The organism is uncultured Draconibacterium sp. (assembly GCF_913060805.1).
Classification (GTDB): domain Bacteria; phylum Bacteroidota; class Bacteroidia; order Bacteroidales; family Prolixibacteraceae; genus Draconibacterium.
The window spans coordinates 115,344-230,686 of record NZ_CAJXTC010000001.1 but is presented as its reverse complement, the minus strand read 5'-3'; the positions used below and the strand labels follow the sequence as shown (position 1 = coordinate 230,686).

Here is a 115,343-nt window from a genome sequence, read left to right as displayed (position 1 = left end):
ACTCCCCTGTGAAAAACAACAGCATGTTTTTATCAGAATCGATGGCAAGTTCACGAGCCGAGACCATATCATCAGCCCAGACCACATCGTTGGAAGGTGCATAAAATGAATACCACGCATAAGCAAGAGAAAGCACAAGGAAAGTGAGCCAGAACCATCGCCAAAATTGAGACTTCGTTTTCTTCAGCTTGAGAGACTTGCCCGATAAATTCGTTGCTGGATTATCTGTTTTCTTCATAGTTTTGATTTATAATTTGATTGCATTTTGTCCATATAATGTGAATGATTGTATGTTATCCTTCATTGTGAAAGAAATTTGTACTCCTGTATTTGGGTGAATGAAATCAAGATTTTCACCAACAATAGGAACCAACTTGTACTCATCACCATTCGGGAAGAAAAGTGAAATTTGATCCTTGTTTTCGTCATAGCTGACAGTTAAATCTATTTGATTATTCCATTTATAGCTTCCCGACAAACCTTTTAATACATCTGATTTAACATGATTGCGTTGAGCTTCTGTTTGCTTAAAATGCTGCCAATTATATACCTGTGAGGCTGATAAAAGTAATTCGTTTCCCAGAGCCCCGCCATTATCCGAATTGGTCAGATATACTAACCCATTTCCGCTCGTTAGGCTTATTGTCATACCTGTACGGTAACCGGCGTTGCCTCCAAAGTGAGTGATTGAAATATCATCACCGGAACGGTTTAATATGAATCCGTAAACACTGCCGTCTCGTTCCTGGCTTATTATCGATTTAATATCAGACTGTGAAAATATCGAGCTATCGCCTTGATATGCTTTATAAATTTCAACTAAAAAATTAGCCAAATCAATCGAGTTGCTCCAAAGTCCCGCGGCAGCTTGCTGCGGATAGTTTCTCCATCCACCTTCTATCACCTCTCCTGATTGAGAGTAACCTTTGGCTACCAGAACAGAATCCGAGACGGGTAAGGGTTGTGTAAACTCAGAATGTTTCATTCCGGCAGGTTCAAGAATCCATTTTTGCATGATGTTCGAGAACTCATCATTGAATATGTCTTGAAGAGCCAGTTCGGCTAATGTGTAGCCACCACCGGAATAAGCCAGTGTTTTTTTAGGTGGAGTAAGTACCTCTATTGCCGGAGTATTGACTCCTTCACTACCTCTTAAAATATCCAGATCAGAGGGCATCGGGAGATTTCTGTTGTATCCCTCATATCCACCAGGACTGATTCCTGAAGTATGGGGAAAAATATTGCGGAACGTAACCGGATTCTCAGCCGTTTGTTTGCCTTGTGGTAATACAAAATCCTTCAGGTATTCCTGTATATTTTTATCCAGGTCGATTTTACCAGCAGAATACATGCGCAATGCCGCAAGAAAGGTCACTGGTTTAGACAATGATGCTGCCTGGAAAATGCTGGAATTGTTCAGGTGATGCTCTTCGGGGAAATTCGCATTTCGATAAATGTCTGCCCATTCAATTTCACCATGCTTTATTACCGCAAGAGATAGTGCCGGAATATTATACTCTGACATTCTATTTGAAATGGAGCTGAAAACTTCCGGTTCTCCCAAAAACTTCACTTGCTCACGAATTCCGTTTTCCAGTGCAGCTTTTTTATCATCTGGTTCTTTAGATGAGTTGCAAGAAGCAAAAAGAATAAGGACTAAACTTGCAAGAATTAATTTGTTCATAGTAAAATTTAGACTTGTTATTTTCAAATAAATGCTAACAAAATGATCTAATTACAATTTTTCTTTAATTGCTTTTCTCCAAAAGTAAATCCCAAAAACACAGGTAACTATGGCAAACATAATTCCATTTTCGCCCAACCAGTATTCAGTTCCTTCGTTTTTAATAGTTAATTCGGGCAGTATTTTTTGAATGTAAACATTGCTCACCGCGTGAAAAATAACTGCCGGCCATAAACTTTTGGATTTAAAAGTGTAGTAGGTCATCATAAACGACATCGATATAATCACCACATAAAATGAAGCCATTTCCACAATTACATTGTTGCCATAATACACAATTACCGGCCAGTGCCAGGTTGCCCAAACAACACCACTGAAAACAGAAACTCCGGTAAAAGAAAGTACTTTTCGTAATTCGTAAATGAAAAAGCCCCGCCATCCGATTTCCTCTCCTAATGTTGTTGCTGCCGATCGAATTACTTCAACAGTTCCTAATAGAATGATCGCTATGATTATTATCGAAGTTGGATTTAATGTTCCGATTCCCATTAAACCAAGTTCTTTTGCCCATTCTGTAATTACTTCTCCATTTGCTAAACTCCCAAATCCAAAAATCCAGATTAGCAGGTAAGTGATTATTCCATACAGGGCAGGAACAAAATACGATATTCGAATATATTTCCAATTCCCCCAACTCCAGTTTAGCGATGAAATAGCTCGTTTCTTTAGTTTCAAGGTAATTATTGCGGCTATGGCAGGAACCCACATCAAACCCCCAATATAAATTCTGGAAGGGTACAAATTCACGATTGCATAATGAAAAAGCGAGCTTAAAACGGTAACAATCGCTAGAAAAATAACGATTGTTTTCCAGGCTTCTTTACGTTCCGATATGTTTTCAGGTATCATGTTTTTAATATCTGTTTCTTTTTAAAAGCTTACTTAAGCAAAGTTGAAGATAGTGGTTTCCAATTCCATTGACTTAAGTTAAGAACTGACAACGAAAATCGTCAACACCACTTTATTTAGTTGATTAGCGATGACAAAACAGCCTGAAATGACGAGTATGTTAATTGCCGTCCGCACGATCCATGGAAATTTTGAGTAGTTGATATTTGCATATTCTCCCATAATCACGCAGAGCCCCATAAAAAGAAACCATTGCGTTAGTAGCAGACTAAATTTCCATTTGAGCAACATCACCGCCAGATCGTGAATAAATCCGCATGCAACAAAAGTGATTATCAGCGATAACGACGCAGGCAAAAACGACTTGAGAGGTTTGAAAATATACATCCCCAGGTAATAGCCCCAAATGGGATTCCAGTACTGCCAAAATTCCGAAAACGTTCCGGCACCTAGCGAACGACTCAGCATATTCCGGAGTGAATCACCGGCGCCCAGCGGCACTCCGTTTCTTCTTTGTACATAATCGGATAAAGTCATATTTTCAGATTTATAACTGTAGTCAGCCTGCTTTCTATACGGTAATTATCACATTTCCTCTTTTGTGGCCTTTCTCTACATATTTATGTGCTTCGGCCATTTCTTCCAACGAATAAACACTATCAATAACAGGTTTAATCGACTCTTGTTCTGCCAATTTTTTCAAATTAATAAAAGCTTCTTTTGGAGTTAAAGGAGTTCCGTGATCGATGGAAATATATTTACCACCGGGAGTGAGTGCTTTTTTACTTTTCTCTTTCAATGCTGAGGATTTGCCGTTTCCAACAGCATCGATTACATATTTGTAGGTTTCCAGTTGCGATACTGCATTTTCGGCTGTGTAGTCAATCACCTCATCGCAACCCAAAGATTTAACTAATTCGAAGTTCAGGCTGCTGCAAACACCGGTGACATGAGCACCGGCATGCTTTGCCAATTGTATCACCATGGTGCCAATACTTCCCGACGCTCCATAAACTAAAACTTTGTCGCCCCTGTTTATGCTTGTTTTATTCAATAAATGCGAAGCAAGTAAACCGCCATACGGAATGGCTGCAGCTTCCTCAAAACTGCTATTCGAAGGTTTAAGCGCAACATTCCAGTCTTCAGGCAGACAAATATATTCGGCATAAGAACCAAAACGACGTTTTGTTGGTGAAACTGATCCATACGCAAATACTTCATCGCCAACATTAAATGAGCTTACATTTTTCCCTTTAGTTTCAACAACACCCGACATTACCATTCCCAAAATCGGATTTCTGGGTCTGCCAAAACCAAAAATAAGTTGCAGGATAAATCTTGGAATAAGTGGCTCGTTCAGTTTTCGTATAAGCACATCGCTGGCAGTTACTGAAGTTGCTTTAATCTTAATCAGCACTTCATTTTCTTTTGGCGTTGGCTTTTCAACTTCCGTTAAAACCAGGTTCTCATAGCTTCCGTACTTTAAACACTCAATTGCTTTCATGTGATTAAACTTTAGTGATATCTCTTTGTAACAAAACTATCCGTAGCGCCACTCCTTTTCATTGACTTGGGTTAAGAAATGAAATTATGGATTGATTGGCAAAAGAGTGATCAATGAAACGGCAGCCGATACAATGTATGTTCATAGATGGCCTTTCCCAAATGTTAGTGATAGACATTTAATTATAGCCTCGCCCTTTTTATCTGCAGTTTTAAATAGTGTTAAAACACCAATATTTTCAGCAAAATCCCGAACATTTCCGCCCGCTTTTTGTGTTAAGTACTGAGCCGGATAAAACAACTGGCTACTGCAATTTAAAATAAACAAAGCGAATAAAGGTTTGAACAAGAGTATCGACAAAAATCCTTGACTTTACCTCAATTCCTAAAGGATGATCAAGGATTTTCTCACTTTCTTTCTTCAGGATTGAGGTAAAAAAGGGAGAAAATCAGCGTTTCTCTGTGATAGTTTCAAACCTTGATTCGCATAAACAATAAAATAATAGCTATGAATAACAATTCAATACTTCAGGTTGAACGATTAGGATCTCCATGGAAAGCACAGGATCCATTTCTGTTTTGTGCCTATCACCACGATGAATTCCCCAAAGGAAATGAAAAACTCGGGCTTGATGCCGATCAGTTAAAGGGCAGAAATATTGGTCAGGATTTCGCGGGTAAAGACGGCTTCAACATGTACCATGGAAGCGTGGTGCCGGGCTTTCCCTACCATCCGCACCGGGGTTTCGAAACCGTTACGGTTGTTAAGGAAGGAGCAGTTGACCATTGTGACTCCTTTGGTGGCGCCGGACGTTATAAGGCTGGCGATGCGCAATGGCTAACAGCCGGAAAAGGTGTTCAGCATTCAGAAATGTTTCCGCTGCTAAATGCCGACAAAGACAATCCGCTGGAACTTTTTCAAATTTGGCTCAACCTACCTCGAAAAAGTAAGCTGGTTGAACCGCATTATAAAATGCTTTGGAAAGAAAAGATTCCGGTTATCAAATCAAAAGATGAAAATGGGAAAGTAACGGAAATCAATATTATTGCAGGCACATTGGATGGAGCAAAAGCTCTTGATCCTAATCCGAATTCGTGGGCTACCGATCCCCAAAATGAAGTGGCCATTTACACGATAAAAATGGAAGCCGGAGCAACATACACGCTCCCGGATGCAGCAGAAGAGGTGAACAGAAACCTCTATTTTTATAAGGGAGATTCTATAACGATAGACGGACAAAGCATAACTATGAATAACAGAATTGCATTAAATACAAAAGGACAAACCACCATTACAAACGGCGGTAAAGATGCATTTTTTCTGTTACTGCAGGGGAAACCAATTCAGGAACCGGTGGCACAATACGGCCCTTTTGTAATGAATACCCAACAAGAGATCAGGGAGACAATTCATGAATATCAACAAACACAATTCGGAGGATGGCCCTGGCCAATGAAAGAACAGGTCTTTGACCGTTCGAAAGGCCGGTTTGCACATTATGCCGACGGAACTGAAGAAGAAAGATAACAGCAAACGACAGATTTATTAAAGCATACGAACATGAAAAAAGTAACAATTAAGAACACAGACCTTGAAGTAGCCCCATTCAATTTTGGTGGTAATGTTTTTGGATGGACATTGGACGAAAAACAATCGTTTGATGTTTTGGACAAATTTGTAGCCGGAGGTTTTAATTTTATCGATACCGCTGATACCTACTCGTGGTGGGTAAACGGCAAAGGCGGACAATCGGAAACCATTATCGGAAACTGGATGAAAGCACGTGGCAATCGTGAAAATATGGTGATTGCCACAAAGGTGGGTTCTGAAACCAAAGAGCACGGTTTCGATATTAGCAAAAAACACATTCTAAAATCGGTTGACGAATCGTTACAGCGTTTGCAAACCGATTATATCGACTTGTATTACACCCATTTTGATGACGAAAAAACACCGGTTGAAGAAACACTGTCGGCTTACAACGAAATCGTAATGTCGGGGAAAGTGCGTTACATTGCCGCATCGAATGTTTCGCCCGAACGGCTGGCCGAATCGATGAAAGTGGCTGAAGAAAATAACTTCCCGAAATACCTGGCCTTGCAACCGCATTACAATTTGTTGATTCGCGAGAAGTTTGAAAAAGAACTGGCGCCACTGGTTGAAAAATACGACTGGAGTGTTTTTCCTTACTGGGCACTGGAATCGGGCTTTTTAACCGGGAAATATAAAACCGAAGCCGATTTTGATAAAACAGCCCGCGGCGGTATGGTGAAAAAACATTTTAACGACAAAGGAAAAGCGGTATTGAAGGCATTGGACGAAATTGCAAAAAAACATAACACCGTTCCGGCCACAATAGCACTGGCTTGGCTGCTGGCAAAACCGTTGGTAACAGCTCCTATTGTTAGTGCCACCAGCGAAAATCAGCTAAAAACATTATTCGAAGCACCCGAACTGGTTTTGGATGCTGAAGATATGGCTTTGTTGAATCAGGCTGGTGAATAAGAGGAGCTTGAAAATTAAAGCCCCGTTCCGTATTGATTCTATACATTCGGAACGGGGCTTTTTATTTAGTATTCGTTCATCGTCCGTTAGGATTACTGTTTTGCACCGTCCTTCAGGGCGGTGATATTTGTGATAATATAAAAGGCTTTAGCGTTTAATCGGTAAGATTAATGGCTAAAGCCTTTTTATCTGTTTCTATTTTGATCACCGGGCTAAAGCCACGGTGCTAAAAATAAAATTACCACCTCACCGCTGTAAACGCGGTCCCCTCCTCCTGACAGGAGGAGAAATTTCGAATTCGCTGATGGACTATTCTGCCATTGGATAACTAAAGGTATAAGTTCCCGAGCCTACTGAAACAGTCACGTCGGCTCCGGTTTGTTTGGCGCTTGATTTTAAGTTGTCGTCCATGTTTATTTCGGCTACTTTTGCTTTTGGCAAAATTACTTCAGCGGAAGTGTTTGCAGGAACCTCAACCTCGTAGGTCATCTGTCCGTCGCTGATCTTCCAGTCTGATTTAATCGGGCCATAGATAGAATTAAACGTTGCATCAACATTGGTTAAACCTCCGCCCGGATTTGGTGCGAGGAAGAATTTCTTGTAGCCAGGATTGTTCTCATCCACTTTTATACCGGCCACATGATCGTACAACCATTCGCCAATCGCGCCGTAAGCATAATGGTTAAAGCTGTTCATTCCCACATCCTGGAACGATCCGTCGGGCTTTTGTCCGTCCCAACGCTCCCAAATTGTTGTGGCCCCTTGGGTTACCGGGTACAACCATGACGGGTATTCTTTGCGATTCAGTAGCATAAAAGCTAAATCGTCGCGGACAATTGCAGAAAGTGTCGGGCACAAAATTGGCGTTCCCAAGAAGCCGGTGGTCAGGTGTTTGAATTTCTCCACGTCTTTTGCCAGATAATCGGCCGCCGCGTCAATCATACTATCCGGCAAAATGCCAAAGGTTAGAGCAATTACATAAGCCGTTTGTGTGTGCGAAACCAGGCGCCCGTTAGGCGTTACAAATTCGTCGTTAAACGCTTCTTTAATGTTCGCTGCCAGTTGTTTGTACTTCTCAGCATCTTGCGGTTTGCCAATGATCTGTGCGATTTTTGCTGTTAACGTAGTTGTGTAATAAAAGTATGCCGTTGCCAGCAGGTCTTTTTCGGTGGTAGCGCCCGGGTAATCCGAACTTGTTGTTGCATAAGCCAGCCAGTCGCCGTAATGGTTATCACCTGTCCACAGGTAATCGTCGCCTGCCCTTTCGTTCATATAACCTACCCACTTGGTAATGGCCGGGTAACTTTCTTCCAGAATTCGGGTATCGCCATAAATTTTATACACCGACCACGGAATTACAGCCACCACATCGGCCCAGCCTGTTGCACCACCTTGTCCGTTCAAAACATCAGGAATAACGTGAGGAATAATACCGTTGTCCAACTGATCGGCAGCAACATCTTTCATCCATTTGGTGTAGAAAGGCGCCACGTTAAAATTGTATCCAGCAGTCATACTAAACACCTGCGCATCGCCCGTCCAGCCCAAACGCTCGTCGCGTTGCGGACAATCGGTTGGTACATCCAAAAAGTTCCCTTTTTGTCCCCACTGAATATTATGCTGCAGCTGATTGATCATTTCGTCGTTGCAGGCAAATGTACCTGTTGGTTCCATATCCGAATAAATAACCACACCGGTAATATCTTCTTTCGCCGGGATTTCATCGAAACCAATCAACTGCAAATAACGGAATCCGTGAAAAGTGAATTTTGGTTCGTAAACCACTTCGCCGTCTTTCCCGAAAATATAGGTATCGGTACATTCGGCACCTCGCAAGTTGGCGGTATAGAAATTGCCTTCTTTATCCAGTACTTCCGCAAATTTCAGCTGCACCTTTTGCCCCGCTTTTCCTTTCATTTTAATGCGCACCCAGCCAACCATATTCTGGCCCATATCGTAAACCTTTTCGCCTTTTGGCGTGGTAATAAATTCAATCGGTTTGATTTCTTCAACAGCTTTTACCGGAACGCCCTGCGGAGCAATTAACACATCTTTTGGAGCATCAACTTCTTCTACACTCTTCCAATCGGCGGCATTAAATCCGGTGCTGGTCCAACCGGTCAGTTCCATTCGTGCATCGTAAGTCTCGCCATTGTAAATATCCGATTTGCGGATCGGGCCATTATTTACCTTCCAGTTTTTATCACTAACGATCCACTCGCTGCTTCCGTCGGTATAATCAATTTTTAGCTGGAATAACAGCGCCAGTTCATTTCCGTAGTATCCGTTGGCACTCACCCAACCAATATTTCCGCGGTACCAGCCGTCGCCCAAAACAACTCCAACAGCATTTTCTTTTTGTAACATGTCAGTAACGTCGTAAGTCTGGTATTGCAGACGTTTATTGTAGCTCGTCCAGCCCGGAGTAAATAACTGGTCGCCCACTTTATCGCCATTCAAAAACAGCTGATAAAGCCCGTGCGACGTTACATAAGCACGTGCCGATTTTATACTTTTTGAAGTGGAAAATTCATTGCGGTAATATTGCGCCGGTTTCGAGTCGTCTGATTCCGGTTCGTTGGGTAAAGTAATCCACGAAGCTTTCCACAACTCCGGCTCCAGAATTCCCATTTCCCAGTATGCCGGTTCGCTCCAGGAACTTGCCTTGCCTGAGTTATCCCACACGCGCACCTGCCAGTAAACGTGTTGCATTGACTCCGGTTGCGGACCACCATATACCACATTCACCGACTGATCGGATTCCACCTTACCTGAATTCCAGATTTGTTTTGCCTTTTTCGACAAATCTCCTGCTGTTTCGGCTACCCTGATTTCGTAGGCCGTTTGCGTAACATTCTGCCCATCGGATACCAGTTGCCAGCTTAAACGCGGTTGCAACACATCGATACCAACAGGATTTGTGTGGTACTCGCAAACCAGGTTGGTAATTTCGGTTTTCGCGAACACGGTAATTGAAAACGCTGAAAAGATGAACACAAAAATAAATGATCGGAGTAAAGAAACTGACTGCTTCATTTTATTCGATTTATTGGTTTAGTAATCCTGTAAAGTTATGTTTATTAAACAGGAATAACAATACCGGGATGAACAGATTTTCTGTTTTTTGCGCGAATCGACCGACCACTAATTCCTGACATTTGTCTTTTAAACAAAATGTAAATCCATATTTTGTCGCCGAAACAATTCTTTTTTAATAAAAAAGTGTAATTTTCAGCAAAATACCAGAACAGATTTCTAATAATCTGCAAAACAACCGTCGTTGGACAAACTAGAATTTTAACTGCATAATACATTAAAAGAAAAACACATTTATTATGGTGAAAAAACTACTTTATTTGTGCTTTTCCGGGATGCTTATTTTTATGAGTTCCGGCCTAAAAGCGCAGTCTGACACCGAGTTTGGGAAATACCACACCAACCGGGAGATTCAGCAACTGTTAAAAGAATTTTCTTCGGGGAATGCAAAACTGCACACCATTGCCGAAAGTCCTGGTGGCGAACCAATAACCGTATTGGAAATTGGCGCTAACCTCAGCGATGTTCCGGCAATTTTTGTAGGTGCCAATTTCGAAGGAAATGTGCCACTGGCATCGGAAGGTGCGTTGTACCTGGCGAAACTGCTGCTCGATTCAACGGCTTACACCGAGGATGTAAAATGGTACATCATGCCGCAGCCCAATCCTGATGCAGCTGCCGTATATTTTTCGTCGTTGAAAACCGGAGTGGCCACCAACCTTTTCAAAATAAACAACGATGGCGACGAAGCCACCGACGAAGATGGTCCGGACGATTTGAACGGCGACGGCCTGATCACCCAGATGCGAATTAAAAGCATTGAAGGGAATTATATCGTTTCGGAGAAAGACGCGCGGCTGATGAAAAAAGCCGATAAAAAAGAAGGCGAACGTGGCGAATACAAGGTGATGACTGAAGGAATTGACAACGACAAAGACGGAAAATTCAACGAAGACGGTATTGGTGGAATTAACGTGGGAATTGCCTTCCCGCACCTTTTCCCCTACGAAAATAAAGAAGCCGGTTTATTTGCTGGACAAACGCCTGAAGTGTATGGAATTATGCGTTTTATTTATGATCGTCCTGAGATTTCGATGGTGTACACATTGGGCACATCGAACTTCTGCCTTGTTCCGCCAAAAGGTGGCCGCAAAGGCGATGCCAACCTCAAGCAAATAAAAATTCCGCGCCGTTATGCCAGCATGCTTAATGCCGATGCCAGCAAAACCTACACCATGGATGAAGCAATCGAATTGTTTAAAACGGTCGTTTCTCCCGGCACCGATGTTACCGCGTCGCTGGTGGCCAGTTACCTGAGCCTTGGTCCGGCCACTAATCCTTTGGAAGACGACCTTGTTTTCTATAAAAAATATGCCGAGGATTATAAGAAATACCTGAAAGCAAAAAATTTCAGTACCGAAACGCTCGATCCAACTCCGGCAAAAGATGGTTCGTTTGAATTGTGGGCCTATTATCATCTCGGTGTACCATCGTTTAGTATGCAACTATTCTCGGTTCCGAAAGTAAAAGAAGAAGCGAAAAAAGAGGACGACAAAGAGGCCTCGGATGACAAGAAAAAGAAAGAAGAAAAGTCGGAGAAAAAAGATGAACTGAGCGAAAAAGATAAAGCGCTGCTGGCTTATTCTGATGCAGAATTAGACGGTGCAGGATTTGTGGCGTGGACAAAAGTTAATCATCCCGATTTTGATGAAGTAGAAGTTGGGGGTTATGCACCGTACCTGGAAACAACGCCAAAAGCAGAGAAAATTGATTCATTATTGGCAACCCAATTGCCCTGGTTACTTCATCTGTCAGAGGAACTTCCGGAGTTTGCAATTGCCGACAAAGAAGTTACTGATATGGGTGGCGGTATTTACAAACTGGAATTGTTTGTGGCCAACAACGGCGCACTTCCCTACCCGATTTCGATGGGACAACGCAATGGTCAGCCGGCTCCGGTAATTCTTACGCTCGATGGCGATATGGAATTACTGGAAGGAAAACCGCGCACACCCGTTGGAGCGATTGGTGCCAACCAGGTAAAAAAGTACACCTGGCTGTTAAAAGCAAGCAAAAACAAAAGTATTACTGCCGGAATTGAATCGACAGTTTTTACCGATGTAGTTGAACAAATTAAAATTGGAGGTTAATCATGATACGCAAGATATTTTCATTATTAGCAATATTCTCGTTGGCTGTTACGGTATTTGCCGCCGACGAACCAAAGATTGAAGTACCGCTTCGTTTCGACCGCTATTACGATTACGATGATGTGGTAAAAGCGCTGGAAGTACTTCATGCGGCCTACCCCGAGCTGACGAAACTGGAATCGGTTGGAGAAAGTGAAGAAGGATTAAAGATCTATGCACTTACCATTAACAACGAAAAAACCGGTGCCGAACACGATAAACCGGGAGTTTGGGTTGACGGAAACATTCATGGAAACGAAATTCAGGCCGGCGAAGTGTGCCTGTATTATGCCAATATGCTGCTTACAAAATATGGCAAAAACGAAAAGGTAACAAAAGCGGTCGACAGCAATGTGCATTACATTATTCCTGTAGTGAATGTCGATGGTCGAAACCACTTTTTTAAGGATGCGCACACACCAAGTTCAAGCCGAAGCATTCGTATTCCGAAGGATGACGATGGCGACGGTTTATTTGATGAAGATGCACCGGATGATCTGGATGGCGACGGCAGCATTTGCCAGATGCGCATAAAAGATCCGAACGGAAATTATAAACCCGATCCGGAAGATCCGCGCATTATGGTTCGTGTAAAACCCGGAGAAAAAGGAGAATACACCATTTTAGGTTCCGAAGGAATTGATAACGATGGCGATGGCAGATTTAACGAAGATGCTGAAGGATATCTTGATCCGAACCGTAACTGGGGTTACCACTGGCAGCCTCAGTACGTGCAGCAGGGAGCCGGAAACTTTCCGTTTTCGGGCGTCGGTATCAAAGCTGTTGATGAGTTTGCGGCTAAACATCCGAATATCATCGTAAACTTTTCATTTCACAACTCGGGCGGTATGTGGTTGCGTGTTCCTGCCGACAACACAACTGTACTTCCGGCATCAGATATTGCTGCTTACGATGTAATCGGCAAAGAAGCCATTAAAATAACTCCCGGATATGTTTATATGACCTCGGTTGAACTTTACCCAACTTTTGGTGACTCCGACGGGCAAATGTTCTTTGTGCACGGATCATACACCTTTGTTGGCGAGCTTTTCATGCGCGATGAGCAGGAGACTTACAAAGAAAAAAGCGACAAACCGGCAACAAGCACCGATCGCACCGAGCGAAATCGTGAACAGCTGAAGTTTAACGACAATGTGGTGCAGGGCGAATTATACAAAGAATGGCATCCATATAATCACCCGGTTTATGGCGAAATTGAAATTGGTGGCTGGGTGAAAATGAGCTCTCGTTTACCACATCCATTTATGTTGCCCGATTTGGTGCACCGCAATGCCTCAGTTGTATTGCTGGCTGCTAATGAAACACCAAAGGTTGAAATGGATGTTTTTGAAGTAAAAGAATTGGATAATAACCTGAAACGAATTCGGGTTCGCTTAAAAAACAAAAATGGTTTGTCGACCATGACTGCCCAGGCGGTGAAAGATAAACTATATGCCATCGACCACCTGAAAGTTTCGGGGGCCAAAGTAATTGCCGGCGGAAAAATTAACGATTACCGTCTCGATCAGGTAAGTTATAAAGAACATAAACCTGAGGTTCAGTTCTTTGCCATTCCGGGACACAGTTCGGCAGAATATGAATTTATTGTTCAAGGCAAAGGAGAAGTTAAATTGGAATACATCTCTCAAAAAGCAGGTGTTACAAGTACTTCGGTAACTTTGTAAAATAAGAGATTTAACGATAAATAAAAAGAGTGCTCGCGTCCGTGAGCACTCTTTTTTTACAGAATTTAGTCACCTAAACAAAAAAAATCCCGGCGTCCACTCCGGGATTTTTCAATCCAGTCTTTTTAACAACTAAATGAATTTTAATAATTCTCCTCCTCTATTTCTAGCGGGGTTTGTATAATACAAAAGTAATTATGCTTTAACAATATACACCATTGGGGATTCTGAAATCAAATGGCCAAAATGCTGAAAATAAGACTGCCGAAATGCTGACGTATAAGTTCTTAATAAATGGAGTGATTAACTTGAGCGACAATTTCCAATGGCATTTTTTAGATCTTTTGCAAGTGTGATAACCATCTGGTTTTGATCATCGGGCATAAAAAATCCCGGGCGTCCAATCCGGGATATTTATTTTATCACAATATAACGGGTTTCTATAACCTCTAACTAAACTAACTACTGGGTTTGTATAGTGCAAATATACCTGCTGCTGATCAACCGGCATAATATTTTTTGCTGAAATGGCACAAGAATAAACTGATATTTAACGGTTTAAAATCCTGATGCTCGTCGATGCGATTCCTGACCCGCTTATTTCAAATACCGAAAAACCTGCTCTTTTCGTAGTCCTTCATCTACAAAAACCGCTTCTACACCCAGTTTTCCAACTTCGTGAATATTACGGTGTTCATCATCGAAGAAGACCATGTCGGAATAATCAATTCCAAAATGCTTTTTGATTTTTGCGAAATGCTGAATCTTACTGCTTGGGTATATTTCTTTCAAGTCGAAATACTTGTCGATATCAAACAAGTGAAGCAGATCTTGAGCCCAGCTCGGCTCGAAAGTCCGTGAAGCGGCAGCAATTTTGCGGTTGTTCCTTTTTAACTCCTCTAACACCGGAATCACATCAGGATACAGTTCCATTTCACTGTTTGATTGATCAAGCAAGGCCCCGTCGCTCCAGTAATACGGCGGATTTGTAGCATCGCACCAGGTTCCACCGGCATCCCAAAGGGTAAAATCCAAATCAAAAACGAATAACTTCATGGAGGCGAAAATAGAGAAAGTATGGAGATTTGTGTTTTATATCAACTCCTTGAAGCCAATATAAAACACAAATTTTAAGTCGTTAAAATCCCAGGCTTTGAGGCAGCCACATCGAGATTTCAGGAATGTAAGTTACCAGCAACAAACAAACGATCATTGCTATAAACATCGGTATAAGTGGTTTTATCACCGTTTCAATTTTTACCTGACTTACGCTACACCCAATAAATAACAGCGATCCAACCGGAGGCGTTCCCAAACCAACACTCAGGTTCAGTACCATGATAATTCCGAAGTGAACCGGTTCCAATCCCAAATTGGTAACGATGGGCAAGAATATAGGTGTAAAGATCAAAACTGCCGGAGTCATGTCCATAAACACGCCCACAAAAAGCAGAATCATATTGATGATCAACAGAATGACAAATTTGTTATCGCTCAGTGCCAGCAAAGCTTCACTTACGTTTTGCGGAATATTTTCATAAGCCATAATCCACGACAAACCGATACAGGTTGCTACAAGTAATAATACAAATGCCGTTGTTTTTACTGAATGTAGAATTACGGCAGGAAGGTCTTTCCAACTCAATTCGCGGTAAATAAATGCCAGTACCAGTGCGTATAAAACAGCCACTGCCGAAGCTTCGGTTGCAGTAAAGAAACCGGCCACAATACCACCTATAACGATCACCAGCATCATCAAACTCGGGAAAGCGCGCCAGAATGTTTTTAACGCATTTAACGCTCCTTTTTTATGCTTGCTTCCGTAATAGCCAATTCCGCCCAAAAACAAAGCACCGATCCCGCCATAAATAGCAGTAGCAACTCCTGCCGAAAACGCACTGTTTACTTTAATTAACCCAACAACTACCAAAGCCAACGATGCAATTACTGCAAAGAATTTACCCAGGTTGCGCACCATTCCTTTAAATCCAAAATGTTTGTACGAAAACATTCCCATTGCCACGGCCATAATCGCCAAACCGGTTAAAATACCAGGTGCATAGCCGGCAAGGAAAAGCGCCGTAATGGAAACACCACCACTGGCCAGCGAATATACAATGAGGATATTACTTGGCGGAATAGACAAACCCGTTGTTGCCGACGTGATATTCACCGCAGCACTAAAGTTTTTGTCGTAGCCTTCTTTGTTCATCTCGGGCATCATAATACTACCGATTGCCGAAGCCGACGCAGCAGCAGAACCGGAAATAGCACCAAAAAGCATATTCGCAAAAACATTCACAAACGCCAGTCCGGCAGGCCAGCGACCAACCAAAACGCGTGCAAAATTAATGAGCCGGATGGCTATCCCGCCCTTGTTCATTATATTCCCCGCCAGTATAAAAAACGGTATCGCCAGCAGTGCAAAACTATCCAGTCCCGTTGCCATTCGCTGCGCAAACGTTGTTGCTGCAGGCAGTGGCATAATGGTTACCAGCATGGTTAAAATCCCTGAAATTCCGATACTGATAGCAATGGGAACTCCGATTACAAGTAAAATTATAAAGCTTACTACAAGTACAATTACTCCTAAAAATTCCATTACTCTTCAATATTTTGGTTCAGTGAATTATCAATAGCATAATAAATAATCAGCAATCCGCTAAGGGGGACAATGAGGTAGACATAACCCAACGGTAAAGCCAGTGCAGCAGATTTTACCTGAAGGTAAAAACGTGTATAAACCAGCCACGAGCCACCAAATACCATAACGAATAAGGCAAACAAGCCAACCAGCGAATTAATAATAATCTGCAGACGACGTTTTTTGGCACCTTGCATTTTTTGCAACATCAGGTCGATGGCGAGGTGTTCGTTTTTTCCGGCCACATAAGCAGCGCCCAACATACCTACCCAAATTAGAAGGAATCCGGCCAGCTCGTCGGTAAACGAACTTGGTGCAGACAAAACATAACGGCTGAAAACCTGCCACAGCACATCGAGTACCAATATACTCATAATCGAAACCAATATGATCTCGATTACTTTATCTATTTTTTCTCTGATAGTCATAATCTTATTCTTATCGGTTTCTATTTAACGGCTTCGATGCGGCGCAGAATATCGCCCAAAACTTCGTCTTGTCTGTACTTATCCAATAACGGGGCAACTTTTTTTGCAAACAGTTCTTTGTCGGGATAATTGATTTTAACACCATTCTCCTGAACAATTCGCAACGATTCTTCTACCGATTCAGCCCAGTATTTCCGTTCCACAGGAACCGATTCGTCGGCAGCTTCCTGCAACCATTTTTGTTCCTGCTCGGTTAAACTGTTCCACACTTTTGTACTGATGATCAGCACATCGGGCACGCAGGTATGTTCATCTAATGAGTACTGTTTACAAACCTCGTAATGGTGCGAAGTATATAAACTGGGCTCGTTGTTTTCGGCGCCATCCACTACTCCACTTTGTAATGCTGTGTACAATTCGCCCCATGAAATTGGCGTTGGCGAACCGCCTAAAGCACGCACCATTTCCATGGCACTCTGACTTTTCATCACCCTGATTTTTAAACCTTTTAAATCATCAGGAGTATTTATGGGCTTGTCAATCGTGTAAAAACTACGGAAACCGGCATCGTAAAAACACAATCCACGAATCCAGTACTCTTCAGTTCCCAGCAACAATTCTTTGCCTATTTCCCCATCAAAAACTTTAAATGAATGTTCTTTCGAGCGAAAAACATAAGGCAGACCCAAGGCTTTGAATTTTGGTGTAAAACTTTCCATTACCGCAGCAGAAACTTTGGTAATTGCCAAACTTCCGATCTGCAACAACTCAACACATTGCTGCTCAGAGCCCAACTGTCCGCTTGGATAAATATCGATAGTCAGTTTTCCGCCTGATTTTTCAGCCAAACGTTCGGCCATAAACTCCATTCCCTTGTGTACCGGGTGAGTCGGGTCGAGACCGTGAGCCAGTTTTAAGACTTTATGTTGTTTGGTTTCGGTGCATCCCAGAAGAAATATCACCACAAAAACCAAAGAAAAAGCTTTAAAAATTTTAGTTCTCATTAGATAAAATTGATTTAGTGTTTCGCCATTTCGTGTGGCTTTTTATGTTGTCAGATCACTGATAATTTTCAATGCCCCGGCACATTTTTCGGTAATATATGCATAATTTTTTTCGGCCAAAACTTCTTTCGGGAACAACTGTGATCCCATTCCCACACAAGTTACACCGGCATCAAACCATTGTTTCAGGTTGGCTTCATCCGGAGAAACGCCACCGGTTGGCATTATGCTGGCATAAGGCATCGGCCCTTTTACGGCTTTAACAAAGCTTGGTCCACCCACTTGCGAACCAGGGAAGATTTTAACCACCTCGGCACCCAGTTCGTGTGCGCGGCCAATTTCGGTTACTGAACCGCACCCCGGGCTCCAGGCAATTTTGCGTTTGTTGCAAACTTTTGCAGTAGCCTCGTCGATTAACGGTGCAACTACAAAATTGGTTCCCATAGCAATATACATGGCAGCTGTTGCCTCATCAACGATTGAGCCAACTCCCATAATCATTTCGGGACACTCTTTTATTGTCCATTTATTCAGTTCTGCAAATACATCAATCGCAAAATCGCCACGATTGGTGAATTCGAACAAACGCACACCACCATCGTAACAGGCTTTTACCACTGCTTTGCAAACTTCAACATCCTGATGATAGAACACCGGCACCATTCCGGTTTCTTTCATTTTTAATGCTACTTCTATTCTTGAAAATCTTGCCATCTTATTCTTGATTCATTATTTCTTTCAATTCAACCACTTCGTTACCAGGTAACGTTTGTCCCCCCAAAAAGGGGGACAAGATTTTTCAATTTATTGAAAAATCAGGCGGTAAATATCTTTTACCTCAAAATATTTTTGGAACGGCGCTTTAATCAACTTCCTTTTATTACGGCGCATGCAATGTTTCATTTTCAAACTGCTTTTTTGGATGCGCCGTCTTCCGCAAACTCCTTTTTGTTCCCCGCCCTAAAGGACGGGGCTACCAAAATCTCATCCCTACGGGATTACTGAACGTTTTCAAAAGCGCCGTTTTTCCTTTTATTCTCTTCCCCCGAGCTAAAGCACGGGATTATTTATATTGAACTCCACCCGAATTCTACTTTTGCCTTTGTCCTTTTACCTTTTGCCTTTTTTATCGGTCAACACGCGCGCTTCCGCCGCCGATTATTTTTTCTACTTCTGATAAAGTTGCCATGGTTGTGTCGCCCGGAGTGGTCATTGCCAGTGCACCGTGTGCTGCTCCGTATTCAACAGCTTTTGCACCGTCGTTAAACTCAAGGAAACCATAAATTAAACCTGACGCAAAACTATCGCCTCCACCAACACGATCCATAATTTCAAGATCTTCGCGGTGCTGCGCTTCATGAATTACACCATCTGCATAACAAATTGCTCCCCATGAATTTACGGTTGCCGTTTTTACGGTACGTAATGTTGTGGCAATCACCTTAAAATTCGGGAATTCGGTTACGGCAGATTTTATCATGTTTTTATAACCTGTCAGATCTAACTCTTTAAGATTCTCGTCGTTACCTTCAATTTCCAAACCTAAACAAGCTGTAAAATCTTCTTCGTTTCCGATCATTACGTCCACATATTTCGCAATCTCACGGTTTACTTCCTGCGCTTTTGCTTCTCCTCCAATGGCTTTCCAAAGCGATGGACGATAATTCAAATCGTATGAAACAATGGTACCATATTTCTTGGCAATTTTCACTGCTTCGATAACCGTTTCTGCTGCCGTTTCAGAAAGTGCTGCAAAAATACCACCGGTGTGCATCCAACGAACACCCAATGTTCCAAAGATATATTCCCAATCAATATCGCCTGGTTTTAATTGCGACGCTGCTGTATTTCCACGGTCGGAAACACCTTTTGCACCACGAATTCCAAATCCTCTCTCGGTAAAATTCAATCCGTTACGAACTGTACGTCCACACCCATCGTAATCTACCCATTTCACGAATTGCGTATCCAAACCGCCCTGAAGCATAAAGTCTTCAATCAGTGCACCAACTTCATTGTCGGCCAATGCAGTTATAATTGCTGTCTTCTTTCCGAAACATCTTCTCAGGCCGCGTGAAACGTTGTATTCGCCACCGCCTTCCCAGGCGCGAAACTGACGTGTGGTTCTTATTCTGCCTTCTCCCGGATCCAGTCTTAACATTACTTCACCAAGAGAAATACAGTCGTATGTACATTCGGATTTTGATTTGATATTCAATTTTGCCATGATTTAGTTTATTCTTTTATGCAATCGATTGCAAAGATAATATTCCTCAAAATAAAATTGCATGATCGCCTAAATATCAACGTGTTTTTACTAAAAATTAAAATAAGCTTTTGCGTTATTGAAACTAATATTTTCAACCATGCTTCCCAACAGCTCCATATCGTATGGAATCTCGCCATTTTCAACATCGTTACCCAGCAAATTGCACAAGGTACGACGGAAATATTCGTGACGTGTATACGATAGGTAACTACGTGAATCTGTCAACATTCCTACAAATCGACTCAACAAACCAAGATTCGACAAACCCTGCATTTGTTTTTCCATACCATCTTTCTGATCAAGGAACCACCAGCCTGAACCATACTGCATTTTTCCGGGAACAGAACCATCCTGGAAGTTGCCGATCATAGTTGCCATCAACTCGTTATCTCGTGGATTCAGGTTGTATAAAATCGTTTTCGACAATTTATTTTCCATATCCAAACGATCCAACAATCTTGAAAGTGGTCGTGCAATATCAAAATCGCCGATCGAATCAAAACCGGTATCCGGACCAAGTTTCTTGAATAAACGTGTATTGTTGTTTCGTAAAGCGCCAATATGAAATTGTTGCGTCCATCCACGCGAGTGATCCATAATTCCAAATTCGTACAACATGCACGACTGAAACTTAACCACTTCTTCTTTAGTAAGTGTGCCGCCTTTACGAACTTTAATGAAAATCTTTTCAATTTCAGCTTCGGTGTAATCTTCTGCCAAAACTGTTTCAACACCGTGATCACTTAAACGACAACCATTCAGGTGGAAAAACTCATGACGATCGTCCAGCGCGTCCATTAAACCGCTAAAGCTGTTAATGTTAATGTTTGCAGCTTCTTCCAACTCACCCAAATAAGCATTATAGGTTGTCGCATTCTCCACAGCCATCGCTTTATCAGGCCGCCACGCCGGAAGTACATTTGTTTCAAAATCATCGGCTTTTATGGCACGATGATATTCCAGCGAATCAACCGGATCATCAGTAGTACAAATGGTATGCACATTGGCCATCTGAATGATTCCTCGGCATGAATATTCAGGTGTTTGCAATTTGGCGTTACATTCTTCCCAAATCTCTCTTGCCGTGGCCGGACTCAAAACTTTATCGATTCCAAAGAATTTCTTCAATTCCAGGTGTGTCCAGTGAAACAGCGGATTTCGCAAAGTGTGTGGCACCGTTTCGGCCCACTTTTCAAACTTCTCCCAATCGCTGGCATTTCCGGTGCAGTATTTTTCGTCGACACCGTTGGTTCGCATTCCGCGCCATTTGTAATGGTCGCCATACAACCAAAGCTGCGTGATGTTCTCATATTCTTTGTCCTCAGCGATTTCCTGCGGATTGATATGACAGTGGTAATCAAAAATCGGCATTTTAGCCGCATGATTGTGATATAATTCCTTTGCAACATCGGTTTGCAGAAGGAAATCTTTGTCCATGAAAGCTTTCATCTAATTGTGTTTTAATTCTTTCTTCACCCCTCTGTCTTCCGACATCTCCCCTCATGAGGGGAGAACTTTCTAATCAGCGTATTTTCGCTACGACCGAAAGGGTAAAATTCTATTTTTTATAAGTCGAATAATCTTTTTAAATGTCGGTCGTAGATATTTTCTTCAACGCAGGCGCCAACCACATCAGCATATTTTTCCAGCAATCCGGTGTAGCGTTCTCCCATTTCGGCAGCAACTTTGTAACCGACATGAATTAACTGACGGAAGTTTGGATTATAATCGGGATGGCCAGGAATATGACGCAAAGTGTTTCCGAATTTTTCACCCGACCAACTTTTAACCTCCTCCGCCGATGGAAGTTTTGAATCGTCGATATCAATTACATCAGCATACGGAGCACAGAGTTCATCTTTTCTGCTCAGCGCTTTTGTATAAATTTCTTTGGCTGCAGACAAACCTTCGTCGCCAGAGATGGCCAATCCAATCACTTCTTCCAACCAGGTTGTTCCTGCAGTTTTTACGTGAATTCCTTTATCGTATTTTTTAATGATATCGGCCATTATCGGGTAGATCGTAAATTTATCCGAACCGGAATGAACGCTGAGCTTCAGATCTGCCGGTAATCCAAATTCTTTAACGGCATAATCAATTACCAACACATCCTGCTCAAATTCTTTTGCAAACTGTTCCACATCGCCCACATAATCAACACCTTTATTAAAACGTCCGGTAAATTTCGGTGCAATTGTTTGTGCCGGAATATTTTCGTTGGCAATCATTTTTAAGATGAAAAACATATCCACGGGAGTTTGCGGAGTCTCAACTTCGTCCATCGAAACTTCGGTAACAAAGTTGCCTTTTCCTTTTACTGCTTCAATATGACGATATATTTTACCGGCTTCTTTAACTGCAGCCAGGTATTTTGATGCTACCTCTTCCAGTAATTCTTTGGTAATTTGAATTGATTCCTCAATACCCGGAATAGTTACCTCGTCTCCAAGCAACTTGCAGGTTTCTTTAAAAGCTGCCACATCTTCAACCGACGCCTCGTTACCGATATACATGGCCACGTCGAGCGTAAAAAAGTTACTCGGCTCGATAAAACGGTCTACGTTTCCGAGATTGATGTGATCGGCATCAACAAAATAGGGATTTTCCCAGGCCAGTGCTTTCACTGCAGCATCGGCTTCAATTCGTGTGCCCGTTGGCTCGGAATGCACAATATCGTGTTCGCGATTTGATTTATTCCAAACCGGCGTTACTGCAATTCCATTATCATTCGCTTTAATCAAGGCACGGAGCTGTGCCTCTCCTTCGTGGTTGAAGCGGTCGCCCACCCCAAAACTATATTTTCCAAATTCCATGATACAAGTCTAGTTATTAATTTTTCGAAAATTGGTTTCCGTGTACGTGCACGAAAGTAGAATTATATTTTAAATCTCACAAATATTTAATGTTTTTTAAAATCATTCCACGCTAACAAAAACACCTTTTACAATACTGTTTTTCAACACCTTAAAATACTCTACAACGAATTAATGAAGTTCAGCTATTTCAAAAACAATATACATATTGTTAACAGAGGTACGTTTTCTGAAAATTGCATCGATTTTAAACGCTCAAAAAAGTGTATCTTTGGAAATTATTAACTTAAATCAATTAGACTTTAAAATATTTTTCAAAACCATGAAACATTCGATTATCCTTTTTGCCCTCCTTTTCTCTTCTGTTTTCCTTAAAGCTCAACATCAACCGGCCGACTGGGAAAATCCCGCCGTTTTTAACATCAACAAAGAAAAACCACATGCCAGTCTTATGCCTTTTGGCTCGGTTGAAGATGCGTTAACACAAAAGCCACATCAATCGGTTTATTATAAAACACTGAGTGGAACATGGAAATTTAACTGGGTAAGAAAGCCTGCCGACCGGCCTGTTGATTTTTACCAGCCGGATTATGATGTTTCTAGCTGGAACGACATCCCTGTTCCGGCCAACTGGGAACTGGAAGGTTATGGTGTGCCTATATACGTGAATCATCAATATGAATTTTCGGATTACAAGCGACCTGTGTCGCCTGAAATGAAATTTGTGGACGAGATTTATCCGGCCGAACCGGGCAAAGTGCCACACGATTATAATCCCGTGGGATCATACCGCAGAACGTTTACCGTACCTGAAAGCTGGAATGGCCGCCAGGTTTTTATACAGTTTGGTGCTGTTAAATCAGCCTTCTATTTATGGATTAACGGACAAAAAGTGGGCTACTCACAAGGAAGTAAAACACCGGCAGAGTGGGATATTACAAAATATTTGAAAGAAGGTGAGAATGTTATTGCAGCAGAAGTTTACCGTTGGTCTGACGGTTCGTACCTCGAAGCGCAGGATTTTTGGCGCATCAGCGGAATTGAACGCGACGTGTATCTGTATTCTACTCCTAAAGTTCGCATCCGCGACTTTTTTGCCAAACCCGATCTGGATGCCGAATACAAAAACGGAGTATTTAGTCTTGATGTTGATTTGAGTAATCACACTTCAAAACTGCGATCGGGTAACTATACCGTAAAATACAATATTTTAGATGCAAGTGGTTCTTCGCTGTTAAGCCGCGAACAGGAAGTAAAAATCAATAAAAAAGAAAATGCCGCTGTTCATTTTTCGGCAGAACAAATAAGTAGTGTTAATAAATGGACTGCAGAAACACCAAATTTATATTCGCTCGTAATTAGTTTGATCGACGAGAACGAAAACACGGTTGAGGCCGTTAGTTCTAAAATTGGTTTCCGCAAAATTGAGATCATCGATGCAGTATTTCATGTAAATGGTGTTCCGGTTACGATAAAAGGTGTAAACCGCCATGAGCACGACCAATACAAAGGTCATGTGGTGAGCGAGGAAGCAATGATAAAGGAAATTGCCTTGATGAAACAATTCAATATTAATGCGGTGCGCACCAGCCACTACCCCAACGACGAACGTTTTTACGATCTATGCGACAAATACGGTTTATATGTTACCAACGAAGCCAACATCGAATCGCACGGAATGTATTACGGAGAGCATTCGCTGGCCAAAAAAACTGAATGGACACCGGCACACGTAGACAGGAATATGAGAATGGTTGAGCGCGATAAAAACCATCCGAGTGTAATTGTTTGGTCGATGGGAAATGAAGCCGGCGACGGTGAAGTTTTTACTGCAGTTTATAAAGCTATAAAAGAACGCGATCCGTCGCGCCCTGTTCATTACGAGCGTGCCATTATGGGCGACAATACCGATATTTTCTGTCCGCAATATCCAAGCGTTCAGGCACTGGAAAATTACGGATCGAAACACCAGACCAAACCCTATATTTCAAGCGAATATTCGCACGCCATGGGAAACAGCAACGGTAACCTGGTTGATTTGTGGGACGTATTTAACCGCGACAGAAACGACCAGCTCCAAGGCGGATACATTTGGGACTGGATCGATCAGGCACTGGTAAAAACAGCCGACGACGGCACTGAATTCTGGGCTTACGGTGGTGATTACGGCGAAGATATGCCAACCGACTACAACTTTGTTTGTAATGGAATTATTTCAGCTGATTACACACCACATCCTGCCATGTGGGAAGTAAAATACGCTTACCAGAACATAAAATTCGAGCAACTAAGCAATGGTTACAGAATTACCAATATGTTTGATTTTGTTGATTTGAGCGATTACGAGATCAGCTGGACATGCACCCGCGACGGTAAATTCTACAGCTCCGGTGTTTTGGAAAACATCAATCTTAAACCGGGAGAATCAACAGACGTAGATATTAATGCAGGAATAAAGGTTGACTTTAGCGATTTGGAACCTCATGAATTCTTCATCGATTTTTCGGTAAAACTTAAGGAAGATAAACCGTTTAGAAAAGCAGGTTTTGAAGTAGCACACGAACAGTTTCCTGCTAATATAGAAATGGTAAGTTCAGGTGAAGAACAAACAAATTCGCCTGAATTAAAACTGAAAGAAACCAATACTGGTTTTACAGTTCAGGGACAACAATTCATTATTACATTTGATAAAGAAACAGGTACAATTTCATCGTATAAAATGAACGGAACGGAGTTGATTCAAAAAGGTCCGCAGGTGAATTTCTGGCGCCCTGCCAACGATAACGATAAAGGCAGCAACATGCTGGGCCGCCTTGGCGTTTGGCGCGAAGTATCAAGAAGCCTAACACCGGAAACGGTTGCTGCTGTGAAAACCGATGACAACAAAATTTACCTGACAACAAAATACAATTTTGAAAATATTGAGGCATCACAATCAGTAGTTCAGGCGATTGATGGAAACGGTAAAATTGAGGTTACCAACACTTTTGAAACCTCGAATAACGAACTCCCAAACATTCCGAGAATTGGCATGCGCTGGGAAATGCCTGTGAATTTCGATAACCTGAAATACTTTGGTCGCGGGCCACACGAAAACTACATCGACCGCAACCACAGTGCGTTTGTGGGAATTTACGAAAGCAAGGTGGCCAATCAGTATTTTAAATACGTTCGTCCACAGGAAAATGGTTATAAAACTGATGCGCGCTGGTTCGAGTTGAGAAACGAAAACGGGCTGGGTTTAAAAATATCAGGCGACCCGGTGATTGGATTCTCAACCCTGCATAATCCGATTGAAGATTTTGATATGGAGGACAGCAACGACTACCGCCATACCAACGACATTGTAAAAAAAGACGGTGTGTTTATTTGCACCGATTTGCTACAAATGGGAGTTGCCGGCGACAACTCGTGGGGTGCACAACCGATGCAGAAATACCAAATCCCAGCAAAAGATTACCAGTATAGTTTTACCATCGAGCCGATATTTTAATTCATAGAAATCAAAAAAAGATATAATAATGAAGCGACTAACTATTTTACTCGTAACGATGACCATCAGTTTGGGAATTTTTGCCCAGGCTGCCGACATCGTTCCAAAGCCGGTTTCGGTGGTAAAAAAAGACGGTGTGTTTAGAATTACCAACAACACCAAAGTTCTTTTTGAGGCCTCGAACGAAATTGAAGAAGATTTTGCCGATCTGGCAAAAGAGCTGTTAAAAAGTGCAACAGGCACCACTCCTGACTTTGTTGCGCCAACAGCACAAAAAGAAGACAATATTCTTATCCAGCTTAACAATCCACTCGATACCAAAATCGGCAACGAAGGTTACACGCTTTCCATTCAAAAGGACCGTGTATTTTTGAATGCGAACACGACTGCCGGTTTATTTTATGGTATGCAAAGCATTTGGCAATTATTAACGTCAACCGATGGCACTACCCTGCCCTGCATGGATATTACCGATTATCCTCGTTTTGGCTGGCGCGGTTTGCATCTTGATGTGTCGCGGCACTTTATGCCAGTTGAGTTTATTTACAAATACATCGACTACATCGCGCTGCACAAAATGAATGTGTTCCACTGGCATTTGGTGGATGATCAGGGTTGGCGAATTGAAATAAAAAAATACCCAAAACTCACTGAAGTTGGCGCCTTCCGCGCCGACCGTGAGGATTTGGACTGGAACTCAAGAAAAGAACCGGTTAAAGAAAACGAACCAAAATATGGCGGTTTTTATTCGCAGGAAGACGTGAAAGCCATTGTTGAATACGCCCATAAAAAACATGTAACGGTAATTCCGGAAATTGAAATGCCGGCTCACGTGATGTCGGCGCTTGCTGCCTATCCTGAGTATTCGTGTACCGGAGAATACAAACCGGTTCCTCCGGGCGGAGTTTGGCCAATCACACATATTTTCTGTGCCGGCAAAGAAGAAACGTTTAACTTTTTGGAAGATGTACTGACAGAAGTTATGGGACTTTTCCCGTCAACCTACATTCATATTGGAGGCGACGAAGCCACAAAAACAGAATGGGAAAAATGTGAGCTCTGCCAGAAACGGATGACCGACGAAGGTTTAAAAGATGAACATGAATTGCAAGCCTATTTTATTAAACGAATCGAGAAATTTCTGAATAAAAACGGCCGTCAGTTGATTGGTTGGGACGAAATTCTTGAAGGCGGTCTTGATCCAACAGCAACAATTATGTCGTGGCGTGGTTCCGATCCCGGAATCCGGGCTGCAAAAGCCGGTCATGATGTGGTTATGTCGCCAACCTCGCACTGTTACTTCGATTATTACCAGGGCGATCCTTCACTGGAGCCAAAAGCTTTTGGTGGTAATATCACTCTGAAAAAAGTATACAACTTCGAACCTGTTCCTGCAGAGTTGAGCGTTGAAGAAGCTAAACATATTATTGGTGCACAAGCCAATATCTGGACAGAATATATGCCCAACGGACGCCATGTGGAATACATGATCATGCCTCGAATGAGCGCGCTTTCGGAAGTGTTATGGTCGCCAAAAGATTCGAAAGACTGGGGAGATTTCTCGAAAAGAATGGAAAGCCAGTACAAACGTTTCGATAAACTGGGAATCAACTATGCAACAAGTGCGTTTCAGGTTTCAGCTAGACCGGAATTGGATCCTGCAAACAAGGCTATAAAAGTTTCATTGAACACCGATGCCTGGGATCCGGATATTTATTACACCACCGACGGATCGGAGCCAACCGTACAATCAAATAAATACACACAACCGTTTACCATCAGTAAATCGGGAACAGTAAAAGCTGTAGTTATTCAGGATGGGAAACAGAAATCGCAGCCACTGGCCACTGATTTTACTATTCATAAAGCCATTGCTTGTAAAGTGGATCAAAAGTATCCAAACAGCAAAAGCTATGAATCGACCGGAGAATATGCGCTGGTTGATGGAATCAAAGGTTCTAAAGACCACCACGACGGCAACTGGAAAGGATTTAATGCCAAAGACCTGGTTGCAACAATAGATTTAGGCCAGTCGCAAACCTTCTCAAAAGTGAGCACCGGTGTACTTCAGGATAACGGAGCATGGATTTTTTACCCGACACATGTTACGGTGGAAGTTTCGGAAGATGGGCAGAACTTTAATAAACTAGGGACGGTAAAAAATAAAGTAAGTGCAAGAGACGGAGAACGCCAAATACAAGACCTGGTGCTAAATAAAAAAGGCACGGGGCGTTATATCCGTGTTACCGCAGCGCATTTAACTAGCTGTCCGAAAGGACATGCCGGCGAAGGCCAACCCGGGTGGTTATTTGTTGATGAAATTATTGTAGAGTAAAATATTCAAAGGGCACGATTTCAGATCGTGCCCTTTCTTTCTATTTCTTTTTACGGGCAACTGTAAACGTTACATGCTCTCCGCTAAACAGGTCTCCCCCCGGTAAAACATCTTTGTAAAAATCAACGTTTTCCCATTCGTTTTCAGCCAACAGCTTTTTCAAGCCTGAATGTGCAAAAAAGTGAGTCCAGAAACGATAGAGATCAACACTTTTATTTTCATCCACGATCTGATGCTGATATAGAATTACCTTTTCCTTTTCATATAAAAACGACTGCGAAAGCGCAAGATAAGGCTCCTGTTTCCAGAAACCAGATTCAGCAACTTCCCAGTTTTTGGGAGCCACTTTTTTAGGCAGTTGCTTGTCGTTTAACACATCGAAAATAAAAGTACCTCCATGTTTTAGAACGTTATGAATAAAACGAAGTAACCTTATTCTGTCTTCGGGTAGTAAAACTCCAAGATCAGTATAAATCAACAAAACCAGATCAAAACTTTGTTCCGGCAATTCCAGTTCCAGGTAATTTGCTTGTAGGTAATTTATTTCATGTCCATCTTCTTTTGCCTTCTTTTTTGCGAATTCGATAGAATTTTTTGAGAAATCAACTCCGGTTACATTATGGCCTTTTTCGGCCAGCATTGTTGAATATAAACCGGGGCCGCAGCCCAAATCAAGGATATTCAGTTTTTCGCCACCTGAATTTTCTAAAATCCAGTCCACCGTATTTTTTATGGTTTCCGGTTTGCGACTTGCCAGGTCCACATTTTCGTTCAGATGTACTTGTAATAGTTGTTTCGAGATGTGTTCATCGGTCCACATTACTGCAGTTCCGGGTTCGTATAAATTGGGTTTTTGGATGTTCGCTAATAATTTATTGAGTTTCATTTTCTTACAATTTAAAATGATTGAATGATTTTAATAATAAAAAATGCCACAAGCAGAAGTTTTGCCTGTGCACTAATTAGCTCCGAACGGAGCGCTTTCGATATGTAATCTCAATAAATGAAGTGATGCAAAGTTAAAAAACTAATTTCAAACTAAGTGCAGATTCTTAAAATTTAGCAGCTTATATCATTTCGCAACGCTTTTCTGGAAGCCTTGTCGACAACTGTAAAGATGCGCTCAATTTCATTTTTTAAACGCACTGGCCGGTGTCCCTGAACTTTAACAATCTCGCAGTTTAAAGAATCAAACACTTTGTAAAACTGTTTATACAAGTCGGTATTTTTCAGCGGGTTCCCGCTTTTTGAACAAAAATTTTTATCCTCCAATCGGTGGCGTCGCTCCACAAGCTGCATAATATTCTGCGAATCGGTATAAATAATTACTTGTTGACCACCCGGTTGCAATTCAGCTAAAGCCCAAAGCAGAGTTTGCAGTTCGAGCCGGGTAGATGAGGTATTCTCAAAACGTTTCGTTTGAACACGCTGCTTTAAATTTTCGGCATCCATTTCGTTCTCATCGAGAACAAGGCAGGCACCAAAACCAATTTTTGATTGCACATGCACACTTCCATCGGTAAATAAATACAGCTTTCCCATTTTTCAATACTACTAAAAATAATTAAAGCCCGGCGTTGAACCAGGCTTTAACTATTTTCCGGATAGACCACTACCCTCTTTTATCGTATATTTGAACTATAAAATCACACCCAATTCAGCAATCGAGCTGTAAAAACTACGACTGACTTCGCGCAAGGTTGTAATTCGGATGTAACGCACCTTGTATGTTTTGTCAAACATTTTCTCCTGACGTTCGTCGGAGTAACCAAAACGACCATTTTCAACGGCTGTTTCCCAGGTTTTACCATCGGCACTTACCTCAAAATTATAGGTTGCAATTCGTCCATTCCATGAATCTTGTCGCGGCAAATAACTAAAACCTTTCAACTCCAGCGTTTCTCCCATATCCACTTGCAAAAAGTGTGGTTGAACCAGTTTTTCATCGCTCCAATCGGAGTGCCATATCGTTTCCGGATTGTTATCAATAGCCATTTCCGGTCCGTTTCCATCGTAGCTGCAATCGGCTGTGGCGGTCCACTTTTGCTTACTCATTTCAAAATACCGGATCACGCGGTTACTGTTCATCTTCCCTTTAGTTACGGCATAAACAGCTACTTTGCCGCCTTTTTTAAGTTCGAATGGCTTTTTATATGCTTTAAACTTTTCATCGTTTACCGAATAAAAAAGATCAGCATTTTCAGAGCTACTAATTGAAATTTCACCGTTTTCATTTTGTTCCAGAACCGGAGCCTGAGCCAATAAAAGTTCTGCCACAGGATATTTCTCGCCGGCGTATTCAAATATGCTTTTTTGCTGGAATTGTACCGGAGAATAAGTAACATCGAAACGATAAATGCCGCTAGTCGCCACATACTGAGGTAAAATTCCGGGGCCACAAGTGGCAGTTCCCAAACCGGTAACCAAAGCATCGTAATTAACAGTTACAAAATCGGCTTCATCCAACTCATTCAGGTGCCGTGCTTTTGTTATGGCAGCATCGTCATACGGATAAGCACTAAAATTCATTTCACTTGTACCGCTCATCAAAAACCCAACTCCTTCAATGTTCGAAACTGAAGCCCAGCGTACGCCTGATTGATTACAATTTTCCTGCGGAATAACAATGTTGTGGTCGTACAACTTTTCAGCAGTAGTTGAATAAAAATCGAATTTACCACCGCTTTTGCGGTCTGGATATGTTGATACACCTCCCAAACCGTACCAGCTAACTTCATCATACGAACGTTTCATTTTCATTTGCAAACCAACTTTTGCAACTGCGGCAATAGATGTTGGCAAATTAACTTCGCTGGAGACATTAAATGTTCCGTCGCCAAAAATATGGTACTGCACAACAGCTGAGAATTCAGTAGAGGTACTTTTTAAAGTAACAGGGAAAATCAGCAAAATACTTCCATCAGTCTGATTTTTAACTGTTGCCTTTTGCGCCACTTGATCCAAATCTGCCAAACCAGCCTTGTTCCAAACCCGGAATCCATTTCTGTCGCGAATATCGTTTTCTGTTGGCGGGCGGAAAAAGTTTAATCGCGGCCCCTGTTTCATCATTTCTTTCCCTTTGAAAATGTAAGATGAAATGATACCTGATTCAGTATCGATTTCTAACTGATAGTCATCTCCCAAAACAACATATTCCGCGTCGGTTTGCTGAACTGCGATTTCACCTTTGTTCTCAACCGTTGCATAAGCAGCCGATTGTGTTGGCAATACAAATTCTTCCCATGCCTGTTCGCGCCCCGCTTTTACCAAACCTTTGCGTTTTTTGGTAACCAACGAAAATTTCAGCACATAACTTTGTCCGGCTTTGGGTTGTTGCAATTCGGGTAACGAAATGCTAAAAGCTTTTTCAGCCAGTGGCTCAACATTTAAATCAGCAACCATTCCGTGAGCAACAATTCCTTCTGCATTTTTAACCGTCCAGAACAAGTTAAATTCGTTCAGGTTAGTAAAAAAGTATTTGTTTCTAATGGTAAATTTTCCAGCGGTTAAGTCATCTGCAGTTATCGAAATATTCTGATATACCTTTTTAGTTTCCCACAATTGCGGATTTGGCAAACGATCAGGATTTACCAAGCCGTTCATACAAAAACTATTGTCGCTTGGTTTGTTGGTTCCATAATCGCCTCCGTAAGTGTAATACATTCTTCCTTTCTCATCCACTTCGCGCAATCCCTGGTCAACCCAGTCCCAGATGCAACCACCCTGCAAAGCCGGGTACATCTCAATAGCATCCCAGTAATCCTGCAAACCACCACAACTATTTCCCATAGCATGAGCATATTCGCATTCGATTAACGGACGATCGGGATTTCCCTTTGCATAATCAATGATTCCCTGAATGCTCATGTACATCGGGCAGAAAATATCGGTATGATCTTCCAAACCTGCACGTTCATATTGCACCGGACGACTTTTATCGCGTTCTTTTATCCAATTATAGGTGGCAACAAAGTTAATTCCATCGCCGGCTTCGTTTCCTAACGACCAGGTAACAATACAAGCATGGTTTTTATCGCGCTCCACCATACGGCGTGTACGATCAAGGTGCATGGGGCCCCACTCCGCATGTTTTGCCAAACTAGCTTCGCCGTAACCCATTCCGTGCGATTCGATGTTCGCTTCGTCGATTACATACAACCCATAAATATCACAAAGCTCATAAAACAACGGATCGTTCGGATAATGGCATGTACGAACGGTGTTGATGTTAAACTCCTTCATCAGCTGAATATCTTTCAACATCATTTCGCGGCTAACCACATGTCCTTCGTCCGGGTCATGTTCATGGCGGTTCACTCCTTTTACGTAAACAGCTTTTCCATTCACCATAAATTGGCCGTTTTTGATTTCAGCTGTGCGGAAACCAATGTTTTGCGAAAGTGCTTCAACAATATTTCCCTCAGCATCTTTCAAAACAACCAGCAGTTTATACAAATTAGGTTGTTCTGCCGACCATTTTTTAGGATCATCAATAGTAGATGCAAATTCAAACATTGTAGCTTTTTCGCCAACAGTTGAAGTTTCGGATAAATCAATAACTTTTTGATTTTGATCAAAGGTTAAAACACTTGCTTCAACAGTATAAGCTCCGGCATCTGCTCCGGTGTGGTTTTCCACTTCTACTTCCAGCGAAAATGTTCCGTTTTTATAATTCTCATCTAAGCCGGCATGCACAAAAAAGTCGCGCACATGAACCTGAGGAGTAGCCTGCAAATAAACATCGCGCTCAATACCACTTATTCTCCAAAAATCCTGACACTCGAGGTAACTTCCGGTGCTCCAGCGATATACTTCCAATGCCAGCGTGTTTTCTCCGGTATTTACAAATTCTGTCAAATCGAATTCGGCAGGCGTTTTTGAGCCTTCGCTGTATCCCACTTTTTTACCATTTACCCAAATGTAAAAAGCCGATTTTACAGCTCCAAAATGAATCGAGATTTGGCGGCCATCCCAATCTTCAGGAATAGTAAAATTACGTCGGTAACTTCCAACCGGATTGTAACCCGAAGGAATATGCGGTGGATTTGGACGTTCGCCTGCAATCATCCAAAACGGATACCTTGTATTTACATAAATAGCCGTATCAAAGCCCTGGCGTTCCCAGTTGGCGGGCACTTTTATATCGGCCCAGTTACTTACATCATAATCTGTTTGGTAAAAATCAACGGGGCGGCCTTCAGGATTTGTGGCAATATTAAATTTCCAAATGCCATTTAACGATTGAAAATAAGCCGACTCATCTTTGTTATTATCCAGTGCCATTCGTTCACTTTCGAAAGGGAAAAAACTGGCATGCGGATCGGTTCGGTTAATATTAAAAACTGCGGGGTCTTCCCACTCTTTTACATCCTGAGAAAAAACGGATGAATACACAAATACTAATAAAAATAGTAAACTGAGATTTTTTAACATGATATCTGGTTTAATTGATTTCTCTAACTATTAAGACACTAAAATTGCCGGATTAACCTAAGTTAATCCAATGTTTTTTGCATTTATTTTAGGAATAAAAAATAAACACGACAGTACCAGCCTTTACACAAAAAAATAGTAGAAAAATGAAGAATACATAGAGATAATGCAGGTTTACGATCCAGTTTGATCATTTGCGACTGATAAGTATCGATCGGAAAATTTCGATTTGTTTTGTTAACAACTGAATAACAATAGAATAAAAGTCTGATTCCGATTCATAAGTCTTCTCTTAAAAAAACGTATAAAAAACAACTTACTCTTTAGTTTCATTTTCAATTAGGTAGTTTTTACCTGCTATTAAACAAAAAACCCATATTCCATGCACCTTTTAGTGCATTCTAAATTAGCACCTTAGCTAAACATTTCTGACTTATATTCGTTTTATTTGCGACTGATTAACAAGAATCATTTATGTATTTAGAAAAGGAAAAACCGGCAACAAAGAACCAGATATCTGCAAAAGAAGCACTTCAGGATTACTACATTGCGCGATTAAGTCGCGAGTTAAGTGTAATGGGACGCCGCGAGGTGCATAACGGACGTGCGCACTTTGGTATTTTTGGCGACGGAAAAGAAATTGCCCAGATTGCTTACGCCAAGAATTTCAAAAAAGGCGACTGGCGCTCGGGTTATTACCGCGATCAGACGTTTATGCTGGCGCTGGGGTTGCTGGAGCCGGAAGAATTCTTTGCCATGATTTATGGGGATACCGACGACGAAATTAATCCATCTACCGGAGGACGAAATTTCAATAATCATTTTAGCACCCGTAATATTACTGATTCGGGAGAAATCAAAGATTTGGCCGATCAGTACAATTCTGCTTCCGACATTTCATCAACTGCAGGACAAATGCCACGTTTGCTGGGGCTGGCACAAGCCAGTAAAATGGTTCGTGAACAGCCGGAATTAAAAAAGCAACTGAATAACAATGTTACCGGAAACGAAGTAGCATTTGGCAGTATTGGCGATGCCAGCACGAGTGAAGGTATTTTCTTTGAAACGATAAACGCAGCCGGAGTTCTGCAGGTTCCGCTTGCCATTGCCGTTTACGATGATGGTTTTGGAATTAGCGTACCAATTGAACTGCAAACTACAAAATCGAGCATTTCGGAGGCACTGAAAGGTTTTGCCAAAGAAAAAGGCAGCAACGGTGTCGACATTTATAAATGCAAAGGCTGGAGCTATCCTGATTTGGTAAAAACATTCAAAGAAGGAATTGACAATTGCCGAAAAAATCAGTCGCCGGTGGTTTTCCACATCAACGAAGTTACACAGCCACAGGGACACTCTACTTCGGGCTCGCACGAGCGTTACAAAACAAAAGAACGCCTGGAGTGGGAAAAAGAATACGACGGCATTAACCAAATGCGCAATTGGATGCTCGAAGCAGGAATTGCCGACGAAGAGATGTTGGTTGAGATTGAAAAATCGGCACAAAAACGAGCAAAAGAAGCCAGAAAAAGCGCCTGGAATAATTATACCGAAGGCTACCTTAATGAGCGTAATGAGTTGATCAAAATTCTGAAAAGAATTGATAAACGCAGTGAATTGCAAAGTTTACGACGTTTTGAGAAGGTAACCGATAAAATTTTCCCAACCCGCAGGTCGCATCTTAGTTTTGCAAAAAGGCTGAAACTTGAGCTTCATACCATGCCGGAGTTGGAAGATGAACGCGATATTTTAAAAGACTGGATCAGTCGTTTTGAAGAACGCACGGCCGGTTTTTACAACGGAGAATTATACCGCACCGGACCTGATGCTGCACTGAATGTAAAAGCAGTTGCAGTAGAATATGATGAGAACGCTGCCGACGTAAACGGATCGGTGGTCGTAAATAAAAACTTTGATGCCCTGTTTAGCAAATACCCCAACCTGGTAACTTTTGGAGAAGACACCGGAAAATTGGGCGATGTAAACCAGGGAATGAAAGGGATGCAGGAGAAATACGGCAAAGTACGTGTTGACGATGCCGGTATCCGTGAGGCAACGATCATCGGTCAGGGAATTGGCCTGGCGATGCGTGGTTTCCGCCCAATTGCCGAAATTCAATACCTCGATTACCTGATTTATGCACAGTCGCAATTAAGCGACGATTTGGCAACACTGCAATACCGCACCAAAGGACGTCAGGCTGCACCGCTGATTGTACGCACGCGTGGCCATCAGTTGCAGGGAATCTGGCACGCCGGTTCACCTATGCAAATGCTTCTGGGATCGATGCGCGGCATGTACCTCTGTGTACCGCGTAACCTGACTCAGGCAGCAGGTTTTTACAATACTTTGCTGGAAGGTAACGATCCGGCACTGGTTATTGAACCGCTAAAAGGTTATAACGTTAAGGAAAAACTACCGACCAATCATGGCGAATACAAAGTAGCGCTTGGCGTACCGGAAATTATGCAGGAAGGAACGGACGTAACCGTTGTTACTTATGCATGGAACGTGCATCATGCTGTGAAAGCCGCAAAACTGTTGCAGGACTTTAAAGGAATTTCAATAGAAGTGATCGATGTGCAGACATTAATGCCTTTTGATGTTAACCACATCATTCTGGAATCCATCAAAAAAACGGGGAAAGTAATTTTTATGGACGAAGATGTGCCCGGTGGAGGAACTGCTTATATGATGCAAAAAGTAATTGAAGAACAAAAAGCATTTGATTATTTGGATACAGCTCCGCGAACACTTTCGGCACAGGAACACCGCCCTGCTTATGGTATCGACGGCGAATATTTCTCGAAACCAAACGTGGAATTGCTTTTCAAAAATGTTTATGAAATGATGCGTGAGGTGGAACCGGATCGGTTTCCGGAGTTATAGGTTTTCAATACTCTACGCTCTGGTAGTTATTCAAATGTTATTTTCTCTACCCTTTTGTCTGTCGACATTTTCCCTTCTAAAGGGAAAACAACTTCATTGAATAGCTTGAGACAAAATGTTGCGAAAACATATTAGAACTTGCTCCCCTTTCAAGGGGAGCTCTCGACAGAGTGAGGGGTAAAGCATAAAAAGATATATTTTATCAACTCACCAATTCCTTAAACGAGCGGCCGAAATCTTCATTATACAATTTTTGGTACAGTTTAATATAGTGGTTGTAGATTTCGAGGGCCAGACTGTGTTTACCCTGCGAATAAAGGATATTACATTTTAACTCCAGCGCGGTTTCGTTCATTTGGTCGAAAGTGAACAACACATCGGTAATTTCGAGCAGCTCCTTTTCATTTTCCCGAATATTCAGCAGTTCACAAACTTCTTCAAGGCGGTTTACTATTCGCCCTGAAATATCGTCTTTCCACCTGTCGAGCCACTCGGTTTCTGTGTTAACCAAAAAATTACCACGACTCAGAATACTCATCACCTTATTGAATTCCTTGATTCGAGAAATATCAAAGCCTTTTTTGTTGTACTCTTTTATGTATTCAAAATCGCAAAAAACATCCTCGCAGTGCGACATCCGCCAGTAGTTGCCGTCAAAAGTGATTGTGATATCGCCCACGTCTTCCAATATCGACCGCAGCTTTTTAATGTTTACCCCGCGGTTATTTTTGGCATTGTGTTCTGATTTATCCGGCCACAAAAATTCCTGTATTTTTTTAGAAGAAATTCCTGTATTTCCATCAACAGTATTCAGAAAAATAAGCAGAAACAGTTCTTTTACTGTTGGCGAAAAACGGTAAGTAATATCTTTCCCGTTTCTGTCGAACACCTGAAATCCACCAAAGGTAAGGATTCGTCCACGCGAAGTTTCGTCGCTGGAATCCGGCTCATCAATCAACAAATTCAATGTCGGCTTTTGCGATTCCGTTTTGGTTTTTTTCGTTTTGCGAATGATTATCAAAACCGCACCAACTAATAACAACGCCAATGCACCAAAAAACAAATAAGCTACCGGGAACTTCCCGGCTATTTGGTCACCAGCCGGAGCCAATTCACTTTCCGATGGCGGATAATTTAACGAGTAAATATTTACCTTATATTTTCCATCGGCAGCTTCGTGCATGGTAAGCGCCAGTATCTTGTTGTGCGTTTGCCAGTTGTACAAATCGGCAAAAGAGGTAATATCGTAAAAGGTGTAAGGAATTTTGCTGCCTATAAATTTATACTCCGGATTACTCAAATCGGCTTTTAACAGTTGCAAAGCCGTTTCGTTATTACTGTGCGAAAAACAGAGGGTGTAAAAACAGTTCTCCTGCTCATTAATAATCATCGAATTAACCGGCGTATAACTTTCGTCATCAATCTCTTCAACTTCCCATACTTTCGAGATTGTATCTGTTCTAAAATCGATCTTGTACAGATCGTAATAAAACTCCTTGCCCAAAATTTGTTTTCCGGTTTCGTTACCCAAACCTCCAAAAAGATAATAAATACTGTCGTTTTGGCTTTTCCCCAGCGATGCCAGGTAACGTGGCTCAAACAGCTCACCTTTCATCTTCAACTCTTCCCATGTTTTTGTGCGTTCGTCCAGTTTTCGGAAAGTATTGAAATAGGTAAAAAAACCATAACCGGCAATTGCTGTATAACTGCCATCAACCGGATTTAGCAGACTGTTATGGTGCCAGTATTTAGGTAAATATGCAAGCGTGTCATATCGGTTGTCCCAGGTTCGGCTGGCTTCATTAAAAGCCGGGACTAAATTCTTGTATCGTGAATAGGTTCGTAAGCGATTGTTTTTATCAAAGAAAACCTGCTGGGCATCTTCGTAAAACGGATTTCCCGATCGGTATTTAATGGTACTAACTTTCCTTTCGTTGAGGCTGAATTTTGTAATTCCCTGTTTACGCTCGACAAAATAAAATGCTTCTGAGTTTTTATTAAAAGCAATTTGTGGCAACTCCGAGAACTCGAACGAGCGCACCTGTTTCCAGGTTTGGTGCTGTTCAATCACCCACGCCGGATTGATAATCTCAGCCACTTTCCCATCCACCGAATCTTTTACGGTAGTGCCCGTTGTATAATCAAGCGGCCAAAAGTATTTCAGGTTATTCTGTTCCGAAAACCGGATGTTACGCACCGACATTGGCGGCACTTCATCAATTTCGAAACCATAACGATCTACAATTCCGAAAGTCCATTCGAGTTCAGACGAAGCGGGTAATTCAATTTTATCACTTACGGTTTTTCCGTCAAAAGTCATCGTCACTTCGCCCGAAACTGCGTCAACTGCCAGGCGAAACTTGTGCCAACGGTTTACCAGCTCAATTTGCTCGCGGCTTAATGCCATTTGCAAATTGGTTTCTTTTTTATCGAGTACAACAAAAAGATCAGGGAAACGTCCGTCGATATTATAAATCAGATCGAACTGGTGCCCGTCGTGCGTTTCTTTTAATTGTAACACGTAACCGTAACGTTCGTCGAGGTCGCGAAACAAAATATCGAATTCAATGGAAAAACTGTTCTGATAACTAATGGCACCATCTTCGGTGAGATCAATTCCGGTGCGGTTCTCGAGCGATACTTCTTTTGATTTAAAGAAGACACCACGGTGCTCGTCGGCATTGCTTTTGAATACCAACAATAGAACAAAAAAAGAAATAAGAAATATCCCCCGCATCATTAGTTAGCTAATAGAGAAACAAAAGTATAATATTCGCGCTTTTAACACATCTTTCCACACAAACTACAACCAATAAAAGTAACAATTTGTTATTCCGACACATTAATATCTTTTTCTCTTCACCTCGCTTTGGCCATTTTTTTAAACAAATAGCTTCCGAACAGCTTGTTTTGCAAATTAATGTTAACTGAAAACTATTTTTTCATAAAATATTCAGACACCCCACACACCACTAACAATCTGCCGTTTACGAAAGTATTAATCCAATATTAATCGGCATTAACAACAATTCTGTCCGCATTAATCCTCAGTTAATCACAAATAAATCACCTCCACTTAAAATTGTTAAAAAATTTGAAATTTAAACTTAACACAAATTTTATGGAAAATTGTTTTTCAGCGATTAGCCAGCTAACCAAAAGGCTATCGATCTCAAAATTTGCTGTTGCTTTAATTTTCATTTTCTCGGGCTTTGCAGCAATGGCACAGCAGGGAGAATTAAAAGGAAAAGTAACGGAGGGAACTGATGCACCACTTCCGGGTGTGACTGTTATGGTAAAAGGTACTTCGAATGGTACCATTACTAATTTCGATGGAGAATACACACTAAAAGATGTAAAAGAAGGTGACGTAGTGGTATTCAGCTTTATCGGTATGTTAACGCAGGAAATTGCGTACACCGGTCAGGCAACACAGAATGTAAACATGGAGACCGACACTCAAAACCTCGACGAGGTTGTGGTAACGGCTCTGGGTATTCAGCGCGACAAGAAAACGCTGACTTACTCATCTCAACAAGTTTCGGGCGAAGAAATGATGAAAGCCCGCGACATGAACTTCATGAACAGTTTGAGTGGAAAAACTGCAGGTCTTGAAATCAAGAAAAGTGTTTCAGGAGCAGGTGGTTCTACTAAAACCGTTTTAAGAGGTAACCACTCGTTAAGCCAGTCGAGCGACCCATTGTACGTAATCGATGGTGTGCCGATGGTAAACCGCAAAGGTGACCAGTCAGGTATGTGGGGAGGAACCGACGAAGGTGACGGTCTTTCGCAGATCAACCCTGACGACATTGAAAGCATCAGCATTTTGAAAGGTGCCAACGCCGCTATTTTATACGGTAGCCAGGGTGCAAACGGTGTTGTTATTATCAATACCAAAAAAGGTAAAGAAGGTAAAACATCTGTTAGCTTCAACTCAAGCACAACTTTCGAAACGATTACTGAAACTCCTGACCTGCAATTTACTTATGGCAGCGAAGGTGGTGCTAAAGAGAGCTGGTCGTACACAAAAGGAAATTATGAAAGTGATTATGTTGACGATTTCTTCCAAACAGGTTACAACCTGGTAAACTCAATGTCGATTAGTGGAGGAAACGACAAAACAACTGCTTACTTCTCATACGGAAACACAACTGCACAAGGTGTTATTCCAAATAACGAGTACCAGAAAAACAACGTTACTTTCCAGCAGTCGACTAAATTACTGGAAGACAAACTGAAAGTAAGCTCAAACGTAATGTTGGTTTCTGAAAAATCGAAAAACCGTTACACTGCAGGTTATTACCTGAATCCGCTAACCGGTTTATATTTCTTCCCTCGCGACAGAAATTTTGCTGATTACAAAGAAAACTACCAGGTTTTTGACGAAGCAAGCAACATGAATACTCAAAACTGGTTTATTTCTGACCACCACCAGTCTAACCCATACTGGCTCATCAACAATCAACCAAAAGAAGACCTTACAAAACGTGTTATTGCAAGTTTAACACTTGACTACGATATTACAGAACACCTTAAATTTCAGGCTCGTGGTAGCTACGACTACTCAAGCAAATCGTTCGAGCAGAAATTCTACGCAGGTGGTAACAGCACCAACATTTCGGCAACCGGTCGTTGGAACTACAAAAAATTCGAAGATAAAATGCTTTACACCGATGGTATTTTTACTTACCAAAACAATTTCGGTGACTTTAGCGTAAGTGGTGTTTTAGGTGCCAGTTACCAACACGGTATTTACGGTGATGGAGTACAAGTTGACAACGGAACAAACAACCTGTTGTATGCCAACGAATTTTATTTCGACAACCTGCCAACCAATGTTCAGGTACACTCGATTTATGCCGGCGAAATCATTAAAGAAGGTGTTTTCGGTAACATTCAGTTAGGTTACAAAGACATGCTTTTCCTTGATATTGCAGGTCGTAACGACTGGTCATCAACTTTGGCCGGAACAGGTAACGAATCGTATTTCTACCCATCAGTTGGTTTGTCGGGTATTGTAACTGAAATGATCGATGCACCTGATTTCCTAAGTTTCTGGAAACTGAGAACATCATACAGTACTGTTGCTAACGAAGTGCCATTTAACGTGGTAAATCCAATGCATACTATCAACTCTGGTGGCGGTGTTGACCGTAACACTCAGCAGCCATTCAGAAATCTGAAACCTGAAATGATCAGAAGTTTTGAAGTTGGTACCGACCTTCGTTTGTTCGACGGCCGCGCAGGACTTGATTTCACTTACTACAACATCAACAGCCAGGATCAATTCATCACACTTGATGCTCCATCTGGTTCGGGTTATACTTACTACTACATTAACGCCGGAGAGGTGGTAAACAAAGGTATTGAGATTACTTTAACCGGTAACATCATCGATAAAGGTGATTTTGGATGGAATACCAACATCAACTTCTCGCGTAACAAAAACGAGATTGTAGAACTGGTTCCTGAGTTTGAAGGAAAACAAATTTCTTACGGTAGCTCAGAAGGTTATACAACTTACATTGTTGCCGGTGGTTCATTCGGTGATCTTTACGGATACAAATTCAGAAGAAACGACGCAGGTCAGATTATGTTGGACGAAACAACAGGCGCTCCACTAAGAACTGCCGACAGAGAATACCTTGGCAATCTTGAACCAAAATTCAGCATGGGTTGGAACAACAATTTCGATTACAAACAATTCTCATTGAGTTTCTTGGTAAACGCTAAAATTGGCGGAAAAGCTTTCAGCCAAACAGAAGCAATGTTAGACGGATACGGAGTTAGCCAGCGCAGTGCCGATGCACGCGATGCAGGTGGTGTTGCTATCGACGGAATTCAGGGAACAACAGCAGTTACATCGGTTGATCCGAAAACATACTACACTACAGTTGGTGACCGTAACGGTATTGCAGAAGCTTACGTTTACGATCGTACAAACATCCGTTTGAGCCAGCTTGCACTTTCATACGATTTAGATGTTCGCAAATTGGGTCTTCCATTGCAGGCAGCATCTTTCTCGGTAGTAGGACAAAACTTGTTCTTCTTCTACAAAAAGGCTCCTTTCGATCCGGAATTGACAATGAGTACAGACATGAACTCACAGTCGCTTGACAACTTCAATGTACCGGCTACAAGAACCTATGGTTTCAACTTAAAAGTTACATTCTAAGTAAAAAAGTAGAATCATGAAAAAAATATTATTCTTATTTATAGTAGCCCTCTTGGCCGGTGCATGTACCGATGAATTTGAAGAGGCAAACACGAATCCTTATCAAATTACTGATTCGTCGTTGGAACAGAACTTTAACCACGTTGGAGCTTATTTCCCTTCAATGTTGAGCAATATTTTCGGTCACCAGATCGAAGAAAACCTGGTAGCAGAATCGTTCTGCGACTATATGGCAACTCCAACTCCTTTTGTTGGAGGTGTAAACAACACAACTTACTACATTCGTTGGAACACCTACTGGGACCGTATTTACGGTAGCATTATGGCTCCTTCGCGTCAGGTTATCCAAATTGCCGAAGATGGCGGTTATGATGTGTTTGTACGATGGGCTGAGTTGATCCAGATTTTAGGATTGTCGCGCCTGACAACTTACCACGGTCCGCTTATTTATTCGGAGTACGGTTCAACTGAATCAACTATCAACTACGATAGCGAAGAAGCATTGTACAGTGAGTGGTTTGCAAAACTGGACGAAATTCAGGCAACATTTGCGGCAAATACTGATTATACAGGAATGCAAAGTTTCGATGCCAGCTATGGCGGCGATGTTAGCCAGTGGATGAAATTGGTAAACTCAATGCGTTTACGTTTGGCTATTCGTATTTCGAAAGTGGCTCCTGCTTTAGCAAAAACCGAAGGTGAAAAAGCAATTGCTGATCCTGCAGGTTTGATCGTTGAAAACGGCGACAACTTAAATATTTCGTTATACGGCAGTAAATTGTACTTAGCGATAATTTGTTTCGAATGGGGCGATACACGTATGTCGGCCGGAATGGAATCTTTCCTTGTAGGTTTAAACGATCCACGTATCGAAACCTATTTCCAACCTGCAACCGATGCTTCATTGGTGGTTGATCACCCTGAAGTTCCTTACAAAGGTATTCGTAACGGTGCATCATTAGTCGCAAAAGACGACCACACGGGTTGTTCAATGATCAACGAAAGCTTCCGTTCGATTACCGAAAGAAGCTACCTTACTGCAGCCGAAGTTAACTTCGACCTTGCAGAAGCTGCATTACGTGGCTGGGAAGGTGCCGGCGATGCCGCTGCAAACTACGAAGCAGGTATTCGCGCATCATTCGCAGAATGGGGTACCGGTGGTGTTGACGCTTACTTAGCCGATGCAACAAGCACTCCTATCGATTACAACGACGCTGCTTATGCAGGCGATGTTAACGACTTTGTTTCGCGCTCAACAGTTACTGTTGCATGGGACGAAGCGGCTACTAACGAGGAAAAACTGGAGAAAATCATCACTCAAAAATGGATCGCTGGATTTACAAATCCTAACGAGCCTTGGGCTGATTTCCGCAGAACAGGATATCCAAAACTTCCATTGGTTTACCAAAACAGCAGTAGCTCTGACTGGGGTGTAATTCCAACTGACGAGTGGATTAAACGTATGCCATTTGTTGATGCTGAACGCAAAGGAAACAGTGAAGCTGTTGCCAACGCTGTAGCAACAATGAAAGGAGATGACTTAATAAGCACCCGCCTATGGTGGGATACAGGTAGTTCAAATTTCTAGATCTTTCGCATAGTCTAGTTTGATTAAAATTGCGGGTTGAGCGACTGACTTTTGTCAGTTTGCTTTTCCCGCAATATTCACTATAATTGCATACCTATTTCAACAAGATGAACCGAATTCTTTTAATTGCAAACGCATTTATTGCATTCTTCCTATTCTCGTGCTCGCAAGCTCCGAATACCGAAGATTTTTCAGCTTATGTAGATCCGTATATCGGCAGCGATTATCACGGACATGTTTTCGTCGGAGCAAACGTTCCTTTTGGAGCCGTTCAGCTTGGGCCGAACAATGCGCAGGAGACCTGGGACTGGTGCTCGGGCTATCATTATTCCGATTCGGTTCTGATAGGTTTTGCACACACACACTTAAGTGGAACAGGTATTGGCGATCTTGGCGATCTGCTTTTTATGCCCGTTTCCGATGATTTTAACTACGCACAGGCAGCGAATGAACCTTACCCCTGGAGTGCACTTTACACGCACAATGACGAACAGGTTAGCCCCGGATTTTACTCCATCACTATCAACAAATACAATGTTCAGGCAGAACTAACGGCCACCGAACGTGTAGGTCTTCAGAAATACAATTTTAACGCACCGGGTAATTCACAAGTAATTATCGACCTGGCCTATGGAACAGGCTGGGACAACCTCACCAAAGCCGATCTTCAACAGGAAGACGACCGCAGCATTCGAGGTTTACGTTATTCAACTGGATGGGCAAAAGACCAAAAAGTTTACTTCCACACCGAATTTTCGAAAGCGATTAAGTCGCTAAAAATATTACGCCAAAACGACAAAGGAATAAATACCGTTCAACTTGAATTTGAAGGAAACGGTGAATTACTCATTAAAACAGCGATCTCACCGGTTAGTGCCGATGGCGCCAAAAACAACCTGAACGCTGAATTAGCCCAATGGGATTTTGAGGCGACAAAAAAACAAGCCCGTTCAAAATGGAATACCGAGCTGGGCAAAATTAAAATTGAAAGTACCGACACATCAAATAGAACCGCATTTTATACTGCATTATACCACACCATGATCGCACCATCGTTGTTCGACGATGCCAACGGCGATTACCGTGGAGCAGATGGTAAAAACTACACCGATCCGGGTTACGATACCTACACTACTTTTTCGTTGTGGGATACCTACCGTGCAGCGCATCCGCTGTTTACGCTGGTTCACCAGGATCGTATTGACGACATTGTAAATACACTGCTTGCCATTTACGAGCAGCAAGGTAAACTTCCTGTGTGGCATTTACACGGAAACGAAACCAATACAATGGTAGGTAACCACGCCATTCCTGTAATTGCTGATGCATTGCTGAAAGGATACACCGGTTTTGATGCCGAAAAAGCTTTTGAAGCCGTAAAATCGACCATGCTGATGGACGAGCGCGGTCTGAAATTTATAAAAGAAAAAGGTTATATCCCGGCTGATTCAACTGTCGAATCGGTTGCGATGGCGCTTGAATATGCCATCGATGATTGGTGTGTGGCAGCCATGGCAAAGAAACTGGGAAAAACAGAAGACTTTGAATTGTTTGCCAAACGGGCAAAATACTACGAAAACTATTTCAATAAAGAAACCGGTTATATGCGTGGACGAATGGCTGATGGCAGCTGGCGTACACCTTTTAACCCGGTGCATTCCGAGCATCGTGCCGACGATTTTTGCGAAGGAAATGCCTGGCAGTACACTTGGTTAGTTCCTCAAGACATAAATGGTTTGATTGATCTTTTTGGCAGTGATGCTGCTTTTTCCGAAAAACTGGATGAGCTTTTTACTACCGAAGAAACATTAAACGAAGGCGCTTCAAACGACATTTCGGGATTGATAGGTATGTATGCCCACGGTAACGAACCGGGGCACCATATTCCCTATATGTACGCTTTTGCAGGCCAGCAATGGAAAACTGCAGAACGTGTCAACTTCATTAATAACGAAATGTACACCGATCAACCCGACGGACTTTGCGGAAACGAAGACTGCGGTCAAATGTCCGCATGGTATGTATTCTCGTCAATGGGCTTCTACCCGGTTAATCCATCCAATGGTGTTTATGTTTTTGGAAGCCCGCTGTTTGAGTCAGCAACCATTGATTTACCGGGCGACAAAACATTTCAGGTAAAAGCTAAGAATCTGAACAAGACAAATATCTATATCGATTCAGTTACGCTAAACGGCGAGCCATACACAAAAAGCTACATTACACATGCTGATGTTGTTAAAGGTGGTGTGCTGGAATTTACGATGGCTGCAAAACCAAATAAAGAATTTGGTCAAGCTGCCGACAGTCGCCCGAAATCGGGCTACGAATAGCTGGATTGCCCAAAATAATTATATTTTTGCGCCAGATTTATACCTATACAACAACTTAATAAACTCACTACCATGAAGTATTTTTTAATGTTTTGCCTTGGCGCAATTCTATTTAGCTGCACTTCAAAAGTCAGCACTCAATCAACAACTACACCCACTAAGCTGGTGGAGTTGGTAAACCCGTTAATGGGTACCGATTCGGAATTTAAACTATCGAACGGTAACACCTACCCTGCCATTGCTCGTCCGTGGGGAATGAATTTTTGGACACCGCAAACCGGGCGCATGGGCGACGGCTGGGGTTACACCTACGATTCGTACAAAATTCAGGGATTTAAACAAACACATCAGCCAAGTCCGTGGATTAACGATTACGCGGCATTTTCGCTGATGCCGGTTACCGGGGAGCTTAAATTTAAAGGCGCAGAACGTGCATCGTGGTTTTCGCACAAAGCAGAAGTGGCCCAGCCGCACTATTACAAAGTGTACCTGGCCGATTACGACGTAACCACTGAGTTCACGCCAACCGACCGCGCTGTGTCGTTCCGTTTTACATTTCCGGAGAACGACGAATCTTACATTCTTTTGGATGCTTTCGATGGCGGATCGATGGTAAAGATCATTCCGGAAGAACGCAAAATTATTGGTTACTGCCAAAACAATCACGGCGGTGTACCGGCCAATTTCAAAAACTATTTTGTTGCCGTTTTCGACAAAGATTTCGAGGTGGTAAAAACCTGGAAAGACGAAAACCTACAGGAATCTGCGGAAGCTCAAAGTTTCCACGTTGGCGGTATTGTTGGTTTCAAAACCAAAAAGGGTGAAGAAGTAAATGTAAAACTGGCCTCATCATTTATCAGTGCCGAACAAGCTGAATTGAACTTAAGCAGAGAGATTGGCGACAAATCATTTGAGGCGATTAAAGCTGAAGGCGAGAAAATCTGGGAAAAAGAACTGGGCCGGATTAAAGTGGAAGGTGGCAGCGAAGCCGAACAAAAAACTTTTTATTCGTGTCTGTACCGCACATTGCTTTTCCCACGTAAATTTTACGAGTTTGATGCCGACAATAATATCGTTCACTACAGTCCTTACAACGGCGAAGTTTTGCCGGGTTACATGTTTACCGACAATGGTTTCTGGGACACTTTCCGTGCCGTTTTCCCATTCTTTACACTGATGTATCCTGACCTGAACAGTCAGATTATGGAAGGGCTTGTAAATACCTACAAAGAAAGTGGCTGGTTGCCGGAATGGGCAAGCCCGGGTCACCGTGGATGTATGATCGGTTCTAACTCTGCATCATTGATTGCCGATTCGTATCTAAAAGGAATCCGTGGTTATGACATTGAAACTTTGTACGAAGCTATGATTAAAAATACCAAAGGCCACATGGAAACCGTTGAGTCGGTTGGTCGTTTTGGTGCTGAATATTACAACGAGCTGGGTTATGTGCCATATAACGTTGGCATTAACGAAAACACAGCCCGTACGCTGGAATATGCTTATGCAGATTATTGTATCTGGAAACTGGCTCAGGAGCTCGGAAAACCACAGGAAGAAATTGACCTGTATAAACAACGTGCCCGCAATTTCCACAATGTTTACGATGCAGAAAGCAAACTGATGCGCGGTAAAAACGAAGATGGAACTTTCCAGTCGCCATTTAGCCCGTACAAATGGGGTGATGCTTTTACCGAAGGAAACAGCTGGCATTATACCTGGAGTGTTTTCCAGGACATTGAAGGCTTGAAACAACTGATGGGTGGTAACGATGAGTTTGTAGCCATGCTCGACTCGGTATTTGTTGTTCCACCAATTTTTGATGATTCATATTATGGTGGCACTATTCACGAAATTCGTGAAATGCAGATTGCCGGAATGGGTAACTATGCGCATGGAAACCAGCCTATTCAGCACATGATTTACCTGTACAATTATTCCGATCAGCCATGGAAAACACAGGCGCATGTTCGCGAGGTGCTGACAAAATTGTACTCGTATCAGGCTGATGGTTATTGTGGCGACGAAGACAACGGCCAAACTTCAGCATGGTATGTTTTCAGTTCAATGGGGTTCTATCCTGTTTGTCCGGGAACCGATGAGTATGTTTTGGGATCTCCGCTGTTCAACAAAATCACTGTCACGCTTGAAAACGGCAATGAATTTGTAATTGATGCCACAAACAACTCAAAAGAAAACGTTTATGTAAACGATGTGGTGCTGAACGGCGAATCGTACAATAAAAACTTCCTGAAACACGCTACCATTCAAAATGGTGGTGAAGTTGTTTTTAATATGGCCAGCCAGCCAAACAAAACACGCGGAACGGAAACAAGCAGTTTCCCCTACTCGATGACTTTTGAAGATTAATTGACACGCTGCAAAATCGCAGTTTATAAAAACAAGAATGCCATCTTATTTTAAATAATAAGGTGGCATTTTTTTTAATACCCCCAAGAAATCAAAACCAGATCTGTTTAATTGCGTTTTATAAATACAACCTTTTAAATAAACGATTATGCAAAGTAACGCAATTGGCTGGTTTGAAGTACCGGTTACCGACATGGAGCGGGCCATAAAATTTTACGAAACAGTTTTAGATGTAAAACTCGATCGTAACCAAATGGGACCACTGGATATGGCCTGGTTCCCAATGACAGATGAAAGTTATGGTTCCGCCGGATCGTTGGTGTGCCACCCTGAGTTTTACAAACCTTCTACCGAAGGTGTGGTTATTTATTTTACGGCACGCTCGGGTGATTTGGACAACGAACTTTCGCGCGTTGAAGATGCCGGAGGAAAAATGCTACAACCAAAAACAAAAATCTCGGACGAATACGGTTTTATGGCATTGCTTATCGACAGCGAAGGCAATCGTGTAGCTTTGCATTCGAGGGGGTAAGCCGGTTTTTAAAGTTAGGGAAGCAGCCTTCTACCCTTGGAAATAATCATTCTCCCCTTGGAAAACATAGAGATTGTTTCTCTGACCTTGGAAATGATCGTTCTTTCCATTGCCCTTAACAACAATCATCTGGAATTCCCCCACGAAATTTGATTTGCCAGAACTCAGCTGCCCACAAGGTTTTTGTTAAAGAGAAACAATCAATCCGGAACTTTCGTACATTCGGGAAAACCGGAATAATGAAGCCGCAACTCACTCACTTTTGTCTATTATTTTTTTCAACATTGCTCCTATTATCCTGCAATAATATTTACATTTCAATTACACCCAGAGTTCACATAGATCATAACGAGGCAAAAACGTGGACAGGTCTCATCAATCGTTGTGATCCGGAATTTCCTTTCGTTGATGGCTGGTTAGGCGGAGATGGTGATATTTCGGTTCCGCTTGATGCCACAACAACCCTTTTCCTTTTTAGCGACACTTATGTGGGGCAAGCTGAACAAGTGAGCCGTAAACAAGGTGTTTCAATGATCGCCAATACCGTGGCCATCCAAACCTGTCCTTCTCCATCGAAATCGGAAACCAGGTATTTCTGGAACCAGATGTACACCGAAAGTCCGCAGCCGGTATTTAAACCAACGAATCCGGAGCACAAGTTTTGGGTAAAAGATGCCTTTATCATTGATATACAGCTTTATGTTATTTTGGAAGAAATAGGCCCAAAACCCGATGCAGCCCCCGACGATATTTTCAATTTCACACAACTGGGCTACACGTTGGCAAAAATCAGCAATCCATACGAAGTACCTTTTGTTTGGGATATCGAATATATTCCCCTACCCGATTTTAAACTTCCGCTGACGGGAATCAGTTGCCACGCCCGCCAGGATAAATACCTTTACTTTTTTGTGAACCGTAACGACAATGCCCAACTACTTGTGCGCAAATGTGTAGACAACTTCGAAGATATGTCGGTGCCATTTGAATATTTCTCACTTGATAAAAAATGGATCGAGGAATTCAATATTTCGGATATGGACACTGTTCTGAACGGATTCAGGTGCAACACGGTAAAATACCACTCCGATATAAAACTGTGGGTGATGGTACACGATATCTGGTTTAGATCAAACGAAATAAAAATTCGCACAGCACCGGAAATTACAGGCCCATGGTCGGAAGAATATGTAATTTACAAGATCCCCGAAACCACAAAAGGCAACACACAATACACTACAGATAATTTTTGCTACAGTGCTCGGGAATGTATCCAGAACTACGATTCAAAAACAAATGAAATGCTGATTACATACGATGTAAATAATGCTAAGATGTCAAAAGTAATCCGAAACAATTCCATTTATACGCCAAAGGTTGTTCGGGTAAAACTACCGATAGTAATTGAGGAGATGGAAGAAAAAGTGATAATGATTGATGGAGATTGAGACTCATCGTTGGGAGCAAGAAGAAATTTTCACATCAGTAACATGAAAGTCGTGGCTCGTAGCTGGCGACTTGTAGCTTCTACCCGATCTCTATTTTCAAAACTTGTTTCGTGGCATCGGTAACTTTAAAACGATTATCCAGCCGTTGCCCCATTATCCAAACGATTTTTTTACCGCTACACAGCAGCCAGGTGTTTTCTTTTTCGTGCAGCGGCATTTTTTGGTCAATAAAAAAATCGCTTACCTTTTTAAATCCAGTCATGCCGAGTGGCTGAAAATAATCCCCTTGTTGCCATTTGCGCATCAAGAGCGGGAACTGCACCTCATCCAAATCGATGCAGGCAATATTTGCGTCTTTTATGATCGAAAAATCCTTACCATCCAAACGCTCAATCGAAATACTGAAAGGGGCAAATAGCTCCATATCGTCCTCTTCGATGTAATACACACGTTCTTCATCGTTTGAGATTTCCTGAATGAATAAAACATCACGGTCTTTCACCAATCGGTGTGTTTTCGAAAAGAACTGTTTCCCCGAAAGCGTTTCCAGACTTTGATATACAGCATCAACTACGCTGGCATTAAAACCATAGCCGGAAAGAATCTCCAACAAAACTGTTTTAGGATGTGGTGAATTCTGCAATGCCGAGATTGAAATCACCGACTGCTCTTTTTCATCAGTCAAGACTTCTTGAATCTCATTTCCAATGGCATTCTCGTATACATCGTAAGCAACTTTCAGGTTGTCGACACTGGCCATAAAATTCTTTTTAAAAGCCGGATTTAACTCCGAAAATAAAGGCAAAATCTTATGCCGCAAAAAGTTTCGTTGGTAAACCACTTCGTTGTTCGACGAATCTTCACGGTAGGAAATATAGTTTTCGGCAGCGTACTTTTCAATGTCCTCGCGACTTGCAAATAACAACGGACGAACCAGTTTTCCCTTTTTCTCTTTTATTCCGGTAAGGCCTTTTATTCCTGTTTTCCGCGACAGGTTCAAAAAGAAAGTCTCGATCAAATCGTCCTGATGATGTGCCGTTACAATACAATCGTATTCATACTCCTTGCGGATTCGCTCGAAAAAATCGTAACGCAACTCGCGCGCTGCCATTTCAATAGAAATTCCTTTAAGTGATGCGTACTCCTTTGTATCAAAAGTCTCGAAATGCGCGGGTGTTCCGTGCTGCTCGACCTGTTCGTGCACAAAAGCCTCGTCGCCATCCGATTCATCACCGCGCAACCTGAAATTGCAGTGTGCAATTCCATACTCAAATCCCGAGCGCTCGAATAAATGTAGCAGCACCATGCTGTCGATTCCGCCGCTAACCGCCAGCAATACTTTTTGCTCCGGCTTAATCAGCTGCTTTTCTTTGATATTGTTGATGAATTGATCGTACATGGACTGCTGGTTATTATTTGCTCGTTATCCTGAACTTGTTTCGAAATCTATAAAAAGATCCTGAAACAAGTTCAGGATGACGTTTATACTATTTTTTGTGTTTTCCTACCGCCTGCGCAATGTTCAGGATCACTTCAACCGATTTCAGCATCGATGGAATTGGAACAAACTCGAACGGTCCGTGGAAATTATGACCACCCGCAAAAATATTCGGACATGGCAGGCCTTCGTACGAAAGTCTTGCACCATCAGTTCCGCCGCGAATGGCTTTTATTTTAGGCTCCACACCTGCATCAATCATTGCTTTTTCAGCAATATCAATAATGTATTTTACCGGCTCCACTTTTTCGCGCATGTTGTAGTACTGATCTTCCATTTCCAGCTCTACAATATCTTTGTCGTATTCCGAGTTAACCAACTTAACAACATCGGTTAACAGGCGTTTTTTGTCCTCGAATTTTGTTTTGTCGTGGTCGCGAATGATATATTGCAATTCTGCTTTGTCAACACCTCCATTCATCGAGATCAGGTGGAAAAATCCTTCGTACTTATCGGTATGTTCCGGACGCTGTGTTGGCGGTAACATGGCAACTAATTTGTGCGCCACCAACAGGGCGTTTATCATTTTATCTTTGGCCGATCCGGGATGTACGCTCAATCCTTTTATTTTGATAGTCGCTCCGGCTGCATTAAAGTTTTCGTACTCCAACTCGCCAATCTCTCCGCCATCGAGCGTGTAGGCAAAATCGGCACCAAATTTCTTCACATCAAAATAGTCGGTTCCTTTACCAATCTCCTCATCGGGCGTGAAAGCAATGCGTATTTTGCCGTGTTTTAAATCAGGAGAATTCAGCAACTGCTCGGCTGCTGTTACAATTTCGGCAACTCCTGCTTTATCGTCGGCGCCCAAAAGCGTAGTTCCGTCGGCGGTAATAATATCCTGTCCTTTGTAGTTTAATATTTCTGGAAATTGTTTCGGATCGATACAAACATTGTTTTTCAGATAAACCGAACAACCATCGTAATTCTCCAATATCTGCGGTTCAACACTTTCGCCCGAAAAATCAGGGCTGGTATCAACGTGCGAAATAAAACCAACCACCGGACTATCGCTAACGCCATTGGCTGGAATAGTTGCAGTTACGTAACCGTATTTGTCCATTTCCACTTCGCTTAACCCAATTTCTTTCAGCTCCTCAACCAGCTTTTTCATAAAAACCAGCTGGCGGTCGGTACTTGGGTAAGTTTTACTTTTTGGATCGGAAGTGGTGTATTGTTTTGCGTAATTGATAAATCGTTCTACTACTTTTTCCATTCTCTTATATGACTTTTTAATATTCTATTTTCAACGCGATGTGCAAATTTATATTTTTTGCACCGGATAAAAACTGACAAAGCTTTCAATTTGGCATCTGGTATCAAGCATCCAGTAATTCAGGGATGTCATCTTTCTTTATTCTGAAAATAAAGATGACATCCTTTTTTCACAAAGTATCCAGGTTCTAAACATCGTCGGAATTAAAGGTAAATCCCAAACGTTTGCCGGTAACCATTTTCGAATGACTCATTTTTTGCCTCATCTGATCTACCGTGGCCACTTTCACCTGGTCGTAAACCGGCATCAACAAATCGAATTCAATACTGTACTGAATGGCAGTTTCAACAATTTGCCTGATCACCCCCGGCGAAATGGTATCGTTGGCAAAATCTTTCACAACCTCGTCTGACTGCCGCTTTCCTTCAACGAAAAAATGTTTGTCTTTGTTTACAAAAATGCGTGCTACCAGATATCCGAGATCGTTAACACGGTTGTATTTAAACGAATCGGCCAGAAAATTATAAATGTTGATCACTCCGCAATACGAACGCAGCGAATCTTCTTCGATGTATTTTGTTTTCCATACGGGGTGTTTATCGTCGAACTCAAAAACATTGGAGTGCATACTGAATATCAGCAGATCGCCGCCCACTTTAAACTCCACTTCAAAGGGACCACGATCGTGATAGTTTGGCAAAGCATTTTCAGGCACCTTTCCTTTCACGGCATTCAAATAATCTTTTTCAAGCTGATTCAACACCTTTTTCAGGATGGTAAAAGTTTGTCGGGTATTATCGTAAACTTGTTGTTTTACGGTTGATTTGATTACCAGTGCTTCAAGGAATGAAGCCCGAACTTCTTTTTCTGTCATAGCATACAAATATTAACTTTTAAATGTACACAATTACTGAAAAAAAAGAAAGCAGCCCGGATGAGCTGCTTTTATATTTTTCTTGTCATTTCGACGAGCTAGCGAGGAGAAATCTTTTTCAATGTAGCAGATTTCTCATTGCATTCGAAATGACATTAATATGCTAATGCAAACAATACTCTGCGTTTTGAAGGTTTGCCCGAATAGATACAAACACCTTCTTCCTCTTCGTATTCCAGCGGCATACAACGAATGGTTGCCTTGGTTTCGTTTTTAATGGCTTCCTCTGTTTCAGGAGTGCCATCCCAGTGTGCTGAAATAAATCCACCTTTGGTATTCAACACTTCTTTAAACTCGTCCCAGGTATCAACTTTGCGTGTATTTTCAGCTCTGAAATCGTAGGCTTTCTTGAAAATATTTTGCTGAATATCTTCCAACAATTTTTCTACGTACTCGTCGATATTGTCGAGCGAAGTCACTTCTTTTGTCAATGTATCACGACGTGCAACTTCAACAGTTCCATTCTCCAAATCGCGTGGTCCCATTGCCAAACGCACAGGAACACCTTTCAATTCATATTCCGCAAATTTCCATCCCGGTTTACGCGTATCGCGGTCGTCGTATTTCACAGAAATACCTCGTGCTTTCAACTTGGCAATAATCTCATCTACCTTTTCAGTAATTTCAGCTAACTGTTCATCTTTACGGTAAATAGGTACGATTACCACCTGGAAAGGTGCCAGTCTTGGAGGAAGTACCAGTCCATTATCGTCAGAGTGCGCCATAATCAACGCTCCCATCAAACGGGTTGAAACTCCCCACGATGTTGCCCAAACGTAATCTTCTTTTCCTTCTTTAGTTGCAAAAGTTACATCAAAAGCTTTGGCAAAGTTCTGCCCAAGGAAGTGTGAAGTTCCCGACTGCAAAGCTTTTCCATCCTGCATCAACGCCTCGATAGAATAAGTTTCCAAAGCACCGGCAAAACGCTCGTTGGCCGATTTTAAACCTTTCACAACCGGAACGGCCATAAAATTCTCGGCAAAATTGGCATATACGTTAATGATCTTTTCTGTCTCTTCAATGGCCTCCGCTTTTGTAGCGTGAGCCGTGTGACCTTCCTGCCACAAAAACTCGGCAGTACGCAAGAATAAGCGGGTACGCATTTCCCAACGCACAACGTTTGCCCACTGGTTACACAGAATTGGCAGGTCGCGGTACGACTGGATCCAGTTTTTATACGTATTCCAGATTATGGTTTCAGAAGTCGGTCGTACAATCAATTCCTCTTCCAGTTTGGCATCCGGGTCAACAACCACACCGCCATTCTCCTCATCGTTCTTTAAACGATAGTGAGTAACTACTGCACACTCTTTTGCAAAGCCTTCAACGTGGTCGGCTTCTTTACTAAAAAAAGATTTTGGTATAAAAAGCGGGAAGTAGGCATTAACGTGTCCGGTCTCTTTAAACATACGGTCGAGCTCGGCCTGCATTTTCTCCCAAATGGCATAGCCATAAGGCTTTATAACCATACATCCCCTAACCGCTGAATTCTCGGCCAGGTCTGCTTTAATTACCAAATCCTGGTACCATTGTGAATAATTCTCGCTACGCGAGGTCAATTCTTTCGCCATAATCTAATATTTGGTATAGATTTTGTTTTTACATTATAAATTTTGAGCTTACAAAGAAAGTAATTATTATTGACATTAAATAAACGGAGGATACCTTATGAAATCAAGATTAACATTTTTAGGATTACTGGCTATCGTTCTTGGAGCCTGTTCGACGGGAGGATATGTGTCTGGTACGTATTCCGACGACATCTACTTTAATCCGGGTGAAGTTCCTCCTCCAATAGCTGTTGAAGAAGTTGTGGAACAGCAACCGGTTGAAAAATCGGCCAACACCATGATCATCAGCAATATTGAAAAAGGTGAAGATGGTTCGAATACCATGAATAACTACATTTTTGAAGGCTCGGAAGAAGATGCCGATGTGTTGCGCTACAACATGGACCAAATGGAAATGGAAGCCAGCGACACAACAGTATACTACAACGACGATGAAATGAAATACGTAATAAACAACTATTACGATGGCGACGAGCTGGACTACGCCTACCGTATCCGCCGTTTCCACCGTCCGTCCTTTTACGATCCGTTCTATTGGGACAGCTGGAGTTATTACGATCCATTTTACTACGATCCATATTATTACTCATCATGGTACTACCCATCATGGTCACTTAGCTGGTCGCTTGGCTGGGGTGGATTCTATTCCGGCTGGGGCTGGGGTTGGAATTATCCTTATTATGGCTGGGGCTATGGCTACTATCCACCATACTACGGTGGCTGGTACGGCGGAGGCTGGTACGGTGGTTGGTACGGTGGCGGCTATTATGGCGGCGGCGGTTACTACAACGATTACGGAAGAGGTTATACGTATGGCCAACGTCGTTCAACAGGTACCAATGTTTACCGTGGCGATGCAGCCCGCAGATCATCATCTGCAGCAGCAGTGTCGGCAAGTAACAACCGACGCGGAACAAGCACTGTAAACAAATCGGCAACCACCGACAGAACCAGAACTGCAACCGACAGATCGGCAACAAATAACGCAAGAGTTTTAACTGAACAAAGAAGAACAACGAGTGCTACAACTCGTCCGGCAACAAATACATCAAAATCGGCTACAACGCGTACGCAAAGCTACACTCGTCCGGGTTCGGCAACAACAACCCGAAGTTATACACGACCTAGTAGCAATGCAAGTACAAACTACACAAAACCACGAGTAGTTACGTCGAACAGTAATCGATCAAGTTCGAATTACACGGCTCCAAAGTCGACTTCAACTTACAACAGATCGTACCGTTCAACCTCTACTTACAATCGTAGTTCAAGTAGCGGAAGCTCTTCACGTTCATATCGTGCACCGTCTTCTACCAAATCAACCAGCACCTACCGTAGCAGCAGCCCATCGCGTAGCAGCGGAAGCAGTTACAGAAGCAGTGGCGGCAGCAGCATAAGAAGCAGTGGCTCTTCAGGCGGTTCTAGAAGTAGCGGCTCTTCTGGCGGCTCAAGAAGTTCTGGTGGTTCATCACGCGGTGGTGGTGGAAGAAGATAGTATCAAAGAACATTAACGACAAAAACTATTTGCCATGAAAAAATATTTTAGCATACTCTTACTTGCCCTATTTATGCCCTTTTTTATGCAGGCACAAGATTTGCTCGATGCACTTCGCTATTCCAGCATTCAAGTTACCGGAACAGCACGTGCCGGAGCGATGGGTAATGCATTTGGAGCATTGGGCGGCGACTTTACTTCTACCAGTATTAACCCTGCCGGTTTGGGAGTTTACCGAACGTCGGAATTAACCGTTACACCAAAGTTTACTTACGGCAAAACCGAAGGTAACTACATGAATACCTTGATGGAGGATACCAAATACAACGTTGCATTGAATAATTTAAGCTATGTAACAGTAATTCCTACAGCGTCGCGCAGCGATGTTGGCCTTATAAGTGTAAACCTTGGAATTGGCTATAACCGCCTGAAAGACTTTAACAGCAACTCGCTATTGGGAGCTACGGGAGTTACCAGTTCATTTATGGACGACCTGATTGAAAATGCAAATGGCGAAGATCCGAATGCAGGCTGGAGCGATTACTACGAAGAGTTGGCTTATTACAATTCGGACAATAATTCGGGTGCAGATTTAATGTATTACGACGAAGAAGCCGGATTATGGAGAAGCGATATACAAATTAATCCATTTGATCAAAATATTCAGAACCATCCGGTAGCGCAACGCAAAAGTATTTCGCGTTCAGGATCGATTGATGAATACAGCTTTGCCGTTGGACTGAATTTTAACCACAAAGTATACCTTGGAGCTACGTTGGGAGTAACCGATATTTACTATCGCGAATCGAGCACTTACGAAGAGTGGGACGAACAAAATGTAATTCCAAACTTTGTCGACATGCAATTTAACAGCTACCTGAGAACAACAGGAACAGGTTACAACTTTAAAATTGGTGTTATATACAAACCGATTAACGAAATTCGTTTAGGAGCATCACTTCACACTCCTACTTTCTACGACATGCACGATTTCTTCCACACTGAAATGTTCTCAAGAAATGATTTTGAAGATATCGGTGTAGTTGACGATGCGGGATATTCACCTTTAAACAATTACGATTATCAACTAAATACGCCATTGCGTGCAACATTTAGCGGTGCTTTTGTAATTGCAAAAAAAGGATTGATCAGCATTGATTATGAATATGTTGATTATTCATCGGCAAAACTTAGAAGAGGTGGCGACGGTTACGGATTTACTGCCGAAAACCAGGAAATTAAAGATGCCTATAAATCGGTTGGCAACATACGTGTTGGTGGCGAATTGCGTGCAACTGACAACTTAAGTTTGCGTGCCGGTTACGAGTATTATCCAACTGCATACAAATCAACTTCGTTAGGAAACGACCAATTTAAGTCGAACGACGAATTGAATGTTTACTCTGCAGGTTTAGGTTACCGTTTTGGCAGTTTCACTTTCGATTTGGCCTACCGCCTGACCGATATGATGGAATACGAATTGCCGTATAGCGCACCGGTTTCGGGTTACTATCCGGTACCGGAAGCTGCTAAATTTGACGGTTTAACTCACGATGTAATGTTTACGCTGGGATTTAAATTCTAGTAAAACAAAAGATATAAACAGAAAGACACATTCCTTTGGGTTTGTGTCTTTTTTTATGCGTTGAGTTTGCTTACAAACGTCTCTTTAAAACTCAAACTAACGGGTAATTTTACCTCGCCAAGATTTACCCGGTTTCCCTCCAAATAAACCACTTTTGACAGCGAAACCAGATACGATTTATGAATGCGTCCAAATCGATTTTCAGGTAGCTGAGCTATAAAATCTTTAAATCGTCCGTGCACCATCAACGATTGGGTTTCGGTAACAAAACGTACATAATCGCCCTGCGCTTCCAGGTAAATTATTTCGTCGAAATTAATCCGGTAATCTTTCTTATTGGCACGCACCATCAAATGCTGCCCGGTACTCTCCTCTCGGGATGAAAAACGTTCGAGTGCACGATTTACAGCCATTCGGAACCGCTCGAACGAAACCGGTTTTAGCAGATAATCCACCGCGTCAACCTCAAAACCTTCCAGTGCAAATTCGGGATAGGCAGTAACCAAAATAAACAGCGGCGGTTCTTTTAAACTTTTCACGAACCCGATTCCGCTGAGCTTGGGCATGTTTATATCTAAAAAAAGTAAGTCGATGTTTATCTGTTTTAACAACTGACCGGCTTCCAAAGCGTCGTTGCAAATTCCGGCAAGCTCCAACTCCGGACAAGCTTCAACAAAATCGCGGATCACATCCTGCGATAATGGCTCGTCGTCAACAATAATACAGTTTAATGTTTTTGTTTTAGCCATGTTTTGCTAACTCAGTTGTATTTGCAAAAGTACTTTAAATGTTTCTTCATTATCCGAGATCTTCAACTTGTGTTGATTGGGATAGATCATTGCCAGGCGCTTCTTCACATTCTCAATTCCAATTCCATGGTATTTTGCCGAGAACGGATCGTTTGCCTGTCCTTTACTGTTTTCAACCTCGAAATGAAGCTCCTTAGCCGAAACTTCAACTTTGATGTTCACGAAGGCATTGTCTGCTCCTCCTTTCATCCCGTGTTTAAAACTGTTCTCAACAAAAGGCAGGAACAACAAGGGTGCAATTTTTTTCCCTTTTATTTCGCCAATAATATTGAAAACAATTTGGCTTTTACCTGAGCGGAGATTCTGCATATCGATATAATTCTGCAACATTTCAACTTCCTTTTTCAAAGCGATAAAATCAGCATCCGATTCGTAAATAATATGGCGCATTAAATCGCTAAGCTGAACGATCTTTTCAGGCACTTCCTTCGATTCTTTTCGGGCCATGCTGTAAATGCTGTTCAACGAATTAAAAAGAAAATGCGGATTGATTTGCGACTTTAAAGCTTTTAGTTCCGCCTGCGATTTTTCTTTTTCCAGTTCTTCGGCACGGAAATACCCACGCGCGAGGTGCAACAAACTGGAAATAAACAGGTAAATGGCAAAAAACAACGAAATATCCCAAAAGCTGTAGTAGGCTATAAAATAATAGCCTTTGAAAATATAATCGATCAGTTTGTCGAATAAAAGCAGGTAAAAACCTGAGCCCAAAGCAGCTGCCACAATAACAGCTATAGCGTAACTAAAATAATTGCCGCGCTCCCAAAGTAGCGGGAAAAGCAGTTTTAAATTCAGGTAAACCACACAAACTATGGGTAGGTGAAAAACAGCCGCGTAAATCAGGTCGATCCGTTTTACTTCGGCCGACACTTTTAACACGTTCATCAGAATTAAAAACGATAAACACCAAAACAGGATATGTTGTAATACCCTGTTTTTTATGAGCCGCCCTAGTGTAATTTTTAAGTAGCTGTTCATTTTTTCCGAAATAACTCTACGTCTAATCCATCTTCAAAAGCTTCTTCCGAATCCACATATTTGCTTACAAATTTTTGTAATTCTTTCGGTTTGGCGGTGAGCAAAATAAAATCGCCGTTGTCCTCATGATGAATCCTAATTTTGTTTTCCTTTATCAGATCTTCCAGCCAATCAGGATCGAACCAACGGATCTCGAGCTTATCCTCAGCAACGGTTAATTTGGCAAAAGTGTGAACCGGAACCAGATGTAAATCGGCTAAAGTGACATTTTCCGTACCGCCATAATCTTCGGTGTAAAAATCAAGGAAATACTCGTCGGCCAGTTTAATTACATGCACTTCAAATTTCGATTCTTTCACTTCGCCATCATCATTTGACGTAAGCGTGAGTGCATATCGTTTTTTGTCTCTTACTCTATCTTTTTCATCGCCAAGAAACGGATGTGTGAATTTCCATACATCGTTTTCTCCATTAAGAACAATATCCGGATTTTCGTCTTCCAGCCATTCGCCCAACAGCAAATCGTTTTCAAACAAATCACTTTCGGTATACAATGGGTAAAATGAGAAAACAACACACCCCGATAACAGCAGGGTAATGGTTGCAAAGAGTAGAATATTACGTGTTTTCATTTTCATGATTTTTTAATTTCTACTCAAATTTACAGGACTTTAGTTGCCCAAAAGAATTTTTTCGTTGAGATGCGGCTTTTTGTCGTTGAGATAAAAAACTACCGCTCAGCAGCAAAATGATAACCGACCGAAACGATTAAAATAAGTAGTGTAATCCGATGTAAATACCCGAATCGCCATCGCGTTCATCGGCGGCCATACCGTAATCGCAACGAACGACAAAGTTTTCGTTCATAGCAGCGCGCAGGCCCAAACCAAATGAATAGTGCATCGCTTCAGCATCGTTATCAAAATAACTATCTAAAGGATTTGGGTAAATAGCAGGAACATTAATATTGGATTTATCCACATCAATCTTTTTTGTTACCCGCCCAAAATCGGCAAATGCATTTAGTCCCATATAAAAGTTATTGTTTTTAAACTGAAAGCGGGCAAATTTCCAGCGGGCTTCTACATTTCCTAAGAAAATTGCATCGCCAACCACACGGTTTCGTAATATTCCGCGCAATGAATTAGCGCCTCCCAAACCTTCAGAAGTAGCACTTCTCATTCCCGAAGTAATCATTTGTGTTTGATAGTAAAAAGGAGCATTTCCGGTAAGCGTTGTCTGATATCCCAGACGGTAGGCAAAAGAAAGATCGTTTGGAATGATGGTAAAATACTGGCGGTGAATAAGCGTTAGTTTGGTAAAACTATGCTCTCCTCCCAGAAATTCTGGCGATCCCAACAAAACAGCTTCAGTCCACATTCCTTTCATCGGGTTGGGTTCATTATCGCGGGTATCGTAAACAACACCAGCTTTTACGGTTGGCACAAAACCACCATCGGCATCTTCATCCGAAATAATTCCCCAATCGCGGTAAATTTCATATAATCCCGGAGCCTCGCTGTGCGGTGGCAACAAATCTTCATCGTCTTTATTTTTATTCAGCTTGTCAATATCAACGTAGTCGAGCTTAAAATTCAGGAGGTTAAAACCACCAATCCAGTCAAATTTTTCACCGGCGAGATCTCCGCGCAAATCAACTTTAAAACGAAATAGTTTACGGTCGTATTTATAAAACATCCGGGTTTTGTAATCTGCCGTTTCATCGTCGTACCAGTCTTTGTTTACAACGGCATCGTAACCATTAAAGCCATAGAAATCGTAGGCACGATCACTCAGGTAACTAATATCAAGCGATGTCTTCAGGCCCGGAATCAGCTGGTCCGAATCGTAGTTAAAACGGTTAATTCCGCTTCCTTTGGTAAACCGCGATACCTCGAGATAAATGCTATGATCGTACTTGGGATAGCGGCTGCCATCGCCATAATGATAAAGGTTTACCAAACCGCCGTACTGAAAACCAAGGTCGGTATCGAAAGTTACGGCCGGCAATGCCCCAAAATTCCAACCTTGTTTAGTTACACTTTCCTGCGCCCCCGCCAATAAACAAGCGGTTAAGAATGCGCATAAAAACAGTAAACGTTTCATGTTAATTGATTTTAGTTAGACTAAGAAAGTAATTCAAGTAAAACATATTTTTGATCTGGTACCGAAATACGATGTCGAATATAAGTAAAAATGGAATGATTTTATAATCGTCTTTGCTTTCTGACCGTTGTTCTTGTCTTTTGCAATAATTATATTTTCTTTTATAGTGCTTTAGCAATTATTGAAAAACTCATTCTTAAGTCTGAACCAAAATGAAAACAAATCGCAGGGATTTTTTTAAAGTAACCGGTGCAGTTGGCGCAGGAATCGCCGCCGGAGGACTAACATCGTGCAGTCAGAGCCAGCCACAAGCTGAGCCATCGGCCATGCAATTCATAAAAGATGCTGCCGTAAACAACAATCCGCAACAGTTTAACATGTGTGGTTATGCCGCGCCAAAACTCGATAAAGTACGCATTGGTTTTGTGGGAATTGGCGACCGCGGATCGGGCGCAGTACAACGAATGACTTTTATTGACGGTGTTGAAATTGTAGCCTTGTGCGATATCCGCCAGGCTGCTGTTGATGGTGCTCAGAAAATACTTAGCGATGCCGGCTTACCAAAAGCCAAAGAGTTTGTTGGCGACGAACACGAGTTTAAAAAATTATGCGACAGTGGCCTTTGCGACCTGGTATACACCGCTACGCCATGGGAATGGCACGTACCTGTTGGACTGGCAGCCATGGAAGGTGGTGCACATGCAGCACTTGAAGTTTCGGCAGCCAAAACGATGGACGAATGCTGGCAAATGGTGGAAACCTCAGAACGCACTAAAAAGCACTGCGTTATACTTGAAAACTGTTGTTACGACTTTTTTGAATTACTGACACTGAACATGGTTCGCCAGGGAGTTTTTGGCGATTTAATTCATGGCGAAGGTGCTTATATACACGATTTGGACTACTGGCATTTTAACAAGCCACAGGATGAAAAAATGACGGATGGCGCCTACACAAAAATGTGGCGTTTATACGAAAACCAGCGAAAAGCAAATGTTTACCCAACACATGGATTGGGACCGATTTGCCAGGCGATGAACATCAACCGTGGCGATAAAATGGATTACCTGACAGCGATGATCTCGGAAGATTTTACGCTAAAAAAACGTATTGAAGAAAAAGCCAAGGAAGATCCGTTTTTCGAAAAATTTGTTGGAATGGACATGCGCGGCAACATGGATATGCAAATGATACGCACCAACAAAGGTCGCACAATCCTTATCCAGCACGATGTTTCTTCTCCCCGTCCCTACTCGCGTATTCATATGCTGAGCGGAACGAAATGTTTTGCCCAAAAATATCCGTTGCAACACATTGCTTTTGGGCACGAAGCAGTTAGTGAAGCGGAAATGGAAGAACTGCGCATAAAATACGAACCTGAAATTGTAAAACGTGTTGGCGAAATGGCCAAACAAGTTGGTGGACACGGTGGAATGGACTTTATTATGGACTGGCGCCTAATCGATTGCCTGCGTAATGGACTGCCTGTTGACATGGATGTTTACGATGCAGCAGCCTGGAGTTCTTTGACTCCGTTAAGCGAGTGGTCGATCGCCAACGGATCGGCACCTATTGAAGTACCCGATTTTACACGCGGCGCCTGGAAAACCAATAAACCGGTAGAACTTACTTTGACAGGTGGCGGAACTACTAAAGTGCGCAACCTGACCAACGCCAACGCTGAAGGACAGCTGGATATCTAAAAACAAGAAACAACAATATAATCGAAAGGGCAGTAATTACTGCCCTTTCTTTTTTACTCACTCTATTACCCCGAGTAATAGAATTAGATGCTTTTCTGCATTGTTTTATTGTTTTAATCTGTCTGTTTTGCCGGTATTAAATGAACCGCCGATCCAATCACCGGCGGTTCGCTAATCAAACGCTTTATCTATGTAAAAAATCTAACCGTCGTTTTATTCCTGACAATTAACTGCAGAAATACCCTTAAGCGTTAAACAAAAAAAACCGCCGTTCAAATCAATGAACGACGGTTTAACCTAACCAAACTAATTAATCGGTTGCGAAAACAGTCTCGTTACTGTTTTGCCCACCATAATTTTGTGTTTTGTACATCAGGTCCCTGAACGGCAACTGCTGCACTATAATTGTCACCATTGGTGTTGATAACACTATTACCGTAACGCATACGTGTTGGGTAATTTCCGTTAATATCACCAAGGCCAAAAATATCACCATCCTGAACACCGGCTGCAAGTTCTGCAGGGTATCCCATATCGCGAACGATCGACCAGGCTTCAAAACCATCAGTAAATGCAGCAATCCAACGTTGCGATGCAATTTTCTCCAGGTTTTCTTCCTCGGTGCCAGTTAACATTGCCATATCTTCGTTAGCCAAGTAAGTATCGATATCAGCATCGCTAACACCCCACAATTTCATTGCCTGACGAATACCTTCCTGGTACAAGTCCTGTGCACTTCCTGAGCCAATTCCGCGTACTGCAGCTTCTGCCTGCAAGAAATATGATTCGGCTGAAGACATAATCAACTCAGCACGAATTTCGCCATTGTTCTTTTTATTGATAACCACTTCTGCTGGTTTAGAGAAGAAGTTGTAACGAGCGAAAGAACTCATTTTTCCATTCAAGCGGGTTGGTTGCCCAACATAGTACATATTTTCAGGCATTGTAACTTCAACGCTACCGTCTTCAAGAGTAGTTGAGGTGTAATCAACTCCGGCCTCTTCAAGAACAGCCAAAATGAAATCAACACGCTTTTGGAAATTCTCTACTTCTGATCCTTCAGTTGGTTTCTCAAGTGTTTGAGTACCGCCAACTGCAGGCTGTGCATAAACAGCTAAACGAGGGTCGTTGTTATCGCGCAACAGGTCGATCATGGTTTTACTCATTGTCCAGTCAGAACCGGCACCAAAGTTATACCAAACATCGCCGTAGCAAGCGCTACCCCATTGCGAAATCTCTTCGTCTTTTTCCATTAAAATATTGTCGCCTTCGCCATCAAGCAAGTCTGCATTCAATGCTGAAGAAACTGCACTTTGAGCAAAACCTGCACCTGCAGCACCATAAGCACGCATACCAATACGAAGTTTTAAAGTGTTCGCCAAACGTTTCCACTGTTGCAGGTCACCACCACAGTAAAGGTCGTTGTCGGCCACATCGTCAACAGCAACACCGGTTGAAGTTGCATCGCCAATTGTTGCGATAGCTTCATCCAGTTCGGCAATAATTCCTTCGTAAATTACACTTTGCTCATCAAATTTTGGAAGAACAATATCAGGATTTGTTGCTTCGGTGTAAGGTACCATTCCAAAAACGTCGGTAAACATTTGGAAATATAAACCTTTAATGATCTGGCCGATAGCGTACATTTTATCATTTTCGAATTCGCCACCTGTTGCAGTCAAACGCATAAAGTTGTCGAGGTCGCCAATGTAGCTCGATAACCAATCCCATGCAGCATCGGTGTAACCACTATTATAAGCGTAACCTAATTCGTCTGACCACCAGCTGCTGCTGTGTCCGAAACAAACCTGACCTGAATAACGGTCGGCATGAATTAATTGTGCACGCCAGTATGGGTAACGATCGGGTGCATACAATTTATACTGAGGAGTAGTTAAAAAGTATTTTGCACTCACCTCATCAACCGTAAATGAATCCGGTTTTGTATTGATTTCGTTGAAATCATCGGTACAATTGCTCAGCAAAAATACCGCTATAAACATTACGAATATTTTTAATATATTTTTCATTTTGCTGGCCCTCCTTAAAATTTAATGTTTACGTTAAATCCGATACTTCTTGCAGTAGGTAAGTTGTACGACAAAATACCCTGTCCGTTGTTACCTGTTCCCAGGCTCGATTCCGGATCAACGTGATCAATGTCTTTATAAATAAAGAACAAGTTACGTCCTACCAAACCAATTGTAGCACCTTGAATAAAGGTATCTCTGATTAGCGATTGTGGTACATTGTACGACAGTACCATTTCGCGCAAACGAACGTTGGTCTGATCGAAAATATATTCAGAAGCAATTCCTGATACAGATCCCCAGTAATCCTGAGCACTGATTTCAGTTGTGTTTTGAACGTATGAACCATCATCTTGCAAAACAACGCCATCAACAACGATTCCTTCTTCGCGGTATTGAAGTGTTTCTGTTACTACACCACTGCTAACCAAAGCAGCATTGGTTTGCGAGTAAATTTTACCACCAACACGCGCGTCGATAAGGAAGCGCAATGAAAGGTTTTTATAAGTAAAGGTATTGGTAAAACCACCTGTCCAGTCGGGTTGCGAGTTACCCAGGTAAACCATATCGGTTGAAGCCAATGGGCGACCGTTTGCATCTACTACAACTTGGCCGGCATCGTTGGTTCTCCAGGTTGTACCGTATAAATCGCCGTAACCACCACCAACTGTTGCCTGTAAACGCAGGTTACCCGAGTTGGTTGAGTTGAATACGTAGCTATCAAGGTCTTCAGTTAATTCAACAAGTTCGTTGTTGTTTTTAGCAAAGTTGAAACTTGTTTCCCAGGTAAAGTTATCGGTTTTTACAGGGATACCTCCTACAAGAAGTTCAACCCCTTTGTTGCTTGTTTCACCAATATTTTCAAGGAAGTAATCATATCCTGTTGATGAAGGAACCGGTACATTAAATATCTGGTCGGTAGTTTTAATGTTATACCACGAGAAATCGAAGAACATACGGTTGTTCAACATGCTGGCTTCTAAACCAATCTCGAACGAAGCAATATTCTCAGGTAATAATTCTTCGTTTGGTTTAGTTGACGGACGTGATAACTGAGTTAATCCCAGGTAACCATCGTTTGCCAGATTATAATAAGGATACAACTGATAAGGACTGGTGTCGTTACCAACGTTTGCCCAGCTCGAACGAACTTTTAATAAGTTAAATACTTCTGCATCCGGATCGATAAAACTGTTCAGCAATAACGAACCAGTTACCGATGGGTAGAAATACGAGCGGTTGTCGGCCGGTAAAGTCGACGACCAGTCGTTACGACCTGTTACGTCAAGGTAAGCAAAATCGCGGTACGATAATGAAGCCTGGAAATAAAGTGAGTTAACTTTTTTCTCTTGTAATGGAGTATACGACGGCGTTTGTGTTACTGAATTGGCAACCGTTGCGCGGCTAGGAATTTTGAAATCCTCGCCATAAATGCTTTGGTATTCGTATGTACGATACGAGTGGTTACCACCGGCATTTACCGACAGATTTAAATCTGAAGTAAGATCTTTGTTGAACATCAACAGGAAGTCGGCATTGGTTTCCGTTACTCTTGTATTGCTAAATGTTAAACGACCACTTGTAAAATAGTGGTGACCCGGCTGATTTACCGATTCTGATTTCATTATAGTTACATCGGTACCTACACGAGCAAAAGCCGATAAGTATGGAGTAATTTCGTAGTTTAATTTACTGAAACCAAGAATACGCTCTCTTCTGTCAGTTCTGTAATCGTTGTATACCATCCAGTATGGGTTGGCACCCAACGAACCGTAAGAAATAGAATTCAGTGATTCTTCAGGATTTTGATATGTTTTCAGGTCTTCAATATCAACACTTCTTGGCATATCGTATACGTAAGCCAAAATACCTTCCGATCCCTGGTTAGCTGCATTCTCCAGCTCTTGCCAGAAATAAGTTGCTTTCGCATCGAGAGTTAATTTTTCGTTCAAATCAACTACACCACGCAAGTTAAAGTTGTGGCTTCTTAATTCTGAATTTGGAATCATCGACTCGGTTTTGTTATTGGTGTACGAGAAACGAATTGAGTGATTCTCGCCTGCACCTGCAATAGCAACAGAGTTGATGTATTTTGCACCAGTTTGGAAGAAATTCTCCACATTGTCGCCATAAGCGATATAAGGTCTCTCTTCTCCGGTGTAATACATTTGGCTGCTGCCATCTAAACGTTGTCCCCACGATCCTGTTGAGTTTTTCAAATCCTCAACATTACCCGGTACGTTACCCTGGCTACCCTGACCGTATTCGTTCTGGTAATCGGGCAACAACATTGGGTTATCAAAAGTAATGTTCGAATTTACAGAGATTCCCAAACCTTTACCTTTTGTACCTTTTTTAGTTGTAATTAATAGTACACCGTTACCTGCACGCGAACCATACAATGCTGCCGCGTTTGGTCCTTTCAATACCGAGATCGACTCAATATCGTCAGGGTTGATATCGGTAATACCACCACCGGTTACAGTACTGTTATAAACACTACCACCACTGTTCGATCCGGTAGCATCGATTGGCACACCATCAACCACGATTAATGGCTGGTTGTTACCAGTGATTGAGTTGTTACCTCTGATGATCACACGCGAGCCGCTACCCGGGCTACCCGATCCTTGAGTTACAACTACACCGGCTACTTTACCTACCAACGAGTTTGCCGGGTTGTGGTCTTTAACAACAGAAATGTCGTCGCCACCAACTTCGGTTACTGCATAACCCAACGATTTCTTTTCTTTAGAAATACCTAAAGCCGTAACAACAACTTCTTCCAAACCAATTTGGTTTTCTACCATTGTTACATCAATTGTTGAGCGTCCGTTAACGGGCTCGCTAACGGTTTGCATTCCCACAAAAGAAAATACGATTGTTGCATCGTCGGCAACTGAAATGGTGTACACACCGTCGATATCGGTGATGGTTCCTTTCGATGTTCCCGATTCTACTACTGAGACTCCGGGAATCCCGAGGCCATCATCGCCGGTAACTGTCCCTGTCACCGTTTGCTGCGCGTAAGCACTACCTAGTAATGCAAAGCACATTCCTAAAATCAAAAAAATCTTTCGCATAGATTTTGAATTTAAATGAACTAGAAATAGATTAATACTTGAATTATTTATACATATCACTGAATAGTTTTTGAAACAGTTTTGCTGTCATTCCCAATAAACCCGATTGCTCCCAGTTTTCGGAAATTACGATTTCAATATTGCCGGATATTTGTTCCAAACAGTGCTGATTAATTGCTTGCTGAATAGGTGTAAGAATGTATTGGTTGGCACGCGATACAATTCCACCTATAACAATTATGTCAGGATTTAATAACTGAATGGTATTTGATAATGCTTTTCCCAAAGCCTGCCCCACATCACTTAAAAGTGTAATGGCCAGTTCGTCGCCAAGTTTTGCTGCGTCGATAACATCTTCGGGTTGTAGTTCTTCAATTTTATACTGAAAACGGTTGGTAAGCTGCGAAATTTTTCCTGCTGCAACAGCATCTTTAGCGCGCTGAATAAGCACACTTGCCGAAACCACAGTCTCTAAACAACCACGTTTACCGCAAACACACAAATCGCCGTCTTCTTCAAACTTGGTGTGCGACAACTCGCCGGCAAAACCGGTGGCACCGTTATATAATTTACCTCCAAGAATAAGCCCGATACCTAAACCCCAGTTCCAGTTTATAATAACTGCATCGTTGTGGTCTTTTGCGGCGCCAAAAATAAACTCGCCGTAAGCTTCCATTCGGGCATCATTGTTTATGTAAACCATCTTGCCGAATTTCATGCTTAAACGATCGGCAACATTTCGGTACGCTTCCTTTTTAATGGTGTAGTTTACTCCATTTATCGAATCAACCAAACCGGGCATTGCCGTTCCAACAGCAAATACGCGGCTGTAATCGATGTTATTAACCTCCAGAATGTGGCGCGCTTCGGCATACAGTTTATCTACCAGGTCATCATCGTCAATCGATGTTTCAACAACGGTAATGGGCGCAACCAACTCGTTATGCGAATTATAAACGCCTATCTTTCCTTTAAAGCGCCCTAGCTCGCACGAAATAACAAAAATGCTGTCGCGCTTTAATCCAAATAAAGTGGGGCGTCGTCCGCCTTTCGACTCGCCGCTTCCTCTAACTTCTACCAGCTTGCTTTCACCAAGATCTTTTAACAAAGAAATGGCCGTGGGTAAACTTACCCCAATTTGTTTCGAAAGAAATGTTGCTGAAAGAGTGTCGTTTTGATATAAAAGACTTAGAATCTTCTTTTTCCGCCGATAATTTTTTAAGGCATTACCGGTAAGTTTCTGACCTTTTATATTTTCAAGAAGGATCATTTTGGAATAGTATAGTTAATTAATTTGAATGCAATTTAAAGAAATTTTTAAATCAAAACCAAATGTTTGTTAATTTTTTTAATAAGTCAAAAGTAATTATACAAATCCTTTCAACTAAATCGTCAATAAATAAAGTATTCAAGTATTTTCTACAATAAGATTCCCCGCTAATCGGTAATCCTGAATTCTGTTTAACGTAAATTAACAGTATGATTTAAAAACTTTAAATCAGAAAATTCTTACTTTCAAAAAAACTTATTCTTCTGCTGAAGAAAAAAAAGGGGGAACTGTGAAGTTGAAGGCACTTAAAATAACTGTTTTTATGCTGTTGGCACTATTGGCCGGCACAACAGTTCGTGCACAAATACCACCGCTCGACACATCAGTAGTCATCCAAAAACCCCACCTGCAACAGGAACACTTTTACGACAGTTTGGAAAACCGTGCCAACCGCCGCAAACTTACCGGCTGGCTGTACGATGCTATAATTACTCCTCCCCGCCCTTACGTCGATAAAAAGGCGCTTGCTCTTGATTATTTTAAAGAATATGAAGGAAAAATTATTGCCGATATAAAAATCAATGCACTCGATGTTTTTGGGCCAACCTGCACCGATACCACAAAACAAGCCGACCATTGGGCCGAGCGGGCTGCCAATAAAATTCATACAAAATCGAACCTGAAAACCCTTCGCAAATTGTTGCTTTTTAAAGTTGGCGACATGCTAAAACCGGAGCAGATGTACGAAAACGAAAGGATTATCAGGGACTTGCCTTATATTAAAGATGCCCGCATTTATGTGGAGCAGGATCCGATTTACCCCGGTTTGGTGAATGTTTTGGTATTAACAAAAGACCGTTTTTCTTTTGGGGTTTCAGGTGGTGTAAATGGGACCAACTCGGGCGATCTGGAGATATACAACCGGAACATTTTTGGCGTCGGTCACGAGGTTTCGGTAAAGTTTGTTGGCCATGTTGAAAAAGAACCATACCTGGGCGTTGAAACCTTTTACAATATAAAGAACATTGGCGGGCGGTTTCTCGACGTTCGTTTGGGGTATTTAAATACCTACCGTCGCGAAGGTTTTGTTACCGAGGTAACCAAGCCTTTCTTAACACAAAATATTAAGTGGGGCTACGGTGGTTATTCTGCCCGCATGTACCGCACCGACCGCATTACGAATAACGACCCGGTAAAAGTGGAAGAGCCAATGGATCTGTCGGTAAATTACCTTTGGGGCGGACACAGTTTTAATATCAGTCCAAGGCACGAAAATATAACGGAGCTGGTTTTATCGGGTGGTATTAATAACTGGAACTATTTTGAAGATCCGGCGGTGGAAACCGAAAACAGTCACTTTTTTGCCAACCACACGCTTTATATGGCCAGCCTTACCATTTCGCAACGTCGTTATATTCAAGACCAGTTAATTTATAGCTACGGAATTACCGAGGATATTCCCGAAGGTTTTAAAAACGAATTTATTTATGGTTACGATGCCAATGAGTTTGGCGACCGGCACTACCTGCATTTTTTTACATCGAACGGAAATTTGCTGCTTAGCCGACGTGGCTACCTGTTTACAACTGCCGGAATTGGCGGGTATATGCAAGATGGCCGCTTTGTTGAAGGAATGATCCAGGGCGATGTAAACTTTATTTCGAAGCTTCATAAACCCGGGAAAAAGCGTGTTCGTACATTTGTCGACCTCAATTATACACTTGGTTTCCGGCGCTTTGAGATTGAACATTTAACACTGGGAGACCGCGATCATATTCGTGGTTTCGACAGCGATATTGCTATCGGGAAACAGCGCTTAAACTTAAAACTGGAACATGTTGTATTTCTGCCGTCACAATTTTATAAATTCAACATGGCCATTTTTGGCTTTGCCGACTTTGGAGTTATTGGCTCGAACCGCGAGTTGATTTTTAAACAGGATTATTACAGCGGCATTGGTATTGGCATTCGATTACACAACGAGAACCTCGTTTTCGAAACATTCCGCCTACGCCTTGCTTTTTATCCTTTCCATCCGGGTGATATGAGCTTTTTAGGCTTTTCGCTCGACGAACAATCTAAACAGCGCTTTATTTCGTTTGAACCTACCGGCCCGGAACCAATGCGTTTTGAATAAAATTAGATTTCTAGAACTGGAAATAAATAAATGGCTGCATATCGGCCGAAATCGACTGATAAACGATTATAACCACAACGGCAGAAATTGCAGCTTTTACCCACATTGGCGAGGCGATGAACCAGTTTTTTGCCCGGTCCTTTAGATCGTAACTCAGCCAGTGTGTAACAAAACCAAACAGCATCATCAGGAATACCCATTTGTAGGCAACAAGTACCTCAGGAATCATCGCAAGATTGATATCTGTGCCGATTTGGTGCAGCATTCCGCGCACAACATCCATCGATTCGGAGCGGAAAAATACTCGCGTAAAAGTGATAAAAGTGAATGTTATGGCAATCTTCCAGATATTCACCATCCAGTTACTGCGTTTTTCCCACGGACTTATCTTTCGCCAGAATTTATAGATTACTAATCCAACGCCGTTCAATCCTCCCCAAATAATAAACTGCCACGATGCACCGTGCCAGAGTCCTCCGAGCAACATGGTAAGCATCAGGTTGATATTGGTATTAATATGCCGTTTTACGTTGGGGAAGAAATGTGCCAACAATGCAAATAGCAGTACCAAACCTGCAAATATTGGTACTAAAATCAGCTTTCCGGCCAAAAGGACAACGATTGCGAGAATTACTCCGAGACTGATATAACTAAACACCGAACCTTCGCGGTTTCCGCCAATCGGGATATACAAATAATCTTTTAACCACGACGAAAGCGACATATGCCAGCGTTTCCAGAACTCGGCAACACTTTTTGCCTTGTAGGGAGAATTAAAGTTTTGCGGTAATCGGTAGCCCATTAAAAGTGCTACTCCAATGGCAATATCGGTGTACCCCGAAAAGTCGACATAAACCTGCAACGAGTATCCAAATAAGGCCATCAGGTTTTCGAAACCGGTGTGGGTAATCGGGTCGGAAAAAACACGGTCGACAAAGTTTACAGCAATGTAATCGCCTATAAATATTTTCTTGATCAGTCCTTTCAGAATGATAAAAATGGCCCAGCCAAATTCTTCTTTCGAAAGGCGATAATCTTCATAAATTTGCTTTACAAAGCCCGATGCACGAACAATCGGTCCGGCAACCAGCTGCGGGAAAAACGACACATAAAAACCAAAGTCGATTAAGTTATTTACGGGTTTGGTTTCGCCGCGATACACGTCAACCGAATAACTAATGGTTTGAAAAGTAAAGAACGAAATACCAACAGGTAGCAAAATCTGGTTCACCTCGAAATGTGTTCCTGTTGCGGCGTTGGCCCACAAAGCCAAATGATTGATCACATGCAAATCGGTGCCAAACATCACATTTATACTGTCGATAAAAAAGTAAGCATATTTAAAATAAGCCAGCAATGTGAGGTTAATTACCACACTTGCTGCAATCAGCAGTTTGCGAATCAACTCGCTTTTCGATTTGTAAATTCCTTTACCAATAAAAAAGTCGGTGAGCGTACTGAATAACAAAATGAAGAAAAAGAATCCGCTGGATTTATAGTAGAAAAACAGACTTACCAGAAACAAATAACCGGCGCGCACACTTCGGTTTTTGTTTTTGTAAACCAATGAATAACCGGCCAAAACAAAAGCAAAAAATGCCCAAAAGAAAAAGCGAGTGAAAATCAGCGGGGCCGTTTTATCGTACAGAAAAATATTCCGTAGCAGTTCTTTTATTTCTATTTGTTGTAGTAAATCCAAGCAGTTCTAGTTTATTCTTCACAAAGTGAAGTTTTATTCGTTATTGTTACCCCCCGACATCCGCAGGTGTTTCTCCGAAACCACCGGCTCCTGTCGTCCCCCTACTTGTAGGGGGACAGTTGAGGCCAGCGACTCCGTTGTACGGAATGTGGCCGAAACGGGGGGTACGGTTTGCCCATTATCAGTGAGCTCCTTTTTATCAATCAAATAACTCTCAAAATCCTTCATCAGCGCCCCAAAAAACAGATCGGCGATCATTAAATAACCTTCGCGGGTAAAATGGATTTTATCGCTTCGGGCCAGGCCGTTATTCTGCCACAGTACAATGGAATTCAAACCTCCCATTACCGAAAACATATCCCACACACCGGCATTGTATTTTTTGGCCATTTTAAACATGCTATCCTGTACCTTTTCGCCATTCTTGTTCACATACCGCCGATACAAATAACTGTCGTTGTTCGTAGTAAAAACAATCAAAGCATTCGGAGCTGCAGCTTCTATTTTGTCAATGAGTTGTCCGTAATGATCTTCGAAACGGGCTTGCGAAAAACGGCGTCCGTAAGCATCGTTAATTCCCAGTCCCATAATAACCATGTCCGGACTCAGTTCGGCCAGTTGCTCTGTAAAAAGCTGGCAACGCAAAAATGCCGGAACATGTGCCCCGTTCACACCGATACTGTGATACATTACACCATTTGGATTCGATTCGGTGGTCATGCCCAACAAAGTAAAATTGCCCTGCGAGTTATAATCCTTTTCCAAGGTTATCTGCAAACTATCTACCCATTCATTCAGTTCAAAATCGGTGTAGCCTTCGCTTTCAACCTTATTTTTCACCAAATCCTCATCAATATTTATGGTGTAATTCTTTGCCGTATTTTCGTAGTATATTCTCAGTTTGTTGAAGCTGTAATCCAGTTCGTTTTCTTCTTCCAGCAAAATTGTTAGTTCGGCTTTTGGCGAAGATGTTGTTGCAGAAATACCTCCCACTCCAAGCGTTCCGCTTTTCCGCCCCTCTACATTGCGGAAGGTTTTCCAGTACCCATTGTAGCGAATGTAATAGCCAAAAGGCGAGTTGGTACGTGCAATGCGATACGGAAACATAAATCCCCAACCGGCATTCATTTCGCCATTCAACTGCTGAAAACGGTTGCGCATTTGCCCCGAAAACGAGCCGGCCTGAATGTGAGAGCCACCAATTTGAACAATGTTTACTCGTCCTTCGCCGGTTGTAACCAATCGCTCCAGTTTTGAATAAAACCGGTTAGCATTTGTCCGGTCTCCGGGATAATGCATTTCATTGCGGTCGTAACGAACGAAATTGTATTGGTTAACGTGATAGAAGTAGCTGTCTTCCTGAGCGAAAGCCGAAGTAGAAAGCAACATGACGAAGCTAAGAAGCAGCAATGACAAGCCTCGAACCTTTACCGAATGTACTAAGATTGATGGAGATTGAATTAGATTGAATAGAGATTGAGCTACAAAATTGAGTAAAGGCTTGAAACTTGTAACTTGTAACTTGAAGCTTCGTTGAAACAGATTTCTCTCTGCGTTCGAAATGACACAAAACTCGGAACTCGTCACTCGTGGCTCGGTACTTTTTACTTTCTTCCCCATTACATATCCTCCTCCAAATAATTGTTGTACTCCAGAATCAATGCATTGTAGAACATATTGGCCACCAAACGTGCTCCACGCGCCGAGAAATGTACATAATCGGGGCGCGCCAGTTCGGGTTGCGCATTCACCCACGACGGCATACTGTTGTGTCCACCCATCGCTTCGTACATATCCCAATACGCACAGTTATTTTCGAGTGCCACCTGTTTTAGCATTTCCACAACTTGCGGCAAATGTTTATAGGTAACATACTTATCCTTCACCTTTGTCGACATGTCGCTTGGCCCAATTACCAGAATAGCTGCATCGGGACACAGAGAATTAATTCGTTGGATCTGACTGCCAAACCAGCGGCCGTAGCGTTCAATTGCTTTTTTGTCTTTAATATATGGAATTACGTTTCCGCCAAACTGCAGAATAAAAAACTTAGGATTCAGGTCGTTGTACATTCTTAAACTCAGCTGATAGTCGGCCTTGGTAAAAATTGTACCGGAACTACCACGCAACGCAATGTTATCCATGATTACGCCTTTTTTCGAAGCCAGCTCAATTCCGTAAACATCAGGGCCATCGTATCCCGAGAACTTCAATGTTACACTGCTTGTTGAATCCGGCAACTCGCATTCGAGCACAGCGTACATGGTATCCGCGACAAGCGTATCACTTAAAACCGTATCGCCGCGTGCGATTAACTGCACCGCAACCGGACGTTTGGTGTGCCCGTAGAACAAGCGCATATTTTCGTATTCGCGGGTACGTTTGTATGAGATATCTGATTTCGAGACATTCATTTCGGCCTCGTAAATTATCGAATCTTTAAACGGTATCGTGTCGCTGGCCAAAGGCGCATAACGCGAAAAAGCACCCATCACACCGTAACGACTGTGCTCAACCGTTGAATCCACCTTGCCGTAAATCGGGTAACGTGTCCAGTTCTCGGAATTCTTTTGATAGGCACTAAAAACATAGTCGTAAGGTTGCAAAGCCGGACGTAATCCAACACCGGTTCCGCCAAATTTCACCTGCAATTTATTTCTCAGGAAAGCCGTAATGCGGTCGCCTTCAATCTGGCTGTCGCCGTAATGCATTATCCGAACCAGCGAGTCACTTTTCAAATGATTAAAAAAGCGGTACAGATTTTCTCTACCCAAATCTGTCATTTCAATGCGGCGAACCGATTGCACCAGCGTATCGTAATCTGCGCGGTGAATCACTTCAACAACCGTATCGCCGGCAATGGTATCCACTTCAATATCTACCAGCGAATCGATTTCAAACTGCTGCGCCAATATTTCCGAGACATCGGTATATTCCACATCATCAGCACCCAACATTTCGGGGAACGTTGGCATATGAAAGGTCATTTCACCCACCTCGAAACCATCGTCGGGCATCAGCCACATGGCGCCTGCCAGCAAAGCAATCACGCCCAAAGTAAATGTTAATGTTTGTAGTGGTTTCATCTCATTATTATTAAAACCTTTCAGCGGTATTCGATGTAACTCGCTGACAATTTCGCTCCTCTATGTCAATATTTTTACGTGCTCGTTTCATTGAACGTAGATGATTAATTTTTGACCAATTTGAATTTTACGTGCATCGCTGATGCTGTTCCATTCCAGTATTTTCTCGGGCGTTACACCATCGTATTTTTGAGCAATTACATACGGCGACTCACCACTTTTTACAATGTGCTCCACTTTTCTCGACGACTCAGGAATTACAATCCCCGGCAAAGTTGCCGATGCAAAATTCGGCACTACAGTTTTCGGCTCTTCTTTTATAGCTGTTTCTTGCTGTAGACCACTATAATATTCTGCGTTTTCATCGTCGACAAAAATATCAAGCGTTTTGCCCGCTTGAATTTTGCGCTCGTCGTAAATGTTGTTCCAATATTTTAAATCGGCAACACGCACATCGTAATCTTCGGCAATAAACCCAAGCACATCGCCCGATTTTATGGTGTATTTGATTTTCGTCTTTCCTTCAATTTCCAGATCCTTTACCTTCTCGCCCACATACTGGCGATTAGGCGCCGGCGGATATTCGATCTTTTGCGCCACCACTTCAAAAAGCGTTGAATCGACACCGTTATATATTGAATCCTGCAGAAACAAAAAGTCTTGCTTCAATTTTTCAGGTAAAGTAACAGATGCCTGTTCCGGAATGATAGAATATGGAAATTGTGGATTTAAAAAGCGTAGTTCTTCGGCAGAAAGCGGCAACACCGCACTAATCTGGTCGAAATGTGTTTGCAGGCGTACTTTTGCTTCTGCTGTTTTTTGTAGTTCCTGTTCCGGTATAAATTTATTCCGACTCAAAAATGCCGCTGTTGCCTGGTAAGCCGCCATAAAATCAGTCACCTCTTTCGGTGCTACTTTCAGCAGTTCATTTACAGAACAATCATCACCACCAGCACGACGACACAGATTTTTAATCTCAGTCTTTCCGAAAACAAATGCAAGCACGGCCTTTTTCGGATGATCAAATAAAGCTTCATTCTTCTTGAGTTCCTGAACAGCCGCGTGTGTCGCTTTTGCAACATTTAGGCGTTCATCAATCAGTTTATTGATTTGCAAACCATTCATCACACCTTGAAAATGCGTTAGTTGCCACGCTCCTGCTCGTTTAAACGAACTTTTTGCTTCGCTATTAAACGCAGAAAGAGTGGCAGGCAAATACTGTAAATCTTCGCCAAGACCAGCTTTGTTTAACTCTTCTTTTATTTGCGGCTGATAGAAATAAAAGCTTTTAACAAAAATTGCCTTATCCGGTGCAGGTAAATTATTTAAAACGGAAAAATAAGTTTCGAAAGCTTCCGGATTATGTGCATATTCTTTCGCTTCTTTCAGTTCACGTTTCATGGTCTGACGGTTGGCCAATTCCAGTTTCCCCGGGAAAAACGCAGCATCGTTCCATGGATAATCAAAAACCTGCTGATGAATATTTTGCAGCAACCGGTATTCGAAATCTTCGCCGTTTATGCTGTCTTGCGCCCAATTTATAAAGGGAAGCAACAACAGCAAAACCACAAAAATTCCAATTAAAGAACCCGGCTTATTTTGTTTGAATCGTTTCAAATACAATTTTTGCAAAAATGTTACGCAAAAATATGATTTCCGATTAAACAGCCCACAATTAATGCAAAGGATTTATACAAAATTATCCAACCCCTACAGGGTTGTAAAACGAATACCGGTAATCATTTCTACTATAAGCGAATCCGTACCGGATTCTTTTTTAAAGAGAACACTGTAGATGTTCGATTGTAGCAATAATCCCAATTAAAGAATCAATTCAACAACCTGATACGGGTTGGATAATCAACAACTTACTCTGTCACATGGTCGCGCTCACGAATCTCCACCCTACGAATTTTTCCGCTGATGGTTTTTGGCAACTCATCAACAAACTCAATTTGTCGTGGATATTTATAAGGAGCAGTCACCTCTTTTACGTGGTTTTGTAGCTCTTTTACCAAGTCGTCGCTGGCGCGCTCTTTAAAATCTGGTGCCAAAACAACGGTAGCTTTTACAATCTGTCCACGAATTTCGTCAGGAACTCCGGTAATTGCACATTCTACAACAGCGGGGTGAGTCATCAATGCACTTTCTACTTCGAAAGGCCCGATACGGTAACCCGAACTTTTAATTACATCGTCGGCACGCCCTACAAACCACAAATAACCATCCTCATCTTTCCAGGCTAAATCTCCGGTGTAGTATATTCCATCCGACATGGCTTCGTCGGTCAGCTTTTGATTGCGATAATAGCCATCGAACAATCCAGCAGGGTAATTTTTATCGATACGAATTACAATTTGTCCCTGCTCTCCGGCTTCGGCCGATCGTCCTTCCGATGTCAGCAGATCAATATCGTAATGCGGACTTGGAAGCCCCATTGATCCCGGTTTTGGTTCTACCCATGGCGAAGTAAACACCGACAAGGTTGTTTCACTTTGTCCGTATCCTTCGCGCAGTTTAATTCCTGTTAAATCGTAAAAACGGTTGTAAACCTCAGGATTCAAAGCTTCGCCGGCAATCGTACACCATTCAAGTGCCGACAAATCGTATTTGCTCATATCTTCCCGGATTAAAAAACGGAAAATAGTTGGCGGTGCACAAAGCGATGTAACCTGATATTTTGACAGCACTTCCAAAATATCGGAAGGCGTAAATTTTTCATGATCGTAAACAAATACCGAAGCGCCAACCAGCCACTGTCCGTAGAGTTTTCCCCAAACAGCTTTTAACCAACCGGTGTCGGCAATCGTAAGGTGAAGACTGCCATGGTGAAGATTCTGCCAGTATTTAGCCGTAACAATGTGCGCCAACGGATAAGCACTGTCGAGCACTACCATTTTCGGATCGCCGGTAGTTCCCGATGTAAAACTTACGATAATCGGATCGTCATTTTTTGTTGGCTCGGCAGGGCGTTGAAATGGCTCAGAATTTTCAATTCCTTTGTGAAAATCTTCCCAACCTTTAGGAATTACAGGTCCGATCGACACCACTTTTTCAATGGATGGCGAGTCGGGCAAAGCATCAATTACGTGTGTGGTGATCAATTCATCTCCATCGCAAATAATGGCTTTTATAGTGGCGGCATTGTTACGGTAAACAATGTCTTTTTTAGTCAGCAAGTGCGTGGCCGGAATAATAACGGCACCAATTTTATGCAGTGCAATAATGGTAAACCAAAACTCGGCACGACGTTTTAAAATAGCCATTACCATATCGCCTTTTCCAATTCCCAGCGACGAAAAATAACCGGCAGTACGGTCGGTAATTTCTTTTAATTCGCCAAAGGTGTATGTCCGGCTTTCGCCTTTATCGTTTGTCCAGAGCAAAGCCCTTTTGTTAGGTTCTTTTTCAGCCCAGCCATCAACAACGTCGTAGGCAAAGTTGAAATCCTCCGGAATAATTAACTCGTAATTCGCTTTAAAATCCTCAAAATCGGTAAAAGCAGTCTGTTTTAAGTATTTTTCAATCATGTTGCGTCAAAGTTTTATTATAGAATTACGGCCAGAAATTTTACTGTTTTCCCCTCGAGTGCTTTCATTCCGTGAGGAAGTGTAGCATCAAAATAAAGGCTGTCTCCTTCGTTCAATGTTAATTCGTGTCCTCCGACACTCAGCAGCATTTTGCCTTCCAAAACATAGTTCATTTCCTGTCCGTTGTGACTATTCAGATGAATTGGTTTTTCTTCAGCATCCGGCTCAATGGTTACTATAAACGGATCGGCTTTCCGCCCTGTAAACCCCGATGCCAACGCCTGGTATTTATACGCCCGAGTACGTTCCATGGCAGTTCCCTGCCCTGCCCGGGTTAGATAAAACGATTTCATATGGGGCTCGTCGCCAAACAGCAACGCCGTCAACCCAATGTTATATTTTTTCGATATGTTTTCGAGAACTCCAACCGGAATATCCGTATTCCCGCTTTCGTATCCCTCGTATTCTTCGGCGGACACCCTGCAGCTAGTCGCTATCTCGTCAACTGAAATATTGAGCATATCTCGTAAACCTCTTAGCCTCATGGCTATCTCTTTAATTTGTCCGTTCATAATGTTTAGTTCTATTGTTTAGTTTATATCGTTTAGCAGAAGACAAAGTTATAGCTTTTTGCGTCAGATTGTTCAACTTTTCGAACATCAGACAATTTTAGTCGTAAATTTTAATATAAAGAAACGGATAAGCTTTAAAACCCTTTGATATTATGTCTTCCATGCAACTTTTGTTGCATTATGCTGATTTTTTCATCACCCTTCAAATAAAGGAGATTCCAAATCCGTCAGTTGACGGACGAAATGTCGCAACCAAAATGTAAGACATGATTTTTCTCTATAAGTTCTCGAAAAAATACTGACTTACCTTTTCCATCAGGTGTACACGATCTTTTCCGCGCACATTATGCGGATGAATCGGGTAAGCAAAAAAGTCGACCTGTTTATTTTGTTTTACACATTCGCGCAAGAATTTCATACTGTGCTGCATCACCACGGTTTCATCCTGAACGCCATGAATCAGCATCAGTTTTCCCTCCAGATTCTCCACGTAATTGGTCATGTCCGAATTCTTGTAACCTTCCGGATTTTCCTGCGGCATATCCATGTAGCGCTCGCCGTACATAATTTCGTACATGCTCCAGTCAACTACCGGGCCTCCGGCAACTGCCACTTTAAAGATCTCGGGATGTTTGAGTTTTAAATTCAAGGTCATAAAACCACCGTAGCTCCATCCGTGAACGCCAATCCGGTCAGCATCTACATAAGGCAACGAAAGCAGGTATTCAATGCCCTGCATCTGATCTTCGGTTTCCAATACACCCAAATTGCGGTGAATGGCAGTTTCGAAAGCACGGCCACGATTTGAGGTTCCGCGGTTATCGAGCGTAAAAGCAATGTAACCCTGCGACGCCATATAATATTGCCACCAGCGTGCCTGGTTGTGCCATGTTTTAGTTACCAATTGCGAGTGCGGTCCGCCATAAACATATACAACTACCGGGTATTTTTTAGCCGGATCAAAATCGTTTGGCAAAATTAATCGCCCGTGTAGATCGTATTTTCCGTCTTTGGTTTTTAACGTTACCAGTTTGTTCTCGCCCAACTGATAATCTTTAAGCGGATCTTCCGACTCGAAGATTGTTCGTGTATCTTTTCCGTTTGATGAAATGAGATCAATTTTTCCGGGTACTTCATTGGCCGACCAACGATCCAGAATATAAGTAGCATCAGGACTTAAAGTTCCGCCATGAACACCTGTTTCTGCCGAAAGTCGTTCTGTTTTACCCGATTTTACATCTACTTTATAAATGTTGTTTTGCAGCGGATCATCGATTGTAGCTTCAACAAACAAGGTCTTTTCTTTGGCATCGAAACCAAGCATGTTTGTTACTTCCCACATCCCTTTTGTAATCTGTTGCACCAGTTCACCATCGGTGTTGTATTTGTATACATGAAACCATCCACCCTGGCGACTCAGGTAATAAAATTCGTTTGTATCTACTTTCGAAAACTGAATTGGGTAAAGTGGCTCCACATATGTATCAGATGATTCTTCAAACAATGTTTTTACTTTTTCTCCGGTTGCCACATCGTAGCAATTCAGCTGCATATGGTTTTGTTCGCGGTTTAACTCCGCCATGTAAATGTATTTCTCATCGGGCGACCAGGCCACATTGGTAAGAAAATGATCGAGTGGTTCTCCTGTTTTCAGAAAAGTTGTTTTTTCACTTTCAATATTATAAACGGCCAGCGTTACATGATGACTTTCCATTCCTGCCATTGGGTATTTCACCGGCGTGTATTCGGCTTCGCGGGCCATAAAATCCACCAGCGGATAATCTTTTACCATACTTTCATCTTTGCGGTAGAAAGCCACAAAATTTCCGTCGGGCGAATTAAAAATACCTCCGGAAATACCAAATTCGTTTCGGTGAACGGTTTGTCCGTTTACAATTCCGTTGCCGCCATCGCTTGTAATTTGTTTTGTTATTCCGTTGGCAAGCGTTACAAATAAATCATCTCCTTCAGTGAATGCCGCAAATTGTCCTTCTTCAGAGAAATTCGCGTTCTCTGCTTTTTCAGGAAGTTCAATCTGAAATTTCACTTGCTTTTTATTAATGTCAACCAACCAATATGTTTTTGCTGCCGAAACCAGAAGATCAGTTTCGCTGATCCAGCGATATGATGGAAAACGTTTTAAGCTTGCACCGGTAATTTCGTTTAACTCATCGAGCGAAACTACGGCATTTTTTTCGCCGGTTTTTGCCGATTCAGCAACGATAGATTTATCTTCAACAAAAGAAAAATGTTCATCATCCATCCATTGCAAACCAGTCATCGACTCGGGATACAAATACGTGTACCGCCCGTAAACGGCATCTTCCAGACTCATTTGTTTGGTTTGGGCAAAAGCAAAAGCTTGAACAAAAAGGAAAAGAATAATTAGTATTCGACGCATTTTTTCGATTTTAAAATTGAAGCCCGAAAGTAGCAAAAGTTCTGCTTAACCTGCCATGAGAAAATACAGGGATTAGAACTTTTGCAAATACAAAGGATTCCATCTCTGAGCAAAAGATGGAATCCCTCTGAGTTATTCGTTAGTATTCTAATTTTTCTGAAAATCCTCAATCAGCTTTCGCCACTTGAATGATCGCTGATAATCACCCAATTCCCATCAATCTTTTGAATGACCAGTGTAAAATGACCTGCCAGATCTCCAATTTCGCGGGTTAGCTCAAAGCGGCCAATCAGAAAGACTGTTTTCGTATCAATTTTATTGATATCCAGAATTTTGAATTCCAGATGCCCCATTGCCGTTTTATCAGGGTATCCTTTTTTGTAGCTATCCAGCGTTGCCTGCCAGCCGTATGTTGGTCCGCGCGATCCCATAAAAACCAGCTTATCCGATTTCCAGTAGGTTTCCATAAACTTTTCGAGGTTGCCCTCATTCCATGCTTCCGCCTGTTTATCGAGCAACGAAATAATATGCTCCTTCTCGCTTTTTGTGAGTTTCTCCTGTGCAAATCCGGAAATGGCAAACAATAAAAGCATTGCGCTGATTACAAAAGTCCTTCTCATAAAATTGATTTTTAGAATTGGGTGTTGAAAATAGTGTATTTTTAAGGCTCACATTCATCAAACAAATAAAAATGTTACGATTCTCTCTATTTTTCCTGCTGCTCCTGACTATTTCATCCGCTTTTTCGCAACGATTGCGCGATTACGATTTCACCCCCGGAGTAATGATTCCCGGCGCATTTAATGCCATTACGGATGTTGAAGGCGTAAAAGTTGGACATACTACAATTGTTGTAGGTGATGCTATTCGTACCGGCGTTACCGCAATTCTCCCTCACCCGGGAAATATCTTTCAGGAAAAAGTGCCTGCAGCCATTTATATCGGAAACGGTTTTGGCAAACTGGCCGGCTACAGTCAGGTGGAAGAACTGGGAAACATTGAAACGCCAATTGTACTCACCAACACGCTGAGCGTTCCGATAGCATGTGATGCTCTGATAACTTACACACTTGAGCAAAATAAAGATGTTCGCTCGGTAAATTCGGTGGTTGGCGAAACCAACGACGGGTGGTTAAACGATATCCGGGGCCGTCATGTTAAAGAGGAACACGTTTTAAGTGCCATCGAATCGGCAACAAGCGGGCCGGTTGAAGAAGGAAATGTAGGCGCCGGAACAGGAACCATCTGTTTTGGATTTAAAGGCGGAATCGGAACTTCATCGAGAGTATTGCCTGATGATTTGGGCGGTTATACTGTTGGCGTTTTAGTGCAAAGTAATTTTGGCGGTGTTTTAAAGATCGACGATTTTAATGCCGGCGAGGCTTTGGGAAAATTCCCTTTTAGCGAGTCGATTCGTAACCAGGAAGACGGCTCTTGTATGATCGTAGTTGCAACAGATACACCAATCGGTCCACGCAATCTGAAACGTCTGGCAAAAAGAGCGATGATGGGCCTGGCAAAAACCGGCGGAATTGCATCGAATGGAAGTGGCGATTATGTGATTGCCTTTTCAACAGCAAAAGAAAACCGGGTTCCTTACAACATAAAAAATCCTGAAATGGAGCTTAAAGAATTGCATAACGATAAAATGTCTCCCCTGTTTCTGGCTACCATCGAAGCCACCGAAGAAGCGATTTTAAACTCGATGGTAACCGCAAAAACAACCACTGGAAGGGATGGTCATAAAATTGAAGCCTTGCCGATAGAAAAAATAGTTGAGCTTCGTAAAAATGCTAAACATTAAAATTTCTCCTTATAATTAAGGGAGCTTATCACTCAATTAACTGACAAATAAAATTTAAATGAAAACCCTAATCTCTGTATTTTTTCTGCTATCAAACTTGCTACTATCAGCTCAAACACGTGAAAAGGCATTCGAAATTAACGAACAACTGGGGCGTGGAATAAATTTTGGGAACATGTTCGAGGCCCCTTCTGAAACCGCATGGGGCAATCCATGGAAGCCGGAATATCCGGGAATTGTTGCCGACCTAAGTTTTAACCACGTTCGAATTCCTATTCGATGGGAGCCTGCAGAACGAAGCTCGGCAACTGCTCCCTACACCATCAATACCGTTTTTCTAAACCGCTTAAAACAGGTAGTTGATTCCACTTTGAATAACGGTTTGTATGCCATCATAAACATGCATCATCACGAGGCACTTTACGAAGATCCTGCCGGAGAAAAAGAACGGTTCTTGGCACAATGGAAACAGATATCGGAGTTCTTTGCCGACTATCCTGATCAATTGTTGTTCGAAATACTGAATGAACCTCATGGTAACCTGGATGCAACAAAATGGAACACTTTTTTTGCTGATGCACTTTCAACAATCAGAGAAGATAATCCTGAAAGAGTTGTAATGATCGGAACTGCGGAATATGGAGGACTGGGAGGTTTGTCTAAACTGGAACTGCCCGATGATGAAAATATTATTGTTACGGTTCATTATTACAATCCATTTTCGTTTACGCACCAGGGAGCAGAATGGAGTGAAGGATCTGACGTTTGGCTGGGAACCGAATGGACTGACACTGAAACAGAACGCCAGATCGTTCAAAATGAATTTGCGTCATTAAAAGCGCTGGAGCAGGAAGAAAATATTCCTGTTCATATTGGTGAATTTGGTTCGTACAGTAAGGCTGATATGGATTCGAGAGAACGCTGGACAACGTATCTTGCCCGATACATTGAGTCTCAAGGATGGAGCTGGGCCTACTGGGAATTCAGTGCTGGGTTTGGTATTTATAATCCTACGGATGGAAGTTACAATGACCGATTGATTAATGCTTTACTGCACAACGAAATGCCGGAACCGGCAAAATATGTTGGTACGCCTGTTTACACTTCACAATTCAATCAAACAATCAGCGACTGGAATTTATATGCCAATAACGGAGCAACAGCAACCATGACTCAAAACGAAGAAAAACTTGACGTAAATATTTCGACGGCCAGTTCTGAGGGCTGGCATATCCAATTGGTAAAAAACAATGTGGTTCTGGAAGCCGGGAAGAAATACCGACTCACTTTTAAAGCAAAATCAGGTGCTAACAGAAATGCCTCATCTTATGTTGGAATGAATGTTTCGCCGTGGAGTTCATACAGCGGCTACAACAACATTAGTCTTACCGACACTTTTAAGGTTTATTCCTACGTTTTCGATATGACTACTACCGACAATTCTGCCCGCATCGTTTTTGATCTGGGTACAGCAACACCCGATATTTCGTTTGAATATGTTACATTGGAATCGGTTGAAATAGAATTTTCTACTTCAGTGGAACTGGTAAAAAATGTTAAGAGCAGTGTTTTCCCAAATCCTGCAAAAGACAAGCTTTTCGTTAACAACAAAGATGATTTTCAACAACTTAAAATTTCCGACACTTACGGACAAATCATTAAACAAACCCAACTTTCAAATCAGTTGAACGAGATTACTGTAAATGAACTTTCTTCTGGCATATACTTTGTAACTTTAAGCAAGCAAAGTAACAGACAAACAGTTAAAATCATTAAAAAGTAAGTCATGAAGAGAATTATATTATCCTTAGCCGTTGTGTTTTTTTCGCTCGGCTCTTTTGCTCAAAATAACCAAGGTGGAATTATTACTGTCGAAGGAAAATCATCAGTTAAATTAGCACCGGAAGAAATATCATTCACTGTAAATTTTAGTGTTAAAGACGAAAATTACAAGCAGTGTGCGGAAATGTCGGTTGAAAAAATGGACGAAATCAAGAAACTGTTCATCGAAAACGGAATTGACGAAGAGCTAATAAAAACAAACAGTTTTACAATCCGCGAAGTACAAAAATATGATCCTCAAACCCGAAAGTCGGTTTTTGATGGTTACGAAGCCAATATTCCGGTTACCATTCGGACCAAAAAAGATTATGAAAAGAATGATAAAATCTTTGAACTGATTAAAGATAATCTGCAGTCAAACTTCAACCTGAGCTTTGCCCTTTCTGAGGAACAAATGGAAAGCGTTAAAGAAAAATTGATTCAGCTGGCCGTTGAAGATGCCAAACAAAAAGCAACTGTGATTGCCAAAAGCGCTGATGTTCAATTGGGCAAAATCAAATCAATCCAGTACGGAGAGCCAAGACTAATAGGGCTCCGTAACAGCAACATGGAACTTATGCGGTCAGAAACGATGCCTTTACTGAGTGCATCAAAAGCGGATATCACTTCGGTACTTTCGCCCGACGAAATTGAAATGCGAACAAACATAGTTATCGCCTGGGAAATATAAGATTCCCGTATAACGAACGAAATAAAAAAGGCTGTCCAAAAATAAGTATCGGACAGCCTTTATATTTATAAGGGTTATTGGTTATTCAACATCGAAACGATCGGCATTCATCACTTTATTCCAGGCTTTTACAAAGTCGTTTACAAATTTCTCTTTGCTATCGTCTTGTGCATAAACCTCGGCGTAAGCGCGTAAAACAGCGTTCGATCCAAATACCAGATCAATGCGTGTTGCAGTCCATTTTACTTCGCCGGTTTTCCGGTTCCGGATGTTGTAAAGTCCTTTTCCGGTGGGTTCCCACACGTAATCCATATCGGTAAGGTTCACAAAGAAATCGTTGCTCAAAGCACCAACGTTATCGGTAAACACCCCGTGTTTAGTTCCGCCATAGTTTGTGCCCAGCATACGCATACCGCCAATTAACACTGTCATTTCGTGAGCTGTTAATCCCATCAATTGAGCACGGTCGAGCATTAATTCTTCCGGACTAACCACGTAATCTTTTTTCTGCCAGTTTCTGAAACCATCGGCCAGTGGCTCAAGCGGGGCAAACGACTCGGCATCGGTCATTTCATCGGTGGCGTCGCCACGTCCCGGCAAGAATGGAACAGAAACATTCATTCCTGCATTTATAATTGCCTGCTCTACTCCAACATTTCCGGTCAATACAATTACATCGGCTACGTTAATTCCAGTTTCAGCAGCAATTGGCTCAAGCACAGCTAGTACTTTTTGCAAGCGTTCCGGCTCATTTCCTTCCCAGTCCTTCTGAGGAGCTAAACGAATTCGGGCACCGTTTGCACCACCTCGCATATCCGATCCGCGGAAAGTTCTTGCACTATCCCAGGCTGTGGCAACCATGTCGCTAATGCTTAATCCTGAAGCAACAATTTTTGCTTTAACGGCTTCCACGTCATAAGCCGATTTGCCTACTGGAACAGGGTCTTGCCAAATCAGATCTTCATCAGGAACATCCGGTCCGAAATAACGTGCTTTCGGTCCCATATCGCGGTGCGTTAGTTTAAACCAGGCTCGGGCAAATGCATCCGACAGCGCATCAAAATCATTCATAAACTTCTCCGAAATCTTTCTGTAGTCCGGATCCATTTTTAAGGCCATATCAGCATCGGTCATCATCGGGTTATTCCGAATTGAGAAATCCTCAACATCTGCCGGCTTATCTTCGTCAGCAATACTAACCGGCTCCCATTGCTGAGCTCCGGCCGGGCTTTTGCGCAATTCCCATTCGTGGTTAAACAGCATTTTAAAATAACCATTATCCCATTTCGTTGGCTCCGTTGTCCAGGCACCTTCCAAACCACTGGTAACTGTATATCTTCCTTTTCCGGTTTTATGCGGATTCTTCCAACCGAAACCTTGCTCTTCCACATCGGCCGACTCCGGATCAGGCCCCAACGCCTCAGCATCGCCATTACCGTGAGTTTTTCCAACGGTGTGTCCACCGGCAGTCAACGCCACAGTTTCCTCATCGTTCATAGCCATTCGTCGGAACGTTTCGCGCATTTGCTGCGCCGTTTTTAGGGGATCAGGTTTTCCGTTTACACCTTCAGGATTTACATAAATCAATCCCATTTGAACCGCAGCCAAAGGATTCTCCATCGTTTCAGGTTTCCCTACATCCTCATAACGTTCGTCACTCGGTGCCAGCCATTCTTTTTCGGCTCCCCAGTAAGTGTCCTTTTCCGGATGCCAGATATCTTCTCGGCCAAATGCAAAACCAAAGGTTTTTAATCCCATACTTTCGTAAGCAATATTACCGGCCAAAATAATCAAGTCGGCCCAACTTACTTTATTGCCATATTTCTTTTTAATTGGCCATAGTAAACGACGCGCTTTATCCAGACTCACATTATCGGGCCACGAGTTTAGCGGTGCAAAACGTTGGTTTCCGGTTCCGCCGCCACCACGGCCATCGGCAATTCGATACGATCCGGCAGCGTGCCACGCCATCCGGATCATCAAACCTCCGTAATGTCCCCAATCGGCAGGCCACCATTCCTGGCTATCGGTCATTAAATCATGAAGATCCCTTTTTAAGGCCGCTACATCCAGCTTTTTTAGCTCTTCGCGGTAATTAAAATCTAGTCCTAAAGGATTAGTTTTAGTGTCATGCTGATGCAAAATGTCGAGGTTTAATGCGTTGGGCCACCACTCCATAACGGATGATCCGCTGGCAGTATTTCCACCATGCATTACTGGACATTTGCCTTGTTTTGAATGATTGTTTTCCATATACTTATTTTTAAGTGATAATTTATGTAACTATCCCAATAATATACGAAAAACGGCTCGAGTAAAAAATGATTAAATCTTTAATCTACAAGCTTTTAAATACTTATTTTTAATGATTGATAGATTTTATCTATGCAATTCACAATCCAAGCAAACATAATCGTATTGACTTTTTTAACTGATGATTAAATCTTCATTTATTCGCGATTGAACTTTCACGCTGTGTTGGGGTTCTGTTACTTTTACCGCAAATATGAAAACAATGGCAATTACAGTTCATCCCGAGGCAAAAGCCTTAATTTTTGATTTAGACGGAACCCTGTCGAACTCGCTTCCGGTGCATGTTGAAACCTGGAAGATCGTGGGCAAAAAATATAATTTTGATTTTGATCCGAACATTATTCATGAAATGACAGGTCGTCCGACTATTGAGTTTGCCAAACGAATTGTTGAGCAATACAATGTGGATGAACAACCTGAAATTCTGGTTCGAATGAAACAGCAGGCTTTTTGGGATGCGGCGCATTTACTTGAACCAATTGAAGAGGTGATTTCGATTGTAAAAAACTACCACGGAAAACTGCCCATGTCGGTGGGAACCGGTGCGAGTGGAAAAAGTGCAGAAGTACAGTTGAAAGAATTGGGTATTCGTGACTATTTCGATTTTGTAGTTTCTGCTGATGACGTACAAAAACACAAACCACACCCCGAAACTTTTGTAAAGTGTGCTCAATTAATGGGAATTGAGCCAAAATATTGCCAGGTTTTCGAAGATGGCGATTTAGGAATATCGGCAGCAAAAGAAGTTGACATGTTTGTTACCGATGTGCGTGAACACATTGTTTACGGCGATTGGGCAATGACAGAAAACAAATAAAACAGTATTTATGGCACACTTTCTACTGGCCCTGAAGACTGTTGCTCCGCTGTTTCTCGTAATTTTTACCGGAACACTTTTTTCTCGCACAAAAGCTGCTCACGGACCATGGGTAGATGTGCTAAACAAATACGCACTTTGGATCGGATTCCCGGCATTGGTAATTGCATCGCTGATGCACCTCGACCCGCAGGGCGAATCGTATACAAAGCTTATTCTAATCAATTCGGCCTACATTGCGGTGTGCATGTTACTGGCCTTCCCCATTGCACGAATTTTTAAATTCTCGAAGCGTTTACGCAGTTCACTGTTCCTTATTCTGTCATTCGGAAACGTGGCTTATCTTGGCATTCCTGTTCTTCGTAACAGTTTTGGCGACGACATTTTGCCGGTAGCGGCAGTTCTGTCCGCAGTTTATGTTTTTTGGTTGCTGACGCTTGGAGTCATCCTTATCGAAGCTACCGGCGAAGAATCCATCCATCCGAAAAAGTTACTATTGAGCCTGGTGAAGAATCCACTGCTAATCTCGGTTTTTGTGGGTGTTTGCATCGTACTGTTTCAAATAAAAGTACCGTCGTTTATCGATAAAACAATCAGCCTTTTTGCTGAATCCGTAACTGCAGTTGTACTATTCTCGCTTGGAATATTTCTGGGGCAAAACAAAATTGGCGCTCCACGCGAATGGACCCGGGTTTTTGTATTTGTGGTTGTTACCATGATCATTCTTCCTTTGCTGCTCCACTTCGGAGTACGTTCAGCAGGTTTAAACGATCTGCAATTTAAAGCCACTATTCTCGATTCGGCAATGCCACTCGGACTAACACCTTACGCGCTGGCCGTTCAATATAAACTGGAAACAAAACTGGTAGCACGAATTGTGGTACTTGGCACATTGCTTTCGGTGATTATTATTCCGCTTTGGATAGCCATTCTTAACTGATAAATTGGTTCTCGCAGATTGCGCAGAATTTTATTCAGAGTCAACATTTCGTATCTGCGTAAATCCGCGAAATCTGCGTGAAATTTTCTTTTAAGGATTAAAGTCTAAAGCCAGTCCATCCAATTTGCCAATAAAAACGATGTGACTTTCCGGTGCCTCAACAATCAAATCCCCTTCTTCCAATTCAAAACGACCGCCAACTCCCTGCAAAATATATTCAAAAGGTTCGTTCTGAAAACAAACCACTCCTTTGCAACGGTAGATTTTACTCTTATAAATGTCGAGTGTATACTCCAGCCAATAAAGGAAATCGGATCTTTTTAACGGCACAGAAAAAGAAAGTGTTTTGGTTTGCACCAACGCATGATTGCTTTTGTACGATAAAAAAGAGTAGGCACTAAACGAATGTTGTTTCAGTTGACTTAAAACTAGCTCTTTTGCTTCGCCAAAACTCGTTGCCTGGATTTTTGCCAGAGGAGCCAGTTGATTCATTTTTGCGACAAGTTCTCCTTGCTGCTTTTCATACAAATTTTCGGTTTTATTGAGCAAAATAAGGTCGGCAACATTTAGCTGTTTATACGCCATTTCCTCTTCAGGGAGGTCGTTAAAATTTAAGGCATCAACCAGACAAATCGCGCTATTGTATTCATAGAGTTCCTTGAGGTTTTCATCAGCAAAAAAAGGTTGAATTACAGGTGCCGGATCGGCAACACCCGTTGTTTCGATCAACAAATGATCCACATTCGGAAAACGTTCGGCCAGTTCTTTTAGCACTAGCTCGTATTCATCAGAAATGGTGCAACAAATACAGCCCTGTTTCAATTCGAACATCTGGCTGGCATCAACACCTTTTATCAGTTTGGTGTCGATTGGAACAGCACCAAATTCATTTTCAACCAAAGCAAACTGTGTGTCGGGATTTGATTTCAGCAGGAAGTTGATAAAAGTAGTTTTCCCGGCCCCCAAAAAGCCGGTTATGATTGTTACTGGTATTTTATTCTGTCTACTCACTTTTTTCTAAACAAGTCCCCTTCAGGGGATTTAGGGGTTTTAATCTTCACCCCCTCCCGGCTAAAGCCGGACTCCCCCTAAAGGTGGAGAAATTCTTTTTCCATAGGGAATTTTCAACTCGTGACTAGTAGCTCGTAACTCGCAGCTTTCCTAAATCACCCCAAACAAATTCAAAATCACAATTAGCATGGCCAGAATCAGCACATAACGAACATATTTTGCACCACCTCTTACCGTAAAGTTAGCGCCCAGCCATGCACCGAACATGTTTCCGGCAGCCAGTATTAAACCCGCAACAATGTCAACTTGTTTATTATAAATAAATATTCCGAGCGAAAACACTGTGTAGATAAGCACAATAAAAACCTTTATTGCATTGGCGCGCACCAGGTTATGACCGCAGCCCAAAACCAAACCGGCCAGTAAAAAAAAGCCAACACCCATTTGGATAAATCCGCCGAACAAACCTATTCCAAAGAAAATAATGTATTGCAGCGGTGATGGTTTGGGATCGATCTTCCCGATCTGATCAGTTATCCATACTTCAGGTTTTAGAACGACTAACAGCAGCAAAACAACCATTAGTCCGGCGATAATATTTTTTAAGAGATTGGGATCAACTTCAACGGCAAACAGGGCCCCTATAATCGATCCAACAATGGCAGGAATTGCCAGTCGGTAATCCTTAGTAAAATCAAGTACATGTTTTTGTTTGAAGGTTTTTACGGCAATAACATTTTGAAGTAAAATGGCGATGCGGTTGGTTCCATTGGCAATATTGGCCGGCAAGCCAATAAACATCAACAATGGAATCGTCAACATGGATCCGCCTCCTGCAGTGGTATTAATAAAACCGGCGGCAATTCCGGTTCCAATGAGTGCCAGTATCATGTACCATTCCATATCCAAAACTTCTAAATTTCTTTTACAGGGAAAATAATGCCTTAAAAAAAGCATTCATGATTCTCAAAAACCAAAGTTAGTTTTATTTATTGTTTATTTACCCTCTCTCCTGTCTCTCCCTTAAAAATGGAGAGACGATCGGCCTCTAAAACAAACAACTTTAAATTCAAATATTGATCTGACGCAGCAATGATCTGCTGTCCAATCGTCCTTCCTTGCTTGCAGGGAAGGATAAGAGGATGGGTAACGCGATTCATAACTTTAATAAATTTCATAAAAAAAGCCCGAAAATAATTCCGGGCTTTGTATTCTTTAATTGATAAGTTCAATACTAGTAAGCGAACAGCGGGAAGTCCTTCATCAATTTGTGAACTTTTTCGCCAACTGCTTTAATGTATGCTTCGTCGTTAATGTGAGCAATCGAGTCGTCGATCAGCTGAACGATTTCAGGCATCAAATCTTCTTTTACCCCACGGGTTGTAATAGCCGGTGTACCAACACGCAAACCTGAAGTTTGGAAAGGTGAACGACTATCAAAAGGAACCATATTTTTGTTAATTGTAATTTCAGCGTTTACAATGGTATTTTCTACCACTTTTCCAGTGATCTCAGGGTATTTTGTACGCAAGTCGATCAACATCGAGTGGTTATCTGTACCGCCCGAAATTACTTTGTAACCCAGATCAACAAAAGCCTGTGCCATAACAGCAGCATTCTTTTTCACCTGCGCCTGGTATTCTTTGTATTCAGGTTCCAGTGCTTCGCCAAATGCGACAGCTTTTGCAGCAATTACGTGCTCAAGCGGTCCACCTTGTTGACCAGGGAATACTGCAGAATCCAATAATGAAGACATTTTACGAACCACACCTTTTGGTGTTGTAATACCCCATGGATTTTCAAAATCTTTACCAATCAGGATGATACCACCGCGAGGTCCACGCAATGTTTTATGTGTTGTAGATGTTACAACGTGCGCGTATTTTACAGGATTATCAAGCAAACCGGCAGCAATTAAACCTGCAGGGTGAGCCATATCCACCATAAACAATGCACCTACTTTATCAGCAATTTCGCGCATACGTTTGTAATCCCACTCGCGGCTGTATGCCGATGCACCACCGATGATCAACTTTGGTTTGTGCTCAATAGCCAGCGCTTCCATCTCATCGTAATCAACCATTCCTGTATCTTCTTTTACCTTGTAGGCAACCGGATTGTAAAGAATACCCGATGAGTTTACATGCGAACCATGCGAAAGGTGACCACCATGCGAAAGGTCGAGTCCGAGGAATGTATCGCCCGGCTTAAGAATCACACTCAAAACAGCAGCGTTTGCCTGTGCGCCCGAGTGTGGCTGAACATTGGCCCATTCTGCGCCGTACAATTCTTTAATACGGTCGATGGCCAATTGTTCGGTCATGTCAACAAACTGACAACCACCATAATATCTTTTTCCGGGATAACCTTCAGCGTACTTGTTGGTCATCACCGAGCCCATTGCTTCCATAACCTGCTCACTTACAAAGTTTTCTGAAGCAATCAGCTCAATTCCGCCCAACTGACGTTCGTGTTCCTTCTTGATAATATCAAAAACCAAAGTATCTCTCTTCATCTTGTAACTGAATTAATTTAATGAATCGCAAAGTTAATACATTTTAATTCAGCCTTTTGATGATATCTGATAGAATTTAGGAGATTTTTTAAAGAATTAAACTGAAACAGCAACACAAGCATAAGCTAATCGTCATCCATATCGATGTAATTGCCCAATATATCACGCGAACTGCGAACATACGGTTGAATATGGCAATAAAAACTACTTGGTTTGATGCTAATACATTTATCGATAATGTTATAAAGATGGAACAACTCAGCCTTTTCAAGAAGGCTTAGAATCTGTTCTTTAATTTCAAGACTAACACTAATTGAAAAAAGCTGTTTAAGTTCGTCTGGATCATTCAGTCGCAACCATTCCAAATATCTAAGGCTTTCTTCAAGGCGTTCGCCGTACAGTGTAAATTCGATATGCACCAAAACACTTAATGCCTTTTGTATTTCCGGGTCTTCACTAAATAACTTATCTCTATGATCGTTTTTAATTGCTTCAAGTTGCTTACAATTTCCCTTTAAAATGTTAACTATTCGGGTTTTAATACAGTCAACAGCCTTTGCTTTATTGCGTTTGAAAGTCCGTTCTTCGGGGACAGGGTTCGATTGCAAATGTTGCTTAACAATGGCGCATGCCTTGTAATGTCCTTCGCGGATTAATCCCTCCAATAGTTTTTGTTTTACAATATCGGTTACCGGAGGAACCAGTTCTGCCATAATATGTACCAATGCTTCCCGATCGTTTACCGCAACCCATTCGGCCGCTTCGTACCATACTTCTAAATCTGAAAAAGAACGGTGGTCAATATCAAACTTATCATCCAGATCCGCAATCATATACACCGAGTTTAAGGCCAGTTTGTACCAGCGGTAGCGGGGTTTCCCATCTACCATTTCCTCCATGTATGCATTACATTCGTCACGACTTTTTTTGTTTATTTCCTCGTAGAACATCCAATTTTGTTTTTGGGTATCGACAATTTATTTAAGTTTTTATTTCTCTGCAAGTTTTTCTGGTCTTTTAATTAGGGCACGAATTACAAATCCGCGCTAGCGGAGATTTTTTGGACAATTAAGATAAGCCAGGCGAACTTGACAAACTGGCTAACAAAAATATATTTTGTTCATTTTAAACTTTCTCTCAGAATAAACATCTAACTGAATTGAAATCAAAAACGACTAATCAAATAACATTAATTAAAACCAAAATGAAACGAATTGTATTTTTAGCAATGGTGCTGGTAAGTGCACTGGTAATTTCGTGTAACAACGGGGGAAATAACTCGCAACAACTACCATTTGGCCGTGGCGGCGGTAATGGCCCCGGAAACTTTGATCCGCAAGCTATGGTAGATCGCCAGATTGCAGACATGGATGAAAGACTGGATTTAAGCGACGATCAGGAAGATAAGATCCGCGAAATTATGGAAGAGAACTTTGAGAATATGGCTGCTATGCGCGAAGAAATGCAAAACAGCGGTGGCGGTTTTGAAGGAATGCGCGAGCAAATGCAAAAAGTACGCGAAGAGCAAGACAATAAAATGAAGGAAGTTCTTTCGGAAGGCCAGTGGGAAGAATACCAGGTAATGCAGGAAGAAAGAAGACAAATGCGCGGCCAGGGAAGACCGCCACAGAATTAATGATGCAGGTCATCTCGTTTTCTCCGCATTCAATATATAAACGAATAAGAAGGGTAAAATAAAATAGGATCGTAGGGTACAGTTAAAGACAAAAAAGGAGTCATCTGATTTTCAAATGACTCCTTCTCTATTATTGATTGTAGAATTATATTCCTAACATCAGCTCTCCGGCGTCTTTTCCACCGGTGAATAACAGCTCCGGATTTTCGAGCAATTCTTTCAGTTTAACAAGGAAACCTACCGAATCTTTACCATCGATAATGCGGTGATCATACGACAAGGCCACATACATCATTGGGCGAATTACTACCTGACCGTTAACAGCCACCGGACGTTCAACAATATTGTGCATTCCCAAAATACCCGACTGCGGAGGATTAAGGATTGGCGTTGACAACAGGGAGCCAAATACGCCACCATTGGTAATGGTAAATGTTCCGCCCTGCAATTCTTCCACCGAAATCTTTTTGTTACGCGCTTTTGCTGCCAGTTCTTTAATTTCCAGCTCAATTGCCGGAATTGTTTTACTTTCGGCATTGCGCACAATTGGCACCATCAAACCTTTTGGTGTTGATACCGCAATTCCAACGTCAACAAACTGAGGCATTACAATTTCATCGCCATCGATTTGTGCATTCACCATCGGATGAAAATCCATCGCGGTTGCAACAGCCTTGGTAAAAAACGACATAAATCCAACTTTAAATCCGTGTGTATCCACAAATTTTTGCTGATACTTTTTACGCATATCCATCACATAACTCATGTCGATCTCGTTGAAAGTGGTTAGCATAGCCGTTTCGTTTTTCACAGAAACGAGGCGTGCACTTAACTTTCTGCGCAGGCTCGACATACGCTGACGTTCTTCGTCGCGTGTAGCCTCCTTTTGCGGAATGGCGGCAGCAGCTGCCTGCGGTGCATTTACCACAGCTTCCACTTCTTTTTTGCCTAATCGTTTCAGGCCATTTATTACATCGTCAACCGAAAGTCCATGATCTTTCATCATTTCCTTCGCCACCGACGTAACTTTTACTTTATCGTGTTCTGATGATTCTTCCACTGCCGGTTTTTCTTCAGCAGCTTTGGCTTTTGGCGCTTCCGCCTCAGGAGCTTTTTCTGCCTCCTTAGGTTTTTCTGCAGCAGCCGGTGCTTCCACGCTTGTATCAATGGTACAAACAACAGCTCCAACTTCTACGGCTTCACCTTCTTCTGCTTTAATCTCTATTTTACCGCCTTCGCTGGCAACAATGGTCAGTGTGGCTTTGTCCGATTCAACTTCGGCTATTTCCTGATCTTTGGCAACAACGGCTCCGTCTTCAACAAGCCAACTGCCAATTTCAACTTCGGTTATGGATTCTCCCGGACTGGGAACTTTGATTTCAATAATCATATTTTGGTTTTTTATGACGCTACAACTTCTTTTTGTTTAAAAATAGATTCCAGAATCTGGTCGAGGCCTTTTTTGTGTTTTTCCATCAGTCCAACAGCAGGGCTGGCACTTTCCGGACGGGCAACAACTTTAAATCCAAGGCAATCTAACTTGCGATTGATAAACGGCCAGGCCCCCATGTTTTCAGGTTCATCCTGCGCCCAAATCAACTCTGTCGATTTTGAATATTTACTCAATACTTCATTGATCTGCTTATTCGGAATCGGGTAAATTTGCTCCAAACGCACGATTGCCGTATTCGATATTCCGTGCTCGGTTTTGTATTTTGCCAGGTCGTAATACAAACGACCGGAAACAAAAACAACCTTTTCTACCAAATCGGGGTCTGCAACCGGATCGTCGATAATTTCATTAAAATGACCTTCTGCCAGGTCTTCAATGGTTGAATGCACCATTGGGTGACGCAACAAACTCTTAGGCGTAAAAACCACCAGCGGCAAACGCATTTTCATTTTCACCTGGCGGCGCAATAAGTGGAACATATTGGCCGGCGTAGTTGGCATTACCACCTGAATGTTGTTATTTGCCGAAAGCTCAAGGAAACGTTCCAGTCTTGCCGACGAGTGTTCCGGTCCCTGCCCCTCAAAACCATGTGGTAGCAACAGGGTCAGGTTATTCATCAATCCCCATTTTTCGAAGGCCGAAGTAATGTACTGATCGACGATTACCTGTGCCACATTATGGAAATCGCCAAACTGAGCCTCCCAAATGGTTAGTCCGTTTGGTTCCGACAATGCATAACCATATTCAAATCCCATTACGGCATATTCCGACAGCGGCGAGTTATACACTTTAAAACGTGCCTGATCTTCCGACACATGTTTCAGCGGGAAATATTTATCTTCCGATCCTTCGATTACAAAAGCTGCATGACGGTGAGCAAAAGTTCCGCGCTCAGTATCCTGGCCGCTTAAACGCACCGGATGACCTTCGGCAACCAATGTTCCGTAGGCCAGCAACTCTCCCATCGCCCAATCCAAACGGTTATCGTGAATCATCATTTTCCTGTCGGAAATAATTCGATTTACCTTTTTAAAGAATGGAAGATCGGTAGGCAGCGTATATATCTTTTCAGCTACATTTCTGATTGTATCTTCTCCAACACCTGTTTCAACTGGCTCGTTAAAGTTGGCTTTCGAAGGCATTTCGTATTGTTCGTACTCCTTCACAAGGAATTTCCGGATCTGTAGCTTTTCAATTTTCTCCGACTCCTTGTATTTACCTTCCAAAAACTGGTCGAACTCGCGAACTTTTTCCCGCGATTCTTCGTGGGTCATAATTCCCAGTTCATTCAATCGGTCGGCATAAATATCGCGCGGATTTTTATGTTTTGAAATGGCTTTGTACAACATCGGCTGTGTAAAACGCGGCTCATCACCTTCGTTGTGTCCGTATTTTCGGTAACACAGAATATCGATAAACACATCAGAATTAAATTTCTGACGGAATTCCATAGCCAGTTTAATTGTCCATACCAAAGCCTCAACATCGTCGCCATTTACATGGAATACGGGTGAACGCGTTACTTTGGCCACGTCGGTACAATAAGTACTCGATCGTGCCTCGAGATATGGCGTTGTAAATCCAACCTGGTTGTTGATTACCAAATGAATCGTTCCACCGGTTTTATACCCCGGCAACTGCGCCATTTGAACGGTTTCGTATACCACTCCCTGCGTTGCAATTGCCGCATCGCCATGAATAATAATGGCCGCTGCCTTGTCGTAATCACGTTGGTATTCGTATTCAATCTGCGAACGAACCATTCCCTCAACAATCGGAGCAACCGTCTCCAGATGCGATGGGTTTGGAACCAGTTTCAATTTTACCTTTTTACCAAGGTCGGTTACCACTTCGTTTTCGTAACCGAGGTGATATTTTACGTCACCCTGTGCAATATCGTCTTCGTATTCGGTTCCGTAAAACTCCTTAAAAATATTTTGATAAGGCTTTTCCAGGATGTTTGCCAAAATGTTTAAACGCCCGCGGTGCGCCATTCCCATAATAAATTCTTCCATGCCCAATTCGGCACCACGTTCAATAACAGCATCGAGAGCCGGAATTATTGCTTCCGCTCCTTCCAACGAAAATCGCTTTTGCCCAACGAACTTTTTGTGGATAAAATTTTCGAATCCAACCGCCAGCTTCAAATGGTAGAAAAAGTGCTTCCGCTTTTCTTCAGTGTACTCTTCCGAGTTTTGAGTACTTTCCATTCGCTCGCGCAACCATTGCACAACCTCCGGATGCCGCATGTAAACATATTCAACACCAATCGACCGGCAATAAGTGGCCTCAAGATGTGCTATAATATCTTTTAGTTTTGCTGCACCGATTCCAATTTCGTTACCGGCCTGAAATGTTTTCTCCAGGTCAGCTTTTTCCAAGCCGAAATTCTCAATATCAAGCGTTGGAGAGTACGTACGACGTGCACGAACGGGATTGGTTTTGGTGAACAGGTGTCCACGCTGACGATAGCCATGAATGAGATTTAGAATGGCAAATTCTTTATCGATATTGTCGAGTTTAATCCCCGACGGTTTCTCAGGGTATTGCTTTCGGGCCAGTTCAAAACCCGAAAAAAACTGTTGCCAGCTCTTATCCACCGATTCCGGATCTTCAAGATAAGACTGGTATAGGTTCTCAATCGCCTCGAGTTCCTGGTTTCCCACAGACGAAAATTTATCCATAGTTGATTTTTAATTAACTTTTATATGATATTCAAGAAACAATGCAGTTTTTTTATTGTTTACCTGCTTTCATAGTTTTTTCCTATCAAAATTAAGCTTTCCTGATGATTTTTAAGCACGCACAGCCATTTTGGTTTTGAGAAATAATGTGAATGGCTATTTTTGCTGAAAATTTACGACAATGATTCAAAGAATTCAGACCTTGTTTATACTGGCGGCCGGCATGTTGATCGGTTCGTTATACCTACAGAAATTTGCAGACATCATCGTTAACGATCAGCTGCATATTTTCAATGCTTTTGGAATTTTTAAAGACGAAGAGTTGCTTTTTAGCGGTTTGCCGCTAATGATCCTGATTGGCATTATCGCGGTGCTTCATTTGGTGGCATTGTTTTTATACAAAAAACGGATACTCCAGATTCGTATTCTTGCATTTACAATGATACTGATGCTGGGGCTTTTCGGACTGTTCTTTTATTTCACCTACGCCAGTTTCGAGGAAGTGAAAGTGGCCTTTAAAGTTGCTGTTGCCCTGCCAATTGCATCTGTAATTCTGGATTGGCTGGCTATTCGCGCCATTGGTAAAGACGAAGCTTTGGTAAGAAGTCTGGATCGAATAAGATAGAAAAGAATGATGAATATCGATTAACGAATTTTGATTAGCGAAGTATCGAAGCAAAATCAAAATTCGTATTTAGAGACTTCTAAAATCATAATTCGTTAATCATCATTCGAAATTCAAATCCTTAAAGTTCGAAATATGCAAGCAATGCTATTCGCCGCCGGTTTGGGCACTCGTTTAAAAGACGAAACGGCCGATAAACCAAAAGCTTTGGTTGAAGTTGGCGGGAAACCGTTGTTGCAGCGCGCCATCGAGAAACTGAGTGCCGAAGGAGCAACGAGAATTGTTGTTAACGTTCATCACTTTGCTCCTCAGGTAATTGATTTTATTAAAAGTAAAAACTGGGGTGTTCCGGTTCTAATCTCAGACGAAAGCGACAAACTTTTGGAAACAGGTGGCGGATTAAAATTTGCCAAACACCTTTTTTCTCCCGACGAACCGATACTTATTTATAATGTAGATATTCTGAGCAGCATTAACCTGCAGGACGTTTTTGCGGAGCATACCAAATCAGAAGCGATTGCAACTTTAGTTGTTCGGCAACGTGAAACTCAGCGATATTTCAAGTTCGATTCAGAGCATAACCTTGTGGGCTGGATCAATAAAAAAACAGGCGAAACAAAAATTTCGCGGCCTGAAAATTTCCAGGAAGCGAAGGAAATGGCTTTTAGCGGAATACACATTGTAGAGCCGGAGATCTTTGATTTTATGCCCGAAGAAGATCGTTTTTCAATCATTCAGGGTTACCTCGAACTGGCAAAAACTAAAAGCATAAAAGGCTACTTCGACACTTCTGAAATGTGGATGGATGTTGGGAAACCTGCTCAGCTAGAGGAAGCAAGGGAGTTATTCAAATAGGTGTCATTTCGATCCGTCAACTGACGGAGAGAAATCTTTAACCAACTGCAGAAAAGATACAGATTTCTCAGTCGTGCCTCCTTCGAAATGACAAAGACTACTTCAGTAACTTATAATTCCGGTACTCAAATAAACGCACCCCAAATAACTTTTCGATGCGATATAATAAGCGGTACTTAAATTTCATTTGAATTTTATCGGTATCCACCTTAACCTCCCAGTTTAATCGTTTGATTCTGTCTTGCATAACTTTGGGCTGTGTTCCTTCAAAACGGGTAAGCGCATCGTATTCTGCACCATAGTTAAATTCCTGTTCCGATGCTTTTTTTTGTGCTTCTTCCTCAGATATTCCGTGGTAAAATGCTTTTACCGAATCAACCTTTTCCTGCATAAATTTTGGATGGCGCACCCAACCATAATGATAAATTTCAGCATCAACCGGAACCACTTTTAACTTCTCATCGTTTTTCCGAAATCCCTGCGCATCTTTATACGAACGAATGGATTTATCATTCCGGATTACCCGAATCTCGTTACGGTACCAGTGTCGGCAATCGCCCACATAATCGTAAGTCCCGTAAAAATGCCGGTAGCGGAACAACAGGCCTTCAACTTCCTTTCGTTCGAGGTTGTTTTCCATGGCATTTTTAATTACCGGCAAATATTTTTCATGCACCACCTCATCGCCCTGAATGTAAAAACACCAGTCGTATTCATCAGGAATAGCATCCAAAGCTTTATTGGTTTCGTCGGCATAAACAAAGCCACCTTCACGCAGCTTGTCATCCCAAACCGTGTCAACAACACTGATCTTTTCCGGATCGATGTCTTCAATAATTTTTCGGGTGTTGTCTTCCGATTTTCCAACGGCAACCACAAAATGATCGCAAATGGGCAAAACAGAAGTTATTGCTTCAATAATCGGGAAATCAAACTTTTCGGCATTTCGGATAAATGTAAAACCACAAACTTTCACTGGATAGAATTTTCTGATTGAATAAGAGAGATTTTAAGTCAATAACGACCGAACCGAAAACGCAAAAGCATCGTTTTCATTACTCGGGATGATCGGATATTTATCTTTTATTTCGTGTGGCGAGTTGTCGGTTAAAAACGAGTGCATGGTAAATTCCAGCAAATCAAAATCGTTGTAATCGTTCCCCAGCCCCATAGTTTCGTCTTTCGAAATTCCCAATCGCTTGCATATTTCATTCACACCATTTCCTTTCGATACCGAATGATGAAACACCTCAATCCATATAAACCCCGGCGTAATTGGCGACGATGCACGAATAACCCGGATCTCGGGACACAAGGCTTCAATCTCCTTTTTCAGACGATTAAACCGCTCTTCGTCCTGCTTAATAATGATCAGGAACTGGCACAATTCACCTTTTGGCAAATCGTCGGTTTTTAAAGCTTCGGCATGCGCTACATTAAATTTAAAGTAACGTTCAAACTCCTCGCAATCGTCCTTCCCGCGGTAATAATAATGTTTGTGATTATCAGGAACCGGGTAAAAAGCATGAAAATTTACATCTTGCTTAACGAAATGAGTAAGCAGTTTTTTTGCCGATGACACTTTTATATTCTGGTTGGCAATTAGTTCCTTTTTTTGCCAGTTGTAGACTCCGGCACCCGACGAAAACACCACATAATCGAAAGGCAGTTCGGGCTGCAACACATCTTTTACTTTCTGCAAATTCCGGCCCGTTGCCGCAACCCGAACGATCTGTTTCTCGCCCAGTTTGTGCAAAGCCTCAATATTTGCAGCACTAACGGTACGGTCGTTTTTCAGAAAAGTACCATCCAAATCAGTTGCAACCAGTTTTATATTCTTCATCTCCTTCAATTATCTCGATAAAATTAGACAAAAATCAATTATCTGAATATTCACGGCTTTAAATTTCCGTTAACCCTGTTCACCCCTTTTCCGCTTGTGTTCATCGAAATAATTTTAAGTGCGGAACTACTATGGCTACATTTGAGTATTGTTTTATATTTGTGGCTTATTCTAAAAACAGATAATCAGCAAAATAATGAGAATTGCACTAATTGGCTACGGGAGAATGGGAAAGGAAATTGAGAAAATCGCGGTGTCACGCGGTCACGAAATTGGCCTCACCATCGATCTCGATAATCAAAACGACCTTACAGTAGAGAATCTCAAAAAATGCGATGTTGCCATTGAATTTACTATTCCTGCATCGGCAGTAAATAATTATAAATTGTGTTTCGAGGCGGGCATTCCCGTTGTTAGCGGAACAACCGGCTGGCTCGATAAAAAAGACGAAGTGTATAGCAAATGTGCCGAAACTGATGGTACATTTTTTTATGGAAGTAACTTTTCGGTGGGTGTAAACCTGTTTTTCGAGCTGAATAAAAAACTGGCGGAATTAATGGCGCCGCGTTCAGAATATGGTGTTGAAATGACAGAAGTTCACCACACAAAAAAACTGGATGCACCAAGCGGAACTGCAATCAGCTTGGCCGAAGATATCATTGAAAACCTGCCGGCAAAAGATGGTTGGGTGAATGATAAAACTCCTGCTGATAACGAAATGAATATAAAATCGGAGCGCGTTGGACAAGTACCCGGTATCCACACCGTAAAATACGAATCAGAAATCGACTTTATCGAGATCACGCACAGTGCAAAAAGTCGTACAGGTTTTGCATCGGGCGCCGTGTTGGCAGCCGAATATTGCCTTGATAACAAAGGCATTCTGACAATGAAAGACTTACTAAAATTATAAAATAAGAATTAATGATACGTTCGATCCTAACAAATAAGTGGTTTAAATTCATCACTGTAGGAATACTTTACTCGCTTTGGGTAATCTGGCTGGGAAGCTACCTTTGGTTTCTGGGACTGGCCATAATTTTCGACATCTACATTACCGAAAAAGTACATTGGGCATTTTGGAAAAAGAAAAACCCGCCTAACGGGAAACAAACCAAAGTTGTTGAATGGGTCGACGCTATTATTTTCGCGGTAATTGCGGCTACTTTTATTCGTATGTTTTTTATCGAAGCATACACCATTCCAACTTCGTCGATGGAAAAATCGATGTTGGTGGGCGATTACCTGTTTGTAAGTAAAACGGCTTACGGGCCTAAAACGCCAAACACACCGCTGTCGTTTCCGTTTGTGCACAATACCATGCCTATTGTTGGCGGAAAATCATACTCTGAAGCCATTCAGCGACCATACAAACGGCTGGCAGGTTTTACCGATGTAAAGAATAACGACGTTGTTGTTTTCCATTTTCCGGAAGGCGACACTGTAGCTTTGGGTGCACCTACGCAGAGTTACTACCAGTTGATTAGATCGTACGGACGAAACCGGGTTTGGAGCGATAAAAGACATTTTGGCGATATTATTTCGCGGCCGGTTGACAAACGCGAAAACTACATTAAACGATGTGTAGGAATTCCGGGCGACAAAATCGAAATTAAAATGGGTCAGTTGTACGTTAACGACGAAGAGCAGAAAAAATTCGACGGCGTTCAGTACAATTACCTGGTTGAAACCAACGGAACAGCCATTAACCCGAAAGCACTCGACCGACTGCACATTTCGGAAGCTGACCGTAATACTTTCTCGAGCAAACAATATTTATTGCCACTAACCGAAAAAGCAGCTGAACAAATTAAAGAATTTGCCAATGTTACTTCGGTTGAAAAAATGTTGGAAGAACCCGGAGACTGGGAACGTGCTATTTTCCCAACCGACGAGCGTTACCCCTGGAATGTTGACAATTTTGGTCCGCTAACAATTCCATCGAAAGGAGAAACCATCGATCTTACCGTTGATAATTTACCAATTTACGAACGGATAATCGACATTTACGAAGCGAACGATTTGGAAGTAAACGGCGATCAGATAAAAATTAACGGAGAAGTAGCCACAAGCTACACGTTTAAAATGGACTATTACTGGATGATGGGTGACAACCGCCACAACTCGGCCGACTCGCGCTACTGGGGTTTTGTGCCTGAAGATCACGTGGTTGGAAAAGCTAAATTTATCTGGCTTTCGCTGGATAAAGACAAGGGTTTCCCGGCCAACATCCGATTTAACCGTCTGTTTACCAAAGTGCATTAACAATTAATACAAATTATATTCGTTTAAAGGATAGCAGGCAACTGTTATCCTTTTTTTATACTTTCGGAATTGATACTTGAAAACCATCAATTATGCAGTTAATCGTTGTAATTCTCCTGATTCTGGCCGTTTTGCTGGTAATTTTCACCCTGCAAAATGCCATGGACATCACCCTCAATATATTTTTCTGGGAAATAAAAGATGCTCCGCTGGTGCTGGTTTTATTAAGCTGTATTTTTCTGGGATATTTAATCTCGGCATTTTATTTTTATCCGCGCCTTTGGAAGGTTAAACGCGAATACAAACAAATGCTGAAATTCAACTCAGAACTGCAGGAATTGCATCAGATGGACAATCCACAAAAGCCGGAAGAAGAAAGCGATCCGGAAGGAATTGAGCTGGACGATGACGACGATTCTGACGATACTTTTTTTAAAGATTAAACATGGATAACAACGCACTTTTACTGAGCACTGCCTATTTTGCTCCGGTACACTTTTATACACGCTATTTACACCACTCGGAAGTTTACATCGAGCAATTCGAGAACTTCACCAAACAAACCTACCGCAACCGTTGCCAGATATTGGGAGGAAACGGGCCAATTTCGTTGGTTATTCCTGTGGTAAAAGGTCGCGGGCCAAAAGTGCTGATCAAGGATCTGCAAATATCCTACGACGAAAACTGGCAACACACCCACTGGCAAACCATTGTTTCTGCCTACAACTCGTCGCCGTATTTCGAGTATTACCAGGATGAATTGTATCCGTTTTTCGAGAGCAAAACCAAATACCTGCTCGACTATAACCAGCAAATACACGAGCAACTCTGCGATTTTTTCGAGATTGAAAATAAAATCCGCTTAACCGATGACTTTGAGCAAGTACCTGAAAACACCTTCAATTTGCGCGATGGAATCTCACCAAAACTGAAACACAATCCCGATACTGCATTTCAACCACAAACCTACACACAGGTGTTCTCGGAAAAATATGGATTCCAGCCAAATTTAAGCATCCTCGATCTGCTTTTTAACGAAGGGCCAAATGCTTACACCATTCTGTTACAAAGTATGCAGAAGAAATAATTATACCAATTATGAAAATGATTAAGCTATTTTGAATTATTTTCAAATTGGTTAAATGCCGATATATAAAAACAAAGTCATTGGGAGTGCGCGAACCAATGGCTTAATGTTTTTAATAATCGGTAGTGAAAGAAACAATCGCCCGCTTTTGCTGTTTTGGATTTTATGGGTAGAAAAAACAGTCAGATAAAAATCGGGATTTTCTTAATGATCTTTTCAGGGGTATTCTTTGCCGCCACATTGATCATTCCGTTTTTTGATTTGCCTACCAAAACCAAAGTGGCTGCATCAACAACCAGTTTTATACTGATGGAAGTTGTTTTTTGGGCCGGTGGTCTGTTGGTTGGGAAAGAACTGTTCACCAAATACAAAAAGCAATTAAACCCGGTAAACTGGTTTAAAAAGAAGGAACAAAACGGATAAAATTCTGAAATTTCCGCAGTGTAAAACCTCTTGAACTTTTCGTCTTCGGAGCACTCGAACATCTTGCATTTCATGCTGATTTTTTGTAACTTATGTCTTACACCAAAAATCTTTAGCCATGAATATAAATGATTACATTTCGTTCGCCACAGCAAACCCGGTTTGCTCGTTGGCAACCTGCGAGGGCGACCAGCCACGGGTACGAACAGTTCTTATGTATTTTGCCGATAAAACAGGTTTTTATTTCGGTACACTCTCTCCAAAAGACATGTCGAAACAACTTCACCACAACCCAAAAGTTGAGATTTGTTTTTACAACAATCCAAAAGATTTGGCGCAGGCCAAACAAATGCGTTTAACAGGTACGGTTGAATTTGTATATGATCCGAAAATGATACATAAATTACACGAAGAACGCCTCTACCTGGACGATATCTCAGGTTATGATCTGGAGCCTATTAGCGAAATTTTTAAGGTTACTGCCGGCGATGTGCATTTTTGGACATTGAGCGATGTTATGAATGAAGAAAACGTGGAACACACAGTTTTCTGATTCTTATTCGCCCTGTTTATTCCCCATTTTGTGATAAAACCGGTTACCATATTCATGGATAAAGGTGTAAGCGTTGATGATAAATTCCAGGATAAATATCACGAAAATAAAAGCAGGTACAATTATACAACCTGATAACGAAGTGGAATATGTATCAAATTAAAGCTTGAATTATGGAAAACAATTTTAAAAGAAAACTGGGACATTCGGGTATTGAAGTAAGTGCCATGGGACTGGGCTGCTGGGCCATTGGAGGACCAACAAATCTTCAATCTTTGCCGCTTGGCTGGGGAAAAGTAGACGATGCGGAATCGATACGAGCCTTGAAAAAAGGAATTGAAATGGGCATCAATTTTATCGACACAGCCGATGTTTATGGTGCGGGCCATTCCGAGAAATTAATTTCGCAGGTCATTAAAGGCCGTCGCGATAAATTAGTGATTGCCACGAAATTTGGCATGGGTTATAATCCCAAAACGCGAGAAGCAGTAATGGGCACAAAAGTAACATCTGAATACACCCGAAAAGCGTTGGAAAGCAGTCTTGCGCGCCTGAAAACCGATTACATCGATTTATACCAGCTGCACATTGCCAATCTAAACCTCGAAGCTGCAGGACTTGTTCGCGACACGCTGGAAGACCTGGTACAAGAAGGAAAAATAAGAGGTTACGGTTGGAGCACCGACGATGAAGAACGTGCCGCTTTTTTCGCCGATGGAGATAACTGCATAGCCGTTCAGCACGAACTGAATGTATTTGTGGGCAACAAAAAAATCCTAAAACTCTGCAAAGACCGAAAGCTGGCCAGCATTAACCGCGGGCCACTGGCAATGGGCGTTCTTACCGGAAAATACAACGACCAATCCATCGTGGCCGATGATGACTGTCGCTCAATAATACATCTTTTGGGGGATGAATATTATATGTTCTTCGAAGAAGGAAAACCAAAGGCAACGCTTCTGAAAGAACTTGAAGCCATTGGCGATATTCTAAGAAGCGATGGCCGCACACTGGCACAGGGAGCCCTGTCGTGGATATGGGGTAAAAACAAACGAACCATTCCAATTCCGGGATTTAAAACAGTAGAACAGGTAGAAGAAAATGCCGGTGCTTTAGAGTTTGGGGCACTCACCGAAAGCCAAATGGGAGAAATAAAAGCAATTCTGAAAAAAGAGTTGGTTCATTGAATTCCAATTGATATATATATAAACACGTTCTAACAGTCAGAAAACGTTTATCAATAAGGTAAAAAAAAGGCTTCGAAAAAATCGAAGCCTTTTGTATCGTAGTTACAATATTTTAAAACCTAGCGTGAGTATAAACGATGTTGAATTTCCGTTAATCAAATCCGGATCATCGTAAATTTTGCTGGAGTGTTCCATGCGGGCATCAAGCGTAAAGAATAAAACATCAACACCCAAACCGTATTGCACCCCAAATAAATGCTTGTTAAAAAACTCATCGTGCAAATAAGGATCAAGCTCGTTGGGGTAATTGGCATCGGTTACAAAACTAAATACCGGTCCGGCCATAACCCGAAAATCGATCATAGAGCTTTTTACCAGTTTGTATCCTAAAAGAACAGGTACATCTACGTTTTTGTAATCGAAACCACCTGCTAAGCTAAGAGGTTCATACGACAGATCGCCACCTTTTTTACTAAAATAAACTTCGGGCTGAATATACAGCCGATTAAATCCAACGCGGCCAAATGCGCCCCAGTGTACTTTTGTAATAGCATCTGAACTCAGATCAAATTCCCCGTCAAGACTCATGTTTGAGTAATGCATACCGGCTTTCACCCCCAAGTCGAAAACTGGCTGGGCAAAACCAATTGATGCGATTAAAACAAAGAGAGAAGCAAAAAGTAGTCGTTTCATAACTATTGTGTTTTTGTTTAGTGTTTTGATTATAACGTTAAAATTCTGTTTCAAGTATACGGAGTTTTTATGAATATGCCCGAACCTTTTCGGCGGAAAATGAGGCACGAAAATTGCTAAATCAACTTACAAAACAAATTAACCATGAAAAAACGCCTACCATATCTGCTGATTTTAAGCATCCTTCTACTTTTTCAAAGCTGCTCGAGCCCCAAATACATTTATGATAAATCGAGTTACGAGCGACAAAAAGAATTGATTTCAACGCACGGAGGAAATGTTGTTGGTGAGATAATGGTGGGAATTGGAAGTGCTTTTGTTGGCGCGATGTTGGAATGCGAAGTAGAATATGTGCCCTCTGACCAACAATTTAAAAAGCTTAAGCTGATAAACCCAACAAACGACACGATTTACGTGAATATGTTGACTGATTTGGTTTGGGACAACCAAAATTACTGCGACTTCATGGATATTCGTATTCCTCCAAAATTGAACTGCAAAGTAATGGTTCCCATGCATGCCGCCTATAATCTGTATTTCAGCAATACACCGCAAAGCGATGATGATGAAATGATTGAAATTTTCACCACCGATGTAAAACGTTTCAGTCTTTACCCCGGAATGACACTGGAAGCCAACACCTCTTCCGAAGAAAAATAGTATCCGTGAAACACTCAAAACTCTTCCCCCATAACATTTTCAGGAAATCTCGTGTACAATTACAATTTGGGCAAGCTCTTACCCATTTGAGATTGTTAATAGCATGGTGATAAAACAAAAGTTTATTTTACTGTTTTTGATTGACTTAAGTTGTTATTTTCCTTAAATTGTAAATCATACAAGGAGGGGAAATGAAAATCTTAAAAAATAACGTAGGGACCGTTGTTGGCGTGGTTACTGTTCTAACATCGATAGTCCTGTTTTTTCCAATAGCATTTGATAATCAAAGACTTTACACGATTATTATCTACACATCGATAGCCATATTGCTTTTGCTATTGTTATTTCTGATTTGGGTGAATGTTTTTGCCACGAGTAAACACAAAAACCACTATCCCGATTAATTTCAGCACCTTATCCGAGGTACTTTTTAAACTCACGATAATCTTTAACTACCTTAAAATTCCGGGGCAATTTCGGAGTATGTTCTTTCACCTGCCAACCGGTTATAAACACCTTTTGGTGCTGATATAATTCTTTTAATTTCTCCAGGTAATTTTCCAGATCTTCTTTTTGAATCGGACTGATAAATGCGGTAAAAATAAAATCCAGCTCCACATGAGACCGAAGTTTTTCAAGATCGTCAAACGGCACAAACTGCCCCAAATAAATTACATTGTACCCCGCCGTTAAAGCCAGATACGAATAAAACAACAAACTCAGTTCGTGTAATTCCTCCTCAGGAAGATAAAGCAGAATGGTCTTTTGCTTCGTATTGGTAATTCCATGCGCATCAATAGCTGCAATAATCTTCTGGCGAATAAAACTGGTGATGTAATGTTCCTGCGCCGGGAAAATTGAACCAACCTGCCAGAAAGTGCCAATGCGCTCGAATAAGGCGAAGAAAATATTTTGCATGGCCTCTTCAAGACCGTATTTTTCAATAATCTCGTTAACCTGCGCTGTAAAACCAACATTATCAAAATTTACCATAAAAAGTAAAAGCTGATCGACATAACCTTCTTCAGACTTTTTTGTTTTTGCAACATCAAGCACGGTTTGTTTTATGTCGTCTTCTTGCCAGGCAGCAACTTTCGAAATTTTGTACCCATTGCGCACCAATAACGAAACATTCAACATTCGTTTCAAATCATCGTCGGTGTAATACCTAATATTTGTATCGGTTCGTTCAGGCTTCAGCAAATCATACCTTTTCTCCCAAATTCGTATGGTGTGCGCCTTAATACCCGATAAGGTCTCCAAATCTTTTATTGAATATCCTTCTGTTTTCATTTCTCTGGAAATTATGTTGTCATGCGTATATAAACTATCTTAACAACATCGGCAACAGGTTTTTTGTTTAAGCTTAAAACTACAAATAATAAACAAAATTATAATATATTGCTGCATAAATTAATTTTTAAAAGAATGTAGATTGAATGCTTCAGCATTTTAAATTTTATGTCATTTTTGTAAGAAATTGCACACTATGTTAAAACGAACTTTATTTCTCGCCCTGTTTTTCGTGGCAGGTTTACTCTCTGTTCATGCTCAGAAATACGCCATTGTTATTCACGGAGGAGCCGGCGTTATGTCGAAAGACAAAATGAATGAAGAGGCCCGCGCCGAGTACAAAGCCAAGTTGAACGAAGCGCTTGAGTTAGGCGAACAAATGCTAAAAGATGGCGCTGCAGCTACCGATGTTGTGGTGAAAGTTATTAACGTGATGGAAAACTCGCCGCTTTTTAATGCCGGCAAAGGAGCCGTATTTACACACGACGGAGTAAACGAGCTGGATGCCTCCATAATGGAAGGCAAAAGACTAAATGCCGGAGCTGTTGCCGGTGTGCAGGATATTAAAAACCCGATAAATGCGGCACGCGAAGTGATGGTAAACTCGGAACATGTAATGCTGAGCGGCAAAGGGGCATCGGAGTTTGCCAAACAACAGGGACTTGAAATCGTTCCCAATAAATATTTTTATACCGAGCGCCGTTACCAGTCGCTGCAAAGTTTATTGAAACACGAACGCGAGCGTACTCAAAAAGACAATACCGGAACGGTTGGATGTGCTGTTCTCGATACGTACGGAAATTTGTGCGCGGGAACATCAACCGGCGGAATGACCAACAAAAAATTTGGCCGAATTGGCGACTCTCCAATTATTGGAGCGGGCACTTACGCCAACAATAAAACATGCGCTGTTTCGTGCACCGGTCATGGCGAATATTACATTCGGCTGGGTTTTGCACGCGATATTTCGGCTATGATGGAATACCAAAACCTGAGTGTTACTGAAGCCTGTAAAAAAGAAATCGACAAACTGAGCGAACTTGAAGGCACCGGCGGCGTTATTGGTGTTGATGCTGATGGTAATATTGCCATGGAATTTAACACCAGCGGAATGTTTCGCGGTTACATAAAATCAAGCGGCGAAAAAGAAATTGCTATTTTTAAAAACGAATAAAAACTGTTGTCCCAACAAAATAGACACAACGAAAAAC

82 protein-coding genes (1 of these 82 only partly in view) are annotated in these 115,343 nt (G+C 42.0%); 34 read left to right on the top strand and 48 right to left on the bottom strand.

Annotated features, from left to right (window positions below; all coding sequences use genetic code 11):
* The 5 genes from QZ576_RS00875 to QZ576_RS00855 form a co-directional block, all read right to left on the bottom strand.
* Positions 1-238 carry the beginning of a thioredoxin fold domain-containing protein gene (locus tag QZ576_RS00875; protein WP_297093439.1) on the bottom strand. The gene continues 263 nt to the left of window position 1, outside the view, so the window shows 238 of its 501 coding nt (coding positions 1-238); it begins with the start codon at positions 236-238; its stop codon lies off the left edge, out of view.
* 9 nt (positions 239-247) lie between these two features.
* On the bottom strand, positions 248-1,684 hold the full coding sequence (locus QZ576_RS00870) for a serine hydrolase (RefSeq protein WP_297093437.1): 1,437 nt from the start codon (positions 1,682-1,684) through the stop codon (positions 248-250).
* Positions 1,685-1,735: 51 nt separating this feature from the next.
* Complete coding sequence (locus QZ576_RS00865; RefSeq protein ID WP_297093435.1) at positions 1,736-2,593, bottom strand: CPBP family intramembrane glutamic endopeptidase; 858 nt, start codon at positions 2,591-2,593, stop codon at positions 1,736-1,738.
* A 78-nt stretch (positions 2,594-2,671) separates the two neighbouring features.
* A complete protein-coding gene (locus QZ576_RS00860; protein WP_297093433.1) occupies positions 2,672-3,130 on the bottom strand; it encodes an MBOAT family O-acyltransferase in 459 nt (152 codons plus the stop codon).
* Between the two features lie 34 nt (positions 3,131-3,164).
* Complete coding sequence (locus QZ576_RS00855) at positions 3,165-4,097, bottom strand: NAD(P)-dependent alcohol dehydrogenase (protein ID WP_297093430.1); 933 nt, start codon at positions 4,095-4,097, stop codon at positions 3,165-3,167.
* Between the two features lie 507 nt (positions 4,098-4,604).
* Here QZ576_RS00855 and QZ576_RS00850 point away from each other — a divergent pair.
* Both QZ576_RS00850 and QZ576_RS00845 read left to right on the top strand, forming a co-directional pair.
* Positions 4,605-5,624, top strand: coding sequence for a pirin family protein (locus tag QZ576_RS00850; RefSeq protein ID WP_297093428.1), 1,020 nt, complete (start codon positions 4,605-4,607; stop codon positions 5,622-5,624).
* 33 nt (positions 5,625-5,657) lie between these two features.
* Positions 5,658-6,602, top strand: a complete 945-nt coding sequence (locus QZ576_RS00845; RefSeq protein ID WP_297093427.1) for an aldo/keto reductase — start codon at positions 5,658-5,660, stop codon at positions 6,600-6,602.
* Positions 6,603-6,911: 309 nt separating this feature from the next.
* Here the strand turns inward: QZ576_RS00845 and QZ576_RS00840 are convergent, their stop codons facing one another.
* On the bottom strand, positions 6,912-9,638 hold the full coding sequence (locus tag QZ576_RS00840; RefSeq protein ID WP_297093425.1) for a glycoside hydrolase family 78 protein: 2,727 nt from the start codon (positions 9,636-9,638) through the stop codon (positions 6,912-6,914).
* A 299-nt stretch (positions 9,639-9,937) separates the two neighbouring features.
* On the opposite strand from QZ576_RS00840, the gene QZ576_RS00835 reads away from it, so the two are divergent.
* Both QZ576_RS00835 and QZ576_RS00830 read left to right on the top strand, forming a co-directional pair.
* Positions 9,938-11,788 carry a M14 family metallopeptidase gene (locus QZ576_RS00835; protein ID WP_297093423.1) on the top strand — a complete coding sequence of 617 codons (1,851 nt, stop codon included), beginning with the start codon at positions 9,938-9,940 and terminating at the stop codon, positions 11,786-11,788.
* Positions 11,789-11,790: 2 nt separating this feature from the next.
* Positions 11,791-13,512, top strand: coding sequence for a M14 family metallopeptidase (locus QZ576_RS00830; protein ID WP_297093421.1), 1,722 nt, complete (start codon positions 11,791-11,793; stop codon positions 13,510-13,512).
* Between the two features lie 597 nt (positions 13,513-14,109).
* On the opposite strand, the gene QZ576_RS00825 is transcribed toward QZ576_RS00830, so the two are convergent.
* The 8 genes from QZ576_RS00825 to QZ576_RS00790 form a co-directional block, all read right to left on the bottom strand.
* On the bottom strand, positions 14,110-14,568 hold the full coding sequence (locus tag QZ576_RS00825) for a magnesium-dependent phosphatase-1 (protein WP_297093419.1): 459 nt from the start codon (positions 14,566-14,568) through the stop codon (positions 14,110-14,112).
* Positions 14,569-14,650: 82 nt separating this feature from the next.
* Positions 14,651-16,114, bottom strand: coding sequence for a TRAP transporter large permease (locus tag QZ576_RS00820; protein ID WP_297093417.1), 1,464 nt, complete (start codon positions 16,112-16,114; stop codon positions 14,651-14,653).
* Positions 16,114-16,584: a TRAP transporter small permease gene (locus tag QZ576_RS00815; protein ID WP_297093416.1), complete on the bottom strand. Its 471-nt coding sequence runs from the start codon at positions 16,582-16,584 to the stop codon at positions 16,114-16,116. Before QZ576_RS00815 ends, QZ576_RS00820 begins: the two co-directional genes overlap by 1 nt.
* A 20-nt stretch (positions 16,585-16,604) precedes the next feature.
* Positions 16,605-17,588, bottom strand: coding sequence for a TRAP transporter substrate-binding protein (locus QZ576_RS00810; RefSeq protein WP_297093415.1), 984 nt, complete (start codon positions 17,586-17,588; stop codon positions 16,605-16,607).
* Between the two features lie 42 nt (positions 17,589-17,630).
* The gene (locus QZ576_RS00805; RefSeq protein ID WP_297093413.1) at positions 17,631-18,302 is read right to left on the bottom strand and encodes a bifunctional 4-hydroxy-2-oxoglutarate aldolase/2-dehydro-3-deoxy-phosphogluconate aldolase; all 672 of its coding nucleotides are present in this window, start codon (positions 18,300-18,302) and stop codon (positions 17,631-17,633) included.
* A 412-nt stretch (positions 18,303-18,714) separates the two neighbouring features.
* Positions 18,715-19,815: a sugar kinase gene (locus QZ576_RS00800; RefSeq protein ID WP_297093411.1), complete on the bottom strand. Its 1,101-nt coding sequence runs from the start codon at positions 19,813-19,815 to the stop codon at positions 18,715-18,717.
* Between the two features lie 90 nt (positions 19,816-19,905).
* Positions 19,906-21,306: a glucuronate isomerase gene (gene uxaC / locus QZ576_RS00795; protein WP_297093409.1), complete on the bottom strand. Its 1,401-nt coding sequence runs from the start codon at positions 21,304-21,306 to the stop codon at positions 19,906-19,908.
* A gap of 116 nt (positions 21,307-21,422) precedes the next feature.
* Positions 21,423-22,670, bottom strand: coding sequence for a tagaturonate epimerase family protein (locus QZ576_RS00790; protein ID WP_297093406.1), 1,248 nt, complete (start codon positions 22,668-22,670; stop codon positions 21,423-21,425).
* Between the two features lie 322 nt (positions 22,671-22,992).
* Between QZ576_RS00790 and QZ576_RS00785 the strand changes: the two genes are divergently transcribed.
* Together QZ576_RS00785 and QZ576_RS00780 are read left to right on the top strand one after the other, a co-directional pair.
* A complete protein-coding gene (locus QZ576_RS00785; protein ID WP_297093405.1) occupies positions 22,993-26,163 on the top strand; it encodes a glycoside hydrolase family 2 TIM barrel-domain containing protein in 3,171 nt (1,056 codons plus the stop codon).
* Between the two features lie 28 nt (positions 26,164-26,191).
* On the top strand, positions 26,192-28,498 hold the full coding sequence (locus QZ576_RS00780) for a family 20 glycosylhydrolase (RefSeq protein ID WP_297093403.1): 2,307 nt from the start codon (positions 26,192-26,194) through the stop codon (positions 28,496-28,498).
* Between the two features lie 40 nt (positions 28,499-28,538).
* Here QZ576_RS00780 and QZ576_RS00775 read toward each other — a convergent pair whose 3' ends face one another.
* The 3 genes from QZ576_RS00775 to QZ576_RS00765 form a co-directional block, all read right to left on the bottom strand.
* Positions 28,539-29,384 carry a methyltransferase domain-containing protein gene (locus tag QZ576_RS00775; RefSeq protein WP_297093401.1) on the bottom strand — a complete coding sequence of 282 codons (846 nt, stop codon included), beginning with the start codon at positions 29,382-29,384 and terminating at the stop codon, positions 28,539-28,541.
* A 173-nt stretch (positions 29,385-29,557) separates the two neighbouring features.
* Complete coding sequence (locus QZ576_RS00770; protein ID WP_297093399.1) at positions 29,558-30,040, bottom strand: ribonuclease HI; 483 nt, start codon at positions 30,038-30,040, stop codon at positions 29,558-29,560.
* Between the two features lie 96 nt (positions 30,041-30,136).
* Positions 30,137-33,931, bottom strand: coding sequence for a glycoside hydrolase family 2 TIM barrel-domain containing protein (locus QZ576_RS00765; RefSeq protein WP_297093396.1), 3,795 nt, complete (start codon positions 33,929-33,931; stop codon positions 30,137-30,139).
* A gap of 474 nt (positions 33,932-34,405) precedes the next feature.
* On the opposite strand from QZ576_RS00765, the gene QZ576_RS00760 reads away from it, so the two are divergent.
* Entirely contained in the window at positions 34,406-36,817 is a 2,412-nt protein-coding gene (locus QZ576_RS00760) for a thiamine pyrophosphate-dependent enzyme (protein WP_297093394.1), read from the top strand.
* Between the two features lie 202 nt (positions 36,818-37,019).
* Here the strand turns inward: QZ576_RS00760 and QZ576_RS00755 are convergent, their stop codons facing one another.
* A complete protein-coding gene (locus QZ576_RS00755) occupies positions 37,020-39,557 on the bottom strand; it encodes a hypothetical protein (protein WP_297093392.1) in 2,538 nt (845 codons plus the stop codon).
* A 381-nt stretch (positions 39,558-39,938) separates the two neighbouring features.
* Between QZ576_RS00755 and QZ576_RS00750 the strand changes: the two genes are divergently transcribed.
* The 6 genes from QZ576_RS00750 (at position 39,939) to QZ576_RS00725 (ending at position 51,260) form a co-directional block, all read left to right on the top strand.
* Positions 39,939-42,992, top strand: coding sequence for a SusC/RagA family TonB-linked outer membrane protein (locus tag QZ576_RS00750; RefSeq protein ID WP_297093390.1), 3,054 nt, complete (start codon positions 39,939-39,941; stop codon positions 42,990-42,992).
* Positions 42,993-43,008: 16 nt separating this feature from the next.
* On the top strand, positions 43,009-44,580 hold the full coding sequence (locus QZ576_RS00745) for a SusD/RagB family nutrient-binding outer membrane lipoprotein (RefSeq protein WP_297093388.1): 1,572 nt from the start codon (positions 43,009-43,011) through the stop codon (positions 44,578-44,580).
* A 107-nt stretch (positions 44,581-44,687) separates the two neighbouring features.
* A complete protein-coding gene (locus QZ576_RS00740; RefSeq protein WP_297093386.1) occupies positions 44,688-46,910 on the top strand; it encodes a GH92 family glycosyl hydrolase in 2,223 nt (740 codons plus the stop codon).
* Positions 46,911-46,982: 72 nt separating this feature from the next.
* Positions 46,983-49,280: a GH92 family glycosyl hydrolase gene (locus tag QZ576_RS00735; protein WP_297093385.1), complete on the top strand. Its 2,298-nt coding sequence runs from the start codon at positions 46,983-46,985 to the stop codon at positions 49,278-49,280.
* A 148-nt stretch (positions 49,281-49,428) separates the two neighbouring features.
* Positions 49,429-49,812, top strand: coding sequence for a VOC family protein (locus QZ576_RS00730; RefSeq protein ID WP_297093384.1), 384 nt, complete (start codon positions 49,429-49,431; stop codon positions 49,810-49,812).
* 284 nt (positions 49,813-50,096) lie between these two features.
* The gene (locus QZ576_RS00725; protein ID WP_297093383.1) at positions 50,097-51,260 is read left to right on the top strand and encodes a hypothetical protein; all 1,164 of its coding nucleotides are present in this window, start codon (positions 50,097-50,099) and stop codon (positions 51,258-51,260) included.
* Between the two features lie 79 nt (positions 51,261-51,339).
* Here QZ576_RS00725 and tilS read toward each other — a convergent pair whose 3' ends face one another.
* The 4 genes from tilS to proS all read right to left on the bottom strand — a co-directional run bounded on the left by tilS (position 51,340) and on the right by proS (position 56,479).
* On the bottom strand, positions 51,340-52,659 hold the full coding sequence (tilS, locus tag QZ576_RS00720; RefSeq protein WP_297093382.1) for a tRNA lysidine(34) synthetase TilS: 1,320 nt from the start codon (positions 52,657-52,659) through the stop codon (positions 51,340-51,342).
* Between the two features lie 88 nt (positions 52,660-52,747).
* Positions 52,748-53,974: a peptidase T gene (pepT, locus tag QZ576_RS00715; RefSeq protein WP_297093380.1), complete on the bottom strand. Its 1,227-nt coding sequence runs from the start codon at positions 53,972-53,974 to the stop codon at positions 52,748-52,750.
* 187 nt (positions 53,975-54,161) lie between these two features.
* Positions 54,162-54,848, bottom strand: a complete 687-nt coding sequence (locus QZ576_RS00710) for a hypothetical protein (RefSeq protein WP_297093378.1) — start codon at positions 54,846-54,848, stop codon at positions 54,162-54,164.
* 155 nt (positions 54,849-55,003) lie between these two features.
* The gene (proS, locus tag QZ576_RS00705) at positions 55,004-56,479 is read right to left on the bottom strand and encodes a proline--tRNA ligase (RefSeq protein ID WP_297093376.1); all 1,476 of its coding nucleotides are present in this window, start codon (positions 56,477-56,479) and stop codon (positions 55,004-55,006) included.
* Positions 56,480-56,576: 97 nt separating this feature from the next.
* On the opposite strand from proS, the gene QZ576_RS00700 reads away from it, so the two are divergent.
* Positions 56,577-57,974, top strand: a complete 1,398-nt coding sequence (locus QZ576_RS00700; protein ID WP_297093374.1) for a hypothetical protein — start codon at positions 56,577-56,579, stop codon at positions 57,972-57,974.
* A 34-nt stretch (positions 57,975-58,008) separates the two neighbouring features.
* Entirely contained in the window at positions 58,009-59,559 is a 1,551-nt protein-coding gene (locus QZ576_RS00695) for an OmpP1/FadL family transporter (protein ID WP_297093372.1), read from the top strand.
* Between the two features lie 53 nt (positions 59,560-59,612).
* On the opposite strand, the gene QZ576_RS00690 is transcribed toward QZ576_RS00695, so the two are convergent.
* From QZ576_RS00690 to QZ576_RS00675, 4 genes are all read right to left on the bottom strand, one after another.
* Positions 59,613-60,308: a LytTR family DNA-binding domain-containing protein gene (locus QZ576_RS00690; RefSeq protein WP_297093370.1), complete on the bottom strand. Its 696-nt coding sequence runs from the start codon at positions 60,306-60,308 to the stop codon at positions 59,613-59,615.
* Between the two features lie 6 nt (positions 60,309-60,314).
* A complete protein-coding gene (locus QZ576_RS00685; RefSeq protein WP_297093368.1) occupies positions 60,315-61,253 on the bottom strand; it encodes a sensor histidine kinase in 939 nt (312 codons plus the stop codon).
* Between the two features lie 89 nt (positions 61,254-61,342).
* On the bottom strand, positions 61,343-61,978 hold the full coding sequence (locus QZ576_RS00680; RefSeq protein ID WP_297093366.1) for a hypothetical protein: 636 nt from the start codon (positions 61,976-61,978) through the stop codon (positions 61,343-61,345).
* 136 nt (positions 61,979-62,114) lie between these two features.
* Complete coding sequence (locus QZ576_RS00675; protein ID WP_297093364.1) at positions 62,115-63,452, bottom strand: BamA/TamA family outer membrane protein; 1,338 nt, start codon at positions 63,450-63,452, stop codon at positions 62,115-62,117.
* Between the two features lie 212 nt (positions 63,453-63,664).
* On the opposite strand from QZ576_RS00675, the gene QZ576_RS00670 reads away from it, so the two are divergent.
* On the top strand, positions 63,665-65,155 hold the full coding sequence (locus tag QZ576_RS00670; protein WP_297093362.1) for a Gfo/Idh/MocA family oxidoreductase: 1,491 nt from the start codon (positions 63,665-63,667) through the stop codon (positions 65,153-65,155).
* A 335-nt stretch (positions 65,156-65,490) separates the two neighbouring features.
* On the opposite strand, the gene QZ576_RS00665 is transcribed toward QZ576_RS00670, so the two are convergent.
* Genes QZ576_RS00665 through QZ576_RS00655 form a run of 3 tightly spaced genes read right to left on the bottom strand, consistent with a single transcriptional unit; the run spans position 65,491 to position 71,538 of the window.
* Positions 65,491-67,158 carry a SusD/RagB family nutrient-binding outer membrane lipoprotein gene (locus QZ576_RS00665; RefSeq protein WP_297093360.1) on the bottom strand — a complete coding sequence of 556 codons (1,668 nt, stop codon included), beginning with the start codon at positions 67,156-67,158 and terminating at the stop codon, positions 65,491-65,493.
* Positions 67,159-67,199: 41 nt separating this feature from the next.
* Positions 67,200-70,268, bottom strand: coding sequence for a SusC/RagA family TonB-linked outer membrane protein (locus QZ576_RS00660; RefSeq protein WP_297093358.1), 3,069 nt, complete (start codon positions 70,266-70,268; stop codon positions 67,200-67,202).
* Positions 70,269-70,311: 43 nt separating this feature from the next.
* Positions 70,312-71,538 (bottom strand): ROK family transcriptional regulator, encoded by a 1,227-nt coding sequence (locus tag QZ576_RS00655; RefSeq protein WP_297093357.1) that lies wholly within the window; start codon positions 71,536-71,538, stop codon positions 70,312-70,314.
* Between the two features lie 289 nt (positions 71,539-71,827).
* Between QZ576_RS00655 and QZ576_RS00650 the strand changes: the two genes are divergently transcribed.
* Positions 71,828-73,675, top strand: a complete 1,848-nt coding sequence (locus QZ576_RS00650; protein WP_297093355.1) for a hypothetical protein — start codon at positions 71,828-71,830, stop codon at positions 73,673-73,675.
* A 10-nt stretch (positions 73,676-73,685) separates the two neighbouring features.
* On the opposite strand, the gene QZ576_RS00645 is transcribed toward QZ576_RS00650, so the two are convergent.
* The 8 genes from QZ576_RS00645 to QZ576_RS00610 all read right to left on the bottom strand — a co-directional run bounded on the left by QZ576_RS00645 (position 73,686) and on the right by QZ576_RS00610 (position 85,583).
* A complete protein-coding gene (locus QZ576_RS00645) occupies positions 73,686-75,374 on the bottom strand; it encodes an MBOAT family protein (protein WP_297093354.1) in 1,689 nt (562 codons plus the stop codon).
* A gap of 33 nt (positions 75,375-75,407) precedes the next feature.
* Positions 75,408-76,790: a GDSL-type esterase/lipase family protein gene (locus QZ576_RS00640; protein ID WP_297093352.1), complete on the bottom strand. Its 1,383-nt coding sequence runs from the start codon at positions 76,788-76,790 to the stop codon at positions 75,408-75,410.
* A gap of 203 nt (positions 76,791-76,993) precedes the next feature.
* On the bottom strand, positions 76,994-78,460 hold the full coding sequence (locus QZ576_RS00635; RefSeq protein WP_297093350.1) for a GDSL-type esterase/lipase family protein: 1,467 nt from the start codon (positions 78,458-78,460) through the stop codon (positions 76,994-76,996).
* Positions 78,461-78,547: 87 nt separating this feature from the next.
* On the bottom strand, positions 78,548-80,077 hold the full coding sequence (locus QZ576_RS00630) for a LysM peptidoglycan-binding domain-containing protein (RefSeq protein WP_297093348.1): 1,530 nt from the start codon (positions 80,075-80,077) through the stop codon (positions 78,548-78,550).
* A gap of 251 nt (positions 80,078-80,328) precedes the next feature.
* Positions 80,329-81,990 carry an AMP-binding protein gene (locus tag QZ576_RS00625; protein WP_297093347.1) on the bottom strand — a complete coding sequence of 554 codons (1,662 nt, stop codon included), beginning with the start codon at positions 81,988-81,990 and terminating at the stop codon, positions 80,329-80,331.
* A gap of 17 nt (positions 81,991-82,007) precedes the next feature.
* A complete protein-coding gene (locus QZ576_RS00620; RefSeq protein WP_297093345.1) occupies positions 82,008-82,562 on the bottom strand; it encodes a cupin domain-containing protein in 555 nt (184 codons plus the stop codon).
* Positions 82,563-82,839: 277 nt separating this feature from the next.
* A complete protein-coding gene (locus tag QZ576_RS00615; protein ID WP_297093343.1) occupies positions 82,840-84,963 on the bottom strand; it encodes a S9 family peptidase in 2,124 nt (707 codons plus the stop codon).
* A gap of 170 nt (positions 84,964-85,133) precedes the next feature.
* On the bottom strand, positions 85,134-85,583 hold the full coding sequence (locus QZ576_RS00610) for a nuclear transport factor 2 family protein (RefSeq protein ID WP_297093341.1): 450 nt from the start codon (positions 85,581-85,583) through the stop codon (positions 85,134-85,136).
* 71 nt (positions 85,584-85,654) lie between these two features.
* Between QZ576_RS00610 and QZ576_RS00605 the strand changes: the two genes are divergently transcribed.
* Genes QZ576_RS00605 through QZ576_RS00595 form a run of 3 tightly spaced genes read left to right on the top strand, consistent with a single transcriptional unit; the run spans position 85,655 to position 89,279 of the window.
* Positions 85,655-86,767 (top strand): P1 family peptidase, encoded by a 1,113-nt coding sequence (locus QZ576_RS00605; RefSeq protein ID WP_297093339.1) that lies wholly within the window; start codon positions 85,655-85,657, stop codon positions 86,765-86,767.
* A gap of 58 nt (positions 86,768-86,825) precedes the next feature.
* Positions 86,826-88,550, top strand: coding sequence for a cellulase family glycosylhydrolase (locus tag QZ576_RS00600; RefSeq protein ID WP_297093337.1), 1,725 nt, complete (start codon positions 86,826-86,828; stop codon positions 88,548-88,550).
* A gap of 3 nt (positions 88,551-88,553) precedes the next feature.
* The gene (locus QZ576_RS00595) at positions 88,554-89,279 is read left to right on the top strand and encodes an SIMPL domain-containing protein (RefSeq protein ID WP_297093335.1); all 726 of its coding nucleotides are present in this window, start codon (positions 88,554-88,556) and stop codon (positions 89,277-89,279) included.
* 81 nt (positions 89,280-89,360) lie between these two features.
* On the opposite strand, the gene katG is transcribed toward QZ576_RS00595, so the two are convergent.
* The gene (gene katG, locus QZ576_RS00590; RefSeq protein ID WP_297093333.1) at positions 89,361-91,532 is read right to left on the bottom strand and encodes a catalase/peroxidase HPI; all 2,172 of its coding nucleotides are present in this window, start codon (positions 91,530-91,532) and stop codon (positions 89,361-89,363) included.
* Between the two features lie 262 nt (positions 91,533-91,794).
* Here katG and QZ576_RS00585 point away from each other — a divergent pair, with 262 nt between their 5' ends.
* Together QZ576_RS00585 and QZ576_RS00580 are read left to right on the top strand one after the other, a co-directional pair.
* Positions 91,795-92,409 (top strand): beta-phosphoglucomutase family hydrolase, encoded by a 615-nt coding sequence (locus tag QZ576_RS00585; protein WP_297093331.1) that lies wholly within the window; start codon positions 91,795-91,797, stop codon positions 92,407-92,409.
* A 10-nt stretch (positions 92,410-92,419) separates the two neighbouring features.
* Positions 92,420-93,349, top strand: a complete 930-nt coding sequence (locus tag QZ576_RS00580; RefSeq protein WP_297093329.1) for an AEC family transporter — start codon at positions 92,420-92,422, stop codon at positions 93,347-93,349.
* A gap of 90 nt (positions 93,350-93,439) precedes the next feature.
* On the opposite strand, the gene QZ576_RS00575 is transcribed toward QZ576_RS00580, so the two are convergent.
* The 4 genes from QZ576_RS00575 to QZ576_RS00560 form a co-directional block, all read right to left on the bottom strand.
* Complete coding sequence (locus QZ576_RS00575; RefSeq protein WP_297093327.1) at positions 93,440-94,360, bottom strand: GTP-binding protein; 921 nt, start codon at positions 94,358-94,360, stop codon at positions 93,440-93,442.
* A gap of 150 nt (positions 94,361-94,510) precedes the next feature.
* Complete coding sequence (locus QZ576_RS00570; protein ID WP_297093325.1) at positions 94,511-95,263, bottom strand: sulfite exporter TauE/SafE family protein; 753 nt, start codon at positions 95,261-95,263, stop codon at positions 94,511-94,513.
* A 331-nt stretch (positions 95,264-95,594) separates the two neighbouring features.
* Positions 95,595-96,875, bottom strand: a complete 1,281-nt coding sequence (glyA, locus tag QZ576_RS00565; RefSeq protein ID WP_297093323.1) for a serine hydroxymethyltransferase — start codon at positions 96,873-96,875, stop codon at positions 95,595-95,597.
* A gap of 125 nt (positions 96,876-97,000) precedes the next feature.
* Positions 97,001-97,825 (bottom strand): hypothetical protein, encoded by an 825-nt coding sequence (locus tag QZ576_RS00560; protein WP_297093321.1) that lies wholly within the window; start codon positions 97,823-97,825, stop codon positions 97,001-97,003.
* Between the two features lie 254 nt (positions 97,826-98,079).
* Here QZ576_RS00560 and QZ576_RS00555 point away from each other — a divergent pair, with 254 nt between their 5' ends.
* Complete coding sequence (locus QZ576_RS00555; protein WP_297093318.1) at positions 98,080-98,511, top strand: hypothetical protein; 432 nt, start codon at positions 98,080-98,082, stop codon at positions 98,509-98,511.
* 145 nt (positions 98,512-98,656) lie between these two features.
* Here QZ576_RS00555 and odhB read toward each other — a convergent pair whose 3' ends face one another.
* Positions 98,657-99,901: a 2-oxoglutarate dehydrogenase complex dihydrolipoyllysine-residue succinyltransferase gene (gene odhB, locus QZ576_RS00550; protein ID WP_297093317.1), complete on the bottom strand. Its 1,245-nt coding sequence runs from the start codon at positions 99,899-99,901 to the stop codon at positions 98,657-98,659.
* 11 nt (positions 99,902-99,912) lie between these two features.
* Positions 99,913-102,648 carry a 2-oxoglutarate dehydrogenase E1 component gene (locus tag QZ576_RS00545; protein ID WP_297093315.1) on the bottom strand — a complete coding sequence of 912 codons (2,736 nt, stop codon included), beginning with the start codon at positions 102,646-102,648 and terminating at the stop codon, positions 99,913-99,915.
* Positions 102,649-102,829: 181 nt separating this feature from the next.
* Between QZ576_RS00545 and QZ576_RS00540 the strand changes: the two genes are divergently transcribed.
* Both QZ576_RS00540 and QZ576_RS00535 read left to right on the top strand, forming a co-directional pair.
* Complete coding sequence (locus QZ576_RS00540) at positions 102,830-103,273, top strand: DUF4293 domain-containing protein (protein ID WP_297093313.1); 444 nt, start codon at positions 102,830-102,832, stop codon at positions 103,271-103,273.
* Between the two features lie 135 nt (positions 103,274-103,408).
* Complete coding sequence (locus QZ576_RS00535) at positions 103,409-104,128, top strand: nucleotidyltransferase family protein (RefSeq protein ID WP_297093311.1); 720 nt, start codon at positions 103,409-103,411, stop codon at positions 104,126-104,128.
* Positions 104,129-104,225: 97 nt separating this feature from the next.
* Here the strand turns inward: QZ576_RS00535 and QZ576_RS00530 are convergent, their stop codons facing one another.
* Positions 104,226-105,104, bottom strand: a complete 879-nt coding sequence (locus QZ576_RS00530; RefSeq protein WP_297093309.1) for a hypothetical protein — start codon at positions 105,102-105,104, stop codon at positions 104,226-104,228.
* Positions 105,105-105,137: 33 nt separating this feature from the next.
* Positions 105,138-105,971, bottom strand: a complete 834-nt coding sequence (locus tag QZ576_RS00525) for an HAD-IIB family hydrolase (protein WP_297093306.1) — start codon at positions 105,969-105,971, stop codon at positions 105,138-105,140.
* Between the two features lie 196 nt (positions 105,972-106,167).
* Here QZ576_RS00525 and dapB point away from each other — a divergent pair, with 196 nt between their 5' ends.
* The 7 genes from dapB to QZ576_RS00490 all read left to right on the top strand — a co-directional run bounded on the left by dapB (position 106,168) and on the right by QZ576_RS00490 (position 111,486).
* A complete protein-coding gene (dapB, locus tag QZ576_RS00520; protein WP_297093304.1) occupies positions 106,168-106,884 on the top strand; it encodes a 4-hydroxy-tetrahydrodipicolinate reductase in 717 nt (238 codons plus the stop codon).
* Between the two features lie 11 nt (positions 106,885-106,895).
* Positions 106,896-108,236 carry a signal peptidase I gene (lepB, locus tag QZ576_RS00515; protein WP_297093302.1) on the top strand — a complete coding sequence of 447 codons (1,341 nt, stop codon included), beginning with the start codon at positions 106,896-106,898 and terminating at the stop codon, positions 108,234-108,236.
* A 92-nt stretch (positions 108,237-108,328) separates the two neighbouring features.
* Entirely contained in the window at positions 108,329-108,679 is a 351-nt protein-coding gene (locus QZ576_RS00510) for a lipopolysaccharide assembly LapA domain-containing protein (protein ID WP_297093300.1), read from the top strand.
* Between the two features lie 2 nt (positions 108,680-108,681).
* Entirely contained in the window at positions 108,682-109,323 is a 642-nt protein-coding gene (locus QZ576_RS00505) for a WbqC family protein (RefSeq protein ID WP_297093298.1), read from the top strand.
* A 165-nt stretch (positions 109,324-109,488) separates the two neighbouring features.
* Positions 109,489-109,746 carry a transporter suffix domain-containing protein gene (locus tag QZ576_RS00500; protein ID WP_297093296.1) on the top strand — a complete coding sequence of 86 codons (258 nt, stop codon included), beginning with the start codon at positions 109,489-109,491 and terminating at the stop codon, positions 109,744-109,746.
* A gap of 118 nt (positions 109,747-109,864) precedes the next feature.
* Positions 109,865-110,299, top strand: a complete 435-nt coding sequence (locus QZ576_RS00495) for a pyridoxamine 5'-phosphate oxidase family protein (protein WP_297093294.1) — start codon at positions 109,865-109,867, stop codon at positions 110,297-110,299.
* 173 nt (positions 110,300-110,472) lie between these two features.
* Positions 110,473-111,486 (top strand): aldo/keto reductase, encoded by a 1,014-nt coding sequence (locus tag QZ576_RS00490; RefSeq protein WP_297093291.1) that lies wholly within the window; start codon positions 110,473-110,475, stop codon positions 111,484-111,486.
* 102 nt (positions 111,487-111,588) lie between these two features.
* On the opposite strand, the gene QZ576_RS00485 is transcribed toward QZ576_RS00490, so the two are convergent.
* The gene (locus QZ576_RS00485; RefSeq protein WP_297093289.1) at positions 111,589-112,179 is read right to left on the bottom strand and encodes a porin family protein; all 591 of its coding nucleotides are present in this window, start codon (positions 112,177-112,179) and stop codon (positions 111,589-111,591) included.
* 144 nt (positions 112,180-112,323) lie between these two features.
* Here QZ576_RS00485 and QZ576_RS00480 point away from each other — a divergent pair, with 144 nt between their 5' ends.
* Positions 112,324-112,839, top strand: a complete 516-nt coding sequence (locus QZ576_RS00480) for a hypothetical protein (protein WP_297093287.1) — start codon at positions 112,324-112,326, stop codon at positions 112,837-112,839.
* 414 nt (positions 112,840-113,253) lie between these two features.
* On the opposite strand, the gene QZ576_RS00475 is transcribed toward QZ576_RS00480, so the two are convergent.
* Positions 113,254-114,132, bottom strand: coding sequence for a MerR family transcriptional regulator (locus QZ576_RS00475; protein WP_297093285.1), 879 nt, complete (start codon positions 114,130-114,132; stop codon positions 113,254-113,256).
* Positions 114,133-114,328: 196 nt separating this feature from the next.
* Here QZ576_RS00475 and QZ576_RS00470 point away from each other — a divergent pair, with 196 nt between their 5' ends.
* A complete protein-coding gene (locus QZ576_RS00470) occupies positions 114,329-115,306 on the top strand; it encodes an isoaspartyl peptidase/L-asparaginase family protein (RefSeq protein ID WP_297093284.1) in 978 nt (325 codons plus the stop codon).
* The last annotated feature ends 37 nt before the right edge of the window (positions 115,307-115,343 follow it).

Bases quoted from the DNA above. Each gene is read 5' to 3' on its own strand.
- QZ576_RS00690 (WP_297093370.1), bottom strand. From the start codon at position 60,308: ATGGCTAAAACAAAAACATTAAACTGTATTATTGTTGACGACGAGCCA.
- QZ576_RS00770 (WP_297093399.1), bottom strand. From the start codon at position 30,040: ATGGGAAAGCTGTATTTATTTACCGATGGAAGTGTGCATGTGCAATCA.
- QZ576_RS00485 (WP_297093289.1), bottom strand. From the start codon at position 112,179: ATGAAACGACTACTTTTTGCTTCTCTCTTTGTTTTAATCGCATCAATT.
- QZ576_RS00800 (WP_297093411.1), bottom strand. From the start codon at position 19,815: ATGGCAAAATTGAATATCAAATCAAAATCCGAATGTACATACGACTGT.
- QZ576_RS00670 (WP_297093362.1), top strand. From the start codon at position 63,665: ATGAAAACAAATCGCAGGGATTTTTTTAAAGTAACCGGTGCAGTTGGC.
- QZ576_RS00505 (WP_297093298.1), top strand. From the start codon at position 108,682: ATGGATAACAACGCACTTTTACTGAGCACTGCCTATTTTGCTCCGGTA.
- QZ576_RS00730 (WP_297093384.1), top strand. From the start codon at position 49,429: ATGCAAAGTAACGCAATTGGCTGGTTTGAAGTACCGGTTACCGACATG.
- QZ576_RS00810 (WP_297093415.1), bottom strand. From the start codon at position 17,588: ATGAGAACTAAAATTTTTAAAGCTTTTTCTTTGGTTTTTGTGGTGATA.
- QZ576_RS00870 (WP_297093437.1), bottom strand. From the start codon at position 1,684: ATGAACAAATTAATTCTTGCAAGTTTAGTCCTTATTCTTTTTGCTTCT.
- QZ576_RS00735 (WP_297093385.1), top strand. From the start codon at position 46,983: ATGAAGTATTTTTTAATGTTTTGCCTTGGCGCAATTCTATTTAGCTGC.
- QZ576_RS00620 (WP_297093345.1), bottom strand. From the start codon at position 82,562: ATGAACGGACAAATTAAAGAGATAGCCATGAGGCTAAGAGGTTTACGA.
- QZ576_RS00500 (WP_297093296.1), top strand. From the start codon at position 109,489: ATGGGTAGAAAAAACAGTCAGATAAAAATCGGGATTTTCTTAATGATC.
- QZ576_RS00510 (WP_297093300.1), top strand. From the start codon at position 108,329: ATGCAGTTAATCGTTGTAATTCTCCTGATTCTGGCCGTTTTGCTGGTA.
- QZ576_RS00775 (WP_297093401.1), bottom strand. From the start codon at position 29,384: ATGAAACTCAATAAATTATTAGCGAACATCCAAAAACCCAATTTATAC.
- QZ576_RS00765 (WP_297093396.1), bottom strand. From the start codon at position 33,931: ATGTTAAAAAATCTCAGTTTACTATTTTTATTAGTATTTGTGTATTCA.
- QZ576_RS00855 (WP_297093430.1), bottom strand. From the start codon at position 4,097: ATGAAAGCAATTGAGTGTTTAAAGTACGGAAGCTATGAGAACCTGGTT.
- glyA (WP_297093323.1), bottom strand. From the start codon at position 96,875: ATGAAGAGAGATACTTTGGTTTTTGATATTATCAAGAAGGAACACGAA.
- QZ576_RS00750 (WP_297093390.1), top strand. From the start codon at position 39,939: ATGGAAAATTGTTTTTCAGCGATTAGCCAGCTAACCAAAAGGCTATCG.
- QZ576_RS00655 (WP_297093357.1), bottom strand. From the start codon at position 71,538: ATGATCCTTCTTGAAAATATAAAAGGTCAGAAACTTACCGGTAATGCC.
- QZ576_RS00685 (WP_297093368.1), bottom strand. From the start codon at position 61,253: ATGAACGTGTTAAAAGTGTCGGCCGAAGTAAAACGGATCGACCTGATT.
- QZ576_RS00535 (WP_297093311.1), top strand. From the start codon at position 103,409: ATGCAAGCAATGCTATTCGCCGCCGGTTTGGGCACTCGTTTAAAAGAC.
- QZ576_RS00845 (WP_297093427.1), top strand. From the start codon at position 5,658: ATGAAAAAAGTAACAATTAAGAACACAGACCTTGAAGTAGCCCCATTC.
- pepT (WP_297093380.1), bottom strand. From the start codon at position 53,974: ATGGAAAAAGTAGTAGAACGATTTATCAATTACGCAAAACAATACACC.
- QZ576_RS00865 (WP_297093435.1), bottom strand. From the start codon at position 2,593: ATGATACCTGAAAACATATCGGAACGTAAAGAAGCCTGGAAAACAATC.
- QZ576_RS00755 (WP_297093392.1), bottom strand. From the start codon at position 39,557: ATGATGCGGGGGATATTTCTTATTTCTTTTTTTGTTCTATTGTTGGTA.
- QZ576_RS00580 (WP_297093329.1), top strand. From the start codon at position 92,420: ATGGCACACTTTCTACTGGCCCTGAAGACTGTTGCTCCGCTGTTTCTC.
- QZ576_RS00605 (WP_297093339.1), top strand. From the start codon at position 85,655: ATGTTACGATTCTCTCTATTTTTCCTGCTGCTCCTGACTATTTCATCC.
- lepB (WP_297093302.1), top strand. From the start codon at position 106,896: ATGATACGTTCGATCCTAACAAATAAGTGGTTTAAATTCATCACTGTA.
- QZ576_RS00860 (WP_297093433.1), bottom strand. From the start codon at position 3,130: ATGACTTTATCCGATTATGTACAAAGAAGAAACGGAGTGCCGCTGGGC.
- QZ576_RS00815 (WP_297093416.1), bottom strand. From the start codon at position 16,584: ATGACTATCAGAGAAAAAATAGATAAAGTAATCGAGATCATATTGGTT.
- QZ576_RS00820 (WP_297093417.1), bottom strand. From the start codon at position 16,114: ATGGAATTTTTAGGAGTAATTGTACTTGTAGTAAGCTTTATAATTTTA.
- QZ576_RS00615 (WP_297093343.1), bottom strand. From the start codon at position 84,963: ATGCGTCGAATACTAATTATTCTTTTCCTTTTTGTTCAAGCTTTTGCT.
- QZ576_RS00525 (WP_297093306.1), bottom strand. From the start codon at position 105,971: ATGAAGAATATAAAACTGGTTGCAACTGATTTGGATGGTACTTTTCTG.
- QZ576_RS00675 (WP_297093364.1), bottom strand. From the start codon at position 63,452: ATGAAACGTTTACTGTTTTTATGCGCATTCTTAACCGCTTGTTTATTG.
- odhB (WP_297093317.1), bottom strand. From the start codon at position 99,901: ATGATTATTGAAATCAAAGTTCCCAGTCCGGGAGAATCCATAACCGAA.
- QZ576_RS00805 (WP_297093413.1), bottom strand. From the start codon at position 18,302: ATGGCAAGATTTTCAAGAATAGAAGTAGCATTAAAAATGAAAGAAACC.
- QZ576_RS00825 (WP_297093419.1), bottom strand. From the start codon at position 14,568: ATGAAGTTATTCGTTTTTGATTTGGATTTTACCCTTTGGGATGCCGGT.
- QZ576_RS00740 (WP_297093386.1), top strand. From the start codon at position 44,688: ATGAACCGAATTCTTTTAATTGCAAACGCATTTATTGCATTCTTCCTA.
- QZ576_RS00745 (WP_297093388.1), top strand. From the start codon at position 43,009: ATGAAAAAAATATTATTCTTATTTATAGTAGCCCTCTTGGCCGGTGCA.
- QZ576_RS00790 (WP_297093406.1), bottom strand. From the start codon at position 22,670: ATGGAATTTGGAAAATATAGTTTTGGGGTGGGCGACCGCTTCAACCAC.
- QZ576_RS00480 (WP_297093287.1), top strand. From the start codon at position 112,324: ATGAAAAAACGCCTACCATATCTGCTGATTTTAAGCATCCTTCTACTT.
- QZ576_RS00840 (WP_297093425.1), bottom strand. From the start codon at position 9,638: ATGAAGCAGTCAGTTTCTTTACTCCGATCATTTATTTTTGTGTTCATC.
- QZ576_RS00850 (WP_297093428.1), top strand. From the start codon at position 4,605: ATGAATAACAATTCAATACTTCAGGTTGAACGATTAGGATCTCCATGG.
- QZ576_RS00570 (WP_297093325.1), bottom strand. From the start codon at position 95,263: ATGGAATGGTACATGATACTGGCACTCATTGGAACCGGAATTGCCGCC.
- QZ576_RS00610 (WP_297093341.1), bottom strand. From the start codon at position 85,583: ATGAGAAGGACTTTTGTAATCAGCGCAATGCTTTTATTGTTTGCCATT.
- QZ576_RS00660 (WP_297093358.1), bottom strand. From the start codon at position 70,268: ATGCGAAAGATTTTTTTGATTTTAGGAATGTGCTTTGCATTACTAGGT.
- QZ576_RS00545 (WP_297093315.1), bottom strand. From the start codon at position 102,648: ATGGATAAATTTTCGTCTGTGGGAAACCAGGAACTCGAGGCGATTGAG.
- QZ576_RS00470 (WP_297093284.1), top strand. From the start codon at position 114,329: ATGTTAAAACGAACTTTATTTCTCGCCCTGTTTTTCGTGGCAGGTTTA.
- QZ576_RS00780 (WP_297093403.1), top strand. From the start codon at position 26,192: ATGAAGCGACTAACTATTTTACTCGTAACGATGACCATCAGTTTGGGA.
- QZ576_RS00760 (WP_297093394.1), top strand. From the start codon at position 34,406: ATGTATTTAGAAAAGGAAAAACCGGCAACAAAGAACCAGATATCTGCA.
- QZ576_RS00695 (WP_297093372.1), top strand. From the start codon at position 58,009: ATGAAAAAATATTTTAGCATACTCTTACTTGCCCTATTTATGCCCTTT.
- QZ576_RS00595 (WP_297093335.1), top strand. From the start codon at position 88,554: ATGAAGAGAATTATATTATCCTTAGCCGTTGTGTTTTTTTCGCTCGGC.
- QZ576_RS00680 (WP_297093366.1), bottom strand. From the start codon at position 61,978: ATGAAAACACGTAATATTCTACTCTTTGCAACCATTACCCTGCTGTTA.
- proS (WP_297093376.1), bottom strand. From the start codon at position 56,479: ATGGCGAAAGAATTGACCTCGCGTAGCGAGAATTATTCACAATGGTAC.
- QZ576_RS00475 (WP_297093285.1), bottom strand. From the start codon at position 114,132: ATGAAAACAGAAGGATATTCAATAAAAGATTTGGAGACCTTATCGGGT.
- QZ576_RS00830 (WP_297093421.1), top strand. From the start codon at position 11,791: ATGATACGCAAGATATTTTCATTATTAGCAATATTCTCGTTGGCTGTT.
- QZ576_RS00540 (WP_297093313.1), top strand. From the start codon at position 102,830: ATGATTCAAAGAATTCAGACCTTGTTTATACTGGCGGCCGGCATGTTG.
- QZ576_RS00665 (WP_297093360.1), bottom strand. From the start codon at position 67,158: ATGTTTATAGCGGTATTTTTGCTGAGCAATTGTACCGATGATTTCAAC.
- QZ576_RS00495 (WP_297093294.1), top strand. From the start codon at position 109,865: ATGAATATAAATGATTACATTTCGTTCGCCACAGCAAACCCGGTTTGC.
- uxaC (WP_297093409.1), bottom strand. From the start codon at position 21,306: ATGAAAGCTTTCATGGACAAAGATTTCCTTCTGCAAACCGATGTTGCA.
- QZ576_RS00700 (WP_297093374.1), top strand. From the start codon at position 56,577: ATGAAATCAAGATTAACATTTTTAGGATTACTGGCTATCGTTCTTGGA.
- dapB (WP_297093304.1), top strand. From the start codon at position 106,168: ATGAGAATTGCACTAATTGGCTACGGGAGAATGGGAAAGGAAATTGAG.
- QZ576_RS00555 (WP_297093318.1), top strand. From the start codon at position 98,080: ATGAAACGAATTGTATTTTTAGCAATGGTGCTGGTAAGTGCACTGGTA.
- QZ576_RS00835 (WP_297093423.1), top strand. From the start codon at position 9,938: ATGGTGAAAAAACTACTTTATTTGTGCTTTTCCGGGATGCTTATTTTT.
- QZ576_RS00600 (WP_297093337.1), top strand. From the start codon at position 86,826: ATGAAAACCCTAATCTCTGTATTTTTTCTGCTATCAAACTTGCTACTA.
- katG (WP_297093333.1), bottom strand. From the start codon at position 91,532: ATGGAAAACAATCATTCAAAACAAGGCAAATGTCCAGTAATGCATGGT.
- QZ576_RS00785 (WP_297093405.1), top strand. From the start codon at position 22,993: ATGAAACATTCGATTATCCTTTTTGCCCTCCTTTTCTCTTCTGTTTTC.
- QZ576_RS00625 (WP_297093347.1), bottom strand. From the start codon at position 81,990: ATGATTGAAAAATACTTAAAACAGACTGCTTTTACCGATTTTGAGGAT.
- QZ576_RS00710 (WP_297093378.1), bottom strand. From the start codon at position 54,848: ATGACAGAAAAAGAAGTTCGGGCTTCATTCCTTGAAGCACTGGTAATC.
- QZ576_RS00490 (WP_297093291.1), top strand. From the start codon at position 110,473: ATGGAAAACAATTTTAAAAGAAAACTGGGACATTCGGGTATTGAAGTA.
- QZ576_RS00585 (WP_297093331.1), top strand. From the start codon at position 91,795: ATGGCAATTACAGTTCATCCCGAGGCAAAAGCCTTAATTTTTGATTTA.
- tilS (WP_297093382.1), bottom strand. From the start codon at position 52,659: ATGTACGATCAATTCATCAACAATATCAAAGAAAAGCAGCTGATTAAG.
- QZ576_RS00560 (WP_297093321.1), bottom strand. From the start codon at position 97,825: ATGTTCTACGAGGAAATAAACAAAAAAAGTCGTGACGAATGTAATGCA.
- QZ576_RS00635 (WP_297093350.1), bottom strand. From the start codon at position 78,460: ATGAAACCACTACAAACATTAACATTTACTTTGGGCGTGATTGCTTTG.